This window comes from Kocuria sp. CPCC 205231 (assembly GCF_040980965.1).
Classification (GTDB): domain Bacteria; phylum Actinomycetota; class Actinomycetes; order Actinomycetales; family Micrococcaceae; genus Kocuria; species Kocuria rosea.
Genome location: NZ_JAVKPP010000004.1, coordinates 57,672 through 173,014, shown reverse-complemented (window position 1 = coordinate 173,014; position 115,343 = coordinate 57,672). Strand labels below are relative to the sequence as shown.

Below are 115,343 nucleotides of genomic sequence, written 5' to 3'. Positions count from 1 at the left end.
CAGGCCGGAGAGGACGAACGAGCGGCGCGAGAGAACCATGTTCTCAAAGGTAAACAGGCCTGGTGGGAGCGGTGCCGTTGTGACAGATCATGATGCCCCCCACTTCGGGGGACGCGGCGTGCGCGGCTCAGAAGCCGGGGGCGTACTCCCCCGGCCGCACGGCGTCGGCCACGATCACGGTGACGTTGTCCCGCCCCCCGGTGCGCAGCGCGGCCTGCAGCAGGACGTCGGCCGCCTCCTTCGGGTGGGGCACCGAGGCGAGCACCCGGGCCATGTGGGCGGGGCTCAGCTCGTTGGTCAGCCCGTCCGAGCACAGCATCAGCCGGTCCCCGTGCCGGGCCGGGAGCACCCACACGTCCGGCTCCCACACCTGGCCGGTGCCCAGGGCGCGGGTGATCACGTTGCGGCGCGGGTGCACGAGCGCCTGGGAGGCGGTGAGCTGCCCGATCGACACGAGGTACTGCACCTCGGAGTGGTCCACGGTCAGCTGCTCGATCCGCGGCCCACCCTCGCCCTCGCCGGCCCGCCCCCCGGGCTGGGGCGAGACCAGCCGGTAGGTCCGGGAGTCGCCGGTGTTGAACACGACCCACAGCATGCGCCCGTCGATGCGCAGCAGCCACACACCGGTGACGGTGGTGCCCGCCCGGCCCTCGACCGCGTGCTGGATGTGCTGGTCCGCCTGCCACAGCACGGAGCGGACCCGGCGGACGGCCTCGATCGCGTCCTCGGGGATCTCCGGGTCCAGCCGCAGCTCGCGCTCCACCACGGCGCGGAACCGGGCGATGTCCCGGGGCGGCTCCGGCTCGAGGACCTCGAAGGAGCGGAAGTCCTCCAGCTGGAACAGGGGGGACGCCCCGAGGGTGCGCACGCACAGGGCGCTGGCCACCTCACCGGCCTCGTGCCCGCCCATCCCGTCCGCCACGGCGCACATCGCGGCCGTGACCACCAGGGCGTCCTCGTTGGACTCCCGGCGCAGGCCCCGGTCCGTGGACGCGCCCGCGCGGATGACGAGAGGTGCGCTCATTCGAAGTCGACCTCCAGCCCGGCACCGGCGCCCTGGGAGAGCGCGACGGGCTGGACGTCGCCGAAGCCCCGCACGTTGCGGGTGGGCTGCGGCAGGAGGATGAAGCGGTCGTCGCCGGAGAGCACCGCGGCGGTCGAGGCGTCCACGAGCACGGAGCCCGGCTCGGTCAGCGACACGAGCCGGGAGGCGAGGTTCACCGTGGGCCCGTAGATGTCCCCGAGCCGCGGCAGCACCCGCCCCCAGACGAAGGCCACGCGCGCCTGCGGCAGCTCGGGGTCGTCGCGGATGGCGCGGGCCAGGGCCAGGGAGATCTGGGCCCCGCCCTCGGGGGTCTCGGCGAGGAACATGACCTCGTCCCCGATGGTCTTGATGAGCCGGCCGCCGCCCACGGCGATCACCTCCGCGCAGCGGTTCTCGAAGCGCTGCACGAGGTTCGCCAGGGTCCGTTCGTTCATCTGCCGGGACAGCGAGGTGTAGGAGACCAGGTCCGCGAAGCCCACCCCGCGCGCGAGCGGGAGGACGGCGGACGCCCCGTCGTCGGACGTGGGGCCGGTGGCGGTCGAGCCGTCCGGGCGCTCCACGCGCATCGCGAGCCGCTGCACGGCGGCGTTCATCTGCCGCCGCCACGAGTAGACGAGGAGGTTCTCGATCGCGTCGATGAGGTCGGGCAGCAGGTGCAGCAGCTGCCGCCGGGCGGCGGCGTCGGTCATGCCCCGGTGGACGACCATGTCCTCGACGAGCGCCTCGACCTGCCACACGACCATGCGGTCGGTCATCTGCCCGATCGAGCGCACCAGGGACAGCGCCGCCTCCTCGGTGACCTTCTCCTCGAGGACCATGGTGGACAGCACCCGGAGGGCCTCGGAGTCCTGCTCGGTGAACCAGAGGTCGTCGTCGGTGAGGTTCGGGAAGCCCAGGGCCCGCCACACCTTCCGCGCGGACAGCAGGGACAGCCCGCCCCGGCGCGCGGCCTCCCGGCGGCGCAGGTCGCGCTCGGAGCCCAGGAGGGTCTGCTCGAGGGCCTGCACGGCGGCCTTGGACTCGTCCGAGCGGTACAGGTTGGCCTGGACGGGGTTGTGCAGGTTCAGGTTCAGCTGTGCCGTCTGGGGGCCGAGCTCCGGCTCGCCCTGGTTCTCCGGGTCCTCACTCGCCACACGTCACTCCTGTTCCTGGTGGACGGCCCGCCGGCTCCACGGTCGGCGCGGGGCGCCGGACGGACCCGGGCGTGGTGCCACGACCGCGTCGCGGTCCACTCTAGTGGGACGGAGCCACGGCGCACCCCCACCGGGACCGGGATCCCCCGCCCGGCCGGCGCCGCCGCCCGCCGACCACTCGTCCTCGGCGGCCCGGCGGATCAGCCCGGCCAGGCGCTGTGCCTCCGGGGCGTACTCCAGGCGCAGGCCGCCGAAGGGCCCGAAGTCCGCCACGACGCGCCCGTCGTGCCGGCCCAGGGCCGGACCGCGCCGGCGCTCCACCGAGACCCGGCGCAGCTGCTGCAGGGGCAGCGACACGGTCCTGCGGGCCCCGCCGGGGCGCAGCAGCACGAGGTGGCGGGTGGTGAGCACGTAGCGGGTGCGCCACCACCGCACCAGCGGGCGCAGGCAGCTGCGGAGCACCACCCAGCCGGCCGCGACGAGCAGGGTGAGCTCCACCCCGGCGTGCACCGTGGTCCACGGCTCCGCCACGGGGCGCCAGCGCAGCTCGAGGGCCCGCTGGGCGAAGGAGAGCGTGAACACCGTGAGCAGCAGCACCAGGAAGGGCCGGGTCAGCCGGGCGCCGTGAGCCCGTGTGGACACGAGCACGCGCTCCCCGGGCTGCAGGGCGGGACGGGCGGGCACGCTCAGGCCGTCCCGGGGGCGTCCGGGGCCGGGCGCAGGTGCACCACGTCGCCCGCCGTCACCTCGCGCTCGGCGCCGCCGTCCTCGCGCACCAGGAGGCCCCCGTGCTCGCCGAGGCCCGTCGCGGTGCCCGTGACGGGGGCGGCCCCGCCGGGCAGCTCGGCGCGCACCGGGCGTCCGATGGTCTCCATCCGCTCGGTGATCCGGGCGCGCAGCGGCCCGTCCGGGCGCACGGCGGCCTCCGGGTCCGCGCAGAACTGCCGGTAGACGGGGACGAACGCGCCCAGCACGGCCTGCAGGACGGCGGCGCGCTCGATCTCGCGGCCGGTGGCGCGCCGGACGGACGTGGCCGTGTCCACGGGCAGCTCCTGCTGGGCGACGTTGATGCCCGTGCCCAGGACCACCGCCGGCGGGTGCTGCGCGTCCAGCACGAGGCCTGCGAGCAGCCCGGCCGCCTTGCGTCCGTCCACCAGGACGTCGTTGGGCCACTTGATCCGCGCGCCGGTCGCCGCGAGCCCGTCCAGGGCGTCGACGACGGCCGCGGCCATCAGCAGGGTCAGCCACGGGAAGTGCTGGGTGGGCAGCGGGCGGCCGCGCGCGTCGGCCGGGCGCAGCAGGAGGCTGAAGGTCAGCGCGGTGCCGGGCTCGGTGGTCCACACCCGGTCCAGCCGGCCGCGCCCGGCGCTCTGGTGGCCGGTGAGCACGAGGGACAGGTCGGTCCACGGCCGGTCCGGGCGGGGCCCGCGCGCCTGTCGGGTGACGGCGGCCGTCAGGTGCTCGTTCGTGGAGCCGACCTCGTCGAGGACGTCGATCCGCCCCAGGCCGAGGTCCGCCAGGGCCGCGAGCAGGGCGGGCTCGCGCAGGTCGGCGGCGCAGGGGTCGGGCACGGTGCTCCTCGGGTCGGTCGTCACGGGTCGGTCGTCACGGGCGGGTCCGCACGGGCCGGGGCGGTCGGTGCTGTCCGGCCGGGCGCCGTCCGCGTAGTGTTCGGACCACATCCACAGTAGTAGCCCCGTTCCCCGGGAACCGGCTGGACGGTCCCGTCCGGCCGGGCGGGGCCGCGGCACGACCCCCGGGAGAGCCACCGTGAGCGCAGCCGAGAACCGCACGACCTTCGCCGTCACCTACGTCTACGGCGGGCCCGCCGACGTCCTGGCCGCGCGCCGGCCGGAGCACCGCCAGTACCTCGGCGGGCTCGTGGAGCAGGGGCACCTGCTCGCGTCCGGTCCCTTCGACGACGACGGCGCGCCCGGCGCGCTGCTGGTCTTCGCCGCCGAGGACGCTGGGGCGGTCGAGCGGCTCACCGACGAGGACCCGCTGGTGCGCCACGGGGTGGTCACCGAGCGGACCGTCCGCCCCTGGAAGGTGGTCCTCGGCAGCGTCGGCTGAGCACCGTCCCGTGTCCCCCGGACCCGGGCACGGATTTTGTAGGAGTTCTACAACGGAGGCCCCCGCGGCCGCGGACTAGAGTGAGCAGGTCCCCTGACCACCCCGGACCGGACCGATCGGCGCGCCGGGCCGGCCGCGTACCAGACCACGAGGTGCCTGTGACCCACGACCTGACGACCACCGCCGGCAAGATCGCCGACTTCCACGACCGCAGGGCCCGCTCCGAGGTGCCCGCGGGGCAGGCGGCGGTCGAGAAGCAGCACGCCCGCGGGAAGAACACCGCCCGCGAGCGCGTGGAGATGCTCCTGGACGAGGACTCGTTCGTGGAGTTCGACGCCCTCGCGACCCACCGCTCGACCGCCTTCGGGATGGCGTCGAAGAAGCTGCCCGGCGACGGCGTGGTCAGCGGCTACGGCACGGTGGACGGGCGCCTGGTGGCGGTCTACTCCCAGGACTTCGCGGTCTTCGGCGGGTCGCTGTCCCAGGTCAACGGGGAGAAGATCGTCAAGGTCCAGAAGTTCGCCCTGCGCAACGGCTGCCCGGTCATCGGGATCAACGACGGCGGCGGGGCACGGATCCAGGAGGGCGTGGCCTCCCTGGCCATGTTCGCGGACATCTTCAACATGAACGTCCGCTCCTCCGGGGTGGTCCCGCAGATCTCGCTGATCATGGGCCCGTGCGCGGGCGGGGCGGCCTACTCCCCCGCCCTGACCGACTACATCGTGATGGTCGACAAGACCTCGCACATGTTCATCACCGGACCGGACGTCATCAAGACGGTCACGGGCGAGACGGTGGACATGGAGACGCTGGGCGGGGCGCGCCAGCACAACGCGACGACCGGCACGGCCACGTACCTCGCCGAGGACGAGCAGGACGCGCTGGACTTCGTGCACGAGCTGCTCGAGTTCCTGCCGGCGAACAACCTGCAGGAGGCGCCCCTGGTGGACCACGACCAGGAGGACGAGGTCACCGACCAGGACCTCGCCCTGGACGTGCTGGTCCCCGACTCCGCGAACCAGCCCTACGACATGCGCGCGGTGGTCGAGGCGATCGTCGACGACGGGCACTTCCTGGAGATGCAGGCCCTCTACGCCCCCAACGTGATGATCGGCTACGCCCGGGTCGAGGGGCACACCGTGGGCGTCGTGGCGAACCAGCCCATGCAGTTCGCCGGCACCCTGGACATCGCGGCCTCCGAGAAGGCGGCCCGGTTCGTGCGCCACTGCGACGCGTTCAACGTCCCGATCCTCACCCTCGTGGACGTGCCCGGGTTCCTGCCCGGCACCGATCAGGAGTTCAACGGCATCATCCGGCGCGGCGCCAAGCTGCTCTACGCCTACGCCGAGGCGACCGTCCCGCTGGTCACCCTGATCACCCGCAAGGCCTATGGCGGGGCCTACATCGTGATGGGCTCCAAGAAGCTCGGCGCGGACGTCAACCTGGCCTGGCCCACCGCGCAGATCGGTGTGATGGGCGCCCAGGGCGCCGTGGAGATCCTCTACCGCCGGGACCTCAAGGCCGCCGCGGACAACGACGAGGACGTCGAGGCGCTGCGCGCCGAGCTGGTGCGCAAGTACGAGGAGAGCCTGCTCAACCCCTACCAGGCCGCCGAGCTGGGCTACGTGGACGCGGTGATCTCCCCGTCCGAGACCCGGGTGCAGGTGCTCAAGGCCCTGCGGGCCCTGCGCGACAAGCGGGCGTCGATGCCCACCAAGAAGCACGGGAACATCCCGCTGTGACCCCCCGTGAGCCCGCCGAGGGCACCCCGTCCCTGCGCTTCACGGCCGGCAGCCCCACGCCGGAGGAGGTCGCCGCCGTCACGGCCGTCCTGCTCGCGCGCCGGCACGCGGGCGAGGAGGACGCGAAGGGCTCCCCGGGGCGCCGGGACCAGTTCCGCCGGATGCGGCTGGGCCTGAAGCTGCGCCCGGGCCGCGGCGCGTGGCGGCGGACCCGGCCGGAGGAGTGACCGGGCCGGAGGAGTGACCCGCACGCCGTGACCCGGGTGGCGCCCGGTCACGGCTCCCGGGGGATCCGCCGGGAGACGACGAGCGCCACCGCGATGCCCGCCAGGGCGAGCACCGCCGTCACCGCCCACGTCAGGTCCCAGGAGCCGGTCGCCTGCGCGACCGAGGCGACCGCGGGCGGGCCGGCGAACTGGCCCAGGGCGTTGAACTGCTGGCCCAGGCCCAGCGTGGTGGCCACCGTGGTGGGGGTGGGCGCGACGCGCATGAGGCTGGCGATCGCCGTGGTCGGCACCACTCCCCCCACCGCGGAGAACACCAGGACCGCGCCGTACCGGGCGCCGAAGCGCACGTCCTCGTCCAGCAGCGGGGCGATCCCGAACGCGACCACGGCGGCCAGGCCCAGCACGGCGAAGCCCGTGCGCCACAGCACCACGGGGCGCACCCCGCGCTGCAGGGCCCGACCCGCGCCCAGGTTGCCCACCACGTTGACCCCCGCGGCGAGCGCGCTGAGCCCCGCGGCGGCGCCCGCCGCGATCCCGGCCTCGGCGTACATGGAGGGCAGGAACTGCACCACCCCGTTCCACTGGGCGGTGTAGAGCCCAAAGACCGCGGCCACGAGCCACGGCCCCGGTGCGCGCAGGGTCAGCCAGAGGCGCTGCCGCACCCCGTGCACCACCGTGTGGGCCGGGTCCGGCGGGAGCACGGCGAGCACCAGCACGCCCAGGAGCGCGGAGCCGGCCGCGGCGGCCGCCCACCAGGTGCGCCAGCCGAGGGCCTCGCTGAGCAGCCCGCCGAGCAGCAGGGAGAGGGCCGCGGCGACCGGGATGTGGCAGCCCCACAGCCCCACCAGCAGGGACACCCGGGCCGGGGCCACGGTGCGCCGGATCAGTGCCGGGGCGCAGATCGACACGAGCATGAACCCCACGCCCTCCAGCACCCGGGAGCCCAGCAGCGGGCCGTACCCCGTGGAGAGCAGGCCCGTCACGGAGCCCGCGGTGAGCAGGCCCAGCCCGAGCACCAGGCCCCGGCGCAGGCCGATCCGGTCCCCGGACAGACCCACCACCACGCCCAGCAGCATGCCGGCCACCTGCACGGTGGAGAGCAGGAACCCGCCCTGCACCAGGCTCAGGCCGAGCTCGGCGGAGAGCACGGGCAGCGCCGGGGCCAGCTTCCACACGTGCAGGGCGCCCACCACCCCCGCGACCACCACGAGCAGGGCGGGTCCGGTCCCGGCGGTCCCCGAGGGCCCGGCCGGGACGGTCGCGGGGGGCGCGGAGTTCGCGCGCGGCGCAGGAGCGGACATGCTCCGCAGTCTAGGGAGCGCCCGGCGCTACTGTGACGTGCATGACCGATCAACGGCCCGACCCCCTGACCGGCGCCGGCCCCGCGCCCCTCGGCACGGGGCGGCGCGAGCCCACGGACGTGGACGCCGTGGCCGAGCGCTGGTTCGCGCGCACCATGGAGCTGGACCCGGCCCAGGCCACCGTGCACGGCTTCCCCGGGCACGAGACCGAGTACCGCGACTTCGGGCCCGAGGGCCAGGAGGCCCACGCCGACGCCGCCCGCCGGACGCTGGCGGAGCTCGAGCGCGCGGCCCCGGTCGACGACGTCGACCGGATCACCGGCCACGCCCTGCGCGAGCGCCTGGGCCTGGACCTGCTCCTGCACGAGGAGGGGCTGCGGGGCTGGGAGGTCAACAACATCTCCTCCCCGGTGCAGGAGATCCGGGAGGTCTTCGACGACCTGCCCCGGAGCACCGCCGAGGACTGGGCGCACCTCGCCGGCCGGCTGCGCGCCGTGCCCGCCGCCGTGGACACCTACGTCCTGGGCCTGCGGCACGCCCGCTCCCTCGGCCGCTCGGCCTCCGCGGCACAGCTGCGCAACGCGGCCCGGCAGTGCACCGGCTACGCGGCGCGCCACGGCTTCTTCGACCGGCTGGCGCGCAGCCCCCGCGTCCCCGAGGCGCTGCGGCAGCAGGTCGGGGAAGCGGCCGAGGCGGCGCGGCACGCCTACCGGGGCCTCGCCGCCGTGCTGGGCAAGGAGCTCGCCGCGGACGCGCCCCGCACGGACGCGGTGGGACCGGACGTGTACACGCTGCGCCTGCAGGAGTTCCTGGGCGCCGTCCTGGACCCGGCCACGGTCTACGCGTGGGGCGTGGAGCAGCTGCGCACGATCGTGGCGGAGCAGGAGCAGCTCGCCCGCCGGATCGCCCCCGGCGCCACGGTCGCCGAGGCCATGGCGGTCCTGGACGCGGACCCGGCGCGGCAGCTGCACGGCACCGACGCGCTGCAGGCGTGGATGCAGGACCTCTCCGACGCCGCCGTGGACGCCCTCGCGGACACGCACTTCGAGCTCACCGGTCCCATGCGCCGGCTCGAGTGCCGCATCGCCCCGACCCACGACGGCGGGATCTGGTACTCGATGCCCAGCGCCGACTTCTCCCGCCCCGGGCGCATGTGGTGGTCCGTGCCCGAGGGCACCCGGACCTTCACCACGTGGGAGGAGACCACGACCGTCTACCACGAGGGCGTTCCCGGCCACCACCTGCAGTTCGCCACCGCGCTCGCCAACTCGGGCGAGCTCAACCGGTGGCGGCGGATGGGCGTGTGGGTCTCGGGCCACGGGGAGGGCTGGGCGCTGTACGCCGAGCGGCTCATGGACGAGCTGGGCCACCTGCAGGACCCCGGGGACCGGATGGGGATGCTGGACGCCCAGCGGCTGCGGGCGGCGCGGGTGGTGTTCGACGTCGGCTTCCACTGCGGCTACCGGATCCCCGCGGAGCTCGGGGACGCCCTCGGCGGGGCCCGCCCCGGCGAGGTCTGGACGCCCGAGGACGGCTGGCAGTTCCTGCGCTCGAACATCGTGATGGCGGACCCGATGCTGCGCTTCGAGTGGATGCGCTACATGGGCTGGCCCGGGCAGGCGCCGTCCTACAAGGTGGGCCAGCAACTGTGGGAGCAGGCGCGGGAGGCGGCCCGCGCCGCGGCGGGCCCGGAGTTCCTGCTCAAGGACTTCCACACCCGCGCCCTGCGGGTCGGCTCGGTGGGCCTGGACACCCTGCGGTACGCGCTCGCCCTGTGACCTCCGTCATTCCCGCGTCACATTTCGTCACCGTCATTCGGTGTTGTATATTTCCGCGCCCTATCGTGGCCACATGATTTCCGCAGAAAGCACTCGACGGCTGCCCCGGTGGATGACCTCCTTCGGCCCGCAGATCGTGCTCGCCCTCCTCCTGGGCGTGGTCCTGGGCACCGTGGCCGACGCCCTCGGCGGCGACCCCGACACGGACCCCAACTGGCTGATGACCGCCCTGGACACCATCGGCACCAGCTACGTCAGCCTGCTCAAGGCCGCCGTGGTCCCGCTCATCGTGACCGCGGTGATCTCCTCCATCGCCAACCTGCGGGAGGTCTCCAACGCCGCCCGGCTCGCGTGGAAGACGCTGCTGTGGTTCGGGATCACCGCCCTGATCGCCGTGACGGTCGGCCTGGTGCTCGGCCTGGTCGTCCAGCCCGGCGCCGGCAGCGGCGCGGCCGCGCCCGCCGAGGCGTACACCGGGACGCAGGGCTCGTGGCTGGGCTTCCTCACCGGCCTGGTCCCCGCCAACTTCCTGGGCCTGCAGGTCTCCTCCTCCGTGGTGGACCCGGAGACCGTCCAGACCTCCCTCGGCTTCAACGTGCTGCAGGTGCTCGTGGTGTCGGCCGCCGTCGGCATCGCGGCGCTCAAGGTGGGCGCCCCCGCCGAGCCCTTCCTGGCCGTGGTCCGGGCCGCGCTCGCCGTGGTGCAGAAGGTGGTCTGGTGGATCATCCGCCTCGCCCCGCTGGGCACCCTCGGGCTCATCGGCCGGGCCGTGTTCGAGTACGGCTGGACCTCGATGGGCGGGCTCCTGGCGTTCGTCGCCACCGTCTACGCCGGCCTGCTGGTCGTGGCGTTCGTGGTCTACCCGGCCCTGGTCAAGGCGCACGGGCTCTCCGTCCGGCAGTACTTCTCCGGCGTGTGGCCGGCCGTGCAGCTGGGCTTCGTCTCCCGCTCCTCGGTCGGCACCATGCCCCTGACGCAGCGCGTCACCGAGCGCAGCCTCGGCGTGCCCCGCGCCTACGCGTCCTTCGCCGTGCCGCTCGGGGCCACCACCAAGATGGACGGCTGCGCCGCGGTCTACCCCGCGATCGCCGCCCTGTTCGTCGCGCAGTTCTACGGGATCGAGCTGGACGTCACGCACTACGTGCTCATCGCGCTCGTGTCCGTGCTGGGCTCCGCGGCGACCGCCGGCACCACGGGCGCCACCGTGATGCTCACCCTGACGCTGTCCACGCTGGGCCTGCCGCTCGACGGCGTGGGCCTCCTGCTGGCCGTGGACCCGATCATCGACATGGGCCGCACCGCGCTCAACGTGGCGGGCCAGGCCCTGGTGCCCACGATCGTCGCCCACCGCGAGGGGCTGCTGGACCGGGAGCTCTACGACGCCCCGCGCTCCGGCGACCCCTTCACACCCGAGGACGCCGCCCCCGAGGGCGCCACCCCCGAGGCCACCGCGGCGACCGGGGCCCGCTGAGCCCCGGCGCCGCCGTCCCCACCGCGAGGAGCGGGGAACTGCGAGAATGCTCGACGCATTCCGGCAGTTCCCCGCCCATCGCCGTTCCTGGACGCGTCACGGGCTACCCTGGGACGGGCATGAGAGCTGGATCACAGCACGGGACAGGAGGCGGCGCGTGGGCGCACCGGCGGACGGACCGACGACGACGGACCCGCTGCTGCGACTGTCCTGGGCCCGGTCGCTGGACCACCTCTCGGCGCCCGAGCGCTGCACCCCGCGGGTCGTGCTGGACGGCCCCGACGTCCGGGAGGCCCGCTCCCCGCTGCGGCTGCTGATGCCCGTGCTCGACGAGCTGCTCACCCCGCTGGCCGAGGACACCGGCCTGGTCGTGGCCGTCACGGACCCCGGCGGCGTGATCCTGCAGGTCCGGGGCAGCGCCGCGACCCGGCGGCGGGCCGAGTCCATGGGCTTCGTCGAGGGCGCCGACTGGTCCGAGCCGGCCGTGGGCACCAACGCCCCGGGCACCGCCCTGGTTCTGCGCCGGCCCGTGACCGTGCACCGCGAGCAGCACTTCTACCCCGAGGCCCGGCCCTGGACCTGCACGGCCGCCCCGCTGCTGCACCCCGTCACGGGGGCGCTGCTGGGGGCGGTGGACCTGACGGGCGGGGACGCCGCCGCGGCCCCCGCCACCCGGGCACTGGTCGGCGCGGCGGTGCGCGCCGCCCGGGCCGAGCTCGCCCTCGCCCTGCGCTCCGCCCGCCGCTCCGAGACCGCCGCGGCGCCGGCCGCCGCCCCCGCCCACGGCGCGTTCCTGCGCGTGCTCGGCGACGCCCCGCCGGCGCTGGTGCTGGACGGTCAGGCGCTGGAGCTCACCGAGCGCCACGCCGAGATCCTCCTGGCCCTGTCCCGCGCCGGCAACGGCCTGTGCACCGCGGAGCTGTCGGAGCAGCTGTGGGCCGGCCGGGCGCAGGAGACCACGGTGCGCGCCGAGGTCCTGCGGCTGCGCCGGCTGCTCGAGTCCCGGGGCGGGCCGGCGATCGCCTCCCGCCCCTACCGGCTCGAGACCCCGCTGCCCTCGGACGCGGGCCGGGTGCTCGAGCTGCTCGCCCGGGGCTCGCACCGGCGGGCGCTGCGCGAGTACACCGGGGCGCTGCTGCCCCACTCCGAGGCGCCGTCCCTCGTGGCCCTGCGCCACCGCCTCACCGGGCTCCTGCGCGAGGCCGTGCTCACCGACGGCTCGGCCGAGGCCGTGCGCGAGTACCTCACCCTGCCGGAGGCCGCCGACGACGCCGAGGCGTGGGCGCTGCTGCTGCGCCTCCTGCCGGCCCGCTCCCCCGCCCGCGCCGAGGCCGTGCTCGAGCTGGAGCGGCTGCGCATCTGACCGGCCCCGGCGCCCGCCGCACCGTGCGTGCAACGTGCGTGCAACGTGGCCCCCCGTAGCGTGATCCGCATCACACGATGGTGCGGACGAGGCGGTCCGCACCCGTGCCACACGCACCGTCACGCACCAGGAGCAGGTCACCATGAGCGTTGAAACCCAGTCCCTCACCACCGTCTACGCGCAGCCCGGCACCGAGGGCTCGAAGGTCACCTTCAAGCCCCGCTACGAGCACTGGATCGGCGGACAGTGGGTCCCGCCCGTGCAGGGCAGGTACTTCGAGAACATCTCCCCGGTCAACGGCAAGCCCTTCACGGAGGTGGCCCGCGGCACCGCCGAGGACATCGACGCCGCGCTCGACGCCGCGTGGGCCGCCGCCCCGGCCTGGGGCAAGACCCCGGTCGCGGAGCGGGCGCTGGTGCTGCACCGGGTCGCCGACCGGATGGAGCAGAACCTCGAGATGCTCGCCGTGGCCGAGACCTGGGACAACGGCAAGCCCGTGCGCGAGACCATCAACGCGGACATCGCCCTGGCCATCGACCACTTCCGCTACTTCGCCGGGGCGATCCGCGCCCAGGAGGGCACCCTCTCCCAGCTCGACGACAACACCACGTCCTACCACTTCCACGAGCCCCTCGGGGTGGTCGGGCAGATCATCCCCTGGAACTTCCCGATCCTCATGGGCGTGTGGAAGCTCGCCCCGGCCCTGGCCGCGGGCAACGCCGTGGTGCTCAAGCCGGCCGAGCAGACCCCGGCCTCGATCATGGTGCTCATGGAGCTGCTCGCGGACATCCTGCCCCCGGGCGTGGTCAACGTGGTCAACGGCTTCGGCGTGGAGGCCGGCAAGCCGCTGGCCTCGAGCCCGCGGATCCGCAAGATCGCCTTCACCGGGGAGACCACCACCGGCCGGCTCATCATGCAGTACGCGTCCCAGAACATCATCCCGGTGACCCTCGAGCTGGGCGGGAAGTCCCCGAACATCTTCTTCGAGGACGTCGCCGCGGCCCAGGACTCCTTCTACGACAAGGCGCTGGAGGGCTTCGCGTTCTTCGCCCTCAACCAGGGCGAGGTCTGCACCTGCCCCTCGCGGGCCCTGATCCAGGGCTCGATCTACGACCGGCTGCTGGCGGACGGCGTCGAGCGGGTCAAGGGAATGGTCCAGGGCAACCCGCTGGACCTCGACACCCAGGTCGGGGCGCAGGCCTCCAACGACCAGCTGCAGAAGATCCTCTCCTACATCGACATCGGCCGGCAGGAGGGCGCGAAGGTCCTCGTGGGCGGCGAGCGCAACGTCCTGGACGGGGACCTCGCCGAGGGCTTCTACGTCTCCCCCACGGTGTTCGAGGGCGAGAACTCGATGCGCATCTTCCAGGAGGAGATCTTCGGGCCCGTCCTGTCGGTCACCCGCTTCGCCGACTACGCCGACGCCATGGCCACCGCCAACGACACCCTCTACGGCCTCGGCGCCGGGGTCTGGGCCCGCAACGGAAACCTGGCCTACCGCGCCGGCCGCGACATCCAGGCCGGGCGCGTGTGGGTGAACCAGTACCACAACTACCCCGCCCACTCCGCGTTCGGCGGCTACAAGTCCTCGGGCATCGGCCGCGAGAACCACCTCATGATGCTGGACCACTACCAGCAGACCAAGAACCTGCTGGTCTCCTACTCCGAGGATGCCCAGGGCTTCTTCTAAACCACCCTCACCCGTCCCGACCGTCCGTCCCGTTCCAGGAGGAGCACCATGAACGCCCAGCAAGCCCCGACCGTCCAGGAGTCCGCGGCCACCGCGGTCCCCGGCACCATGACCGCCGCCGTCGTCACCGCCTTCGGGCAGCCCCTGGAGGTCAAGGACCTCCCGGTCCCCGAACCCGGCCCCGGCCAGGTCCTCGTCAAGCTGATCTCGACCGGTGTGTGCCACACCGACCTGCACGCCGCCCACGGCGACTGGCCGGTCCAGCCCACCCCGCCCTTCGTCCCGGGCCACGAGGGCGTGGGCACGGTCGTGGCCCTCGGCCCGGGCGTCACGGAGGTGCAGGAGGGCGACCTCGTGGGCAACGCCTGGCTGGCCTCGGCGTGCGGGCACTGCCGCAACTGCCGCACCGGCTGGGAGACGCTGTGCGAGGAGCAGGTCAACGGCGGCTACAGCATCGACGGGTCCTTCGGCCAGTACATGCTGGTCGACGCCCGCTTCGCCGCGCAGATCCCCGCGGGCGCCGACCCGTACGAGGTGGCGCCGGTGCTGTGCGCCGGGGTCACCGTCTACAAGGGCCTGAAGATGACCGAGGCGCGGCCTGGGGAGTGGGTGGTGATCTCCGGCATCGGCGGCCTGGGGCACCTGGCCGTGCAGTACGCGGTGGCCATGGGCCTGCGGGTCGCGGCGGTCGACGTCGCCGACGACAAGCTGGCCCTCGCACGCAAGCACGGCGCGGAGATCACCGTCAACGCGTTCGCGGAGGACCCGGCCGAGGCCGTGCTCGCGCAGATCCCGGGCGGTGCGGACGCCGTGCTGGTGACCGCCGTGCACCCGGCCGCGTTCGGCCAGGCGATCGGCATGGTCCGCCGCGGCGGGACGATCGTGTTCAACGGCCTGCCGCCCGGGGACTTCCCGGCGCCGATCTTCGACATCGTGCTCAAGGGCCTGACCATCCGCGGCTCCATCGTGGGCACGCGCCAGGACATGGTCGAGGCCCTCGACTTCTACGCTCGCGGTCTGATCCACCCGACCTACAGCACCCGTCCGCTCGAGGACGTCAACGCGATCCTCGACGAGATGGAGAAGGGCAAGATCGAGGGCCGCGTGGTCGTCGAGTACTGATCCGGGCGGACGCGAGGTGTCGCGTCCCGTCCCGGGCGATCGTGAGGGGTCGCGTCCTGTCGGTGGGAGAACGTCTCATCAGCAGGACGCGGCCCCTCGCGCGTGGGCGAGGGGCGCAGCGCGGCCCTCGCGCGCACGGCCTGCGTATCCTGGGACGGTGACTCCCCGCCTCGTCCTCGCCTCCCGCTCCCCCGCCCGCACCAAGCTGCTGGCCGACGCCGGGATCGGCCACGACCGGCTCGTCTCCGACGTGGACGAGGACGCCGTGGTCCGGGAGCGCGGGGTGACCGGCGCCGAGGAGACCGCGATGGTCCTGGCCCGGGCCAAGGCGGAGGCCGTGGCGGCGCTGCCCGAGGCCGCCGGCGCCCTCGTGGTGGGCTGCGACTCGGTCTTCGAGCTCGACGGCGAGGTGCACGGCAAGCCCTTGGACGCCGCGACGGCGACCGCCCGGATCCGGGCCATGCGCGGGCGCTCGGGGGTGCTCCACACGGGCCACTGGCTCGTGGACACGCGGAGCCCGGCGGACGGCGGGAGCGGCTGGAGCGGCGGCGCGCCCGCCAGCGCCGAGGTGTTCTTCGCGCAGATGTCCGACGACGAGGTCGCGGCCTACGTGGCCACCGGCGAGCCCCTGGAGGTGGCCGGGTCCTTCACCATCGACTCGCTCGGCGCGGCGTTCGTGGAGCGGGTGGAGGGCGACGTGCACGCCGTCGTCGGCCTGAGCCTCAGTACCCTGCGCACGCTGCTCGGCCGGGCGGGCGTCGGCGTGCCCGAGCTGTGGACCGCCGGCCGCTGAGAACCGCTCCCCGCCGGAACCGGTCTGCGCTTTGTAGGACTCCTACAGAAACGGCGTCGCATTTCCGGTCCGCCGCCGGGTGGTTGGGCGATTGCTCACGACGGGGAATACAGTGCATCGGAGGATTCGACAAGGAGTGAGACGTGACCGGTAAGAACCCCGCGGACGGCGCCATCCGCCCCATCACCAAGGTGCTCGTCGCCAACCGCGGCGAGATCGCGGTGCGCGTGATCCGCGCCGCCCGCGACGAGGGCATCGCCTCCGTGGCCGTGTACGCCGACCCGGACCGGGACGCCCTGCACGCCCGCACGGCGGACGAGGCGTACGGGCTCGGCGGGTCCACCGCCGCGGACTCGTACCTGGTGATCGACAAGATCCTCGACGTCGCCGCCCGCTCGGGAGCCGACGCCGTGCACCCCGGCTACGGCTTCCTGTCCGAGAACGCCGAGTTCGCCCTCGCCGTACTCGAGGCCGGACTGACCTGGATCGGGCCCCCGCCCGCGGCCATCGCCAAGCTCGGCGACAAGGTGGCCGCCCGCCACATCGCGGAGAAGGTCGGCGCCCCGCAGGTCCCCGGCACCACCGACCCGGTCGGCTCCGCCGAGGAGGTCCTCGCGTTCGCCGACGAGCACGGGCTGCCCCTGGCCATCAAGGCCGCCTTCGGCGGCGGCGGCCGCGGCATCAAGGTGGTCCGCAACCGCGACGACATCCCGGAGCTCTACGAGTCCGCCGTGCGCGAGGCCACCGCGGCGTTCGGCCGCGGCGACTGCTTCGTGGAGCGCTTCCTGGACGCCCCGCGGCACGTCGAGACCCAGTGCCTGGCCGACGCCCACGGCAACGTGGTGGTCGTCTCCACCCGCGACTGCTCCCTGCAGCGGCGCAACCAGAAGCTCGTGGAGGAGGCGCCGGCGCCGTTCCTGTCCGAGGAGCAGAACCGCCTGCTCTACGCCTCCTCGAAGGCGATCCTGCGCGAGGCCGGCTATCAGGGCGCGGGCACGTGCGAGTTCCTGGTGGGCCAGGACGGCACGATCACGTTCCTGGAGGTCAACACCCGCCTGCAGGTGGAGCACCCCGTGTCCGAGGAGGTCACGGGCATCGACCTGGTGCGGGAGCAGTTCCGGCTGGCCCGCGGCGAGGCCCTCGGCTACGACGACCCGGAGGTCCGCGGCCACTCGATCGAGTTCCGCATCAACGGCGAGGACCCGGGACGGCACTTCATGCCCTCCCCCGGCACCATCGCCGCCCTCGGCCTGCCCGGCGGTCCCGGCGTGCGCGTGGACTCCGGTGTGCAGGCCGGCGAGACCGTGGGCGGGAACTTCGACTCCATGCTCGCCAAGCTGATCGTCACCGGGGCCACCCGGCAGCAGGCGCTCGAGCGCTCCCGCCGGGCGCTGGCGGAGCTGCGCATCGAGGGCATGCCCACCGTGGTCCCCTTCCACCGCGCCGTCGTCGCCGATCCCGCGTTCGCCCCCGCGGACGGCGCCCCCTTCTCCGTGCACACGCGGTGGATCGAGACGGAGTTCGACAACACCATCCCGCCCTTCGAGGGCGTCCCGCAGGCCGGGCCCGAGGCCGAGGAGCGCCAGGCGATCGTCGTCGAGGTCTCCGGCAAGCGCCTCGAGGTGGTCCTGCCCGCCCTGCCCGGCACGGCCAAGCCCAACGGGGCCGCGGCCAAGCCCCGCAAGTCCCGCTCCGCCCGCGGCGGCGGCACCGCCGCGGCGAGCGGCGACAGCCTGAGCTCCCCGATGCAGGGGACCATCGTGAAGATCGCGGTGGACAACGGGGACGAGGTGGCCGAGGGCGATCTCGTGCTGGTGCTCGAGGCCATGAAGATGGAGCAGCCGCTGACCGCCCACAAGTCGGGCACGGTCTCGGGGCTGTCCGTCAGCCCCGGGGACACCGTCTCCGCCGGCGCCGTTCTGGCGACCATCTCCTGAGGCGGGCGGCCCGGCCCCGATGAGCACCCGACCGACCGGCGCCCCCGGGCGCTGCCTCGTGGACCTCTCCGCGCAGGACCGGCTGCGCAGCGGCGCCCCCGCCCGGACGCCGCGGCTGCGGGTGCTCTGCTGCCCGCCCTCGGGCGCGGCCGCCGGGTACTGGCGGTTCCTCGTCCGCGAGGACGTGCACGTCCTCGGCGTCCAGTACCCCGGCCGGGAGAGCCGCTTCCGGGAGCCGCCGGCGCCCTCGGTCGCCGCCCTCGCCGCGGAGGCGGCCGAGGCCGTCGCCGGCGCGCCGTGGGCGGCCTCGGACGTCCCGCTCGTGGTCCTGGGCCACAGCATGGGCGCCTCCGTCGCGGCCGAGCTCGCCTCGCTCCTCGAGCACCGGGAGGGGATCCGGGTGTCGCTGCTCGCGCTCTCCGCGAAGACCGCCCCGGGCGCCGTGGACGCGGCGGACGACGGGGACGAGGACCTGCGGGCCGGCCTCGACCCGCAGGACCCGGACGCGGACGAGGCGCTCGCCCGGTGGCTGCGGCGGCTCGGCGGCACCCCCGAGGCGGTGCTGGCGAACCCCGAGCTGCTGGCCCTGCAGCTGCCCGCCCTGCGCGCGGACCTGCTGGTCTCGATGGCCCACGACCGGCTCCCCGCCCCGGTCGAGGCGCCCCTGCTGCTGCTGCGCGGCAGCGAGGACCACACGGTGGACGCCGCCGGCATGGACGCCTGGCGTCCCGTCAGCACCGGGGCCGTGCAGCGGCGCGAGTACCCCGGCGGCCACCACCCGCTCGCCGAGAACCGGCACCGCCTGCTCGAGGACCTCGAGGCGTGCGCCGCGCCCGGCCGCTCCCGGTGAGCCCGTCGTCGTGACAACGCTCCCGCCGGGCGTGCCCGGCACGGTCGAGCTGCCGGTGCCGGGCGCCCCCGCGGACGTGCGGGTGGTGCTCGCCCGCGTGGCCCCGCTGGCCGGCTGGGCGGACTCGGTCCGGGACTGCCTGGACGAGGATGAGCGGGCCCGGGCCGCGGCGTTCCGCCACGAGAGCGACCGGCGGCGGTTCGTGGTCGCCCACTGCGTGCTGCGCCACGAGCTCGCCGCCCGCACCGGCGCGGACCCGGCCTCGCTGCGCCTGGGACCGCCCGTTCCCGCCGCGGGGCCCCGGCCCAAGCCGCGGCTCGAGGACCACGCCGTGTGCTTCTCCCTCTCGCACAGCGGCGACCAGGTGCTCGTGGCCACCGCCGAGCGCGAGGTGGGGGTGGACGTCGAGCGCCTCCAGGACCCGGTCGCCGCCGAGCAGGTGGTCCCCCTGCTCCACCCCGCCGAGATCATCGCACTGCGGGCCCTGCCCGCCGCGGACCGGCCGGCCGCCGTGACCACGGTGTGGGCGCGCAAGGAGTCCCTGCTCAAGGCCATGGGCTCCGGACTGTTCCGCGAGCCCTCCATCGACGAGGTCGGGGCGGGTCCCGTCCCGGGGCGGCCCGTGGCCGGGTGGCGGATCCTGGACCTGGCTCTTCCACCGGCCCCCGGTCCGGAGCGTGCGGAGTCGCGGGCGGCGCTGACCGTCCGCGTCCCGTGACCGTCACCGCGTACAACCACGGGTGGACAGGATTTCTCCACCCGGAGGCCGACTACAGCGTCCGACCCGTCGGCCATCCTTGAAGCATGTCGGGCCCCCTCCGGGAAACATGGTCCGGCAGGAGCGGCGAACAACTCACTCGCCCTGTGCCGTGCTTCCTCGAGATCCCGGAGCGGAGCACCTTCCGGACCCAGCACTCCATCACGTCAGGATCATCCGTCACGTGCCGTTGCCAGTACCCGGATTCCTGCGCTGACAAGGAGAGCCGGTTCCGCGATCGGCCGGGCCCCCGACGGGGCCGTGTCCGAATCGTGTCCGTCATCTTCGCAAATGTTGGTCGAGGCCCCCTGACCTGGGCCTACGTTGGTGACGTCGAACCATACACAGAGCTCAACGGGCGTTCGGGGGAACGCGCCAGGGGCCAGCACCAGTCGCGAAGCGGATCTCGCTTCTCCACCGGATGGGACAGACCCATGAGAAGAACCACCTGAGCAATCACGACCGCCGCCTTCGCGGCTGGCACCACTGTCCTGCGGCTCCTGCCGCGAGTGGGGGACTCACAGCCGTCGATCGCTCCGGGCCCGCAGCGCAGCGTTGCACCGATTCGTCGGGGCCGCGCCCCGCAGGACGGAGCCCTCGTCGACCGGCATGCCGAGAAGAGGGTCCTTGCGGTGCCCGTCAGCCGAGCTACGAGCCGACCCGAATGCAAAAAGCCGTCCCCGCGCCCTCCTCACGGATCGAGCGCACGGCGAGAGAACGAGGAACACTATGTCCATCATCAAGGCTCCGCACCTGTTCAACGAGGAGAGTCTGTTCATCGATCTGGAGGGCGTGCTGAGCCGCCACCTCTACCTGAAGATCGAGGGGTTCAACTTCGCCGGCTCGATCAAGCTCAAGCCCGCCAGGGAGATGGTCGAGCGGGCCGAGCGGGAAGGACGGGTCGGCCCCGGCTCCGTGCTCGTGGAGTCCTCCTCCGGGAACCTCGGCGTCGCGCTCAGCATGATCGCCGCCAGCAAGGGATACAGCTTCGTGTGCGTGATCGACCCGCGCTGCAACCCCGCGACCCGGCAGCTCATGGAGTCGCTCGGGGCGCACGTCGACCTGGTCACCGAGCCGGACCCCGTCGACGGCTTCCTCGGCGCCCGCCTCAACCACGTCCGGGAGCTGTGCAGGTCCGACGAGCGGTACGTCTGGCTCAACCAGTACACCAACCCTGGCAACTGGGGAGCGCACTACCGCTGGACCGCCCCCGAGATCGAGGCCCAGTTCCCCGAGCTCGAGGTGCTGTTCGTGGGGGCCGGAACCACGGGCACGCTGATGGGCTGCGCGCGGTACTTCAAGGAGCACCGGCCCGACGTCCGGATCGTCGCGGTGGACGCCGTCGGCTCGGTCTCGTTCGGTCGCCCGCCGGCCACCCGTCTGATCCCCGGGCTCGGCATGAGCGTGCGGCCGCCCCAGCTCGACGAGTCCCTGATCGACGACGTGGTGATGGTCGAGGAGCTGGACACGGTGCGCACCTGCCACCGCCTGGCCGGGCGAGGGTTCCTGCTCGGCGGCTCCACCGGGACCGTGGTCCACGGCGCCATGACGTGGCTCGCGGCCCACCACGCCGAGGACGTCACCGCGGTGGCCATCTCCCCGGACCTGGGCCGCCCGTACCTGGACACCATCTACCAGCCGGACTGGGTCCTCGACCACTTCGGGGCCGAGGCGCTCGCCGGCTCCGACTCGACAGCCGCTCTGAGCCGTCCGCACCACCAGGTGTCATGGCGTCGGCAGGCGGCAACCACACCGGTGACCGGTTCCGCGGCCACCTCCTCCCCGAGGAGTCTCTCGCAGTGAAGAAGCTCGCCGACGCCCTCCCGGCGTCTCCCCTCCCCCCGATCTCGGTCCCCACCAGGCGCGAGCCTCCGTCCGCACCGGCCCTCGAGAGGACCGGTGCGGGCCTGCCGCTCGAGCGCCGGCTGGCCGCTCTCCTCGCCTCGGTGGTGCAGCAGGACGACATCCCCGTGGACGCCGACTTCTTCGCCGACCTGGGCGCGGACTCCCTGGTGATGGCGCGCTTCTGCGCCCGGGTGCGCAAGCAGTCCGACCTGCCGGCGGTGTCCATGAAGGACATCTACCAGCATCCGACGATCACGGCGCTGGCCGGGGCCCTGGCTCCGCCGGAGCCGGTGCCGGCGGCCGTGCGAGACCGGCTGGTCGAGGTGCTGACCGGGGTGCTGGGCGTGGACCGGGTGCCGGTGGACGCCGACTTCTTCGCCGACCTGGGCGCGGACTCCCTGGTCATGGCGCGGTTCTGCGCCCGGGTGCGCAAGCAGCCGGACCTGCCGGCGGTGTCCATGAAGGACGTCTACAGCCATCCGAACATCGCCGCCCTCGCCGCGGTGCTGCAGGGCCCCGTGGAACAGGACCAGCCGCAGGAGCCTGATCCCGTCGTGGCCTCCGTGCAGACGACACCGCCGCCCATGGACGCGCGGACGTGGGAGTACCTCGCCTGTGGCACCCTGCAGGTGCTCGTCTATCTCGGCTACTGCCTGCTCGCCGGCGCGGTCGCGGTCTTGGGGTACCTGTGGGTGTTCCCGGCCGCAGGGCCGGGCAACCACCACTGGGTGGGCCATGGGATGGGCTTCGGGGAGCTCTACCTGCGGTCGGTCGCCCTCGGCGCGGCGACGTTCCTGCTGCTGTGCATCCTGCCGGTCGCGGCGAAGTGGATCCTTCTCGGGCGCTTCCGGTCCGGGGAGATCCGGATCTGGAGCCTGGCCTACTTCCGGTTCTGGACGGTCAAGACCGTCATGCGCACCTGCCCCCTCGCCCTGATGACCGGTTCCCCGCTGACCCCTCTCTATCTGCGGGCCATGGGCGCCAAGGTCGGGCGCAACGTGACGATCCTGACCACTCACCTGCCGGTGTGCACCGACTTGATCACGATCGGGGACGGGACCGTGATCCGCAAGGACGTGTACGCCAACGGCTACCGAGCCCACGGCGGAGTCATCCAGACCGGCGCCGTGACACTGGGCCGGGACGTGATCGTCGGCGAGGGCAGCGTCCTGGACATCGGCACGACGATGGGGGACGGTTCCCAGCTGGGCCACCGGTCCACGCTGTACACCGGCCAGGCCGTGCCCGAGGGCAAGCACTGGCACGGCTCGCCGGGCAGGCCCACCGAGACGGACTTCGCCACGGTGGCCCCGGCACCCTACCGCCCGGGACGGCGCGCCGTGTATGCCGCGGCACAGCTGGTGGCCACGCTCGCACTTGGCCGCGTCATGGTGGGGCTGACCCTGATCCTGGCTGTCCTGGCGTTCCCCCGCGTGGCCGCGCTCCTGGAATCGCATCCGCACGCGTTCACCAACTGGGTCTTCTACGCCGACGCCGTCGCCTTCGCCGGCGTGGGCGTCCTCGGCGGAACGATCGTGATGCTGGTCGTCACGACGACCGTTCCACGGGTGCTCCAGCTCTTGCTGAAGCCGGACACGGTGTACCCGCTGTTCGGACTGCAGCACGCGGCCGAGCGGGGCGTGGAGAGGCTGACCAACAGGCCCATGCTCGGGACCCTCTTCGGCGACAGCTCCTACGTCGTGAACTACGTCCGTGCCATCGGGTACCAGCAGCCTCAGCTGCAGCAGACGGGCTCGAACCTGGGCACGCTGTTCAAGCACGACAACCCGTACCTGTCGACGATCGGCACCGGCACGATGATCGCCGACGGGGTGTCGTTCATGAACACCGACTACTCGGCGACGTCCTTCAAGATCAGTCCGGTCGCGATCGGCGCGCACAACTTCCTCGGGAACTTCGTGCTCTACCCGGCCGGGGCCAGGACCGGGGAGAACTGTCTGCTCGCGACCAAGGTGATGGTCCCCGTCGACGGCCCGGTGCGCCACGACGTAGGGCTGCTCGGGTCGCCGGCGTTCGAGATCCCCCGTTCGGTCCTGCGGGACGCCCCGCTCGAGGAGCACGCCGACCCGGCCCGCTTCCAGCGGTCCCTCTCGGCCAAGAACAATCACAACCTGCGCACGATGGCTCTCTTCCTGATGGTGCGGTGGCTCAACGCGTCGCTGGCCATGCTGGCCGTGTTCGCCGCCCTCGAGCTGTCCGACCGGTTCGGTGTCCTGGCCCTCTCCGCGTCGTTCGTCGTGATGCTCGTGGTCGGGCTGTTGGTCCCCATCGTGATCGAGAACGTCATGACGCGGTTCCGGGGACTTCAACCCCAGCTCTGCTCCATCTACCACCCGTACTTCTGGTGGCACGAGCGGTACTGGAAGCTGCAGATCGTCAACCTCCGCATGAACATGCTCAACGGGACGGCCTTCAAGCCGTTCATCTGGCGACGGCTCGGAGTGCGGATGGGGAGCCGGGTCTTCGACGACGGCTGCTCGATCCCCGAGCGGAGCCTCGTGTCGATCGGCTCGCGCTGCACGCTGAACGCCGGCACCAACATCCAGTGCCACTCCCAGGAGGACGGCATGTTCAAGTCCGACCAGGACGTCATCGGCGACGACGTCACGATCGGCGTCGCCGCCCTCGTCCACTACGGCGTGACCGTCGAGGACGGCGTCGTCGTCGCCACCGACTCCTTCGTGATGAAGGGAACCACCCTCTCTCGGGGGTCCCTGTGGGCCGGCAACCCGGCCGAGGAAGCCCGTGCCGCCATCACGTCCCCCGTCGCTCCCGAAAGGCCCTTGTCATGACCACCACCCGTGCGCTCACCTGCCGGGCCGTCGCCGACCACCCGCCGGCCCCGGCCGACGACCGTCCCGCCGTCCCGGGGGCCGCCCCCACACGGATCCCCCGGTGGACGCACGACCGCCGGTCGTACCAGGCGCAGGTCGAGGCAACCGTGCCCGAGGACCTGAGCACCGCCGTGCGGTCCCTGGCCCGGGACTGGGAGGTGGCACCGGACACGATCTGGTTGGCCGCCCACGCAAGGGTGCTCCAGGCACTGTCCGGCGAGCAGGAGGTCACCACCGGCTGCAGGGACGCGGCGGGCACCCGGCCGTACACCCTCGACCTGGACCGGCCGTCCTGGCGGGTCCTGGTCCGCGAGGCGCACGACCGGCTGGTCCGGGCCCGCGCCGGGCAGACCGGGCACTCCGACCAGGGAGAAGCCCCGCGCCGAGCGGCCCCTGCGGGATACGAGGTGGTGTTCGACACCCGCCAGGACGCCGGTTCCGAACTGCCGGAGGGCGTCGTGCTCGGTGTCTCCCCCAGGCAGGCGGCCGGGGACGAGGTGCTCCACCTGCGGTACCGGCAGGACGTCCTCGACGCCGGTGCCGCCCTTCGGATCGCCGGCTACCACCTGACCGCGCTCCGCCACCTGGTCACCCGCCCCGAGACGGAGCCCGCGGACGCCGACCTGGTCGCTGCGGAGGAGCGGCGCCTCCAGCTCGAGCAGCTGGCCGGGCCCGTGCGGCCCCGGCCCCGGCTGCGCTTCCACGAGATCTTCGAGGAGCGGGTCCGGCTGCATCCTGAGCGCCTCGCCGCCGTCCAGGACGCTCGGCGGTGGACCTACACGGAGCTCAACGCGCGCGCCAACCGGATCGCCCGCGCCCTGCTCGCACGCGGACTCCGGGCGGAGGAGGTCGTGGCGGTCGTCGCCGAGCGGAACCTGGAGTGGATGGCCGCCGTCGTCGGCATCCTCAAGGCGGGAGGCGCCTATCTGCCGATCGAACCGCACTTCCCGCCCGACCGGATCGAGAAGACGCTCACCCGGGCCGGGTGCCGGACGGTGCTGACCGAGGACGACAGCACCGCCTCGCTGGACGGAGCGCTGGCCGGGATGCCGGCCGTGACGAAGCTCCACCTCGAGGTTGTCGAGGCCGAGGGACACGCCGACCACGACCTCGGCCTGGAGGTGCGCCCGGACCAGCTCGCCTACATCTACTTCACCTCGGGCTCCACGGGTGAGCCGAAGGGCGCGATGTGCGAGCACGACGGGATGCTGAACCACCTGTACGCCAAGATCGAGGACCTGGGGATCGGACCCGGCGACGTCGTGGCCCAGAGCGCCCCCCAGTGCTTCGACATCTCCCTGTGGCAGCTGATCTCGGCCCTGCTCGTCGGCGGCCGCACCCTCATCGTCGGGCAGGACCGGATCCTCGACGTCGAGCGGTTCGTGGACACGGTGGAACAGGGCGAGGTCGCGGTCTTCCAGGTCGTCCCCTCGTACCTGGACGCGGTGGTGGCCTACCTGGAGGGCAGACCCCGCGACCTGCCCTCCCTACGCAGCGTCTCGGCGACCGGGGAGGCCCTGAAGCAGGAACTGGTCCGCCGCTGGTTCGACGTGCTGCCCGACGTCAAGCTCGTCAACGCCTACGGGCTGACGGAGACCTCGGACGACACGAACCACGAGGTGATGAGCGCCGCGCCGGCGGGCGATCACGTGCCGCTGGGCCGGCCGGTCCCGAACGTGCGGATCCACCTCCTCGACGAGCGGCAGCGGCTCGTGCCGCTCGGAGCACCGGGCGAGATCGCCTTCTCCGGGGTGTGCGTGGGCCGCGGGTACGTCAACGACCCGGAGCGGACGGCACAGGCGTACTCCGCCGATCCCCATGTGGACGGCGCGCGGCTCTACCGGGCGGGTGACTTCGGTCGCTGGTCGCCGGACGGCAGGCTGGAGTACCTGGGCCGGCGGGACAACCAGGTCAAGATCTCCGGGTTCCGGATCGAGATCGGCGACATCGAGAACGCCCTCCTGCGGGTTCCCGGAGTCCGCGACGGGGCGGTCGTCGTGGCGGAGCGACCGGACCGGGGCAAGCACCTGGTCGCCTTTTACCATGCCCTCGAGCCACTGGACTCCGGCACGATGCGCGAGCAACTGGCGCAGTCGCTGCCCGGGTACATGGTCCCGCAGGTGTTCCAGTGGCAGCCGGCCCTCCCGCTGACGGCCAACGGCAAGATCGACCGCAAGCGCCTCACCGCGCTGGCGGCGGACGCCGAGCCCGAGGGCCGCTCGCTCGAGCTTCCGCGCACCCCCACCGAACAGTGGCTGGCGGCGGCGTGGTCGCGCGTGCTCGCCGTGCCGGAGGACGGGATCGACCGCCGTGACCACTTCTTCGAGCGCGGCGGCACGTCGCTCACCGCCGTCCGCCTCGCCATCGCCCTGGACCGGAAGGTCTCGCTCAAGGACCTCCTCAGCCACCCGGTCCTCACCGACCTCGCCACGGAGCTGGACTCCAGGTCCGCCGCGGCCGGCTCACCCGCCCAACCGTGATCCCACCGGAAGGAACCACCATGTCCGCCACCTCCGCACCTCCGGAGCTCGACGTCGACGCGCGCCCGGGTGCGCCGGCCACCGCCCTGGTCTCTCCCCCGGGCAACCCGGTGTCCTGGGCCCAGCAGCACCGTGACGCACTGCGGGCGACCGTCGTCCGGCACGGGGCCGTCCTCGTGCGCGGCCTCGGGCTGTCCCACCCCGACCAGGTCGCCGCCGTCTTCCGGGCCGTCAGCCCGGAGCTGATGACCGAGCGGGAGGCCTTCGCCGCCCGCAGTTCCTATGCGCCCGGCGTGTACTCCTCGGCCACCTGGCCGGCGAACCAGCCCATGTGCATGCACCACGAGCTGAGCTACACGCTCCACGCCCCCGGGCTGCTGCTCCTCGCCTGCCTCACCGCCCCGGCCGCCGGCGGCGTGACCGGTGTCGCGGACTCCCAGGCGGTGCTGCGCGCCCTTCCCGCGGACCTGGTCACGCGGTTCGAGCGCGACGGCTGGATGCTGATCCGCAACTACAACGACGAGATCGGCGCCTCCGTCGCGGACGCCTTCGGCACGGACGACCGCGCCGCGGTCGAACGCTACTGCGCGGAGAACCGGATCGAGCTCGAGTGGCAGCCCGACGGCGGCCTGCGCACGCGTCAGCGCCGCGCCGCGATCGTCCGTCACCCCGTCACCGGGGAGCGCTGCTGGTTCAACCAGGTCGCCTTCCTCAGCGAGTGGACGATCGACCCGGAGGTCCGCGAGTACCTCATGGACATGTACGAGGAGGACGGCCTCCCGTTCACGACGGCGTTCGGCAACGGCGACCCCATCGGCGAGGACGTCGTGGCCATGCTGAACGAGATCTACGAGTCGCACACGCTGCGCGAGCCGTGGCGCGCCGGCGACCTGATGCTCGTCGACAACGTCCGGACGGCGCACAGCCGCGAACCGTACGAGGGCGAGCGGGAGATCCTCGTCGCCATGAGCGACCCGGTGTCGCTCCAGGGCACGGCCTCGAAGGAGGAGGGACGATGACACTGACCAGCGGACCCGGCACGGACCACAGGCAGGACGCCCCCGGACGGCAGCCGACCATCCCGTCCTTCGCGGTCGTCTCCGGCGCGGAGGTCGACCAGGTGCTGCAGGGGCACCGGGCCGAGATCGTCGCGCTGGTGGAGGACACCTACCGGCTGCACGGCGCCGGACAGACGGTGAACCCGCCGTCGTACTTCCTGCGGTTCCCGGACCGCCCGACCGGACGGATCATCGCGCTGCCCGCCTCCCTGGGGGGACCCCGTGCCGTGGACGGCCTGAAGTGGATCTCCAGCTTCCCCACCAACGTGGAGTTCGGCATCCCGAGGGCCTCCGCCGTGCTGATCCTCAACGATCCGGACACCGGCTACCCTTTCGCCTGCCTGGAGAGCTCCATCATCAGCGCCTCCCGGACCGCCGCCTCCGCGGCCCTGGCCGCGGACTGGCTCAGCCGGGAGCGGGGGCGCCCCACGCGGGTGGGCTTCTTCGGCGTCGGGCTCATCGCCCGCTTCGTCCACGCGTTCCTGGCGGACACCGGGTGGGGCTTCGACGAGGTGGGGGTGTTCGACCTGCTGCCGGGCAGCTGCGAGGGCTTCCGCGGCTACCTCGAGCGCTCCGCGCCCGAGAGCACGGTCACCGTCCACGAGGACGCCGAGTCGTTGATCCGCTCGAGCGACCTGGTCGTGTTCGCGACCACGGCGGGAGAGCCGCACGTCACCGACCCGTCGTGGTTCGAGCACCACCCGCTCGTGCTCCACATCTCGCTGCGTGACCTCGGGCCCGAGGTCATCCTCGCCGCCACGAACATCGTCGACGACGTGGAGCACTGCCTCAAGGCCCAGACGTCCGTGCACCTGACCGAGCAGCTCACCGGCTCGCGGGACTTCCTCGCCGGCACGCTGTACGACGTCATGACCGGCACCGTGGAGGTGCCGGCGGACCGGACCGTGGTCTTCTCGCCGTTCGGCCTGGGCGTTCTCGACCTCGCGGTGGGCAAGCACGTCTACGACACGGTCGCCGGCACCGGCGGTCTGCACACCATCGACTCCTTCTTCCACGAGGTGCGTCGGTACGGGTGACGGCCGCCTCCCGGGTGTCGACCGGCCGGTCCGCCGGACCGGTCGACACCCGGGAGGGGCGTCGTCGTCGAGCGCGTCCCCGACCTCGTCGTCGTTCCAGGATGTGAGACGGGCCACCCGCTATACGGACAGCCGGGCGTACTATCGGGATCTTGTCCCCACCCACTGCTACGACCGAGGTTTCCCCATGTCCTCTCCGGTGACCGGGCAGGACGCCGCCGGCGCGTCCTCCCCCTCGCTCCCCCTGTCCGACCGCGTGCCCCGCAGCCGGGTGATCCTGGCCTCCCTCGTGGGCACCACGATCGAGTTCTACGACTTCTACGTCTACGCCACCGCGGCCGTGGCCGTGTTCCCCGCCCTGTTCTTCACGGGCGAGGACGAGACGGCCAAGCTGCTCGCCTCCATGGCGACCTTCGCCGCGGCCTTCGTGGCCCGCCCGATCGGCTCCGTGATCTTCGGGCACTTCGGCGACCGGATCGGCCGCAAGGCCACCCTGATCGGCGCCCTGCTGACCATGGGCGTCGCCACGTTCCTCATCGGCTTGCTGCCCACCTACTACTCGATCGGCATCTGGGCCCCGCTCATCCTGACGATCCTGCGCTTCTGCCAGGGCCTGGGCCTGGGCGGCGAGTGGTCCGGCGCGGCCCTGCTGGCCACCGAGTACGCCGAGGAGGGCAAGCGGGCGCGCGCCGCCATGTGGCCGCAGCTCGGCGCCCCGTTCGGCTTCATCCTGGCCAACGGCTTCTTCCTGGTGCTGACCATCGTGATGGGCTTCGTCTCGGTCGCCGAGCAGGGCACCGACCACCCGTTCCTCACGTGGGGCTGGCGCGTGCCGTTCCTGGCGTCCGTGGTGATGGTGGTCGTCGGCCTGTACGTGCGGTTCAAGCTCGAGGAGACCCCGGTCTTCCAGAAGGCCCTGGACCAGGGGCAGAAGGTCCAGACCCCGCTCGTCGAGGCGTTCCGGGGCTCGTGGCTGCAGATGATCCAGGGCACGTTCATCATGCTCGCCACCTACATGCTCTTCTACCTGATGACCGCGTGGATCCTCTCCTACGGCATCGGCAGCCCCGCCAACGGCGGCCTCGGCATCCCCTACCGGGACTTCCTGGTGCTGCAGCTGCTCGCCGTGCTGCTGTTCGCCGCCATGGTGCCCGTCTCCGGGTGGGTCGCGGACCGCTTCGGCCGGCGCAGCTCGCAGCTGGTCATCACCTCGGTGATCCTGCTCTTCGGGCTGAGCTTCGGCCTGCTCATGGACCCGGCCGCGGTCGGCACCGGTGCGGACGTCAGCACGGGCCGCGTGCTGTTCTTCCTCGTGGTCGGCATGACCCTGATGGGCCTGACCTTCGGCTCGATGTCCGCGATCCTGCCCGAGCTGTTCCCCACGAACGTGCGCTACACCGGCTCCGGCGTCGCGTACAACACGGCGTCGATCCTCGGTGCCGCCATCACCCCGTACGTCGCCGTCACCCTCAACGCGAGCTACGGCGTGGGCTCCGTCGGCCTCTACCTGGCGTTCGGCGCCGTGCTGACCCTCGTGGCCCTCTGGTTCTCCCCGGAGACCAAGGACGTCGACATGGAGAACGTCGTCACCCGCCGCTGACCCGCTCCCGTCGGCGCCGGCACGCGCAACGGCCGCATCCCCTGCAGCGGGGGATGCGGCCGTTGTGCGTGCCGGCGGGGATCAGACGTGCACGTGCAGGCGCCGGGCCGCCTCCGAGATCGACCCGGTGAGGGACGGGTAGATCGTGAAGGTGTCGGCGAGGTCGTCGACGTGCAGCTTGTGGGTGACGGCCAGGGAGATCGGGAAGATCAGCTCGGACGCGCGGGGACCCACCACCACTCCCCCGATCACCGTGCCGGAGCCCTTGCGGGAGAAGATCTTCACGAACCCGTCCTCGACCGCCATCATCTTGGCGCGCGGGTTGGTGGAGAGCTTCAGCATGATGGTGTCCGCCTGGTAGGTGCCGTCCTCGATGGACTTCTCGCTCACGCCCACGGACGCGATCTCGGGCGAGGTGAAGATGTTGGAGGCCACCAGGTGGGTGCGCAGCGGCTTGACGGCGTCGCCCATGAGGTGCGCCACGGCGATCCGGCCCTGCATTGCCGCCACCGAGGCGAGCGGGAGCACGCCCGTGCAGTCGCCCACGGCGTAGACGCCCGGCACGGTGGTGCGGGAGACGCCGTCCACCTTGATGTGCCCGGACTCGGCGCGGGCCACCCCGACCTCCTCGAGCCCGAGGTCGTCGGTGGCCGGGATCGCGCCGACCGCGACGAGGCAGTGCGAGCCGGCGATCTTGCGCCCGTCGGAGAGCGTGACGACCACCCCGTTCTCGCTGCGCTCCACGGAGTCGGCGCGGGAGCGGCTGAGCACGTTCATGCCGCGGCGCTCGAAGACGCTCTCGAGCACGGCCGCGGCATCCTCGTCCTCGCCGGGCAGCACCTGGTCCCGGGAGGAGACGAGCGTGACCTCGGCCCCGAGACCCCGGTAGGCCGAGGCGAACTCCGCGCCGGTCACGCCGGAGCCCACCACGATCATGTGCTCGGGGACCTCCGTGAGGTGGTAGACCTGCTTCCAGTTGAAGATCCGCTCCCCGTCCGGCTTCGCGGACGGCAGCTCCCGGGGATAGGCCCCGACGGCGAGCAGCACGGCCTGCGCGTCGAGGGTGTACTCCAGCCCGTCGTCGGTGGTGACCTGCACGCAGGTGGGGCTGAGCAGCCGGCCGGTGCCCGCGATCACGCGCACCCCCACCCGCTCGAGCCCGCGCTTGATGTCCCGGGACTGGGACGCCGCGAGGCGCAGGAGACGGGTGTTGACCTTCTCCAGGTCCACGGCGAGGTCGTTGATCTCGTCCCCGTCCTTGCTGCCCCCGCGCACGTGCACCCCCAGGTCCGCGGCCTCGGCGAAGCGGGTCATCGCGTCGGCGGAGGCGATGAGCGTCTTGGAGGGAACCACGTCCGTCAGCACCGCGGAGCCGCCCAGGCCCTGGCGCTCGACGACGGTCACGTCCGCCCCGAGGCTGGCGGCGACCAGGGCGGCCTCGTAGCCGCCCGGACCGCCCCCGATGATGACGAGCTTCTGGATGGAGAATTCGCTGTGTGCAGTCACCCGGCCATTCTTGCAGGTGCCGCTCCGGCGGCGGAACCGGCCCGGCCGCGCCGGGCGGCCCGGGACCATGCGGTAGCTTGGGGCGGGTGGACACAGAGCACAGCGCTGACCGGGCCGACCCCTTCGAACTCGCCCAGGAGGCCGCGGACGCCCTCCGCAGGGCCACCGGGGTCGACACGCACGAGATCGCCCTGACCCTCGGCTCCGGCTGGGGCCAGGCTGCCGATCTGATCGGCGAGACCGTCGCCGAGATCCCGGCCGCGGAGATCCCCGGCTTCACCCCGCCCGCCCTCGAGGGCCACGTGGGCACGCTGCGCTCGGTGCGCACCACCGCGGGCCGGCACGCGCTGGTGATCGGCGCCCGCACCCACTACTACGAGGGCCGGGGCGTGCGCCCCGTGGTGCACGGCGTGCGCACCGCGGCCGCCGCCGGGGCCCGCACCATGATCCTCACCAACGGCTGCGGCGGGCTGAACCCGTCCTGGGGCCCCGGCACCCCGGTGCTCATCAGCGACCACCTCAACCTCACGGGCCGGTCCCCGCTCGAGGGCGCCACGTTCGTGGATCTCACCGACCTGTACTCCCCGCGGCTGCGCGAGCTGGCCCGCGGGGTGGACCCCACCCTCGACGAGGGGGTCTACGCGCAGTTCCCCGGCCCGCACTACGAGACGCCGGCGGAGGTGCGGATGGCCGGGGTGCTCGGCGCCGACCTCGTCGGGATGTCCACCGCTCTGGAGGCCATCGCCGCCCGGCACGCCGGCATGGAGGTCTTCGGGATCTCCCTCGTGACCAACCAGGCCGCCGGGATCTCCGCGACCCCGCTCTCCCACGAGGAGGTCCTCGAGGCCGGCCGCGCCGCGGGCGCCCGGATCTCCGGACTGCTCGCCCGCATCGTCGCCCAGCTCTGACCGGCCCCGGGCCGGGACGGGTTCCCGGCCCGGCACCCCGACGCACCGGACGCCCCAGGAGGCCGCGCCATGACCACCGACCCCCGCACCGACCCGCAGCTCCTCGACGCCGCGCGCGCGTGGGGCGCCGCCGACCCGGACCCCGCCACCCGCGCCGAGCTCGAGGCCCTCGTCGAGGCGGCCGCCGCCGGTGACGCCGCCGCACGGGCGGAACTGGCCGACCGCTTCTCGGGCACCCTCCAGTTCGGCACCGCCGGGCTGCGGGCGGCCCTGGGCGCCGGGCCGATGCGGATGAACCGGGTGGTGGTGCTGCGCGCCGCGGCGGGGCTGGCCGCCCACGTCCTGGCCGTGCAGACCCCGGCGGACGGCGCGGCGGGCTCCGCCCGGCGCCCCCGTGCGGTGGTCGGCTACGACGCCCGGCACGGCTCCGAGGTCTTCGCCCGGGACACCGCCGCGGTGTTCACAGCCGCCGGCATCGAGACGCTGCTGCTGCCCGCGCCGCTGCCCACCCCCGTCCTGGCGTGGGCGGTGCGGGCCCTCGAGGCGGAGGTGGGCGTCATGGTCACCGCCAGCCACAACCCGCCGGCGGACAACGGCTACAAGGTCTACCTCGGCGGCCGGACCGTGGAGCCGGCGGCCCGCGGCTGCCAGATCGTGGCCCCGCACGACCGGATGATCGCCGAGCGGATCGCGGCCGTCGGCCCCGTCGAGGACATCCCCCGGGCGCAGGACGGGTGGACCGTCCTGCCCGCGAGCGTCGAGCAGGACTACCTCGACGCCGTGCTCCCCGCCGTGGTCCCCGCGTCCGCGGACGGGGAACGTCCCCTGCGGGTGGTCCTCACCCCGCTGCACGGGGTGGGCGGGCGCACGACGACGGAGGCCCTGCGGCGGGCCGGTCTCGCCGACGTGCACGTGGTCCCGGAGCAGGCGGAGCCGGACCCGGACTTCCCCACGGTCGCGTTCCCCAATCCCGAGGAGCCCGGCGCCCTGGACCTGGCCCTGGCCACCGCCCGCGCCGTGGGCGCGGACCTCGTCCTGGCCAACGACCCCGACGCGGACCGGGTGGCCGTGGCCGTCCCGGTGCCAGGGAACGGGACCCGCGCCGGGGGCACGGCGCAGGACTGGCGGATGCTGCGTGGCGACGAAGTGGGCGTGCTGCTCGGCCACGCCGCGGCGGCCCGGTGCGCGGGCCGCGAAGGCGCCGTGTTCGCGAACTCCATCGTCTCCTCCCGCCTGCTGGGGCGGATCGCCGCCGCGGCGGGGATCGCGCACCAGGAGACGCTGACCGGCTTCAAGTGGATCGCCCGCGTCCCGGGGCTCGCGTTCGGCTACGAGGAGGCGCTGGGCTACTGTGTGGCGCCGGAGGTGGTCCGGGACAAGGACGGGATCAGTGCGGCCGTGGCGGTGGCGGTGCTCGCCGACGAGCTGCGCGCGCAGGGCCGGACCCTGCTGGACGTGCTGGACGACCTCGCCCTGGCCCACGGGCTGTACGCGACCGACCAGCTGAGCATCCGGGTGGCGGACCTGAGCCGCATCCCGGTCATGGCGGCCGCCCTGCGGGACGCCCCGCCCGCGGCGCTGGGCGGCTCCGCGGTGGTCGAGGTCGCGGACCTCGCCGCCCCGGGGACAGGGCTGCCGCCCACCGAGGGCCTGCGCCTGCTCACCGCGGACGGCACCCGGGTGATCGTGCGCCCCTCCGGGACGGAGCCGAAGCTCAAGTGCTACCTCGAGGTGGTCGCCCCGGTGGCCGGCCGAGCCGCGCTGCCCGCCGCCCGGGCCGAGGCGCAGGAGCGGCTCGGGCGGATCCGCGCCGAGCTCGAGGCCGCGCTGGGTCTCTGACGGTGCACGGGCTCAGGCGGCCGGCGGCCGTGCCCCGTCCCCGTCCCGGGCGAGGACCCGGCGCGAGACGGCCTTGGTCGACCGGGTGACCACCTTCTCCAGCGGGCCCTGGCCCAGGTATCGCTGCCAGAGGACGGCCACGAGCGCGAAGGCGACGATCTGTCCCCAGAACCACAGGCTGGGGGCGTCCCAGAACAGCTCCAGCCACATGACCAGCAGGTGGGCTACGTAGAGGGTGAAGGTCATGGCTCCCATGGCCGTCAGGGGCATGAGCACTCTCCCCACCGCGCGCGGGAGCAGCAGGAAGACACCCAGCGTGAACACCGCGAGGCCCAGGCTCAGGAGCAGCGAGAACGGAGTGTTCGAGTGCGCGCCGGGCACGAGCAGCCACCACAGCGTGGTGGTCGGCAGCTCCGGGTCGGCCCCGAAGACCAGGATCTCATCGATCTCCTCTTCGCTCATCCACGGCGTGGCCCCGGCGATGGCGTCGTAGCCGCCCAGACGCAGCGCGAGGTCGGAGGCGGCCCAGGTGACGGCGGCGAGCGCCGCCCCCACCGCGGCGAGGCCGGCCTGCACGCGGCGGTGCGCCAGGTTCATCCGGCCCAGGGCGATGCCGGCGCACACGAACGTCATCCACGGCAGGGCCGGATAGGAGCCCGTGAGGAACAGGTGGGCGGCGACGCCCCCGGGGTCCTGCGCGAGGTCCAGCAGACTGGGGTTGTCGTAGACGTGGGCCGGGAGGAAGCCCAGGGACCACTGCATGACGAAGGGCGAGATCAGCGCGAACAGACCGGCGCTCAGGAGCAGGTACCGGATCCTCAGGCCGAGGAAGGGGATGGCCAGCAGGAAGAACACCCCGTAGTAGATGAGGATGTTGTCCCACGGCAGCACCAGGAACCCCAGCAGGAAGCCGACCAGGGCGATGATCGCGGCACGGCAGACCTGCGCCCACCGGGAGGCGGTCCGCCTGCGCCCGGTGTGCGGGGTGCGCCCGCCCGTGGTGAAGGCCAGGCTCACCCCGGCCAGGGTCGCGAACAGGGCGGACGAGTGACCCGCGAACAGGGTCCAGGTCAGGGTCGGGTCCCCGGTGTCCTCGTGGAAGAGGGGAAGCGTGTGCACGGCGACCATGCCGAAGAGGGCGAACCCGCGGGCGGCGTCGACGCCGGTGAGCCGGCGGGTCGTCCGGGGGGCCCCGGCGGCGTTGCGCCCGGGTCCTTCCGTCGGGACACCGTTGGCGGTGGCCGTCCCGGCCGGCGGCGTGCGTTCTGCGGACATGCGGTTCCCCCACGGATCGATCGGTTCGGGCACCCGTGCCGGTCCCGGCCCCGTCCGCGCCCCCCGGCACGGCGCCCGGCGCGCGCCCGTCTGTCGTGGACGACGGGCTCGCGGCGCACTGGTGCACGTCTGAGCTTACTAGAGCAAACGCGGAGCGGGTCCCCGGCCCGAGAAAAACCCAGGACCCAGGGCGACGGGGCACGTCAGGACTGCTCCTGGGAGTCCTCCTCGGCCGCGTTCAGCGCGCGCTGGAGGATGCGGGCGTACGGCAGCCCGAAGTGGTCCACGCCGTCCCGGTAACGGATGCGGGCGCGCTCGAAGCCCTGCTCCTCGTACCAGTGGTGCCCGTCCCACGCCGCGGACAGGGCGTCGAACTCTGCCTGCGGGTCGGTCCCGTCGTCCTCCGTGCCCACGTCCCAGCGCAGGCGCAGCTCCTGCAGCTGCTCGGAGGTGGGCTCCGCGGAGGGCCGGTCCGGGGCCTGTCCGCCGCCCATCATGATCGCGCCGCCGCCCGGGACGAGGTCCACGTGGTCCGCCAGCAGCTCCTGGCTGATGAACTGGGCCCCGCCGGAGTACCCGGTCAGCCAGGTGCGGGAGCGGTCGATGTCGTACTCGGGCTCGAGCCGCTCCTCGACGAGCGAGAGGAACCACTGCGCGTTGAGGTCCCGCTCCTCCCACCAGGTGATCTCCCCCGCACGATCGGGGGTCCGCGGGACCACCAGCAGCATGTTGTGCTCTCGTGCGACCTCCGCGAGGCAGGAGGCGGTGTACTGGGGGCTCTCGTACTCGAAGGCGCCGTCCCCGTGGAAGTGGTACACGACGCCCACCGGCCGGTCCCAGTCCAGGTCCTCGGCGAAGACGTGGTAGGAGCTGGTGATCCCGTCGTGCTCGTGCTCGAGCTGGAAGCGGTCCTCCCGCTCCTCCCCCGGGCCGAACACGCGCGCGTCCAGCACGGCCCCGTCCGTGGGCCCGCCGGGGCCGCGGGCCGTGACCCGGACGCCGTCGAGGCCGTAGCGGGCGCACGAGACCGTCTCGGGGGCCTCGGCCTCCGGGGTCTCCTCGTCCCGGCCGACCAGGAGGGCCACGGTCGTGACGAGCAGGAGCACCAGCGCCAGGGCGCCGGCCCCGAGCAGGCGCAGCCGCCGCCGGGCGCCCCGGGACGCCGCACCGCGGTGGCGGTGCCGGTGCGGCAGCCAGGACCAGGGCCACCGGGGACCGCTCCGAGGGTGTTGTCGTGTCACCCGGTCATCTTACGAAGGAGTACCTGGGAGAACCCCGACGACGTGCCGTCAGCGGGGCAGCCCGACGAGCACCCGCCCGTCGCGCACCTCGGCCGGGTGCACCGGCAGGGCGGGGCCGTCCCCGCTGAGGCACAGCCCGGTCGCGAGGTCGTAGACCTCCTTGTGCAGCGGCGAGGCGACCGTGACGGCCGGGCCGCGGGAGCCGAGGATGCCGCGGGCCATGACGCAGGCCCCGGTGCGGGGATCGCGGTGGTCGGCCGCGAGCACCGTGGTGGCGTCCACCCGGTACAGCGCCACCTGGCGGCCCGCCACCCGGGCGGCCTCGCCCCACAGGGGCTCGAGGTCCGTCAGGGCGCACACGTCGTGCCACTCGGTGCCGGCAGCACGGCTCGCCGCGTCCACCGCGGTCGCGGTCGTGATCGCTGTCGGGGTCGGGGTCGGGGTGAGGGTCGTCATGTGGGGCCTCCTGCGGCTCGGCGGAACGTCGTGCTCGACGTTAGGCGGGGCGGATGACGGGCGCGCTCCGGGGCCGTTTCGCCCCGGTCAAAGCCCGCTCACACGGAGCCGGGGCCCCGGTGAGGGAAGCGAAAAGCGACCGGAACGGCGGGGCAACGGAGGGGCAATCCCGTCTCCCTAGAGTCGGGGGCAACGCCCCAGCCGCCCGCCAGCTCCCGGAGGTCCCCGTGCCGCGCTCCCCCTTCTCCCCGCAGTCCCCCCAGCACGTCGTCGTGGTCGGCGGCGGCCCCGCCGCCCACCGCTTCGCGGAGGCGGTGCTGTCCGCGGAGGACCACCACGTGCGCCTCACCGTGTTCGCCGACGAGCCGTGGGTCCCCTACGACCGCGTCCAGCTGTCCAAGGCGCTGACGGGCCCCGCGGGCGCCGTCGACCTCACGCTGGGCGGGGGCACGGTGTGGCAGGACCCGCGGGTGGACCTGCGCCAGGGCGTGAAGGCCCGGGAGATCGACCCCGCGGCCCGCACGGTCGCCGCGGCGGACGGGACCGTGACCGGCTACGACGAGCTCGTCCTGGCCACCGGCTCCGACGCCGCGCGCCTGGACGTCCCCGGCGCCCACCACGCCTTCGTCTACCGCACCCTCGACGACGTCGCGGCCATCCGCGCCGAGGTCGAGCGGCTGCGCGCCCGCTACGGGCGCACCCCGCGCGGCGTGGTCATCGGCGGCGGTCTGCTGGGCCTCGAGGCCGCGGGCGGGCTCCAGGAGCTCGGCGCGGAGGCCACGGTGGTGCACTCCCGCAAGTGGCTGATGAACGCGCAGCTCGACGAGGGTGCCGGCCGCTCCCTCAACGCCCTCATCACCGCGCGCGGCGTGCGCCTGCACCTGGGCGAGCGCCCCTCCGGCGTGGGGCTGCGCAAGTCCGACGGCGAGGTGTGCGCCGTCGAGTTCCGGGACTCCGCCGACCTCGAGGCGGACCTGGTCATCGTGGCCACCGGCATCCGGGCCCGGGACCGGCTGGCCTTCAACGCGGGCGTCGCGACGGCTCCGCGCGGCGGCGTGGTCATCGACGAGGCCTGCCGCACCTCCGCGGAGCACGTGTGGGCGATCGGCGAGGTCGCCTCCTGGAACGGGGAGTGCCTGGGGCTCGTGGCCCCCGCGAACACCATGGCGGAGATCGTCGCCGACCGGATGGCCGGCGGGCGCTCCACGTTCGACGGCTTCGACACCGCGACCAAGCTCAAGCTCTCCGGCGTGGACGTGGCGTCCTTCGGCGACGCCTACGGCGAGACCGAGGACTGCCTCGAGGTCGTCTACGCGGACCCCGCCCGCGGGATGTACCAGAAGGTCGTGGTCACCCAGGACGCGCGGACCCTGCTGGGCGGGGTGTTCGTGGGGGACGCCGAGCCGTACAACGCCCTGCGCCCGCTGCTGGGCCGGGAGCTGCCCGGCGAGCCCGGCGCCTACCTCTCCGCCTCCGGCGTGGACGCCCCCGCCGGGGACCTGCCCGACGACGCCGTCATCTGCTCCTGCAACAACGTCACCACCGGGGCCGTGCGGAAGCAGATCTCCTGCGGCGTGCACGAGATCGGCGAGCTCAAGAAGTGCTCCCGGGCCGGCACGCAGTGCGGGTCCTGCGTCCCGATGCTCAAGAAGACCCTGGACCTGGAACTGGCGAAGGCCGGCGTGGAGGTCTCCAGGGCGCTGTGCGAGCACTTCGAGCTCTCCCGCGCCGAGCTCTTCGAGGCCGTGCGCGCCCTGGACCTGTCCTCCTGGGACGAGGTCGTGGCCCGCTTCGGCACCGGACTGGGCTGCGACATCTGCAAGCCCGTGGTCGCCTCCGTGCTCGCCTCCCAGCGGGACGAGTACGTGCTCGACTCCGGCCGGGGCGCCCTCCAGGACACCAACGACCGTGCCCTGGCCAACATGCAGAAGGACGGCACGTACTCCGTGGTCCCGCGCGTGCCGGCCGGGGAGATCACCCCGGAGAAGCTCATCGTGCTCGGCGAGGTGGCCCGCCGGTACGGGCTCTACACCAAGATCACCGGGGCCCTGCGCGTGGACATGTTCGGGGCCCGGCTCGAGCAGCTGCCGGAGATCTGGCGGGAGCTCGTGGACGCCGGCTTCGAGTCCGGGCAGGCCTACGGCAAGGCGCTGCGCAACGTGAAGTCCTGCGTGGGCTCCACGTGGTGCCGCTACGGGGTGCAGGACTCCGTGGGCATGGCCGTGCGGCTGGAGCTGCGCTACCGGGGGCTGCGCTCGCCCCACAAGTTCAAGATGGGCGTCTCGGGCTGCGCCCGCGAGTGCGCCGAGGCCCGCGGCAAGGACGTGGGCATCATCTCCACGACCGACGGCTGGAACCTCTACACCGGCGGCAACGGCGGCGCGAACCCCGCCCACGCCCAGCTGCTGGCCCAGGGCCTGGACGACGAGACCCTGGTCCGGTACATCGACCGGTACCTCATGTACTACATCCGCACCGCGGACCGGATGCAGCGCACGGCCCGGTGGCAGGAGGAGCTCGACGGCGGGATCGACCACGCGCGCGCCGTCGTCGTCGAGGACTCCCTGGGCATCGGCGAGGAGCTCGAGGCCGCGATGGCCCGGCACGTGGACCGCTACGAGGACGAGTGGGCCGCCACGCTGAAGGACCCCGAGCGGCTGCGCCGCTTCCGCTCCTTCGTCAACGACGCCGCCCCGGACGACTCCCAGGACTACGTGCTCGAGCGCGGTCAGCGCCGCCCCGCGACCGACGCCGAGCGCGCCGCCGCCGAGGCCGGCGACGGCCCCGTGCTGCTGACCGGTCCGCGGATCCCGGTGCGCGAGGGCGCTGCGATCCCCGGAATCTGACGCGGCCCGGGGCCGCCGGTGGGGTGCGTCCTGGTCCGGATCGGGCTCCCGGCGGAACCGGGCCGGAGGGGCCCGCGTCGCCGGGGGTCACGTCCGGTGGAGCCGGCCCTGCCGGTGGAGCACGGTGCGGCGGCCGGCGTCCCCGACGGCGTCGAGGACCCGCTCCAACGGCCCCCGGCCCAGCGCCCGGCGCCAGCCGACGGCCAGCAGGACCGCCGCCCCCAGGTGGGCGACGGACCAGATGACGGGGAGGTCGTACCGGATCTCCACGGACAGCGCCACCAGGTGGGCGGTGTGCACGCTCAGGCCCATCGCCCCCACGGCCGACAGCCGCAGCGACCATGCCCCGGCCCTGCGGGAGATCAGCAGGCAGCCCCCCAGCACCAGCAGTGCCACGCCCAGGCCGGCGGCGATCGCCCACACGCCGTCGACGGGCCACGGGTCCGGGCCCCGCACCAGCACCTCCGCCAGCTCGTCCGTGCCCGTCCCGCCGGTCGCCGGCACCCGGCCGTGGCCGCCGACGACGTACGGTCCGAAGGGGTCGGCGGTCCGGGCGAGGACGACCAGACTCGCCCCCGCCGCCAGCAGCCGGACCTGGATCCCCGTGTCGCGCAGGTTCATCCGCCCCACCCCCAGCCCGACCAGCAGACAGCTCAGGTACGGCAGGGCCGGGTAGGTGCCGGTCACCAGCAGCCGGGAGACCGTCCCGCCCGGCTCCGCCGGCACGTCGGCGAACGCGGGGTGGGCGGAGGCGGGTGCCGGCAGGACGTCCGTCACGCCCTGCACCAGCAGCGGGCCCACCATCCAGAGCACCGCCGCGCAGACGAACAACGCCGTCGCGGACAGGCGCAGGAACGGGATGGCCAGCACGAAGAGCACCCCGCAGCAGATCAGGAGGTTGTCGGCCGAGACGTCCCCGGGCATCAGCGCCCCGATTCCCAGGCCCACCACGGCGATCAGCACCGCCCGCACGGCCAGCCCCACCCGATCGGCGACCAGCCATCTGCCCCGGTGCGGGAACCGTCCCCCGGACCCGAGCGCCAGTCCCACCCCGGCCAGCAGGATGAACAGTGCCGCCGAGGTCTGCGAGAGGAAGAGGTGCGGCCAGGCCGGTGCCGGGGTCACGGCGTGGTGGCCGGGCAGGACCTGCACCGCCATCAGCCCGATCAGCGCCAGCCCGCGGGCCGCGTCGAGGCCCGCCCACCACGCCGGGGACCTGCGGGCCCCGCCCGTGGCCGCGGCCGGGGCGAAACGCTCCGTTCCGGACGTCCACCTCATGACTCCCCCGTCCTCCCGCACCCGCCCCGGCACTCCCAGGGTCCGGACCCGAGCCGCATCCGAGGTCCCAGTGCTCCGGGACCCTTCCGGAACCAGGATCTCTGCCGCACGTGGCGCTCCCGTTGCGCACACCTCACGATTCCGTGAAGTCCGCGGGCCCCACCGTGCACGCCAGCGGGACCTCCGGCACTCCGCGGTTCCCCGCACCGCGTCCGCGGGGCAGGTGGTGCGGAATCGGAAACCTGGGGTAACACCGTGGTCACAGGACCGACCTACGCTCGGAGCATGACCGCCGCACCCACCGCCCCAGCACCCGGTGACCACGGCGCGCCCGGCGCGCTCGGGGAACTCACCGGGTTCCGCGTCGGCGTGACGGCCCACCGCCGCGCCACGGACTTCATCGCCGCCCTGGAGCGCCGCGGCGCGCAGGTGGTGCACGCGCCCGCCCTGATGATCTCCCCCGTGGCCGAGGACACCCGGGTGGTCGAGGACACGCGCACGCTGCTCGCCCACCGGCCCGCGATCATCGTGGTGACCACCGCCTACGGGCTGCGCCGGTGGTTCGAGGCCGCCGACGCCGCGGGCCTCGGGGAGGACCTGCGGGACGCCTTCCGGGCCGCCCGGGTGCTCACCCGCGGGGCGAAAGCCCGGGGCCAGGTGCTCTCCCTGGAGCTCGAGGACGCGGAGGTCTCCGAGGACGAGCGGACCTCGTCGGTGGTCGACCGGCTCCTGGCCGACGGTGTGGCCGGCGCCCGCGTGGCCGTCCAGCTGCACGGGCTGACGGACCAGATCCAGCTGGAGCGGCTCGTGGCCGCCGGGGCGCAGGTGGACACGGTCTCCCCCTACCGGTGGCTCTCCGCCGACGACGGCGAGCGCCTGCCCGGCCTGATCCGCGAGGTGTGCGAACGCCGCCTGGACGTGCTGACCTTCACCGCCGCTCCGGCCGTGGACTCCCTGTTCAGCACCGCCCAGGAGATGGGCCGCTACGAGGACCTCGTGGACGCCCTGCGCACGGACGTCACGGCCGCCGCGGTGGGGCCGGTGTGCGCCGGGCCCCTGCTGGAGGTCGGGGTGGAGCCGCTCGTGCCGGAGCGCTACCGGCTGGGGGCCCTGGTCCGGGCGGTGTGCACCCACGCGGTCGAGGAGCGCACCCTGGTGGTGCCCACCCGGCACGGGACGCTGCGGCTGATGAGCACCGGCGCCGCCCTGGAGAGCGTGTTCGTCCCGCTCTCCGACGCCCAGGTCGCGGTGCTGCGGGCGCTCGCGGCGCACCCCGGGGCGGTGGTCTCCCGGGGGCTGCTGCTGTCCGCGGTGCCGGGCCTGGAGACCGAGCACGCCCTGGAGATGGTGATCTCCCGGCTGCGCCGGATCCTGCCCGCCCCCCTGGTCGCCACGGTGATCAAGCGCGGCTACCGGCTGGACCCCTGAGCCACGGCCCGGCGGACCGGCCGGACCACCGCGTTCATCGCCCGTTCCAGTGGGCCCCGCCCGAAGGCTCGCTGCCAGGCGAGGGCGAACAGCACGGAGAGCACCAGGCTCGCGACCAGCCAGAGCAGGGGCGCGGTGTGGAAGAGCTCGAAGGACAGGAACACGAGGTGCGCCGTGTACAGGGTGAGGCTCATCGCGCCCACGGCCGTCACGGGCAGCAGCCAGGCGCTGTGCCGGCGGGCCAGGAGCAGGCAGGTCCCGACGACGGCCAGGCTCACCCCGAGGCTCCACGCCACGGAGAACGGGGTGTTGACGTCCGGGGTGGTGAGCACGAGCCACCACGGCGAGGTCGTCGGCAGCGTGTCCTCGGGGCCGTAGGTCAGCAGGCTCTCGAGCTGCGCCACGGTGAGGTCCGGGTCGCTGAACAGCAGCCTGGTGTAGACGTCCCCGGCGTAGAGCAGCTGCCGGGAGACCAGCTTCGCGGTCACCGCGAGGACCGTGCCCACCACGACCAGCCGGACCTGGACGTCGCGGCGGCGGAGGTTGAGCCGGCCGATGGCCAGGCCCGCCAGCAGGTAGGCCAGGTACGGCAGGGCGGGGTAGGTGCCCGTCAGGAGCAGCTGGCCGAGCACCGCGAGCGGTTCGGTGACCAGGGTGACGAAGGTCGGGTTGTAGGAGGAGAAGCCCGGCAGCGACTCCCCGGCGAAGTGGAGCAGCAGCGGGCCGGCCACCAGGGCGGCGCCCGCGCCGAGGAACAGGGCCCGCGGCCCGAGCCCCAGGAAGGGCAGGGCGAGCAGGAAGTACGCGGCGAAGTAGATCAGGATGTTGTAGGCCGGGGGCTCCGGCGGCATGAGGTGGCCGATGACCAGTCCCAGGATCAGCAGCAGCAGCGCGCGCACCGCGATGCCGGCCCGGGCGGCCGTCATCTCGCGGCCGCGGAGCGGGCGGCGCCCGCCGGAGGTGAGCGCCAGCCCCGTGCCGGCCAGCAGGGCGAACAGGGCCGGGGAGTCGCCGGGGAACAGGATCCACGTCACCGTGGGCCGGCCCGTGGCGGCGTAGGACACGGGCAGGATGTGCACGCACATGATGGCCACGAGCGCCAGCCCGCGGGCGGCGTCGAGGCCCACCAGGCGCCTCGAGGACCGCAGCGCGGCACCGCGGGACGCAGCCGCCGCGGGCCGGTGCTCGGTGGGGCGCTCCCTCATGGATGGTCGTCCTGTTCGTCGGTGCAGGCCCGCGCGGGCGGGCGGCGGGCGCGACCATCTTCGCACCCCGGGGCACCCCGGCCAATCGTGACGGGCCGGTGACGCTGTCCACCCTTGTGCGAGAGCACACGCCGGTGCGTGGCCCTCCGGCGGCACGGGACCCCTCACGCCGCGGCGGCGTGCTCCTCGACGAGCCGGCGCACCGTGTCCGTGCAGCCCCCGCAGCCTGTCGAGGCGCGGGTGGCGCAGCTGACCTCCTCGAGGGTGGCGGCGCCCTGCCCCACTGCGTCGGTGATCCGGCCCATCGTGACGCCGGCGCAGTGGCAGACCGTGGACTCGGGCGTCAGCCGGGTCTCCTCCTGCGTCCCGGCGTCCGGGCCGTCGAGGCGCAGCAGGACGCCGGGGTCCTCGGGCACGGGCTCGCCGCGGTCGTGGAGGAGCCCGATCTCGGCGGCGGCGCGGGGCAGGCCGAGCACGATGTATCCCTCGAGCGTGCGGTCGGGGCGCAGCACGAGCTGGGCGTAGCTGCCGGCCGAGCCGTCCGCCCACTGCACCACGGTCCCGCCGTCCGGGCGGGGCTCCCAGGGCAGGCCCCCGACCGTCCCGGCGCAGGCGAGCTCCACCTGGTGGGCCTTGAGCCGCACCGCGCCGGCGGGACCGGTGGTGAGGGGGGCGAGCACGGCCGTCCCGCCCTCGGCCACGGCGTCCAGCTCGGCGCGGATCCGGGCGGCCAGCCACTCGGCCTGCCGCCAGCCGGGACCGATCAGACCGGACGGGCCCATGCCGTCCCGGCCGGGGCAGACCCGGCAGGACGGGTCCTTGCACAGCACCTCGGCGCAGTCCCCCACCGCGAAGACCCGCTGCTCCACGTCGGCCTCGAGCTCGTGGTTGACCACGATCCCGCGGGCAGTGCGCAGCCCGGCGCCCTCGGCGAGCTCCGTGCGCGCCGTGACGCCGATCGACAGCAGCAGCAGGTCGCCCGGCAGGGTCCGGCCGTCCTCGAGCACGAGCCCCCGGAAGGACCGGTCCTCGTCGAGGGAGGCCTCGCGCGCCTGGGCGCCGGAGACCACCTCCACGCCGGCGTCGGCGAGCGCGCGGCCCAGCAGCGCGCCGCCGGGGGCGTCGAGGGAGCGGGTCAGCACCCACGCCGCGTGGTGGACCACGGTGACCGGGCAGCCGGCCTCGCTCGCCGCGAGCGCGGCCTCGAGCCCGAGCACGCCGCCGCCCAGGACCACCACGCGGCCGCGCCGTTCGACGACGGCGCGCACGGCCCGGGCGTCGCGCAGGTCGCGCAGCGCCGTGACCCCGGCGGGCAGGTGCTCGTAGGCGCCGGGGTCCGGGTTGATCCCGCGCAGCACGGGCAGGTTCGGGCGGGCCCCGGTGGCCAGGACCAGGCGGTCGTAGCCGAGCTCCCGGGTCTCCCCCGTCGGCCCGTCGGTGAGCCGCAGGACCCGGCGGGAGCGGTCGATCCGGGTGACCTGCGTGCCGAGCAGCACGTCGATGCCGGAGCGGGCCAGAACCTCGGGGTCGGCCAGGGCCATCGTGGCACGCTCGGCGCGGCCCACGGCGTGCTCGCCCACGAGCACCCGGTTGTAGGCCGGGTCGGTCTCCCCGCCGATCACGGTGAGGCGGATCGTGCCCGCGGCGGCGAGGTCGGCGACGTCGTCGACGAAGCGGGCGGCCACGGGGCCGAAGCCGATGACGACGACGTGCTCGCCGGGCCGCATCGGGGTGCCGGAGGCACGGGTGGGACGGTGCGCGGTCATCGGATCGTCTCCTCGGCGTCGATCGCCCGGACGGTGACGGAGCCGGCCTTGAACTCGGGCATGGCCGAGACCGGGTCCACGGCCGTCGAGGACACGAGCCGGTTGGCGGTCTGGGTCCCGGCGTAGTGGAAGGGCAGGAACACCGTGTCCGGGCGGATGTCGGTGCTCAGCTCGGCGCGGGCCACGGCCCGGCCGCGGGCGCTGGTCAGCTCCACCGCGGCGCCCTCGCGGATCCCGAGGGCGGCGGCGGTCGCGGGGTGGATCTGCAGCCGCGCCCCGGGGCGGGCCGCGTGCAGCGAGGGCACGCGGCGGGTCTGGTTGCCGGACTGGTAGTGCTCCAGCCAGCGGCCGGTGGTCAGGGTGAGGGTCCCCGCGGTGTGCAGGGGCTCCCGCCGGTGCCCGCGCGGGCTCGGGTCCACGGCCCGGCCGGCGGCGCGCGGGCGGACCGGGACGAGCACGGCCCGTCCGTCCGGGTGGCCGAAGCGGTCGAGGAAGACCCGCGGCGTGCCCGCGGACGCCCCGGCGGGGTGCGGCCACCAGCAGGCCTCGCCGGCGTCCAGGGCGGCCCAGCCGATCCCCGAGTAGTCGGCCTTCCCGCCGGCCGAGGCCCGGCGCAGCTCCTCGAAGACCTCCTCCGGGTCGGGGCTGAACGTGCCCGGGGCCTCGAGCCGGCGGGCGAGCTCGGCCATGATCCACAGCTCGTCCCTCGCCCCCGGCGGCGGGTCGAGCGCGCGGCGGCGGCGCAGCACCCTGCCCTCGAGGTTCGTCATGGTGCCCTCCTCCTCGGCCCACTGCAGCACCGGCAGGACGAGGTCGGCGAACTCGGCGGTCTCGGAGAAGAAGAAGTCGCAGACCACCAGGAAGTCCAGGGCCTGCAGCCCGCGGACCACGGCGTCGGTGTCCGGGGCGCCGATCACCACGTTGGAGCCGTTGACCCACAGGCAGCGGACGCCGCCGGTGGTGCCGAGGGTGGTCAGCATCTCCGCGGCCGGGATCCCGGGGCCGGGCAGCCCGGCGGGGTCCACGCCCCACACCCCCGCCACGTGCGCGCGGTCGGCGGGGTCCGAGATGCTGCGGTAGCCGGGCAGCTGGTCGGCCTTCTGGCCGTGCTCCCGCCCGCCCTGCCCGTTGCCCTGCCCGGTCAGGGTGCCCCAGCCGGAGCCCTCGCGCCCGGGCAGCCCGAGGAGCAGGGCCAGGTTGATCGCGGCGGTCGCGGTGTCGGTGCCGTCGACGTGCTGCTCCACCCCGCGCCCGGTCAGGACGTAGGTCCCCTTCCGCGCCCGGGCCAGCAGGCGGGCGGCCCGGCGGATCCGCTCCGCCGGGACGCCGGTGACCTGCTCGACCCGCTCGGGCCACCACGCGCTGACGCTCGTCGTGAAGGCCTCCGAGCCGGTGGTGCGCCGCTCGAGGTACTCCCGGTCCGCGAGGCCCTCGTGCAGGACCACGTGGGCCAGCCCCAGCAGCAGCACGAGGTCGGAGCCGGGGGTGGGCTGCAGGTGCAGTCCGCCGTCGTCGTCGGTCATCCGGGCCGTGGCGGAACGGCGGGGGTCGACGACGACGAGGCCCCCGTGCTGGCGGGCGTGCTGCAGGTGCTGGACGAACGGGGGCATGGTCTCGGCGGGGTTCGTGCCCAGCAGCAGGACGGTGTGGGCGTCGTCGAGGTCCGTCACGGGGAACGGCAGGCCCCGGTCCAGGCCGAGGGACCGGTTGGCGGCAGCCGCGGCGGAGGACATGCAGAACCGGCCGTTGTAGTCGATCCGCGAGGTCCGCAGGGCCACCCGCGCGAACTTCCCCAGCTGGTAGGCCTTCTCGTTGGTCAGCGACCCGCCGCCGAAGATCCCCACCCCGTCCCGGCCGTGCCGCTCCTGGGCGGCCCGGAACTCCGCGGCCATCCGGTCCAGGGCCGCGGCCCAGGACACCTCCTGGAAGACGCCGTCCGCCCCGCGCAGCAGCGGCGCCGTGAGCCGCGCGGGGTCGGCGAGCAGCTCCGCCGACGTCCAGCCCTTCCGGCACATCCCGCCCCGGTTGGTGGGGAACTGCCGGGCGGCGACCTCCGGGTAGCCCTGCGCCGCGGCGGCCGCCGAACCGGTGTCCAGAGTCATGGCGCACTGGAGGGCGCAGTACGGGCAGTGGGTGGCCGTGGTGCTCATGCGGGCGGTTCCTCCTGGGGTCGGCGGGACGGGCGGGGCCGCGGGCTCAGATGTGGCTGTCGCCCATCTCGGTGCCTTTGCGGAGATAGCAGCACCAGGTGACCGCGAGCGCCACCACGTAGAAGGCCACGAAGCCGTAGAACGCCGCGCTGTAGGCCCCGGTGGTGCTGTTCGAGAGGTTGAGCGCCTGCGGGATCAGGAAGCCGCCGTACGCGCCGACCGCGCCGATCAGCCCGAGGGCGGCCGAGGCCTTGCGCTCGGTGGAGACCGCCGCGTCCTGCTGCTGCCGCAGTCCCAGCACCCGGTAGATCGAGGGGATCATCCGGTAGGTGGAGCCGTTGCCCATGCCCGCCGCGGTGAACAGCAGCAGGAACAGGCCGAGGAACAGCCAGAAGTTGGCCAGCGGCAGGGTGAGCACCACGGCGAGCGCGAGCAGCGCCATCACCGCGAACACCGCGACCGTCATCGGGGCGCCGCCGAAGCGGTCCGCGAGCCGGCCGCCGTAGGGGCGGGAGACCGAGCCGACCAGGGGGCCGAGGAACGCCAGGGACAGCGCCGCGGCGCCCACGCTGAAGGACGAGAACTCCGGGAAGGTGTCGGCGATCAGCTTGGGGAACACGCTGGAGAAGCCGATGAAGGAGCCGAAGGTGCCCACGTAGAGGAAGGACATGATCCAGAAGTGCGGCTCCCGGACCGTGGCCAGGGACCCCGCGACGTCCCCCTTGGCGTGGGAGAGGTTGTGCATGTGCTTCCGGGCGCCCCACGCCGCGAGCAGGATGAACGGCACCCAGATCCACCCGGCGAGCGGGAGGTCCAGGGCCCCGGCCGCGAGGACGGTGACCGCGATCGGGACGAGCAGCTGGGCCACGGCCGTGCCGAGGTTGCCGCCGGCGGCGTTGAGCCCCAGCGCCCACCCCTTCTCCCGCACGGGGTAGAAGTAGGTGATGTTGGCCATCGAGGACGCGAAGTTGCCGCCGCCGAAGCCGGCCGTGGCCGCCAGGAGCAGCATGACCGCGAACGGCGTCTCCGGGTTGCCGACCGCCAGGGCCAGGCCCACCGTGGGGACCAGCAGCAGCAGGGCCGAGACGATGGTCCAGTTCCGGCCGCCGAACCGGCCCACCATGAAGGTGTAGGGGATGCGCAGCGTGGCGCCCACCAGGGACGGGATGGAGATCAGCCAGAAGATCTGGGAGTCGCTGAAGGCGAAGCCCGCCGCCGGCAGGTAGATCACCGTGATGGCCCACAGCTGCCAGACGGCGAAGCCGAGGAACTCCGCGAAGATGGACCATTTGAGGTTGGTGCGCGCGATCGGGCGGCCGGTGGACTCCCAGAAGTCGGGGTCCTCGGGCCGGTAGCCGTCCAGCCAGCGGCCGGGGCGCTCGCGCAGGGCGAGCGGCGGGGGCGCCGGGGTGCCGGTTGCCGTGGTGGCCGGGTCGGGATGCAGTTCTGAGCTCACGGGTGACCTCCTGGGCGAGCGGGGCGGAGCACGGCGACGGCGGCGTGCGGTGCTCCCACGCTACGAACCCCGTGTTTCGGTCCCCGACGGCGGGAGTAACACCTCGATGCACTTCCACTCACAGCACCGGGACGCCCGTGTGAGGTCCCCGGGCGCCCTCATGCGCCCCGTGCCACGCCGAGTCCCCAGCCCCCGGCCCTCTCACGCACCGAGTCCCCCATGTGTGCGCGTTTCCCCAGGATCGAACTGGGGATCTGCGCACGCATGGGGGACTCGACGGTCACGGCTGGGCCGCGGGGCCGGCGCCGCGAGGGGGCCGGGGTCACAGGTCAGCGGGCGGCGACGCTCCCGGCGATGCGCTTCGAGGTGCGGGCCACCAGCTTCTCGAGCGGGCCCTGGCCCACGGCGCGCTGCCACGCGACGGCCAGGAGGCCGAACACGGCCACCTGCATCCAGAACCAGAACCCGGGGTGCAGGTCGTAGACCCCGGTGCCGAGGAACAGCAGGTGCAGGGTGTAGAGCGTGAACGTCATGGATCCGGCGGCCGCCAGCGGCGTGAGCGCCTTGCCGATCAGCCGGGCCAGGAGCAGGAACGCCCCGAGCGCGAATGCGGCCATGCCGAGGCTCAGGAGCAGCGCCACGGGCGTGTTGCTGTGCGGGGCGGGCACCATGAGCCACCACAGGGTGGTGGTCGGCAGGGACGGGTCCGGGCCGAAGACGAGGATCTCGTCGATCTGCTCCTCGGTCAGCCACGGGGTGGCCTCCCAGATCCGGTCGTAGACGCCGAGGGCCAGCAGCGCCCCCATGGACACCGTCCAGGAGAGCAGGGCCAGTGCCGCGCCGGCGCCCACGAGCCAAAGCTGCACCCGCCGGCTGGTGAGGTTCATCCGGCCCAGGGCGATCCCCGCGCACAGGTAGGCCATGTACGGCAGCGCCGGGTAGGTGCCGGTCAGCAGCAGCTGGGAGAGCACGGTGACCGGGTCGGTGACCAGGTTCCACAGGGTGGGGTTGCCGTACACGTGGGCGGGCAGGACGTCCACGGCCCACTGCATGAGGAACGGGGCCAGCACGGTGAAGGCCGCCGCGCTGATCAGCAGGTGCCGGATGCGCAGGCCCAGGAACGGGATGGCGAGCAGGAAGAACATCCCGTAGTAGATGAGGATGTTGTCCACGGGCAGGGCCACGAAGCCCACGAGGAACCCGACGAGGGCGATCACCGCGGCGCGGCCCACCAGTCCCGCCCGGTCCCCAGCAAGGCGCCGGCCCGTGTGCGGGGTGCGCCCGCCGGAGAGGAACGCGAGGCTCACCCCGGCGAGGGTCGCGAAGAGGGCGGCCGAGTGCCCGGCGAACAGGGACCAGGCAAGGGAGGCGCGTTCGTTCTCCGCGTCCCAGACGGGCAGGGTGTGCACGGCGACCATCCCGAGCAGGGCGAAGCCCCGGGCGGCGTCCACGCCGACCAGCCGCCGCCGGGTGCGCCGCCCGGAGGCGCCGGGGACGTTGAGCACCGCGGTGCCCCCGCCGCGCGTGGCGGCCGCGTGCTCAGCGCTCACGGGTGGCACCTCCGGCGGGAAGGGCCTCGGCGTGCAGCGGGCGGATCGGGTTGCCGCCCCAGGTGCTGCCGGCGGGGACGGTCTCCTGGGCCATGACCAGGGAGCCGGGGCCCACCGTGGCGCCCGCCTCCACGGTGCTGCCGGGCAGGACGAAGCTGTTGGGCCCCAGGGTGGAGCCCGCCTCCATCGACACCGGCTGCAGCCGCATGATGCGGTCGTGGAACAGGTGGGTCTGGAGCACGGTCCCGCGGTTGACGGACGCGCCGCGGCCCAGGTGGACGAGGTCGAACTCGGGCAGCCACCAGGTCTCGCACCACACGCCGCGCTCGATCTTCGCGCCCATCAGCCGGGCCCAGGCGTTGAACACCGGGGAGCCGACGGCCAGCCGGATCAGGCCGGGCACGGCCAGGGACTCCGCGAAGGTGTCGGCGAGCTCGTTGCGCCACACGAAGGAGCTGAACAGCGGGCGCTCGCCCTCGCGGAAGCGGCCCATGAGGGCCCACTTGACCAGCACGGGGATGAGGGCGGCCAGCACGCCGGCGGCGAGCACCACGGGCGTGGCCCACAGCAGCGCGGAGACGATGCCGTCGAGGCCTCCCCCGGCCCGCATGTACACGGTGGTGAGCACGAAGACGATCGCGAGGTCGATCCACGCGGTGACCATGAAGGGCACGGCGCGCAGGGACTCGACGAGCGTGCGGGCCACGACCAGGCGCCGGCGTGGCCGGTAGGTGACGGCCTCGTCCGCGGTGTCGGTGACGCGGCTGATCGGCTCGGGCAGCCGGCCCAGCCAGGAGGTGCCGCGCTCGGCGTCGGCCGGGGCGGAGGAGAGCACGGCGACCAGGGAGTCCTTAGGCACGTCCCGGTCCGGGCCCACGATCGCGGAGTTGCCCACGAAGGAGCGCTCACCCACGGTCGAGGGGCCCACGTGGATCCAGCCGAAGCCGGTCCGGGCAGAGCTGACCATCGAGTGGTCGGCCATGAAGGAGCCGGACTCGAAGGTGGTGAGGTGCGGCAGGGTCTCCACGGTGGAGATCTCCACCTGGCTGCCCACCCGGGCGCCCAGCAGCCGCAGGAAGAACGGCGTGGCGATCGAGGCGTAGACCGGGTAGGTGGAGACCAGGCTCTTCTGCAGCAGCACGCCCGTGAGCCACACGGCCCAGCCCACGGTGCCGTCGGCGGGGTGGTGGCCGGGACGGATCAGCAGGGCGAGCGCGCGCACGACCAGCACGAGCAGGGCGAGGTAGACGAGGACCGTGAGCACGGCGAAGACGGGCACCCACAGGGCCATGACGGGGAAGACGAGCTCGTAGAGCTCGAGCCCGCGCACCTGGGTGAAGACGATCAGCGCGCCCGGGACCACGGCCAGCACGGGCAGGATGCCGACCGTGCCGAGGCCCAGGGCGTACAGCAGCCCGGTGAGGAACCGGTTGCTGCGGCCGGGGGCCCACTCGAGCCAGGACTCCCCGGCGGGGCCGAGGTCCACGAGCGGGGAGCCGCCCTGCAGGCGGCCGGCGGGGACGGTGCCGGTGACGTGGGAGCCGGGGTCGACCTCCGCGCCGGCCTCGACCACCGCGCCCGGGCTCAGGAGCGTGCGGGTGCCGACCCGGGCGTTCTCGCCCACGGTCACGCCGCCGAGGTGGAAGACGTCGCCCTCGAGCCAGTAGCCGGAGAGGTCCACCTCGTGCTCGATCGCGGCGCCGTCGCCGATCCGGGCCATGCCGCTGACGGGGGGCATCGTGTCGAGGTGGGCGTGGCGGCCCACCCGGTTGCCGAGCAGCCGGAAGAACAGCACCATCACGGGGGCGCCCATGAGGGGCTCGAACTTGTTGAAGATCAGCACCCGCTCGGCCATCCAGACCCGCAGGTGGGTCCAGGAGCCGCGGGCGTGGGCGCCGGGGCGCAGCCGGAAGGTCAGCAGCCGGATGAACAGCGCGGTGAGCACCAGCCGGCCGGGCAGGGCGAAGAGCACGAGCCAGCCGAGAACCAGGGGCAGCAGCGGCGGGTTCGGGACCCAGCCCGCACCGAGCACGTTGAAGAGCAGCCACACGACGATCGAGGCGCCGAGGACGTAGCGCAGCCCCGAGACGGCGTAGAGGGCCGTGAGGAAGGGGATCTGCACGAGGCCGTTCCAGCGGGGGACGTCCGCCACCCGGCGCTCGCGCGCGGCGTCCTGGGCGACGACGTCGACGGGCGCCAGCGTGGTCAGGTACTCGTGCATCCCGGCGAGCGTGGGGTGCCGGTAGATCTCGGCGATCGCGGCGTCCGGGTAGGTGCGGCGGATCTCGGAGACAAGCTTGGCCACCGCCACGGACGTGCCGCCGAGGACGAAGAAGTCGCTGTCCTCGTCGATGGGCAGGGGGCCGAGCTGGTCCGCCCACAGGGCGGCGAGCCACTCGAGCTCGGCGTCGATCTGCGAGGCCTCCGCGGCGGCGCCGGCGGAGGGCAGCGGCCAGGGCAGGGCCTTGCGGTCCACCTTGCCGGAGGTCTTCAGGGGCAGCTCGTCCATCAGGGTCAGCGCGGGCACCATCTGGCCCGGCAGCCGGTCGGCGAGCAGACGGCGGGCGTCGGCGAGGTCCACCGAGCCGGGGGCCTCGGCCACGAGGTAGCCCACGAGGACCTGGTTGCCGGCCGGGGTGGTGTGCACGGCGGCGGCGCCGGCCTGCACGCCGGGCAGCCGCGACATCTGCTCGTCGATCTCGCCCATCTCCACGCGCCGGCCGGAGATCTTGACCTGGTCGTCGGCGCGGCCCACGAAGACGATGCCCTCGGGGTCGGCGCGCACGAGGTCCCCGGAGCGGTAGGCCCGCTCCCAGCCCAGGGTGTCCATGGGCGCGAACTTCTCGGCGTCCTTGGCGGGGTCCAGGTAGCGGCCCAGCCCCACGCCGCCGATGATCAGCTCGCCCTCCTCGCCCCACCGGACGGGGTTGCCGGAGGTGTCGACGATCGCCAGCTCCCACCCGGGCAGCGGCAGGCCGATGCGCACCGGCGGCTCGCCGGTGAGCACGGCGCCGGTCGCGATGACCGTGGCCTCGGTGGGCCCGTAGGTGTTCCAGACCTCGCGGCCGGGGTGCACCAGGCGGGCGGCGAGCTCGTTGGGGCACGCCTCCCCGCCGAAGATGAGCAGGCGGATGCGGCTCAGCGCCTCGGCCGGCCACATCGACGCGAGCGTCGGCACCGTGGAGACGGCGGTGATGTCCCGCTCGACCAGCCACGGGCCGAGGTCGGTGCCCGAGCGCACCACGGCGCGGGGGGCGGGGACCAGGGCGGCGCCGGAGCGCCAGGCCAGCCACATCTCCTCGCACGAGGCGTCGAAGGCCACGGAGAGCCCCGCCATCACGCGGTCGCCCGGGCCCAGGGGGCGCCGGGGCAGGTAGAGCTCGGCCTCGGCGTCCACGAGGGCGGCGGCCGAGAGGTGGCTGATCGCCACGCCCTTGGGCTTGCCGGTGGAGCCGGAGGTGAAGATGATCCAGGCGTCGTCGCCCGTGCCGGGCTGCTGGCAGTCCGCGCCCGCGCGGACGCCGGTGCGGGGCCGGAGGGACAGGTCCGCGCCGTAGACGGCGCACACCGAGGCCTCCTCCCAGACCGTGTTCGCCCGCTCGTCCGGGTCGTCGAAGTCGACCGGGACGTAGGCGGCGCCGGCGAAGATCGTGCCGAGGACGGCCACGTAGAGGTCCACGGTCCCGGAGGGGACGCGGATGCCCACGCGGTCCCCGCGGCCGATGTCGAGGTCCCACAGGCGCTGGGCCTGGGCCTCGACGCGCTCGAGGAACTCGGCGTAGCTGAGCACGGTGGTCCCGTCGTCGAGGGCCACCGCGTCCGGGTGGCGCGAGACGGTGTCCATGACGATGTCCACGAGCGTGCGCGGGGCCGGCGCGGGCGAGACGGGGAAGACGGCGCGGCCCGGGACCTGCGGCATGGGCTGCGTGTGCAGGGCGCGGTCGAGGACCTCGCCGTCCTCCATCGGGTCCTGCTCCGGGTAGCGGTCCTCGAGCAGGTGCCGACCGCCTCCTTGGCGGGTCGAGCCGCTGCGCGTGGTTGGGCGCACTGTCATTGAATCCCCCATCGACTTCACTGCCGCTGCGGATCTGCACAGCGGCCGGTGCCGACAGGAAGGACGGGCCCAGGGACCGGACGGACCGGACGGAAGGCACCCGGGAGCACGCGCGCCGGATCAGCGCGGTGCCGAGAGTGTGTGTTCGGCCGTGATGCCCCCGCATCGGCCTTCCCCCTGAGCCGGCTCCCCTGCCAGCTTTGCTTACTGCACCGTACGGTCGGTGCCATTGCATATGCAAGCCGAACGGGGTGTCGCGGCGCCGCCCCGGGTCCCCGCCCCGCCCACTGCGCCGCGCCATTCCGCCGATCTCGCACTGACCTGGGACGACGACGAGAGATCAGTCACGTCCGCCGGTCGGGGCCCCTCCCGACGGCTCTGCCGAGGGGGCGGGCGAGAGCTCCGCCGAGCGCTCTGCCGGGGACTCCCCGGCGGTCATCGCGGCGTCGAGCACCCGGGCCTCGGGCAGCTCGAAGTGGTCCACGCCCTCGCGGTAGCGCACGCTGGTCCGCGCCCAGCCGGCGTCCTCGTACCAGGCGTGCCCGGCGGCCGCCGCGGAGAGCGCGTCGAACGGGGCGTAGGGGTCGGTGCCGTCGTCCTCGAGGCCCACGTCCCAGTGCAGGACGAGCTGCTCGAGCTGCTCCTCCGTCGGCTCCGAGGTCCCGGTGGACGGCGCCCCGCCGCCGCCGGAGAGCACCGCGCCGCCGCCCTGCAGGAAGTCCGCGCGGTCGGCCAGCAGCTCGTAGCTGATGAACTCGGCGCCGCCGGAGTAGCCGTGCAGCCACGTGCGGGAGCGGTCGAGGTCGTACTCGGCGAAGATCTCCTGCTCGGCGAGGGCCTCGAACCAGTCGGCGTTGCCGTCGAGGTCCTCCCACCAGGTGGGCTCGCCCTGCCGGTCCGGGGTGCGGGGGGCCACGAGCACCGCGTTGTGCGAGCGCGCGACCTCCGCGAGGCAGGACACCTTGTGCTCCGGGTGCTCGTACTCGTAGGCCCCGTCCCCGTGCAGGCGGAAGACCACGCCGACCGGCTCGCTCCAGTCGATGCCGTCGGCGAAGACGTGGTAGCTGCTGGTCGTGCCCTCGTGCTCGAAGGTCACGTCGAGCCGGTCCGAGGTCCCCTCCGCCCAGCGCAGTCCGCCGGAGAGCACCGGGCCGGTGCTGAGCGGGCGGGCTCCGCCGCGCGGGGCGGTGCTCACGTCCTCGAGGCCGTAGGGGGCGCAGGAGACCTGCTCCTGTGGCCCCGGGGCCGGCGTCCACGCCCACCGGGCGGCGAGCGTCGCGGCGACCAGGGCCAGGAGGGCGCCGGTGAGAATGGCCACATCCACGATCGGGCGGGATCCGCGGCGCGGCGCGGCCTGGCCCGGATCCGGATGCGTTTTCACCCGTCCATCCTAGGCGGAAGCACGACCGGCGGCTTCCCGCCGAATTTCGGTTTTGCAATCGTTCCCCCATAATCGGCCAGGACCGTTCGGGGGGACGGCGCCCCCCACTTCCTCCTTCCGGGTCCGTCCACCGCAGCAGAGGAGAAGATTCCGCGTGACCACCACCGCACGCCCTCGGGCCGAGCAGAGCGCTCCTGAGATCCAGGAGCAGCCGCCGGCCCAGGACAGGCTGCGCCGCAGTCTCAAGCCCCGTCACCTGACCATGATCGCGATGGGCGGCGCCATCGGCACCGGCCTGTTCGTGGCCTCGGGCAACACCATCGCCACCGCCGGTCCCGGTGGGGCCCTGCTGGCCTATGTGGCCATCGGGTTCATGGTCTTCCTGCTGATGCAGAGCCTCGGCGAGATGGCCACCTACCTGCCGGTCTCGGGCGCGTTCGAGGAGTACTCGACCCGCTTCGTGAGCCCGTCCTTCGGCTTCGCCATCGGCTGGAACTACTGGTACAACTGGGCGATCACCGTGGCCGCCGAGCTCGTGGCCGCCGCGCTGATCATGCGCTACTGGTTCCCCGACTCGCCCTCCTGGATCTGGTCCGGGGCCTTCCTGGCCATCCTGTTCGCCCTCAATGCCCTGAGCGCCCGGGCCTACGGCGAGAGCGAGTTCTGGTTCTCCCTCGTCAAGGTCGTCACGATCGTGCTCTTCCTGGGGCTCGGCATCCTCATGATCGTCGGCATCCTGGGCGGGGAGTCGCCCGGCTTCGAGAACTGGACCACCGGGGAGGCGCCCTTCGTGGGCGGCGGCCTCGGCATCCTGGCGATCTTCATGGTGGCCGGCTTCTCCTTCCAGGGCACCGAGCTCGTCGGCGTCGCCGCCGGCGAGGCGGAGAACCCCGAGAAGAACGTCCCGCGCGCCATCCGCACCGTGTTCGTGCGCATCCTGCTCTTCTACGTGGGCGCGATCACCGTGATCGGCTTCCTCATCCCCTACACCAGCCCCAACCTGCTCACGAACGGCGTCGAGGACATCTCGATCTCCCCGTTCACCCTGGTCTTCCAGAACGCGGGCGTGCTGGCGGCGGCCTCGGTGATGAACGCGGTGATCCTCACTGCCATCCTCTCGGCCGGCAACTCCGGGCTCTACGCCTCCACCCGCATGCTCTGGGCCCTGGCCGACAGCGGCAAGGCCCCGCGCTTCCTGGCCAAGGTGAACCGCCGCGGCGTGCCCATGAACGCGCTGATCGCCACCACCCTGGTGGGCGGGGCGTCCTTCCTCACCACCTTCATCGGGGACGGTGACGCCTACGTGTGGCTGGTCAGCGCCTCGGGGCTGGCCGGGTTCATCGTGTGGATGGGCATCGCCTGGAGCCACTACCGCTTCCGGAAGGCCTACACCGCCCAGGGCAAGGACCTCGCGGACCTGCCCTACCGGGCACGGTTCTTCCCGCTCGGGCCCCTGGTGGCGCTCGTGCTGTGCGCCGTGGTGATCCTCGGGCAGAACTACCAGGCCTTCATCGGCGACATGGACCTCATGGCCGCCCTGACCGCCTACATCGGCCTGCCGCTGTTCCTGGCCCTGTGGTTCGGGCACAAGCTGGTCACCGGCTCCAAGATGGTCCGCTACGAGGACGCCGACCTCACCCGCCCCCGCGACTGACCCTCGCCCTGCCCCACTCGCCCCGCCGAGCCCCCACACTCCGGGCACCATTTCCGCCGAGTCCCCAGTGCTGTGGCAGTTCCCCAAACTCAATCTGGGGATCTGCGACGGGACTGGGGACTCGGCGCATTCGGGAGGGCGAGCCAAGGGCTCAGGGCACTGAGCGGTAGCGAGCAACGACCACGTCCACCAGTTCGGCGGGGACCTCTCCCTCCGGCACGGCCAGGGGGTCGGTGTCCACGTCCGCGCCGGCCCTCCGGGAGAGGTCCAAGAAGTAGCCGGGCGCCAGCAGGTAGTTGGCGACGACGACGCGCCCCCCGTCCGCCAGGCCGGCCCGGGCGGAGGACACCGCCTCGGCCACGCGCGGACGGGCGGCGGCCAAGTAGGACACGGTCACGGGCCGGCCCAGCTCCTCGGCCAGCAGGTCCGCCACCGCGGCGCAGTCCACCACCGCGCGACGGTCCGAGGACCCGGCGGTGGCCAGCACCACGGCGTCGTGCTCCGCCAGCGGGGCCCCGGCGGCCGTGCACGCCTCGTGCACTCGCCGGGCGAGCAGCCGGGCCAGCGCCCGGTCCGGGCCCAGGGCGGCCGATACCCGGTGGAGGTCGTCGGCGGCGACCGCCTCGGCCACGTCCACGTAGACGTGGTAGCCGGCGGAGAGCAGCAGCGGGACCACCACCGCGGGGCGCCCGGCGTACTGCTCGGTGCGCTCGGCCAGGTCGGGGGTCTGCACGTCCACCCACGTGGGCACCACCTCGACGTCCGGCAGCGCGGCGGCGACGGCGTCCACGAGGCGCTGCACGGCGGTGCGCCCGGACGGAGAGCTGGTGCCGTGGGCGCAGGCGAGCAGGACGGGGGCGTCGGAGGTCGTCATGGATCCCAGCCTACGAAACACGGCCCGCAGCGGTCGCCGGCGTCACGCGGCGTCACGGGGGCAACCGTGCTGTAACACGCGTGCCGCATCCTGGTAGTGGCGGCCGGCCCGCCACGACCCCCGCTCTCCCCCTGGAGGACCGCATGCTGTTGACCGCCGACCTCACCGGAGTCCCGGTGCTCGTCCTCGGCGCCCCGGACGACGCCCGCCGCGCCCGGCGCCGCTACGAGGCGGCCGGCGCCGCCGTCCGTGCCGTGGCCGAGCCCGCACTGCTCGGCCCGGCGGACCTCGCGGGCGTCGCGCTCGCCGTGGTCGTGGGCCCGGCGGCGCAGCGCTGGCGCGAGGCCCTGGACGCGGCCGGCGCCCGCGTGCCCGTGGTGCAGGAGCCCGCGGCCCGCACCGGCGGCCGGGTGACCCTGGTCGGCGGCGGCCCCGGCGCGGACGACCTGCTCACCGTGCGCGCCGTGGCGGCCCTGCAGGACGCCGACGTGGTGTTCGTCGACCGCCTCGCCCCCGCGGGCGCGGTGGCCGCCGCGGCCCCCGGCGCCGAGATCGTCCCGGTCGGCAAGACCCCCGGCCACCACCCGGTCCCGCAGTCGCAGATCCAGGACCTCATGGTGGAGCACGCCCTGGCCGGCCGCTCGGTGGTGCGACTCAAGGGCGGGGACCCCTACGTCTTCGGCCGCGGCGCCGAGGAGCTCGCCGCGTGCGCCGCCCACGGCATCCCCGTGGACGTGGTCCCGGGGATCACCAGCGCGGTCTCGGTGCCGGGCGCGGCCGGGATCCCCGTGACCTTCCGCGAGGTCTCCCGGATGTTCACGGTCGCCTCCGGGCACGTGCCGTTCTCCGAGGCGGAGCTCGCCCACTTCGCCGGCCTCGGCACAGGCGGGGGCACCCTCGTGGTGCTCATGGGCGTGGCCACCCTCCCCCACCTCGTGGCCGGCCTGGTCCGCAACGGCGCCGATCCGAAGACCCCGCTGGCGGTGGTGGAGCGTGGCTTCACCGACCGGCAGCGCTCCACGATCAGCACGCTCGCCACCGCGGTCACGGACACCGCGGCGGCGGGCTGCGGCTCGCCCGCCGTCGTCGTCGTCGGACCCGTGGTCCGCCTGGCGACCGCCGAGCGGGACGCGTTCCTCGCGGAGGTCACCGCCCATGGCTGCTGAGGACCTGCCGCTGGCCGGCCGGGTGGTGGGCGTGACCGCGCACCGCCGCTCCGAGGACCAGATCGCCGCACTCGAGCGCCGCGGCGCCCGCGTGCTGCACGCCCCCGCCCTGCGCGTGGAGCCGGTCGGCGAGGACGCCGGGCTCGCGGCCGCCTCCCGGGAGATGTTCGAGAACCGCCCGGACCTCGTGCTGCTGACCACCGGCTACGGTCTGCGCCGCTGGCACGACGCCGCGGTGGCCCAGGGCTTCGACGCGGACCTGCTGCTGTGCCTGCGAGAGGCCGCCGTCTACGTGCGCGGGCCCAAGGGCCGGGGCGCGGTGCGCGGCCTGGGCCTGGAGGACGCCGGGATGTCCGCGGACGAGACCACCGCCGGGCTCGTGGACCTCGTCCTGGCCGAGCACGGCGGGGACCTCACCGGGCGCACCATCGGTCTGCAGCTGCACGGGATCGCCGACGTGGTCCAGCGCCGCCGGCTCACCGACGCCGGGGCCCGCGTGCTCACCGTGACGCCCTACCGGTGGGCCTCCGCCGACGACGCCGGGCAGGTGCCCGTGCTCGTGCGCGAGGCCGCGGCCGGGCGGGTGGACGCCGTGACGTTCACCGCCGCCCCGGCCGTGGACGCGCTGTTCAGCACGGCCGAGGAGCTGGGGCTGCACGAGGAGCTGCTGGCGGCGTTCCGCGGCGGAATGCTCGCCGCGACCGTGGGGCCCGTGACGGCCGCGCCGCTGCTGGAGCTCGGGATCGAGCCGCTCGTGCCGGAGCGCTTCCGGATGGGCGCGATGCTCAAGCAGCTCACGGAGGCCCTCTCCGGGTCGGGCACCGACGACGCACGGTAGGCGTCCCGACCGCGGCCGCACCCTGGGACCGCTCTGCGGTGGTGGCGCGCCCGGTGGCCGACCGGACACCGCACGGCAACGGCCCGGTGACGGATCCCCGGCGCCGCCGCGGGCGCGGGACGATTGCGGGGGCGCGCCGGAGCGGGGGTCAGGGGAACCGGGGGTACCCCGACGCACCCCTGCGACCGCTCAGCAACCGCCGACGTCGCAGGTCAGGCGGACCTTCGGTCCGCGTGCACTGAATGTAGCAGAATGTTCCGGATTAGCGAACACTTTCCTGATGTAATGGTGACGGAATGGTCACGGCCGCCGAGCTGCCGTCCCGCGCTCCTCGGCTGAGCCCGCCCCGCCCCCCGCGGGCCACTCCTGCCCAGCCATGGCTCTCCGTGGCAGCCACAGACATGCACACCGTCGTCCGGCTCATGACATGCACCCAGAGCCCCGTGGTCCGGCACGTGGGAGGCGTGCGTGGCACCACTTGTCGTCCCATAGAATTGCATCCATTCCCAGAGTGCAGCGGATCCGGGCAGATGCGCCCGTGGGGACTGCTTTGCCTAGTCAGCGCGACAGCCACTCGGTTGTGTCTGCAACACACCGTCACGAATGTGACCACACTTCACAGTCGCGCATAGCCAATTGGGGGACACCGGGAGATCGTCCCGACCACAGTTCGGCCCACATTTTTGGAGCGTATCGACGCCCCTGCCGTCCCGATCTCCCCCCAATCCAGTCATTGACGATCCCAAATACATACTTCTGAATTGGCTGCCCTCTATGTGTCACGTGGCTCCGCCTATGACTGCAAGCGCAAATACTGCATGCTCTCTGGAGGTTGGTTCTTCCGGGGGGACGGGCCAACTGACTCGCGAACGAGAGTCGGTAATGCTTCAGGGGGGCTAGCAATGTGTTCGTCAGACAGATCCGTCATGCCTACAGGCAAATTCATCGATACGCATGCACTCGGGTTCACTGGCTTTTCCGACATTGACGAAAAGAATTTCGGACGCGATGCGCAACGTGAGCGTGGAGCACGCCGGCTCCTCCGAGAGAGGTGCCGCGGAGTTCCCCGGTGCCGGTTTCGACTCGGACCGGCAAGAGTTCCAGTCGCCGGCCAAGGGGCCGGACATCGGTTCATCGATGACCCCGCTCGGGGGATCAGATTTCTGAAACCGCTCAACGGTATCGAATCCTCGAAGACACATCTGGGAAGTATCGACACCATGGTCCGCGCTACATGCTTTCCGCTCCCTGAACCTGAAGTTCCTTGCGCGCTCCTCGGAGCACAGGGGTCGGCGGAACAGTGCCGCCAGCTCCAGGGCCGCGCCGCAACAAATGACACGCACGTATTAGGGGAGGTTTTTTCATGATGCAGGTTGGGAACGTGGTCACTGTGACCGGGCAGGTGACCTTCGGCCGGGACGCAGCGATGTTCGAGAGCCTGCTCGGTTTCGTGGCTCAGCTGAGTGTGGTGCTCTGGTCCTTGGTGATCCTCACTTTGGTCATCCGCTTCATCGGCGTCACCATGTATCGGCGTGGTGCCGTTCGCACAGGCCGCGCCGGCGCCGTGGCGCCGAGCGAGACCGTTCCGGCCGCCGCCACGAGCACCACGTTCGACGGGATCCGGCAGCCGGCCGGGGTGTCGGCTGCCGCGTCCGCAAAGACCCCGCGCCGCGTCCCCGCGTTGGCCGGCAGTTCCACGGGGTGGTGAGCATGGACATCGCACTGGTGATCTTCTGGCTGTTCGCGGGCGTCAGCATCCTCTACGTCGTGCACTTCGGTCTGTACCTGGTGGGCGCCAACTTCTACGACGTCTGGCAACAGCGGCGGAAGAGCATGTGGGGTGGGGTCCGGCTCCCGAACGCGAGCGAGCCGGAGTGCGCGGCGACGGCCATCTGGAGCCGCTCTGGCCCTCCAGAGGTGCCCGGGCTCATCTCCGTCGTCATCGCCGCTCACAACGAGGAGGCCGTGATCGTCCGGACGCTCGACTCCCTGCGGCGCAGCACCTATCCCTTCTACGAGGTCCTCGTCGCCGACGACGCCTCCACAGACCGCACCGGTCAGCTGGTCCTCGACTACCAGATGCAGCACCCCGACCTGGACCTGCGCATCGTGGAGATGCCCGAGAACGTCGGCAAGGGCGGAGCCCTCAACGCTGCGCTTCGCCAGTACGCTCGCGGCCAGTTCGTCATGACATTCGACGCCGACTCGATCATCGAACCGGACGCCATGATGAATGCCCTGTCCTACTTCGATGACCCGTATGTGGCCGGTGTTGCCGCCAACGTGCAGATCCTGGAAGAGCCGACAGCGCTGGGCATCCTGCAGCGCTTCGAGCACATGATCGGATACCGCTCCAAAAAGCTCTACTCGATGCTCAATTGCGAATTCGTGGTCGGTGGAGTGGCCTCCACCTACCGGATGAGCGTGCTGCGCAAGGTCGACTTCTACGACACGGACACCCTCACCGAGGACATCGGGCTGAGCGCGAAGATCACCAACCTGGGCAACCGACGCTTCCGCATGATCTACGGCGCGGACGTGGTCGCCAAGACCGAGGGGGTCCTCACCTTCCGGGCGCTGGCCAAGCAGCGCTACCGCTGGAAGTACGGAAGCCTCCAGAACCTCATCAAATACCGCGGCCTGGTGCTCAACCCGAGCCGCCGGTACACCCGCACGCTGACCTACTACCGCATGCCGATGGCGCTGCTCAGCGAGTTCACGCTGCTCGTCTCACCCCTCGCCCTGTCGTATGCGGTCTACTGGTCGCTGGCCACGCAGACGGCGGGCCTGGTGATCGGCGCATACGCAACCATCACCGCATACACCCTGCTGACGGTCTGGATGGACGAGAACCTGTCGAGGCGCGAACGCGCCCGGTTGTCGATCTATGCACCGACGGCGTACTTCTTGTTCTACATCATGGACCTGATCCAGCTGACGGCGGCGATCCGCTGCATCGCGAACGCGCAGGGCCTGTTCAAGCGCCCTGAGATCAACACGTGGAAGTCCCCGGAACGGGCCGGCAGTGTGGAGGTGGCCAGTGGTGCGTGAGCGTGGATGGTTCCGCAGGGTGATGTTCAATCCGCTCGTCGTCGTCTCCCTGGTGGCAGCCCTCATCACCAGCGGATGGATGCTGTACACCGCGGGGACGGACGGCATCGCTCAGGCGCGGCCCGGCTCGAACCTGCTCCCCCCGCTCCAACCGACTGCGGAGGGCGCCCCGGCTTCGGGAGTGTCGGCGGCCGCTGAGTCCGCGGTCGACTGGAACATCAGCCGCAGCGGTGACGCCCAGGCTTCGCTGGAGCTGGTCGACGGGCAGGTGCGCGACCAGGCCCAGGCCTTGCAGCTGGACGTCGCCCGGTACGGCTCGGGCGATGTGACGCTGACGAGCCCACGGGTGGAGGTCGAGCCCAACGAGACCTATCTGTTCAAGGCCTTCACCACCAGCAGCACGGACTTCACGCTGCTGGTCCGCCGGCACCACGCCGACGGCAGTGTGACTCTGGAGCAGCTGCCGAACCAGCTCGAGCGGCCGAGCGAGCTCCCGTTCACGGTGAGCGACGCGTTCGACAGCGCGGACACGGTGACCGCGGTGGAGTACGTCTTCCGGGTCGCCTCGAAGGGCACCCTCACGGTCGAGGGCGCGTACCTCGAGGCGGCGGACGACGTCCGGTTGCCGCCCGCCGCGGCGACGGGCCCCAACCTCGTTCCCAACCCCGAGTTCACCGGCCCCCAGCCGGGCGCACCCGACTCATGGTCTCCGTACACCTCCGGAGCGTCGACGGTCGAGTCCGGCCGCGGCCAGGACGAGGACGGCAGCTTCCTCTGGACCCGCATCGCGAACTACCAGGACGGCGAGGCGAAGTGGGAGTACCAGCCGGTCCCGGTGACTCCTGACCAGTACTTCGAGTTCGGGGCGACCTACCGGTCCGAGCGCAAGGCGGACGTCGTGGCGGAGTTCGTGCGCGCCGACGGTGAGCGCGAGTTCCACCACCTGGCGACGGTGCCGCCGGCAGGTGAGTGGACGAGGATCAAGAAGTCCTTCCAGGTTCCCAAGGGTGCGACGACGGCCGTGGTCACCCTGGTCTCGCACGGCAACGGCACCACCGGAGTGCGCGACCACTCGCTGGTCGATGTCACGAAGGAGGGCCCCCTCCGCTGGGACCAGCCCATGGTGTCGATCTCGTTCGACGACGGCTGGCAGTCGATCTACGACCACGCCTTGCCCCTGATGGACGAGCACGGGTTCCGGTCCACCCAGTACGTCAACCCCAGCTCCCTCGAGACCCCGGACTTCATGACGGCCGCCGAGGTGCGGCAGATGCACGAGGCCGGGCACGAGATCGCCGCGCACAGCTACGAGCACGTCGATCTCACCTCGATCGGCGCCGACCGGCTGGAGGAGCAGATGCGGCAGGGTGACGAGATGCTGGAGGAGGCCGGTCTCGGCACCGACAACCTGGCACCCCCGTACGGACGGTCGGACCCCCAGGTCGACTGGCATGCGAGCAAGTACTTCGACATCGTGCGCAGCACGAAGCACGGCATCAACACCCGGCAGAATCTCGACACGCACGATCTCAAGGTCTACTACGTGACCAACGAGACCACGCAGGACGAGCTGGCCGCAGCGCTCGCCGAGACGTCTCGGGCGAACGGCTGGCTGATCCTCGTCTACCACCAGGTCGCGGATCCCGACTCGTCCTGGACTGAGCAGGAGGCGATCCTCGCGGACCGGAACAACATCAGCACCGACGTCTTCGCCGATCAGCTGCGGCTCATCGACGAGAGCGGCATCGAGGTCCAGCCGGTCGCACCAGCGTTCGAGCAGCTCCAGGGCTCGTGATGGCCCCCAACAGTGTGATCCGGCTCTGCCGGCCACCCGGAAGAAACCGGAGAATGCCATGAGCAGAAGCAGGTTCCGCTTCCCACGGTCGGGCGCCAGGCTCGCCGCAGCGGCAGGGGCGGTGCTGGCACTGACCGCGGGGCTGCTGACACCGACGACGGCGCACGCCGCCGTGGCGAACCCGGAGCCTTCGCCGCTGGTGTCCTTCACCTTCGACGACGGCTTCCTCAGCTCCCTCACCGAGGCCGCACCCACGCTGCAGAAGCACGGGCTCACCGGCACGAACTACGTCCCCACGGACTGCGTCGGCATCACCACCGTGCCGAACTCGTGCCGGGCGAATCCCAGCGTCCCGTACATGACCTGGGACCAGATCCAGGAGCTGCAGAACACCTACGGCTGGGAGATCGGCTCGCACACCGCCTCCCACCGGTGCCTGGCGAGCGCCGGCAACGGCTGCCAGGACAACAGGCTGACGCCCGCCGAGATCGATGCGGAACTGGCCGGCAGCAAGTCCGCCCTCGCTGCGCGCGGCATCAACGCGACCGCGTTCGCCCCGCCGTACGGCGACTACGACCAGACGGTCATGGCCACAGCGGCCAAGTACTACAGCTCGATGCGGGGCTTCGCCGACACGGGCAGCAACTACTGGCCGTACAGCGACTACCTGCTGCAGAACGTCCCGGTCCAGGAGGGGGTCACCCCCGTCGAGACCCTGAAGGCGAAGGTCGACGAGGCGATCGCCAACGACACCTGGGTCGTGTTCACCTTCCACGAGATCGCCGCGGATCCGAGCCAGGACCCCGATGCCTTCGAGTACGGGACGGCGGAGCTGGACGAGCTCGCCGCCTACGTGCAGACCAAGGTGGCGGCCGGGGAGATCGAGAACGTCAACGTCTCCGAAGGCCTCGTGTCCGGCACCCCCAACAAGATGCCCAACGCCAGCTTCAACGCGGGCGTCGGCGAGGGGTGGCGGACCGATGCTCCCGCGACCATCACGGCGGATGCCGGCGGCAGCGGCAGCTACCCCGATCCCACGAGGTCGGTGAAGCTCGTGTCAGGTGCGACCCCGTCGCACCTGTTCTCACCCCAGGTCGCCGTCACCCCGGGGACGAACTATCTGTACAAGACCTTCCTCGACGTCTCCTCGCTGACCTCGGGCGAGGTGGCGTTCTACATCGACGAGTACGACGCGGCCGGGAACTGGGTCTCCGGGCAGTACAAGACGCAGGAGAACTCCCGGTGGGTGCAGGAGCTCAACTTCGCCTATACGCCGAGTTCGACGGACGTCGCCGAGGCCAGTCTTCAGGTGATCGTCGAGGGGACCGGGATCACGGCCCATCTGGACAACGTCGAGCTGCTGGCCCTCGGCGCCGAGACCCCGCCACCGCCCGCCGCCAACCTGGTGGCCAACGGCACCTTCGACGCCGGCATCGCCGATGGCTGGAGGACCGACGCCGCGACGGCCGTCGTGGCCGACGACGCCGGCAACGGCTCCCCGGCCAACCCGGTGAACTCGGTGAAGGTGCAGGGGACGGCGGCCAACGTCCACCTGTTCTCGCCGCTGGTCGACGTGACGCCGGGCGACTACCGCATCTCGGCGCACCTCGACATCAGGGATCGCACCACCGGTGACGTCGGCTGGTACATCGACGAGTACGACGCCGACGGCAACTGGATCTCCGGGCAGTGGAAGCTGGCCAGCTCCGACGCGGGCGTCACCGACGTCGACCTGACGTACTCGCCGAGCTCGGCCGACGTCGCGACGGCGAGCCTGCAGGTCTACGTGACCGGGGACACCGAGCTGCTGGCCTACCTCGACGACGTCCGCTGGTGGCGGCCCTGAGGGCCGGGCACACACGGGTCCTGGCCGTGATGGCGTCCGGTCTGCTGCTCGCCGTCGTGGGGTGCTCCCCCAACGATCCGGCGCCCGGGCCCGACGTTGCCGTCGACCTGCTCCAGCAGGACTGGCAGCACGTGCCGGGGGTGACGAACGGCGGCGACGTCCTGGAGGTCTCGTCCACCGCGCGGCGCATCGTCGAGCAGGACGGCGGGGGCGGCCAGCCGAACCCGGCGCTCAACCTGGCCGGAACGCACCTGGTGGCCGAGGGGGACTTCACTCTCAGCGCCTCCTTCTCCGACGTGACCGGCGATGCCTCCTGGGCCATCTACGACAGCCCTCCGGTGATCGCCGACGAGTTCCGGATCCAGCCGGCGGGCCTGCGGCTCACCCTGCGCGGCGACGACCTCGAGATCGAGGTCTTCGACGGTTCGCCGCAGGAGGATGTTAATGAACCCTGGCCGGTGTACGAGGAGCACGTCACGGTCTCGGACCCGGAGGCCACGCTCACGGTGCGCCGGTCCGGGGACACGCTCGAGATCGCGGACGACGGGGACACCGTGTCCTCGCTGCCCTACGGCGGGGTGTTCGAGTCGGGAGAGCTCTGGCTGGGGCTGTCGAGCGAGGACGGCTCCTTCCAGGTCGACTCCCTCACCGCCACCGCGCCGGAAGGGGCACCGCTGGCCGCCGCAGGCCCGGCGGTGGCGCGGGCCGAGCGGTCGGAGGACGGGCTGCAGGCCCTCGCCGACCGGGAACGGCCGGGCTTCAGGATCGGCGCCGCGGTGGCACTGGGGCCGCTGGTCTCGGACTCCGACTACGCGCAGGAGCTCATCGGCAACTTCGGCGCCGTCACGCCGGAGAACGCGATGAAACCCCAGTACCTCTCCCCGCAGCAGGGCGTGTACACCTTCGAGGAGGCCGACGCGATCCTCGCGATCGCCGAGAGCAAGGGCATGGCGGTGCACGGGCACACCATCGCGTTCGGCGAGGCCCTGCCCCGCTGGATGCAGGAGCTCCCGGCCGGCACCGAGGAGGAGCGCCGCGCGAGCGGCGAGGTGCTCCTGGACTACGTCACCACCGTGGTGACGCACTTCAAGGGGCGACTGGACTCGCTCGACGTCGTCAACGAGCCGTTCGACGTCGATCAGGGGACCAGGCTTCAGGAGCACGTCTGGTACCGGGTCTTCGGACCCGACTATCCGGCGGTCGTCTCCAAGGCCGTCCACGCCGCCGATCCCGACGTCAAGCAGTTCATCAACGAGAACGGGGCGGACGTGCCGGGTGACCGCCAGGACGCTCTGCTCGAGCTCGCCCTCGAGACCAACGCTCAGGGCGGTCACATCTACGGCGTCGGCCTCCAGGCCCATGTCTACGATCTCGACACCGACGCCATTCCCGCCGACGACCTCAGCGATACGCTCGATCTCTTCGAGGACGCCGGGTTCCGCGTCCGCATCTCGGAGAACGACGTCACGGACGACCGAGGAACGGAGGCCCAGGCCGAGCAGTACGCCGCAGTGCTGGCCACCTGCCTGCGTTCACGTACCTGCGTCTCGTACACCACCTGGGGCGTGGACGACCGCTACAACTGGTGGATCGACGGCCACGGCAAACTGCGCCAGGGCAACGACTTCCTGTTCGACGACGGGCGCCCGACCCCGGCATACGAGGCCATGAGGCAAGCGCTGGGCGGCTGAGCGCAGGGCTCCAGGCGCACAAGCCGTGCGATCACTGCTGCCGGGGAAGAGAATGCCTCAGCCAGCGAGCAGAATCAGTGCTGCCCTTGGCCTGAGCACAATACAAGCGGGTGTTGGGCCCCTTGTCCAAAAATTCCACCCAGTAATGCCTTCAGTTTTCAGTCCGAGCGAAGGCACTATTCAGTGATGCTTTCCGATCAACAATTCCTGATCCCCCGCGGAGTCGTGCACCTGCACTCGACAACCAAGTTTTTTCCGATACAGATCAACCGGCCCTCCTAATGACGCAGCATTACCAGCAGTGGCGTACTACTTTTCCGTACCGCTGGAGCAACAACATGTATTCGCTCAAGGCACGTCACACTATTTCACAAATACCGGCACCAGTAAGCTCGAGGTCATGTGTGGAATTGTGGGATATGCAGGCCGGAATAACGGCCAGTCATCGTCGGCGCTGAATTCAGCCGCTCCGGCATTCGAGAACGAGCCGTCCGGAGCGCAGCACCGAGCGCTCGACGTCGTCATGGAGGGCCTCCGGCGCCTCGAGTACCGCGGGTACGACTCCGCAGGCGTGGCGGTGATCACCGCCGACGGCATCGAGTCGCGCAAGAAGGCGGGCAAGCTGAGCAACCTCGTGGACGAGCTGACCGCCGACCCGCTGCCGCCCTCACTGACCGGTATCGGCCACACCCGCTGGGCGACCCATGGCGGACCCACCGACCAGAACGCGCACCCCCACCTCGCCGACGACGGGAAGCTCGCACTGATCCACAACGGGATCATCGAGAACTTCGCCGAGCTCAAGGCCGAACTCGCCGGTGAGGGCCTGATCTTTCTCTCGGACACCGACACCGAGGTCGCCGCCGGGCTCGTTGGCCGCCTCTACCGTGCACTCGTCGAGAGCGGCGCCGAGGGCGACCTCCTGACCCTGGCCCTGCAGCAGGCCTGCCAGCGCCTCGAGGGTGCCTTCACCCTGCTCGCCATCCACCGGGACCAGCCCGGCACCGTCGTCGCCGGACGCCGCAACTCCCCGCTCGTGGTCGGACTCGGCGACGGCGAGAACTTCCTCGGCTCGGACGTCTCGGGCTTCATCGACTTCACGCGCCGCGCCGTCGAACTCGGCCAGGACCAGATCGTCACCATCACGCCCGACGACGTCACCATCACCGACTTCTTCGGCGCCCCCGCCGAGGGCACAGAGTTCCACGTCAGCTGGGACGCCGCCGCGGCCGAGAAGGGCGGCTTCGACTCCTTCATGGAGAAGGAGATCCACGATCAGCCGGATGCCGTCGCCCAGACACTTCTCGGGCGGTCCGACGTCTCGGGCGACCTCGTCCTCGACGAGCTCCGCATCGACGAGTCGATCCTGCGCTCCGTCGACAAGATCGTGGTGCTCGCCTGCGGAACCTCTGCGTACGCCGGACAGGTCGCCAAGTACGCCATTGAGCACTGGTGCCGGATCCCCACCGAGGTGGAGCTCTCCCACGAGTTCCGCTACCGGGATCCGATCGTAAACGAGAAGACCCTCGTGGTCGCCGTCTCGCAGTCCGGCGAGACCATGGACACGCTCATGGCCGTCCGGTACGCCCGAGAGCAGGGGGCCAAGGTCGTGGCGATCTGCAACACCAACGGCTCCACGATCCCCCGCGAATCGGACGCCGTGCTCTACACGCACGCCGGCCCCGAGATCGCCGTCGCCTCGACCAAGGCGTTCCTAGCCCAGATCACCGCGGCCTACCTCCTGGGCCTCTACCTCGCCCAGCTGCGCGGCAACAAGTGCCGAGACGAGATCTCCGGCGTGCTCGCGGACCTCTCGGAGATCCCCGCCACCATCCAGGTCATCCTCGACGACGCCGAGAAGATCAAGCAGCTCGGTGCGGACATGTCGGACGCGAAGTCCGTACTCTTTCTCGGACGCCATGTGGGCTTCCCGGTGGCCATGGAGGGAGCGCTCAAGCTCAAGGAGCTCGCCTACATTCACGCCGAGGGCTTCGCCGCAGGTGAACTCAAGCACGGCCCGATCGCGCTCATCGAGGCGGGACAGCCCGTCGTGGTGGTCATGCCGTCACCGAATGCACGGGATTCCCTGCACGCCAAGGTGCTCTCCAACATCCAGGAGATCCGCGCGCGCGGTGCCGTGACGATCGTCATCGCAGAGGAGGGCGACACCTCGATCGACACCTGCTCGGAGCATGTCTTCTACGTTCCAGCGTCCCCGGCGCTCCTCGCACCGCTGCTCACCACGGTCCCACTGCAGATCTTCGCCCTCGCCCTCGCCAGCGCCAAGGGCTACGACGTGGACCAGCCGCGCAACCTGGCGAAGTCGGTCACGGTCGAGTAGTCCCGTCCCGGTGCCTTCGCCATGGGCTCGGAGGCCCTGGACATGTCCTGGCGTCGCACGTGTGCGCAACCGGTGTACCGGCAGCGGCGGAGCATGATCGGCGGTGTCCTGGGACGCCATGCCAGTGGCTCGTGCGTCAGTTGCCGCACCACCCTGTCTCTCGGCGCGTCTGGGCACCCGCAGCGTGGCACCGCTGGCCCGCCTCGACGCCTTCCGCGCGGGCATTGCCCGCGGGGTCAGAGCCACAACTTCAAGGACTCCGTGGGTAGGCTGGGCGCGACCCGCCCGCTCTGTCGAAAGGCCTCCCGTGACCACCCCCCAGCTCGCCTCCTACGTCGACCACACCCTGCTCAAGCCGGAGGCGTCCCGTGAGCAGATCGCCACCCTGTGCGCTGAGGCCAGGCAGTACGGGTTCGCCTCGGTGTGCACCAACCCGCTGTGGACGCCGTTCGTGCGGGAGCAGCTCGCGGGCAGCGACGTGCTGACCTGCGCCGTGGTCGGCTTCCCGCTGGGCGCGTCCGCCACGGAGGTCAAGGCGTTCGAGACCGCCACGGCCGTGTTCGCCGGGGCCGACGAGATCGACATGGTCATCGACATCGCCGCCGCCCGCGCCGGCGAGCGCGAGCGGGTCGAGACGGACGTGCGCGCCGTCGCCGAGGCCGCCCACCAGGGCGGGGCCCGGCTCAAGGTGATCATCGAGACGTGCCTGCTGACCGACGAGCAGAAGGTCCTGGCCTGCGAGGCCGCCGTGGCCGCCGGCACAGACTATGTGAAGACCTCCACGGGCTTCTCGACCGCCGGGGCCACCGTGGCGGACGTGCGGCTGATGCGCGCAACGGTGGGTCCGGACATCGGCGTCAAGGCCTCCGGCGGGATCCGCACCCGCGAGGACGCCCTTGCGATGATCGAGGCCGGCGCCTCCCGGATCGGCGCCAGCAGCGGTCCCGCCCTCCTCGGCTGAGCCCGCCGCGCCCTCCACCGGGCACCGCCGCGGGCCGCGCCCGAACGACTAGACTGGCCCCGAACGCCCTGCGGCCGCCGTGGCCGGCCGCTCCCACCGTCAGAAGGATTGGATCCATGGCCAACCGAGCCCAGTCGTCCACCAGCACCGCTGCGGACGCGACGCCCAGCGGCCGCAGCGGCGGCGCCACCGTCCGCTCCCACTCGGGCCAGGGACGCACGGTCAACAACCTGGTCTTCCTCGTCCTGTGCATGGCGATCATGATCGGCAGCTTCATCGCCTTCGCCAGCTACCCGAACAGCCCGCTGATCTGGATCGTCGGCCTGGGCCTCTACGCCCTGGCACTGCTGATCCCCGTGGGCATCCTGCAGAACAGCACCGCGAAGAAGGCCGAGGGCGGGCGCACCATCCTCATGCACGTCCCGCCGAGCACGGAGGTCGCCGGCGAGCCGACCACCGCGGCGGCCTTCCCGGACCCACCCCGCAACATCGGCACCCGGGACGCCGAGGTCCGTGCCGAGCACAAGAACGACACCCTGGGCAAGGCGACCCAGTAGACCGTCCCGCACGACGACGCACGGCCCCCTCCCGCACCCGCGGCAGGGGGCCGTCGGCGTTGCGGACGAGGCGGTCGCGCGGAGCATCCGGGCGTCGGTCGGTGCGACTAGACTGGCCGGGAATGCTTCGCGGCCGCCCGTGACCGGCCGCCTCCCACCGCCAGAAGGGTTAGATCCATGGCCAACAGAGCCCAGTCCTCCACCAGCGCCTCGGCGGACGCGTCGACCGGCCGCAGCGGCGGCGCCACCGTGCGCTCGCACTCCGGCCAGGGACGCACGGTCAACAACTTCGTGTTCCTCGTCCTGTGCATGGCCATCATGATCGGCAGCTTCATCGCCTTCGCCAGCTACCCCAACAGCCCGCTGATCTGGATCCTCGGCCTGGGCCTCTACGCCCTGGCGCTGCTCATCCCGGTGGGCATCCTGCAGAACAGCACCGCCAAGAAGGCCTTCGGCGGCCGCACGGTCCTCATGGACGTCCCCTCGACCACCGAGGTCCCCGAGATGGGGCGGGGCCGCACCGCCGCCGCGTTCGACGACGGCCCCCGCGACGCCCGCGAGCGCGACGCCAAGACCGCGGCCGTCCACCACGGCGACAAGTACGGCAAGAACGTCGAGTAGGGCCGCGCCGGGTCCGACGACGACGGGCCCGACCACGGATCGCACGGAAAAGGTCCCCTCCCACCGCGGGAGGGGACCTTTTCCGTGCCCGGTGGCCCGGACGGCGGCCGCCGCACCGACGGATCAGGCCGTGGCCGGCTCCTTCGCGAAGACCGCCTCGACCACACCGCGGGCCCAGGCGAGCACCGCGCCGTCCACGAGGTCCTTGCCGCCGATCCGCTCGGTCTTGGGCTTGGGGATGAGCACCTGGAAGGTGTCGGTGCCGGGCACCGCTTTGACCTGCGCGCCCGGGTAGAGGCGGGTGAGCCGCATCTGCCGGGACTCGGGGAGGTCCGCCGGGGCGAAGCGGACCACGTTGCCCTGGGCCGCGACGTCGGTGAGGCCGGCGGCGCGGGCGGTCACCCGGAAGCGGGCGACCTCGAGCAGGTTCTGCACGGGCTCGGGCACGTCGCCGTAGCGGTCCACCAGCTCGTCGGCGACCTCCTGGATCGCCTCCGCCGTGGCGGCGTTGGCGAGGTTGCGGTAGGCCTCCAGGCGCAGCCGCTCCCCCGGGACGTAGTCGTGCGGCAGGTAGGCGTTGACCGGCAGCTCGATCTTCATCTCGGTGGGCCGCTCGTCCTCCTCGCCGCGGTACTCGGCGACGGCCTCGCCGACCAGGCGCAGGTACATGTCGAAGCCCACCCCGGCGATGTGCCCGGACTGCTCCCCGCCCAGCAGATTGCCGGCGCCGCGGATCTCGAGGTCCTTGACGGCCAGCTGCATGCCGGCGCCGAGCTCGTTGTGGGCGGCGACGGCCTTGAGCCGCTCCAGAGCCGTCTCGGAGAGCGGCTTCTCCGCCTGGTACAGGAAGTAGGCGTAGGCCCGTTCCCGGCCGCGGCCCACGCGCCCGCGCAGCTGGTGGAGCTGCGAGAGCCCGTAGCGGTCCGCGCCGTCGACGATCAGGGTGTTGGCGTTGGCGATGTCCAGGCCGGTCTCCACGATGGTGGTGCACACCAGGACGTCGAACTTCTTCTCCCAGAAGTCCACGATGATCTGCTCGAGCCGGGACTCGGACATCTGGCCGTGCGCCACGGCGATCCGCGCCTCGGGCACGAGCTCGGCGATCTCCTTGGCCTTGCGCTCGATCGAGGACACCCGGTTGTGGATGTAGAACACCTGGCCCTCGCGCATGAGCTCGCGCCGCACGGCCGCGGAGACCTGCTTGTCGGTGTAGGCGCCCACGTAGGTGAGCACGGGGTGGCGCTCCTCCGGCGGGGTGGCGAGGGTGGAGGTCTCGCGGATGCCGGTCAGCGACATCTCGAGGGTGCGCGGGATCGGGGTCGCGGACATCGCCAGGACGTCCACGTTGGTGCGCATCGCCTTGAGCTTCTCCTTGTGCTCCACGCCGAAGCGCTGCTCCTCGTCGATCACCACCAGTCCCAGGTCCTTGAACTGGACCTCCTTGGACAGCAGCCGGTGCGTGCCGATCACCACGTCGATCGTCCCGTCCTTGAGCCCGGCGAGCGTCTCCTTGGTCTCCTTGGCGGTCTGGAACCGGGAGAGGGCGGCCAGGCGCACCGGGAAGCCGGAGAAGCGCTCGGTGAACGTCTCGGCGTGCTGCTGGGCCAGCAGCGTGGTGGGCACGAGCACGGCGACCTGCTTGCCGTCCTGCACGGCCTTGAACGCCGCGCGCACCGCCACCTCGGTCTTGCCGTAGCCCACGTCCCCGGAGATCAGCCGGTCCATGGGGACCTCCCGCTCCATGTCCGCCTTGACCTCGTCGATGGTGGTCAGCTGGTCCGGCGTCTCGATGTAGGGGAACGCCTCCTCGAGCTCGCGCTGCCACGGAGTGTCCTCCGCGAAGGCGTGCCCGCGGGAGGCCATCCGCGCCGAGTACAGGCGGATCAGCTCGTTGGCGATGTCCCGGACGGCCTTCTTGGCGGCGCGCTTGGTCTTGTTCCAGTCCGTCCCGCCCATCTTGGACAGGGTGGGGGTCTCGCCGCCCACGTAGTTGGTGACCTGGTCCAGCTGGTCGGTGGGCACGAACAGGCGGTCCCGCGGGCCGTTGCGCTTGGAGGGGGCGTACTCGAGGACCAGGTACTCGCGCACGGGCTTGGGCTGGCCGGGCTTGATCATCGCCCCGGCGATGGGCCGCTGGATGAGCTCCACGAACTGGCCGATGCCGTGCTGCTCGTGCACCACGAAGTCGCCCTGGCTCAGCGCCAGGGGGTCCACGGCGTTGCGCTTGCGCCGCACCGGCAGCTTGCGCATGTCCTTGGTGGTGTAGGGGCTGGCCTTGCCCAGCAGGTCCGCCTCGGTGAGCAGCACGATCCGCGGCCCGTCCAGGGCGAAGCCCTTGCCCGCCACGGCGGTGGTGAGCTCCACGATCCCGGGCTGCGGCTGCTCGGCGAGGGTCTCGCGGCGGGCGGCGGGGATCCCGGCCTCGTGCAGCAGCTCCGCGATCCGGGCCAGCGGACCGGGCCCCTCCGTGACGGCGACGACGCGCCAGCCGTCCGACACCCGCCCCTGCAGGAACTCGAGCATCGCCTCGACGTCCCCGTGGAAGCCCAGCGGGTCCCGGGCGGCCACGGTGAGGGTGTCGGCGTCCGAGTCGATGAGGGCGATGTCCTCCGCGGCGGTGTCCGCGACCACGTCCTGACCGGCCACCGCGTTGACGTTGAGCGCGGTGACGGCCCACCAGCCGAGACCGGTGTCCAGCGCGGTGGCCCGGGCCTCGGCGAGGGTCTGGAAGGACCCGGAGGCCAGGGTGCGGCCCTCGCCGTCGTCGTTCCGGACGACGTGCTCGGCAGAGGTGATGTCGATGGGCGCGGACTGCCCGTCCGAGGCGGAGTCCCACGCGGCGAGGAGGAACTCCTCGTTGGTGGCCACGAGGTCGTGGGCGCGGGTGCGGACCTTCTCCGGCTCCATGACCGCCACGAGGGAGCCGGGCGGGAGCAGGGACAGCATGGGCACCAGGCCGTCCACCAGCAGCGGTGCGAGGGACTCCATGCCCTCCACGTAGATGCCGCCGGCGATCCGCTCGAGCATGGACTCCGCGCCGGGCAGGGAGTTCCTGAGCTTCGCGGCCCGGGACATCACGGACGGGGTGATGAGCACCTCGCGGCACGGCGGGGCCACGAGCCGCTCCGGGTGGTCCCCGGTGGTCAGGGTGCGCTGGTCGGCCACAGCGAACCAGCGCAGCTCGTCCACCTCGTCCCCGAAGAACTCGATCCGCACCGGGTGGTCCTCGACCGGCGAGAACACGTCGATGATCCCGCCGCGCACGGCAAACTCCCCCCGCCGGGTGACCATGTCCACCCGGGCGTACGCGGCCTCGGCGAGGGAGGTCACGGCGGCGTCGAAGTCGAGCTCCTCACCCCGGGCGAAGCGCACCGGGGCCATGTCCCCCAGGCCTTCGACGACGGGCTGCAGCACGGAGCGGACCGGGGCCGTGACCACCCGCAGCGGGCGCTCGGCGTCCTTGCCGGCCAGCCGGCGCAGCACGTCCAGTCGGCGGCCCACCGTGTCCGAGCGGGGCGAGAGCCGCTCGTGCGGCAGGGTCTCCCACGCCGGGAACTCCGCGACCTCCTCGGCCGGCAGGTACGCGCCCAGGGCGGCGGCGAGGTCCTCGGACTCGCGGCCGGTCGCGGTGACGGCCAGCAGCACCGGGGCGCGGGAGCCGGCCGGGGCGGGTGCGTCGTCGAGGGCGCCGCGCAGCTGGGCCGTGAGCACCGCGCGCATCCCGTCCGGGGCGCTGATCACGGTCTCGGCGCTGCGCTCCCCCGGCGGCAGGCCGGCCTGGGTGCGGAGATTGGCGAAGGAACGCTCCGCCCCGAGGGCGGCGAGCAGTCCGGACAAATTCATCTGATAGCTAGGCGCAACTACTCCACCATCCACAGTGGAGGGTGTGCACCTTCTCCCTTCGCATAGGTGGATTTGGCAATATAGTGCGGAAGAATATGAGCATGGTCGGGTCGATGACGAAGCGGACGTACAAGTATCGCTTCTATCCCACCGCTGAGCAGGCGAGCTTTCTGATGAGAACGTTTGGGTGCGTGCGCGTGGTCTACAACAAGGCACTGGAGGAACGCACTCGCGCTTGGGCAACTGAGCGCAAGACCCTTGACTACGCAGACACCTCCGCGCTGCTCACGCAGTGGAAGAGGACCGAAGAGTACAAGTGGCTTAGTGAAGTGTCCAGCGTGCCGCTCCAGCAGACGCTTCGACATCTTCAGAAAGCATTCATGGGATTCTGGGCCAAGCGCACCGGATACCCGAAGTACAAATCCCGCCGAGCATCTCGGCATTCGGCGGAGTACACAGCGAGCGCTTTTCGGTGGTGCAACGGGGAACTGACGTTGGCAAAGATGTCCGACCCTCTTAACATCGTATGGTCTCGGCCCTTGCCCGAGCATGCAGTCCCGTCCACCGTAACGGTGTCCCGCGATCGAGCTGGGAGGTGGCACGTCTGTCTTCTCACTGCGACTACAGTTGCACCTTTTCCTGAGGCCCGGTCCGCTGTCGGGGTGGACATGGGCCTCAGATCTTTCGCGGTCCTGTCTACTGGGGAAAAAATCGCCAATCCTCGCCATACTTGCAAGGAATCCGCCCGTCTCGCCCGCGTCCGACGCGACATGGCTCGACGACAGAAGGGCTCGGCAAACCACGAAAAAACCCGCCTCAAGGTTGCCCGCATCGAAGCGCGCATCGCGGACCGGCGGCGTGATTTTCTTCATAACGTGTCCACGAGATTGATCCGTGAGAACCAAACGGTCGTTATCGAGGACTTGCCCACCGCCGCGATGTCCGCAGCAGGTGGGCGACGCAAAGCCGGGCTCAATCGAGGAATCCGCGACGCCTCGTGGACCGAGTTCCGGTCGATGTTGGAGTACAAGGCACGCTGGTACGGACGGAATGTGGTCGTCATCGATCGGTGGTTTCCGTCCACGCAACTGTGTTCGGCATGCGGCACGGCAGCAGGCCGCATGCCTTTGAACGTCCGCTTCTGGACATGTAAGTGCGGTGCTACTCACGACAGAGACATCAACGCTGCACGCAATATTCTGGCCGCCGGGCTGGCGGTTGCAGTCTGTGGAGACGGGAGAAGTCTCGCCCACGCTTAGCGTGAACGAGCGCCTGTCCGTGAAGCAGAAACCCTCGGGGAGTGATCCTCGGGAGTCCCCACCTTCAATGGTGGTGACCGATGTCAAGGGTGAGCAGTCTCCTGGGACGCTGAGTGGGGTGCTGGTGGAGCACAGAGGCTGTCGGAGCCAACGTTCGCGGGTCCCAGCTTACTCCCGGGCCCCGACAGGGACCCGTGCGGAGCCCACAGCGCAGGCCACAGCTCGGGCTGCGGGCGCCCGCCTACCATGGGAGCACGCAACCGCCCCTGCCGATCAGCCGCTACCGAGGAGTCCTCCATGGCCGTCACCGCCTCCACCACCGTCCCCGCTCCCCTCGACCAGGTCGTGGTGACCTTCACCGACGAGGAGTTCATCCGGCACGTGACCCACCGCGCCGGGGCCACCCTGGACTCGGTGGAGGTCGCCGGGGACGTGGAGGCGCAGTTCGCCGTGACCACGGTGCGGACCATGGCCGCGGACCGGCTGCCGGAGATGGCCCGGAAGTTCGTGGGCTCATCGGTGCAGCTCACCCAGGTGGACACCTACCACACCCCGGACGTGGACGGGATCCGGATCGTGCGCACCGAGATCTCCGTGGGCGCGCTGCCGGTCTCGGGCTCCGCCACCCAGACCCTCACCCCGCAGGGCGGGTCCACCGATGTGCACGTGCACTGTGTGGTCAAGGCCAACATCCCGTTCGTGGGCAAGATGGTCGCCGAAGCCGCCGAGCCGTTCATCGGCAAGGCCCTGTCCCTGCAGTCGCAGGAGGCCGAGGCCTGGCTCGCGAAACGCTGAGGCGCGCTGTCGTTTCTGCATTCGACCGTTCTCCCTCGGAAAGGGGTGCGCTCGTGCGCATCCATCACCAACCGAGACTGCACAGTCCATCGGACGCGCAACAACAACTCGGGTACGACCTCGGACCACTACCAGAGTAGGTGCCCTGCATGCCCAAGCGGCGACGACGTAGTCTGATCGGGGCCGGCGGACGGGCCGCCCTCTGGCTCGTCGTAGCGACGGGGCTGGCTATGGCCTTCGTTCTTGTGGCGCCGCATAATCTGGGCCTGTGGGACAAATACCCCATCGTTCAGTTGGAAGCACTGCAACTCGGCTGGATCATCGCACTGTTTCTGCTCATCTGCATGGTTGCCGTTGCACTATGGCACAGCCGCCATCAGAAAGATGCCCTGAGACGGACGCTGCAAGTCGTGGCGTTCTTGATGATCGCCGTAGCGCTGACAGAGTTCGTGCTGTTCACCCGAGCCGGTGGCGCTATGCCGGCGCACCTGGCGACGGTGCCTGCCGAGGAGAAGGACATCACTGTGCTGTCCTTCAATGCTTTCAATTCGGATGCCGACGAAATCGTCGAGGCTGCCGAGGCAACAGAGGCAAACGTCCTCTTGCTGGTCGAGGTGGAACCCAAGGTGGCCGCTCAGGTCGCTGAGTTGTGGCGTATGCAAGGCACGTCGAATCAACTGTTCTCAGGCAGCGATACCCATGACGTCGACACGGATGGAACCGCAATCATTACCTCTGATCAGTTGGGGCGCTACCGTCAAGTTCCCGGCCCCGCATTGACGTTGGGTTCTGTTTCTGTCGCCCCTGTGGGTGAATCCGCAATCCGGAGTGGCGACTCATCGTTCACTCCACCGAGACTGAGCGTGGTGCACCCGCCGCCACCCGTACCGGATAAGTACTCTTCCACCACCTGGAGGCGGCAGCTGGACCTTGCGGTTCAAACTTGCCGTCCAGGAGAAGGAACGATCGTCGGCGGGGACTTCAATGCTTCCACGGCTCACGTTTCTCTGCTGGCCGACCAGAGTTGCCACGACGCCGGCAAATACCTCGGACGCGGCGCCGTCGGCACATGGCCCACATCGGTTCCCGCGCCTCTGGGAGCCAGCATCGATCACCAGATTATCGATACACGGCACTGGGAACCGGTCGGCATTCGATTCGTGGACATCGGCGAATCCGATCACCGGGCCCTGGCGGTCTCATACCGGAATGTCGATACGTGATACGAGGAGCGCTCTGCCAGGTGCACACCGATCTCGGCGCAGACGGAGCGATGGCAGAGTGGCCCGTCGCGAGCCGATGTTCACCATCACCTCAACACAGGTGTCCGCAGGGCGCTGCTCAGAAGGCGTGCTGGCCATGCTGCTGCGCGGGCGGCGCGAGGCCGGACCTCGTTCTGCACCCTCGTCGAGAATCACCTCGGCTCTCTGCCGCTGCACTCGCCACGCCTGAGGCATCGGCGCATCCTGGGTGCGGTCGCGCTCTACAGAGGCGTCCCGCGCAACCGCATCGCACGGACCAGGAGCAGTGTCATGGTCAGCAGCTTCACCGTGATCCGCACCATTGCAGCCACCTCGCCCCAGGGACCGCCGAACAGACCGGGACGGACGGCGCCCACCAGGACGTAGCCCACGGCGACGAGTACAAAGGGCACCACGGTGGCCAGCAGCGCCCAGGACTCGGTGCGCGCGCGAGCTCCGCTCCGGCGGTGCAGGTGGATCAGCCCACCCAACAGCACGAGTCCGGACACCGCCCAGAACAGCAGTCCGCCGAGCTCCTGGGCAGTGGTCGCGCGCAGCCAGGGCAGCAGCCGGTCCAGGGCCAGGCGGGAGCCCACCCGCTCGTGGATCCGGAGGAGGTCGTCGGCGATCAGCAGCAGGAAGACGCCGCCCCACGCGGCGAGCACCCGGTGCGCCGAGTCCCACAGGCCTCGGCGAAGAAGAAGGACCGCGGCGGCGCCGAGCTGGAGCAGCCCGAAGAACTCCATCAAAGAGCCGTCGATCCCGCCGTTCCACAGGGCGCCCGTGCGGAAGAGTCGGAACCAGCTGCCGTCCGGGTCCAGGACGAAGCCGCTGCGGTGGAGGACGTGCGCGGTCAGCAGCAGGGCGTTGACCACCATGACCCCACCGGCGATGCGCACGGGCCGGGACGCTGCGGTCTCACGCTTCCACAGCACCCGGGCGGGAATCACCGCGCGTGGAACTTCTGCTGCGCCTCGAGCAGGCCGTTCTCCACGAGGTGCTCCACCGCGTCGGCGGCGTCGTCGAGCAGGAAAGGCAGCTCCTTCCCTTCCGTGGATGAGAAGGGCTTGAGCACGTAGGAGGCGGCGTCCATCCGGCCCGGCGGACGGCCCACACCCACGCGCACCCGGTAGTAGTCCTTGGTGGAGAGAGCCTTGGACATGTCCCGCAGGCCGTTGTGCCCACCCTCTCCCCCGCCGATCTTCAGCTTGAGCGCGGCGAAGGGGATGTCGATCTCGTCGTGCACGGCGATCACCCGATCCGCGGGGATGCCGTAGAACTTGGCGAGGCCGGCCACGGGCCCGCCGGAGGTGTTCATGTAGGTCATGGGCTTGGCCAGCACCACCCGCGGCCCGCCCGGGCGCAGCCGGGACTCCAGGACCTGGGCCCGGGTCTTGTTCACCTTGAACGTCCCGCCGAGCCGGGAGGCGAGTTCGTCGAGGACCATCTGCCCCACGTTGTGCCGGGTCCGGGCGTACTCGGGCCCGGGGTTGCCCAGTCCCACGACCAGCCATGCGTCGGACATCGGTGCCTCCATCGAAGTGGTGAAGAGTGCGGTCATGCGAAGTGCGGGGCGGCTCGCAAGCCGCCCCGCACTTCGAGGATCACGTGGATCGGGTGAGCGGTGAGGCTCAGGCCTCGTTCTCGGGAACGACGTCGCCCTCGGGGGCCTCGGTCTCGCCCTCGGTGTCGCCGAGGTCCTGGGCCTGGGGCTCGGAGACGTTGATGACCAGCAGCTCCGGGTCGGAGACCATGGCCACGCCCTCGGGCAGCCGCACGTCGGCGGCGTAGACGTGGTCGCCCACGCCGTGGCCGTCGAGGTTGATGGTGACGGAGTCGGGCACGTTCAGGGCGTCGGCCTCGACGGTGAGGGTGTTCTCCTCGACGTTGTGCACGGCGGTCGGGTCGACCTCGCCGATGACGTGGACGGGGATCTCGACCTCGACCTTCTCGCCGCGGCGCACGGCAAGGAGGTCGATGTGCAGGATCTCCGGGCGCGTGGCGTGGCGCTGGATGTCCTTGACCATGACCAGCTGGGTGCTGCCCTCGACGTCGAGCTCGAGCACGGCGTTGGAGTGGCGCACGGCGAGCATGGTCTCGTGGCCGGGGATGATCACGTGCTGCGGCTCGGCGCCGTGGCCGTAGACGACCGCGGGGATCTGGTCGTTGTTGCGGATGCGGCGGGCGTAGCCCTTGCCGAAGTCGCTGCGCGTGGTGGCCGGGATGCGGATGGTGTCAGCCATGGGAACTCCTCGAAGTCGGGTCTGTCGTCTGAATGGCCAGGCGATACCGGCCGCAGACCCTCCCCCGTCTTCTGGACTCCGGGCGACGCGCCTCGCGGGACGCCGCGCCGGTGGGGGCGGGAACGTTCAACCAGCCGTCGTCGATCACGGGACCCGCAGGGGTCCCCTCGCCTTGGCAACCGCACAAGGCTAGCACGGCCCACGGAACCCGACGGGCCCGGACGGATGGAAGGGGCCCTCGCGGCGGGTCGGCTCAGGCGACGGCACTCCGTCGAACAGCCTTGGCCGCCAGGAGGTAGGCGAGGATCCACGGCTCGACGACGTACCGGTGGCCCAGCCGCTTCGGCTGCGTCACCAGCCGGTACGCCCACTCGAGCCCGATGGGCCCGAGCCAGCGCGGCGGCGGCTTCTGGATGCCGGCGTACTCGTCGATCCCGCCGCCGACGGCCGCGTAGATCGCTGTGGGCAGCTCTTCCCAGCGCCGGCTCAGGAACTCCTCCTGCAGCGGCATGCCCAGGCCCACGATGACGAAGTCCGGCCGGAACTCCTGGAGGGACCGCACGATGTGGTCCTCGAGCACGGGGTTCCAGCCCTCCCCCGGCCAGCCCTCGATCCGCCCGGCTGACGCGTCCCGCCGGAGCAGGTCCACCGTGCGGGCATTGCCGGCGGATGTCGCGCCGACGACGGCGACGCGCCGCACCGGGGTGCGACCCATCAGGCCGGGCAGCCAGTCCAGGGTGCCGAGACGGTGCCGCTTGGCGCTGAGGTCGCGCCCGGACCGCCACTTGGCCAGCTTCAGGACGGGGAAGCCGTCCGTCAGCACCACGTCGGCCTTCTCGTAGAAGGCGCGGAACGTCGGATTGACCTCCCACGTGTAGAGGCTGTGCAGGTTGTGGGCCAGGACGGCGGCCTTGCGCCGCTCCTGCCACGTGCCCGAGATCCACCGGTGCAGCTCCTCGGCGTCCATCGGCGTCACCCGGACACCGCTGACCGGGATCTCGATCGGGTCCGTGCTGCGGTCACGGGACTGGTGCTTCAACATGCGAACTCCCCCTGTGCTGCGCCTCTGCGGCGCCTCGCTCCCCCGCCGGGACCCGGGAACCGGGCCGGCCTCTCGAACAGGGAGCGCCGTCCGTGGTGCGGCGGGATCCCCCCGGATCCCGCCGGCGGACCGGCACCCCTGCAGCGCACGTCTCGCGACCACCAGCCCTGGGGACCGGCGAACATGCGCTTGCATTTACGCTAGCAAAGAGAGTGGAGCATCCACCCCTCGGGACTGTCCCCTGTTAAGCACCTGTTTGCATCGATGTGCACTTGTAAAGTCATCGATGGGGGCCGGAACCACGCCGGGGGGCGTAGGAGGAGTGTTCCGGCCCCCGCACACTCGGGGGGAGTGAACAACGTGCTGAAGAAGAACATGTCCGTGCGCCCTGCCGCCTGGCGGGAGACCCACATCGGCAGCCTGCGCCGCGTCGACGCGATGGCACTGGCCGTGACGCTCGTGCTGACGCAGCTCGTGCGCTTCGGTTTCGAGCAGGAGACGCTGGTGACCGACCGGATCACCGTGCCGTACTGGCTCGTGGGCACCCTGCTCGGCGGGGCCTGGTGGGGCTGGCTGGAGCTGCGGGGAGCCCGCGACGTGCGCCTGATCGGCTACGCCGTGGAGGAGAACCGGCAGGTGGTGTCCGCCACGCTGGTGCTCTTCGGCGCCCTGGCGATCCTCTCCTACGTGCTCAACGTGCCGATGGCCCGCAGCTACGTGGTGATCGCCCTGCCGCTGGGCACGGTCCTGCTGCTCGCGGGGCGCGGCCTGGTGCGGCGGGGGCTGACCCGCCGCCGGCTGGCCGGCGAGGCGATGTCCCGAACCCTGGTGGTCGGGCGCGTGCCGGGGGTCGTGGAGATGCTCAAGTCCCTGCAGCAGAACCCCGCCGCGGGCTTTGACCCGGTGGCCGTCTACGCGCCGTCGTCGTCGCGGGTCCTGCCGCACCACCTGGCCCGGGTGGCAGTGCCCCAGAACACGCTGCCGGCCGGAGAGAAGCCGAGCGTGGAGGGGATCGTGGCCGCGTGCCGCGCCCACCGGATCGAGACCCTGGTGATGGCCGCGTCCGCGCCGCTGAGCTCGGAGGAGGTCCGGCACCTGTCCTGGTACTTGGCCGACGAGCGCATTCGCCTGGTCCTCGACACCGGGCTCACCGATATCGCCGGCCCGCGCATCCACACCCAGCAGATGGCCGGACTGCCCCTGATCCACGTCTCCACCCCGCGGCTGAGCCGCTCCCGGCGGATGCTCAAGCGGCTGGTCGACATCGTCGGCGCGCTCACCGCGCTGGTGGCCCTGTCCCCCGTGATGCTCGTGCTCGCCGCGATCGTCAAGGCGCACGACGGCGGGCCCGCGCTCTTCGCCCAGGAGCGCACCGGCCTCGACGGGACGACCTTCAGGATGCTGAAGTTCCGCTCCATGTACACCGACGCCGAGGAGCGCAAGGCCGAACTCATGGCCGCCAACGACGCCAAGGGCGGGGTCCTGTTCTTCATGGCCAACGACCCCCGGGTCACCACCCCGGGGAGGTGGATGCGCAAGTACAGCCTCGACGAGCTCCCGCAGTTCCTCAACGTCCTCAAGGGCGAGATGTCCCTGGTGGGCCCGCGCCCACCGCTGCCCTCGGAGGTCGCCCAGTACGAGGAGCACGTCCACCGCCGGCTGCGGGTCAAGCCCGGCATCACCGGCCTGTGGCAGGTCTCCGGACGGGACGACCTGGACTGGGAGCAGGCCGTGCGCCTGGACCTCTACTACGTGGAGAACTGGTCCCCGGTCCAGGACTTCGTGATCCTGCTGCGCACGGTCAAAGCCGTGGTCGCCAAGGAAGGCGCGCACTAGTCAGGAGTGGGTCCTGCCGGGAGACCGGGCACCTCGAGGAGTCGCCTCATCCTGTGCGAGCAGGCCCGGGTCCGGAACTCATGCTCCGGCGGCGGCGCTGCGGTCGGCGCCGCGTCGTCCGATCTCGGCGTCCGGGGCCACGTCCTGGGGTGAGGTCATCGGCAGCGTCAGAATGAACACGGTGCCCTCTTCCAGGGTGCTGTGGCAGGTCAGGCTTCCGCGGTGCTGCTCGATGATGGCCTTGCTCAGGGCGAGCCCGATGCCCAGGCCCGGGGTGGTGCTCATCCGGGCGGTGGCGCCGCGGTAGAACTTCTCGAACACCCGGCGGACGTCCTCCGGGGACATGCCGTGGCCGTGGTCGATCACCTGCACCTGCGCGGTGTCGCTCAAGTGGGTCCCGAGCACGAACACCGTGCTGTTGGCGGGCGAGTACTTGATGGCGTTGGAGATGAGGTTGTCCAGCACCTGGCGCATGCGCACTGGGTCGCAGTCGACCACCAGGGTGTCCGGCGCCCAGGCCTTCACGGCGATCCCGGACCGATCGGCGTGGGGCTGGGCTGCCTCGGCGGACTGCTCGAGCAGCGCCACGAGATCCGCGGGGACGATGTGCAGATCGGCGGCGTCCCGGTGGGAGTTCAGGAGGTCGTCGACCAGGCTCAGCAGCTGGTCGGCGTTGCGCTCGATCACCTCCAGGCCGGCCAGCGCGGAGGCGGGCAGCCGGTCGTCCATGGCCAGCAGCTCGGTGTAGCCGCGGATGGACGTCAGCGGGGTGCGCAGCTCGTGGGAGATCCCGGCCACGAACTCGTCCTTGGCCTGCAGGGCATCCACGAGCTCGGTGACGTCGCTGAAGGACAGCACGGATCCCTCCGCCCGCCCGCGCTCGTCGCGCATGACGCGGGCAGTCACGGACAGCACCTGCTGAGCGGGGGCCTCCCCCACCCGCACCAGGTCCGAGGAGAAGGACTCCCCCGCCACCGCGCGGGCGATCGGCCGGGCTGTGGAGGGCAAGGGGGCGCCTGCCCCGTCGTACAGGATCGGGAGCGCCGAGGACGACGACGTGCGCGCCAGGCGCTGCTGGGCGTGGGCGTGCAGGTGCCCGTTGTTGGTGAGCAGAGGACGGCCGGTTTCGTCCAGGGCCAGCACTCCGACGTCCACCGAGTCCAGCACGGTGCTGAGCAGGCGCTCCCGGCGGGCGCCGGCGGCCAGCAGGTGGCGCAGCTGCGCGTCCTTGGCCTCGGTGCTGTTGGTCAGGATCTGGGCCATGGTGCCGATGGCCAGCATCATCAAGGGGATCAACAAAGGGCTGCCCAGGGCGGTGAGGGTGACCGGCCCGGGGCGCAGCAGCGGCGGCACCCACAGCATCGCCACGGTCAGCAGCGCCCCCAGCGGGGCGGCCGCCCGGGGCAGCTGGGCCGAGGCGACCAGCCAGAGCACGGGCAGGGCCGCCAGGAAGGGCACGCCGAGGACCTGCGGGAACAGGCCCTCGAACAGGAGTCCGATCGGCACGAAGTCCAGCACCGGGATCACCAGGTAGGAGCGGTAGGGCAGCCGGTCCCAGGGGACCAGGGCGCACGCCAGCGTCAGGGCGAGGGTCAGTCCGCCGGCCCACCGCACCAGGGGGTCGGCCAGCAGAGGTGCCTGGACGACCGCGAGGACCAGGAAGAGCAGGAACGTGGTGACGGCCTGGGGCAGCTGGCTCACCACCACCCGCCCGCGCAGGGACAGCTCGTGGAACTGCCACGGGACCGGTGAGGGGTGGGCTGCGAGGGGGTCCACGACAGGGCTCTTCCGACGGCGAGGGGCGCCACCCCGGGGGTAGGTGACCATCGCAAATGCTAGCGCGTCGGACCTGCCATGGGACCGCTCAGGCGGCCGGGATCAGCGCGCCGTCGGCCGCACCAGGGCTCTCGGGTTCGAGGAGCACCGCTCGGCCCACCTCGTGATCGGCCACCACGGACAGGAGATCCACGCCGTGGAATCCGGTGATCCGTCCGTGGCTGATCTCCGCCTCGTGCTCGGTGTCCAGCAGGCAGGAGGGGACCAGCTCGACCGGCACCCGGTAGTCCGCCCACACGTAGGTGTGCCCGGGGAGGCGCCGGCCCTCGGTCATGGACTCGAGCGCGGCCTCGAGACCCGGGTCGTGGCCGGAGGGCAGCTCATAGGAGAACAGGCGGGCCCACTCCACCGCCCCGGTGGGAGCGGAGGCGGTGAGGATGCTGAGGGTCACGGTCATGGTGGGGTTCCTTCCGGGACGCTGCGCGGACCGGCGGAGGCACCTGTCCTCCCCCAGCCTCCGTGAGCTGGGTAACAGGGGGATGTCCCGCACCTGCCAGCTTCCCGTGCCTTCGCCGCCCTGCGCGGGCGTGCGGGCTGGAGACCCATGGATCAGTACTGGTGGGAAGGCAGATGATCCCAGCGGCGCCGTCACAAAGAGCGCCGAACCGTCATAGTACTGATGGTCGCCTGGGTCCTCAGTGGGGCGCGAGGAGTCCACCTGTCACACCATCGGGGAAAGTCGGCTGCACTGGTCAGCGGATGTTCGGGTATCCCACAAAGCATCGATGACGTGCAGGAATACAGGTGACTTACCGGTCACTAACCAGCGAGTGCCCCGAGGTGCAGACCATCCTGTGGCCCCACCCAGGCCACCCCGCTGAAGGAGAAAGAGGGCCCGGCGGAACAATGCCCTGTTGCCGTTTGTCCTAGTCGGACTCTTGAACCCCGCGCAAATCGCCTTCTACCGTGGTGTCACCCGGTTCTCAGGGAAGGCCTGTCTCACAGGCCTGGACACATTCTCTTTCGCGCGCATGGCAACTTCTTCGTCATGCCCTTTTGAGGGGACATCATGAACGATCTGCAGAAGACTCTCGCCGGTGCGGCCATCGCGGCCGCCCTCCTCGGAGGCTCACTCGGTACGCCCGCGTTCGCGGGCGGGGACTATGACCACGAGTCTAAAGGTGATTACGAAGACAAATCCAGTGATGACTACGAGAAGGACGAAAAGGACGACGAGAAGGACGACGACGAGTACGACGTCAAGAACTGGTACCACGACGAGAACGAGAACGGCGAGAGGGACGACGAGGAGAAGTACCACCACGAGCACGTCTGGCAGTACGACGGCAAGCACTGGTTCCACGACGAGAACGAGAACGGCGACAAGGACGAGGACGAGCAGCACCACCACGAGTACACCTGGGAGTACGACGACAAGGCCGACGACGAGGATGAGGAGGAAGACGAGAAGAAGGACGACAAGGCTGACGAGGACGAGGACGAGAAGGATTACCACCACGCTCACGACCGGAAGCACTGAGACCCGGACGACAGGGGCAGCCAGGGCGCTCCCCTCATGAGACGCAGGAGCGCCCCACCCGTTGCGCGGGTGGGGCGCTCCTCCGTCACAGGTCTGGCGGATGCGATCCAGGAGCAGGGGCCGGATACTGGTCGGGCGGAGCCTCCTGCTCCACCCTGGGCACGGCCTCATCACGGTCGGACGCTGCCTACCGTGGGAGGTGGAACCGCGCGAAAGGGATGACGGATGAGCGACTACCCGCACTTGCAGACCACCGTGCTGGACGCGACGGACGTCCGGGGGCTGGCGGAGTTCTATCGGAAATTGCTGGGCTTGCAGTACCGGCCCGGGGACGAGCCGCAGGCGGACGGTTCCGCGGACGACCACGACTGGCTGGTCCTCACGAACGCGGACGGTGCACGGCAGCTGGCGTTCCAGGCCGTCCCCGCCCTGCCCCGGGTGACGTGGCCCGACGCCTCGGGCGTCGCGCAGCAGCTGCACCTGGACCTGACCGTCCAGGACTCGGAAGCGCTCGAGCTCCAGCGGAAACGGGCCCTCGAGCTGGGCGCCGAGCAGCTGCTCGACCGCGCCGACGACCCGGACGAACCGCTGTACGTGTTCGCCGATCCCGCCGGGCACCCGTTCTGCATCTTCGTCGCGTAGGCGCGGACAGAACTCCACTGCAGAGCCGGGCCGCGCCGCTGCCGCTCTGAGCGGCAGGCTGTGCCGTCAGAGGCCGGGACGAGGAGCGTTCCTGGCGAGAGTGATCGCGGCCGCTGCCGCGAGGACCTCGTCGCGGTCCACGAACGGCACCCGGCTCCCTCGCGGGCCGATCTCCATCCACTGCTCGTGCCCCCTGCCGTTGAGCACCACCGTGCCGTCCGGTCCGGCCGTCTCGAGGGCGAAGCGGATGGCCTCCCGCCGGGTCGGCAGCTCGACGACCTCGGGCACGGGCAGACCGGCGGCCCGCCGGGCCGCTGCACCGGAAAGGACGCCCCGCATCACCGCGGCGCGGATGGCGGCCGGGTCCTCCGTGCGGGGGTTGTCGTCCGTCACCAGGACCACGTCGGCGCCGGACCCCACGGCCGCGACTCCCGCGGGCTCCCGTTTCGTGGGGTCGCGGTCCCCGCCGGAGCTCGCGGTGACCACGAGCCGCCCGCGCGTGCGCGCCCGCAGTGCGGCCGCGGAGGACGCGAGCGCGTCCGGGGTGTGGGCGAAGTCGACGACGACGGTCGGCCACCCCGGCCCGAGGTCCACGTGCTCCATCCGGCCGGGAACACTCACCGGCCCGTCGAGAGCAGCAGTCACCTCGGAGGGCGACAGCCCGAGCTCGAGCAGCATCAGTGCGGCCACCGCGGTGTCGGTCCGGTTGTGCTCACCGGGCAGCGGCGTCCGCAGCGCGAGACTGCCGGCCGGGCCCTGAAGGAGGAACGCGTCCTCGACCCGCTCCCCCGCGATGTGCCACTGCGCGTCCACCCCGGGATCATTGGCCAGGCTCACCACGGGCACCCTGCGGCGGCCGGCCAGGTCGCGGAGACGGCGGCCGGCGTCGTCGTCGACCACCACCACCGCCCGGGACGTGAACTCGGGGCTGAAGAGACGTGCCTTGGCGGCGAAGTAGGACGCCATGTCCCCGTGGTAGTCGAGGTGTTCGTGGGTGAGGTTGGTGAAGGCGACCACGCTGTAGTGGATGCCGTCCACCCGGTGCTGGTGCAGGGCGTGGCTGCTGACCTCCATGACGCAGGCGTCGTTGCCCGCGTCCCGCATCTGCGCCAGCAGCTCCTGCAGCAGCGGGGCGGCGGGGGTGGTGACCGTGCTGGGCCGGCGCCGGTCGCCCACCACGGTCTCCGGGGAGCTCAGCAGCCCGGGACGGCGGCCCAGGCGGGCCAGGGCCGCCTCGACGAGATAGGCGGTGGTGGTCTTCCCGTTGGTGCCGGTGATCCCCAGCATCGTCAGGTCCGCGGCCGGGTGGCCCTGCAACCGGGCCGCCACCGGGCCCAGCGCGGCGCGCGGATCGTCGACGACGACCACCAACTCCTCCGGCGACCGACCCAGGAGCTGCACCCCACGGCGGTCGGTGAGCACCGCGACCGCACCGGCTTCGAACGCCGCCGCGGCGTGCCGGCCGCCGTGCCCGCGGCCGCCCTGCCGCGCCACGAAGAGGTCGCCCGGGCCTGCCTCGCGGTGGTCCTCCACCACCCGGCACACCACCGGGTCGTCGAGCACGTCGCCCGTGGCGATCGTTCCCCCGATGTCCTGCACCAGATCGGCGAGGAGCACTGCTCCGGACGACGACGGCCCGCCCCGCGCCCGCTCAGGAGGATTCACCGTTCCAGCGTATCCGCGCCCGGGAAGTCATCAGTACACGTATGAATTCACGCAGTCCTACTCCGGCCGGCAGAGCGGCGCGTGTGGCCCCCGACACACTCCGGAAACACCGCCTGGACAATGGTCTATCCCGAACCACTCTCCGCATAGGAACAAGGGGCTGACAATAGACTTTTGTCCGGTCCGATGGGGACCATGTGGGGACAAGAAACGGCCCTCACTAGGGCCGTTGCCCCGATACGCTCGGAGGACCCGAAGATCCGTACCCCTCGACGGACAAGAGAGAATCCGATGCGCACCTCCCCCCTTGCCACTGACGTCCAGCACTACCTCGAGTCCTGCTCCCCCGCGGGTCTCACCCTTCTGGAGCTCGACATCGTCGAGGACGTCGCCGAGCTCACCCTGGCCTTCACCCCCGAGGCCCTCGACCGCGTGCTGCGCACCCAGCTGCGCACCGCCGGCACCCCGAGCGACTGGGACTGCCCGAAGGCGTCCATGGAGGTCGGCACCCCCACCTGGGCCTACGCCCTGGAACTGGCCGACCTCTTCAACGACCACTACTTCGCCCACGTGGTCCTCGAGCGCCACGAGGCCGCCCTGGGCGAGATCCTCGCCACCCACGGCCACGAGGGCACCCCCGTGGTGATCCGCCCGGCCTACGCCCCCAGCTGCCTGGCCCTGAACCTCCGCCGCCTCAAGGCCGAGTACCTCCGCAACGCCGGCCACGCCGCACCGGAGGCCCGCGCCGCCTGAGCGGCTGGCACCACAATGCCGCCGTCCCCCGAGTGGGGGACAGAGAATGGCACCGTCACCGTCGGGTCGACTTCCCCGCCCGACGACGTGATCCCCGTCACCACTAGGCACGACGCCGTCCCGCGAATTCTCGGCACAGGCAAGTGCAGACGCAAACATCCTTCGTCATAGAGCCGGTTTCATCGATTTGCGCCACTAAACTGGCGACAAGTGCAACGCAGCGCGCGGTCCACCGTCTCCCCCACGGGCTGGGAGGAGATGCCCCAGGTGGCCGCGTGCTTTTTCGGGGAGGGAGCACCACCATGCTCAAGGTCAACGAGATCAGCCGAGCGGACGACCACCGGCGTCCGCAGCTCAACAGCACACGAACCACCGCTCGCGACGCCGCGTCCCGCTCCGGCTGGCGCTCCGCCTACCTCACCCGCATGCGCTGGGCCGACGGCCTGGCCCTGCTCGTCACCCTCATCGGCGCCCATCTGCTCCGCTTCCAGCTGGAGAACGCCGGTCTGCACCTCGGCGGAGACATCTCTGTCCCCTACTGGATCGTGGGCGCTGCTCTCGCTGTGTTCTGGTGGATGCACCTGGGCGCCCGCGGCGCCCGGGACGTCCGCCTCATCGGACACGGCCTCGAGGAGACCCGGCAGGTGGTGCACTCGAGCCTCATCCTCTTCGGCGCTATCGCGATCATCTCCTTCGGCTTCGACCTCCCCACGGCCCGCAGCTACGTCCTGCTAGCACTCCCCCTCGGCCTGGGGTTCCTGATCCTCGGCCGCTTCATCGTGCGGGACCGGCTGGTCAAGGCCCGCTACAAGGGCGAGGCACTGTCCAAGACCATGGTGGTGGGCCGGCTGGCCGGCACGTGCGACCTCATCAAGTCCCTGCGCCAGCACCCGACCTCCGGGCTCGACGCGGCTGCCATCTACGTCCCCGAGACCCGCAAGCCGATCCCCGCGGAGCTGCAGCGCATGAGCCTCCCGCCCAATGCGCTGGCCCCGGGGGCGCGCCCGACCGTGGAGGGCATCGTCGATGCCTGCCACGAGCGCGACATCGAGACCGTCGTCCTGTCCTCCAACGTCCCCCTGGGCACCACGGAGATCCGCCACCTCAGCTGGCAGCTCGCCGACGCCCACATCCGCCTGGTCATGGACACCGGGCTCACCGACATCGCCGGCCCCCGCATCCACATGCAACAGGTGGCAGGCCTCCCCCTCATCCACGTGGCCACCCCCAAGCTGAGCCGCAGCCGCGCCATGACGAAGCGCCTCATGGACATCCTCGGCTCCGGAGCCGCCCTGCTCGTCCTCTCCCCCGTCCTGCTCGCCCTGACGCTGATCGTGAAGACGCACGACAAGGGCCCCGCCTTCTTCGCGCAGGATCGCATCGGCCAGGACGGCAGCCGCTTCAAGATGCTGAAGTTCCGCAGCATGCGCACCGACGCCGAGCAGGTGCTGCAGCGCCTCAAGGAGCAGAACGAGGGCGCCGGCCTGCTGTTCAAGATGAAGGACGACCCCCGCGTCACCGCCCCCGGCAAGTGGATGCGCCGTTACAGCCTGGACGAGCTCCCCCAGTTCCTCAACGTCCTCAAGGGCGAGATGTCCCTGGTCGGCCCCCGCCCCCCGTTGCCAGCGGAGGTGGAGCAGTACGAGGACTACGTCCACCGCCGGCTGCGCGTGAAGCCGGGCATCACCGGCCTCTGGCAGGTATCAGGACGGTCAAACCTGGACTGGGAGCAGTCCGTTCGCCTGGACCTCTACTACGTGGAGAACTGGTCACCGGTGCAGGACATGCTGATTCTGGGCCGCACGCTCAAGGCTGTAGTTGCCAAAGAAGGCGCGTATTAATGGCGTATAAGTAAAGTCCGGCACAGCGTCAACGAGAAATTAACGTCATTTAAGCTCAGTTGAACCAACTTACGGCAAATCCCATAAATTTAACATTGGTGAAGTGCTTGGGAAAAGCAAACGTCAGGCATCTCAGTCAAAAATACTCGATAACGTCCAGGAGATCATCCGTGAAGCAAACACTTATATACGATGCCGACTGCGGTTTCTGCACTCGGTCCGCCGAATGGCTGGCCAAAACGAAGAGAGTGCAAATAATGCCGTGGCAACAGCTTAATGATTTAAGCACACTGGGGCTTTCTGAAGAAAAGGTGAGTAGCGCCGCCTACTGGATCGACGAAAACGCCAAACTCCATGCAGGGGCCTCAGCCATAGCTCAGGCACTACTCGTTAGAGGCGGGGTTTGGGCTGGAGTGGGACAGGCCATTTTGGTATCACCGGTCCTTGTTCTCGCTAATGTCGCCTACAAATTCATTGCAAAAAACCGGCACGCCATGCCAGGAGGCGGTGCCTCATGTCGAATTCCAAAATAAGCCGGAATCTTATAGTAGTTGCGCTTTTTGGTTTGTTTCTCGTCACCCAACTAGCAATGTCGTCGATTGTTGATCCTGAACCATACCCGACTATTCGCATGCCGGGGTTTGGGGCTGCACCTGACTCCAACGGCATGTTCGACACGAAAGCAGTCGACATATCTATCCACTATGAAGATGGCGTAACTATAAACCCTCACGTAGCCGATGTTATGAGGGGATTCAGATACTCCTCTGCCACACACTCATTCAATTATGTCTTTAGTGAGTCGGAGATAAGCAGGGTGGACAAGGAAGTGGCTGAGTGGTTAGCCGCCAGGGCAACGGACTTAAGACCGCACTCCTCACCTTCGTATGTGGAGATATGCTGGTACAGTTTTCAGTTGGACATTAGTACCGTGGAAGAAGTAGATGCGACGCCGTGTGAGCTAAGAAGGGTCAACCTGTGATCAGCGCAGCGCAATGGATATCAATCCAATTGGACTCTCTCGTCGGCAAGTACGCCCCTAATGCGGTTTATCTTGGCGTCCTACGAATAATTTACGCTTTACATATACTACTATTTCCCGTTGATTATCAATGGGTTGGCTCCGTACCTGCGGCGTTTTTCAACACCCCGCCCGGTCTGTTAGCCCACATAAGCGAGCAACCTTCAGCGGTAACTTTGACTGCTCTAGAAATTGGACGGGGACTTCTAGCGGTGCTTGTCCTCGTCGGTTACCGGACAAAATTGGCTTCCGTCCTCCTGGGCTTGTTTCTAATATACGGGGCTGGCTTTACACATTCTTTCTCTAAAATTGATCACTTTATTTTGTATGACCTTTTTCCAATTTTCATGGGGCTTGCTGGGTGGGGGTGCAGGATATCGCTAGATTCAAGGCGTAACTCCAAAGAAAGTACCCGCGGTCTACCCATGTTTTTGTGGGCACTGACAGTTGGTTTTGCCTTGTTAACTGCTGCCATTCCGAAGGCACTAAAGGGTTGGCTAGATCCTTCCAGGGAAGCGAGTCGCGGATACATAGCCCGTGACGTAATTGATGGTTATGACCCTGGACTCCTGTCTAATTTTTTGCTAGAAATTGACTCGTCACTCTTCTGGAAGTTTTTGGATTACGCTACTCTTGTAGCCGAGGCTGGGGTTATTTTTGCCATTTTTTCCCCCGCCTTTTTTCGTGTTGCCGTCATAGTCATGCTCGGATTTCATATCGGGGTTTATCTTTCATTGGGTATAAATTTCTCGCATTATTTCCTAATTTATGCCGCATTCTTTGCGTTTCCCGTTCGCTTTTGGTTTCGCGCTCAAACCAATTGTTCAAATGTCCGCCCTCATTCCTCGCGAATGTCAAAATTAAATCTCTGACTGAATTGAAGCTGACAAAATAATGGACGGCATTAATTAATGCATGCTTTTCGTCGCAGTCCCGGCCAACCTCGTCAGCGCGGCTCCGGAGTGATGCGCTCAAGATAGTCGCTGGCCATGTTGAGGATCTACATGGCGGGGTCGATCACGATGGCAAGGGGCTCTACGAGTTGCGGCATCTTTGTAAGCACATGTTCCTTGAGCACTTCGGCACGCTTACGATCACCCTTTGCAGGTACTGCCATCGGCCGGCGGGACCGTAGCGTGTTATGGCAGGCGTCCTCCGGTGTGGCGAAATTTAGCGGGCGCAGGACGGTCATGTTTCAGGCAAGCAGCCGCGGGGTCTTGCGTGCCGCGGCGTACCCAGCTCATCAGGGGCTTGCACGAGCACGGCTTTTAGAAGTGGTTTCAATAGTCTTTCCGGGGCAGTCGCCGGGCGCAGATGACGGTGACCGCCAGGGTGGCCACAGCGGTGATAGTGACCGCGCTGCGGTCGTAACGGATGGCCAGGCGGCGGAAGGCCAACAACCAGGAGATGGTGCGTTCCACCACCCAACGGTGGCGGCCCAGCCGTTCGCTGGAGTCCACCCCGATCCGGGCGATCCGCGCGGTGATGCCACGCCGGCGCAGATAGCGCCGCACCCGCTTGTTGTCGTAGGCCTTGTCCGCATGCAGCTTGACCGGCCGGCGCCGAGGCCGACCGCGGCCTGGTCCCTTGACCGGTGACAGCCCGTCCAGGATCGGCTCCACGAGCATGGAGTCATGGCGGTTGGCCCCGGTCATCGCCACCGCCAAGGGCAACCCGTCGGCGGTGACCAGTAGGTGGTACTTGGTGCCGGCCTTGCCGCGGTCGGTGGGATTGGGCCCTGTCAGCTCACCCCCCTTTTCGCCCGGACGCTGACCGAGTCCAGAGACGCTCTCGACCAGTCGAGCATCCCGTCCTGCCCGAGCTTCTCAAGGACGGCGTGGTGGAGCTTCCCCCACACTCCGGCTTCCTGCCAGGCCCGTAGCCGGCGCCAGCAGGTGACCCCCGAGCCGTAGCCCAGCTCGGTGGACAGTTTCTTCCACGCGATGCCGTGCTCGGCCACGAACAGGATCCCCTCCAGGGCTGCCCGGTCATCGACCCGAGGTCTGCCGGTGCGCCCGTTCTTCGCCGGTGGAGACGGCGGGATCAAGGGTTCCAGCAGCTCCCACAGCTGGTCGCTGAGCAGTCGCCCGGACGCTCTTTGGCTCGCCATGGCAGTCATGATCACCAACCGGGCAGGCAGCGCTCAATGCCTCAGCCATAACTATTGAAACCACTTCTTAGACCTGGTCTCATAACTCGGTCGACTGCGACAGTCGGCGGAGGTTGATGAGCGTGACGGCGAGCAGGAGCATCGGCAGGAGCATGGCCTCGGTGCGGTCGTAGCGCAGCCCGAGGCGCTTGAAACACAGAACCCAGGAGATGGTGCGCTCCACGACCCACCGGTGCCGACCCAGGTGGGTCTTGGCCTCGATTCCACGGCGGGCAATGCGGACCTTGATGCCCCGCCGGTGCAAGTAGCGCCGGCACCTCGGGTAGTCGTAGCCCTTGTCCGCCTGCAGATTCGCGGGCCTGCGGCGGGGTCGTCCTGGGCTCCCTCGCCGGCCACGGACTGCCGGGTTGTTCTCCAGGATCGGCTCGAAGAGTCTGCTGTCGTGGACGTTGGCTGCTGAGGCCAGGACGTGCAGTGGCAGGCCGTTCCGGTCAGTGAGCAGGTGGTACTTCGTGCCCGGTTTCCCGCGGTCGGTGGGGTTGGGCCCGGTCAGCTCGCCCCCCTTTTGGCCCGGACCGAGACCGCGTCGATACTGGCCCGGGACCAGTCGAGGATCTCCTCCTCGGAGAGCTCCTCGAGCACGGCCCGGTGGAGCTTCTCCCAGACTCCAGCCTCCTGCCATGCGCGCAATCGACGCCAGGCGGTGTGCCCAGATCCGCAGCCCAGGGCCAAGGGAAGGTCTCGCCACCGGCATCCGGTGTGGAGCACGAACAGGATCCCCTCCAGGGCGGCCCGGTCCTCGATCCGGGGCCGGCCACCCGGGCCTCGGGCCGGTGGCTGGGGCGGGATCAGCGGGACGATCAGTTCCCACAGACGGTCATCGACCATCCACGACTGCGTCCTCGTCGTCATGCAGGCACTGTGAACTACTGAGAAGCGAGTGGGCAACGACAGACCGGGTTTTGAGACCAGGTCTAAGCTAACGAGCCAACTCAGGCCCTACAATCCCCTGCTACTACCAGGGGAGAGTCCGTGCAAATGGTCCATGGCGCTCCTCGCAACGGGCGCCACGGCGAAAGCGGACGGAGACGTACTCGAAGTCACCCTCGACGGGCCTTCGATCACGGTCAAAATCAACGGCGTCACGGAGACCACCGCGACCGACACGTTCAATCAATACGCCACCAGGTTCGGCTGGGCCGGGTACAACACCTCACCGCTTGCGCGATGGGACGACTTCGACCTGTCGAGCCTGCCGGCCTAGCACCATTTGACCGGCCTTGCGGCGATGCTCAACACGGGGGCGCCCCCCATGCCGCAGCTGGGAACGGCGTTCCTTGACGAACCAGGCAGCCAGCAGGATCAGCAATAGCAGTGACGACACTGCCAGCAGTGATCCTCGTAGGAAGATCACCATATAGAAAGCAGTGGCGGAGACCGCGATGGTGGGCATGCGAGAGGTCCGCAGGTACACGTCGGTGCGGACATCCCAAATGCGGAACCAGTACCCCACCAGCCCCATGCCAAGAACGGCGCCGATCCAACCAAAGTTGATGAACAGTTCAGCCCAAATGGGCGCGGAAAGGTTCGTGAAGCTGTATCCCATGTGCTCGGCCAGCAGCGCGCCGGTAGCCGTCGGCTTGTCGGGCCACACGCTTCGGGGCACCCACAGGAACAACACGCCGAGGAACTGGCGCCCAAACGTGACCCCGTTCGTAGAGACATAATCGAGGGAGTTGGTGAGCTGCACGAAAGCGTCGAAATCTCCCGAAGTCAGGGCCGTGACCGGCCCCTCAACCGTGAGCGTGGCCTCCGTGGTGCGGCGGAAAAGGTCCGCCAGGGGGAAGATCAGCAACATCCCAGCCATTGCGGCGACAGCCATAACGCGGAACCTATTGAGAGTGGCGTAGGCGCCCAGGGTGGCGAGAACGGCGAGAATGACTGTGCCAAACACGTACCGGGGGCTGCTGATCGGGTTGACCACGTAGAGCAGCAGCGCGCCGTTGAGCACCGCAGGCAACAGACTCGCCTTAACCCCGGACGCTTGCCGTTGTTGGCGTACCGCCATCTGCGCGAGGAAACCCACTAGCAGACACATTTGTAGCGAACCGATGACAAGGGTGGCCTGGGTGGAGTCGGGCCACACCGACGTCCGGAGCTGGCCCAACTCTCCGCGGCTCATGAAAAACGCCCCGAGTCCGATCTGCGAAACATGATATATGAACAAGAGGACTGCCACCGTAGTCAAAAGGTTCGCACGCCGCGGGGAAACCACGGAGGCGCGCATGACCTTCACCCCTCGTCGCCGCTGCCCAGCCAACAAGGCGCCGATGACCGCCGCACCCGAGCAGACAAGCACAACCCCAGCGGCTGCCGGGTACAGCGACTCGTCGACGTACGGCGTCGTCCCCGGAACGACGTCCAACCGGTACTGCACGTACGGGGCCATTCCCATGAAAATGTACGTGAACATCCACAGGACCATCCCGAATAGTTGCCGCCGGGGTGATGCAATGACAGCTGCGTAACACGCACCGGCGACCACCATGACTGCCAACGCCCACCATGGGTTCCGATCGTTTACGCGCCCGCCTGTCGCCTCGTTCAGTAGAAGGGGCACCACAATGCACAACGCCATCGCGGAGATGATCCATAGGGTTTGACGGCCGATGGGGGATTTTGCCTGGTGTGTGGGGGTCACCCTCAAACGCTACCGTCGATCGTCCCCGAAACTGCCCACATGACACGGTCCCGAGCCGCCCTGCGGGGTGAGTCGGCGAGGTGCGCTCGGTCTAGCTGTCCCGGATCGATTTCAGTATGTGGTTCGCGATGCCTGTGTGGCCCTCGTTGTTCACGTGTGCATTGTCCTCCAATAACCACTCGTCCTTGATGACGGGAGGGTCGATGATCGAAACGAATGTCCCCCCGTTGCTTTCGACCGCTTCTTGGACGACGGCGTTCATCGCCTTTGCGTTTGCGTCATTCTTCGACCACCCATTCGGACCAATTGCAATGATCTCCGCATCAGGGTAGATCTTGGCGATGTTTGAGTAGAGATCACGCATCGCCTTACTGATCTTCTCGGGACTCTGCTTGAAGTAGTTGTAGTCCCCTCGCCCCCCACCCACAACGACGATGTCGGCGTTGATGTCGTCCGACACGTTTTCGAAGTGCTGCCCAAAGTTGGGGCAGAACTCCCAACCGCAACCCTTCTCATCACTGGTCTTTACGTACCCCGTCCCGCCAAGACCTTCGTTAAACTCCCGCCAACCCATCTGCCACGAGACCTGAGAACTCCACCTCATGGTCTTCCTCGATGAGCCGAACCCGGCAACCTGGGAATCGCCAATAAACAGCGCAATAGGTTGAGGGTCTGTGGGCTCGAGAACCACAGGCGACGCGTAACTGGTGGCTTGAGCCGCGATTCGACCCTGTTCCCGGGCATCGACCATGAGGCTGGCTACGACAGCGACGACCGCGAAGATCGCCACGGCGACAACGGTGATGGCTGACCAACGTTGACTAGCAGTGCGGGGGGTGCTTTGCATGCGTTTGATGATATCTGCCCCCGTTCCCATACCAGCCCACATGACACGAGCACGAGCCACCCGCGGGGTGGCTCTTCACATTGGAGGCCTTGATGCCCCACCGGAAACTTGACCGTCACCTCGGCACCAGGGGGTGGATCCTGCTGCTGTGCGCCTCCGTGTGAGGGCTCGTGGACCTCGGGGCGCTACTCCGGCCAGCCACCGAGGGGGACCCGGCACTGTTGCACCTCTACGTCCCTGCCGGCGCCCGTGTCGTCGAGTGGTGGGTTGGGGCGGCCCTGGCCGTCTACGGGGCGTTTCGGCAGAAGAATCTCCCGGTCGTCACCTCGGTGCTGATTTTCATGCCGTTCGTGCGGATCGGCTCTTACATGTGGGGGTGGATCATCTACCTTGTGCCCGGACCCCCGGCTGGGGCTCAGGACGGCTGGTACTCCGCCGCCTACCACGTCGTGCTCATCGGGCTCGTGCTCGAGGCCGCGCACACGAAGGAACCAACCCGGGACGAGGTGAAGTGATTTGCGGACGATGTCCCCCCACCGTCACCCGCCGCACCGGCCGGGAGGCCAACGCCATCACTGTGGCCAAGGCCGCATGGGAACGACTCGACGAGCTCGAGAAAGACATCAAGGCGCTCCGGAACGCGCGGAAGGAAACGGCCTCGATTCTCTCCGCGTGGACGGTTTTCACCGAGCATCTGTTCCGGTGGGGCCGCGGCGGCGGCGAGCCCGAGCCCACGATCCCGGACAAGTTGCGTGACCAGCTCTCCCACCTGATCCACGACCACCAGGAGGGCTGATCCATGGGTATTCGCCCTGTCCCCGAGCAATTCCCGATCTAGCAGACGTACTACGCGAACCTCACCCAGTACAACCTGAGGAATAGCCACGGCGCCGTGGATTTCGGCGTGCCCCTGGGCACCGAGGTCGTGTCCATCGCGGACGGCATAGTATGGCTCGCCGACTGGGCCTGGAACCTGTCCGGCGGAGCAAACGACTGACCCGCCCGGCTCTACCAGATCAAGCCCGCCCCCGGCGACACGAAGACCGGCGCCGGCATCCCGGTGAGCCTCGAGTACGACGACGTCCTCACCGTGAACGCGCACCTGCAGAAGACGCACCTGAACAAGGGCCAGCGTGTGCGCCAGAGCGAGGTCATCGGAGAATCCGGCTCCACCGTGTCGAGCACGGGCCCGCACCTGCACTTCGCGGTCATCCCCAAGCCGGCGAACTGGGGCAATGGATACTTCGGGCACATCGACCTGATGCCCCACATCGCTCAGCAGTACCGGAAGCTCGTGGCCGGCGCACCGGCAGACACCTCCGGTGCGTCGATGAACGGCATCGACGTTAGCAACTGGCAGGGCGGGATCAACCTCTCTGCCGTGCCCGCTGACTTCGTCGGGGTGCTCGCAACGGACGGCAAGGGCTTCAAGTCCCCGACCTTGGACGCCTAAATCACGGCGGCGCAGCGCAAGACGAAGCGCACGATGGTCTATCACTTCACCCGGTCCGGGCAGTCCGACTCCGACATGCAGGCCAAGCACTTCCTGGCCGCGACGAAAAGGTACATCAACGCCGGTGCCGTACCGGTCCTGGACTGGGAAGAGGACGCCTGCAACGGGTACGCTCAGTGGGCGATCGACTGGATCTAGTCACACGACTGGGGAACGGGCCGCTCCGGGTATGGTGGTACATGATTTGCGATCGGCACCCCCCCACCCGAGGACATCCATGGTCACTCTCACGCCAATGGCGCCTGCCTCGGCAGGACCCCGTAAAAGCGGCTTCCGTTCTGACATTCAGGGTCTTCGCGCAATAGCCGTCCTTCTCGTCGTCTTCTACCACGCGGGCATCACAACATTGTCGGGTGGATACGTTGGAGTGGACGTATTCTTTGTGATCTCCGGATTTCTGATTACCACTCACCTGCTGGAATCGTTGCAAAAAGACGGCCACATCCGGCTGGGCGCATTTTATGCGAAACGTGCTCGACGTATTTTGCCCGCCGCTTTCACCGTGCTCCTCCTGACCGTCGCCGCGGCAGTCATGTGGATGCCTCCGTTGCAACTTGAGGCAGTTTACAAGGGAGCAGCAGCCACAGCACTATATGTGCCGAATATGCTGTTCGCACGGGAGGGGACCAACTACCTCGCCGAAACTGCCCCCTCGGTATTCCAGCACTATTGGTCGCTCGGTATCGAAGAACAGTTCTACCTGGTTTGGCCGTTACTCCTCATGCTGATCTTCCGGGCACTTAAATCTGAGAAGCGCATGCTTTGGGCAGTCGGCGTGTTGGTTGTAACGTCGTTCGTTCTGTGTGTAGCCACCATGTCGGTCTCTCAGCCGTGGGCCTTCTTTTCCCTCCCAACTCGGGCATGGGAACTGGGCGTAGGGGCGCTCATAGCGTTCGTGATGCGCGCCCACACGGACCGGTTGGCCGCATTGCGATCGGGTATTCTCGCTTGGCTCGGACTCGCCGGCCTGCTGGTCGTGGCGTTCGCTTACGACTCGAGCACTCCGTTCCCCAGCTACTTCGCTGCGGCGCCCGTACTGGCAACAGCGCTCGTCATCATCGGAGGTGTGGGGCGCGCCGGCCCTGCGCGCCTTCTCAGTACACGGCCCATGCAGTTCATCGGATTGATCTCCTATTCGCTCTATCTGGTGCACTGGCCGCTTCTCGTCATTCCCCAATCAGTGGCGGGGTTGAACGACCCTCTGCCGCTTTGGGCCACGCTTGGTCTGGGCGCAGCCAGCTTCCCATTGGCATACCTTCTTTACCGGTTTGTGGAGGACCCAGCGCGGAAGGCGAAGTTGTTGTTCGGAGCTAGTCCGCGCCGGTCCCTTTTGGCAGTCGCAGGGAGTAGCGGATTGATCGTCGTGCTTGTCGGCGTTTCGATGATCTTCACACAACGTGTGCCGCTCCACATGGATCGGGTGGCGGCTGTCGCGCCATTGGTCCAAGGACCTGTGGGAACGAAATTCGTGCCGGCTAACCTGGCACCTGGGTTACGAGCCGCGTCGGAGGACATCCCGGCAATCTACGGCGATGGTTGTCATCGGAGCTACGAATCTGCCGATGCGGCACCCTGCCGATTTGGGACCGAATCTGATGCGCCAGTCGTCGCTCTTTTTGGCGACTCGCACGCGGCATCATGGTTTCCGAGCCTCAACGCAATGGCGGAAAAGGGACGCATCCGGCTCGATGTCTACACGAAGACCGGCTGCCATTCAGCCAGACTTCCCACACACCTTGACGGAGCTTTATACGAGTCTTGCATGAAATGGCGAAGTGGTGTAATCGATTTGATCCGCAGCGCGAAGCCGGACGTAATTGTGCTCGCGAATTACAGCGACCGATATCAGCAGACCGGAATGGTGGACCCCGAGAACGCTTGGTCCAACGGTTTGGCTGACACGATCCAGTCCCTGCCGGAGGAGTCGCAAGTTTCCGTCCTCGCTGACGTCCCGGACATGGGGCACAGCCCCTCCATCTGCCTCTCCGCCCACCTACAGGACACCCAGGACTGCTCGCGACCTCGGGAGAACGCCTTTAACACGAAGCTACTGCAAGCCGAAAAGGCGACCGTCGAGACTGTCGGAGCCCAGTATCGGGACCTAACTCCTTACCTGTGCAACCATGAAGTATGCCCACCTGTCATCGGCAACCAATTGGTCTATAGGGACGCACATCACCTCACAGCCACGTTTGGTGAGTCCCTGGAGGAACCCCTAGGCCAAGAGTTGGGTCTTCCACTGCGCTGATCAACACAGCGAGTCACAGCATCGTCATTTGAGGTCCGTGACGGACTCGTTCCGCCTTTTCCACTCCTCAATCGCGGAGGCCGGGATCTTGAAGTGGCCTCGGGCGCCAAAGCGAACGCTACGGAGCCCGCCGTGTCGGGGCCCGATTCGGCAGAAGTATCGGATAGTGGCGACGTCGTACGGCATAAGGCCGAGCTGGGCGACCTGCTTCGGGTGTCGACGACGCCTGAATATTGACCCCGTGGCGTTGGGCGGATTCAACGGTGGGTTCTAGGGGTCGTCGCAACATCCCTGTAGATGAAGGGGATGGAGATAGGCATCAGAGGACGCAAGCGGCGGCTGGTCCTGGAGGACGAGTACTGGGCGCTGATCCTGTCCGGGGTGGGCACGGTCGAGACGTGCCGGATGGTCAGGATCCGGCGCAAGACCGGGTACCGGTGACGAGTCAAGCTGGGCGGGCTGGCTCCCGCCCGGAGAGCCGAGGCGCAGCAGTCGGAACGCTATCTGTCGTTGCTGGAATTAGAACGGATCGCGATGTTGCGCCGGCAGGGTCTGTCCATGAGGGCCTTCGCTACCCGGACGGGCCGGACGCCCTCGACGATCTCTCGGGAGCTACGGCGCAACACCGCCGCACACGACCGCGGGGGCTAAGATCCGGTGCTGGCGCATGCCCGGGCCCGGACTGCCGCCCGACGGCACCGGCCCGGGGGCTGGCCCGCGACGCGCAGTTGCGCCAGGTGGTGCAGTCCAAGCTCGAGTTGGACTGGTCCTCGCAGCAGATCTCCGTGTGGCAGCGGTCGGCATACCCGCAGCAACCTCAGTGGCACGTGTGCCACGAGGCGCTCTACCAGGCACTCGTCGCGGATTGCACCGGCGGCTGACCACCAGGTTGCGCACCGGCCGGTCGATGCGCCGGCGCCGCCGGCGACCGGACCAACGGACCCCGCGGTTCATCACCCCAGGGTTGCTGATCGACCAGCGTCCGGCCGTGGTCGAAGAACGCGTGCGGATCGGCGATTGGGAGGGCGATCTCATTGTCGGGGCGAAGGGACGCTCGGCGATCGGGACACTGGTGGACCGCACCAGCCGCTACGTCCGCCTGGTGCACTTGCCGAACGGCCACGCCGTACAGGCGCTGACCGAGACGCTGGAGGCACTGGTGGGGCACCCGCCGTAGCCGGCGCGGCGGACGTTGACCTGGGATCAAGGCTCCGAGATGGCCCGCCACGATCTGGTGGCCGCCTCGTTCAGCGAGGGCGTGTACTTAGAAGTGGTTTCAATAGTCTTTCCGGGGCAGTCGCCGGGCGCAGATGACGGTGACCGCCAGGGTGGCCACAGCGGTGATAGTGACCGCGCTGCGGTCGTAACGGATGGCCAGGCGGCGGAAGGCCAACAACCAGGAGATGGTGCGTTCCACCACCCAACGGTGGCGGCCCAGCCGTTCGCTGGAGTCCACCCCGATCCGGGCGATCCGCGCGGTGATGCCACGCCGGCGCAGATAGCGCCGCACCCGCTTGTTGTCGTAGGCCTTGTCCGCATGCAGCTTGACCGGCCGGCGCCGAGGCCGACCGCGGCCTGGTCCCTTGACCGGTGACAGCCCGTCCAGGATCGGCTCCACGAGCATGGAGTCATGGCGGTTGGCCCCGGTCATCGCCACCGCCAAGGGCAACCCGTCGGCGGTGACCAGTAGGTGGTACTTGGTGCCGGCCTTGCCGCGGTCGGTGGGATTGGGCCCTGTCAGCTCACCCCCCTTTTCGCCCGGACGCTGACCGAGTCCAGAGACGCTCTCGACCAGTCGAGCATCCCGTCCTGCCCGAGCTTCTCAAGGACGGCGTGGTGGAGCTTCCCCCACACTCCGGCTTCCTGCCAGGCCCGTAGCCGGCGCCAGCAGGTGACCCCCGAGCCGTAGCCCAGCTCGGTGGACAGTTTCTTCCACGCGATGCCGTGCTCGGCCACGAACAGGATCCCCTCCAGGGCTGCCCGGTCATCGACCCGAGGTCTGCCGGTGCGCCCGTTCTTCGCCGGTGGAGACGGCGGGATCAAGGGTTCCAGCAGCTCCCACAGCTGGTCGCTGAGCAGTCGCCCGGACGCTCTTTGGCTCGCCATGGCAGTCATGATCACCAACCGGGCAGGCAGCGCTCAATGCCTCAGCCATAACTATTGAAACCACTTCTTAGTACGTGAAAAAGCACCAGCGAACAGCTATCACTACAGGTCAAACGCGGGTGGAATCCCGAAGCGCCACTACGTGAGCCAAGTCAGGTGCGGAGATCTCGCCTGCACAAGGAAAGGTCCGACCTTATTTACTTGTTACGCATGGATGATCTTAAAGTCCAGAACGTTCTTCTGGCTTTGCCAACGGCACGTTTGGCGTAGGAGGGCTTGCTCCAACGATCATAGGCTCTGATCAATGGAAGAATTCCACTAAGATAGATATCGAGATCACCACGAGACTTTGCGTCTCGAAAGAAGCCGAAGCTCTCTGCCGACAAAGCTCTGCGCTGCCTAATAACTCCAAGTCGTTCACGGCTTATACCATCGTAACCCGGCTTCACTCTCTTGCGCGGAACCCACTTGCCCGACTTTATGTCGTCCATCAGGCGAACTCGCAAGCCAAGCCGCCGGTGGCGGTAATTACCCGATTGAGCTTTGGCCACCGCATCGATCTCGAGGTCCTCGGCCTCCAAGTGACCCGAAGCAACTCCGTCCGAAATAAGCTTGTCAATAACTTCGTTGCGTGTCACCACGATGTTGTGACCGCGCCAGTCGGCTTCGTATTTGGGCAACCAAGCATCAGCGAAAACCACATCCGCAGTCTCCGCATAGATGTCGTCACAAAAATTGCACGCATTGGGCTGGAACACCGAGTGACCCCAACTACCACCAACAAGATCCATGGGAGACGATGTGGCGTAGTTGTCCTCCCCAATGGCTTTAACACCAAACTGGTAACCCCTGGAACCAGCCGCGGGGTTCTTAATCCGGAAGTCGACCCGATCGATCTCGCCTGGTTCAACACCAAGTTGCCACGCCATGGACTCCGCGTAAGCCGAAGACTTTAGATGCCCGCAAACCAAGCCCAGATAGTAGATAATTTGCTCGTGCAGTATGACATCAATTTCCGCGAGCGAACGAACAGCTTTGACGAAACACGGAATCCCAATGAAAGCGTAGCGACGCCCATCCCCGCGCACACTTTCCAGGACGTCCGCAAAGGAGACAGAGTAGTACATAGACTTACGATGGGCGATGATCTCGTCGACCGTCGTCGAAACACGGTACTCAAAAAGTTTGTCCTCCGAGGCGCTACCCACATGAATGACACCGTCCACAAGATCTTCCTCAAGGAGCCGTTGCGCCACCCAACTAGTCATACCACCAGAGCTACTTCCTTCTACCCTGCCCTGTTCAACAACTCGTGCCGCCAGGGTGCTTAGGTACATACCAATCCGCTCGTCCGTGGCTAGCGCGGGATCGAATAGGCGTGATGCCATGACCGTTTCGTCGTCCGACTCATCGGACCATGGGCAGACCTTACTGGCTACCTCCAAGGATTTTGAATCCATCCCATGCACGTCCGCCTGGAACAAACCTATCTCGCTAAAATAAACCTTCGCACCTCCCCCTGTGGATACGCCACAACCGCCGCACCCTATGCAGCAGTCATTTGCAATAACCTTAGATATTGACTCAGTCAATGTCAGATCCCTTCTGTTCCTATTCCCGTAACGATGACGGCTTGCGCATCCAAAAGACAAGCAACAATATCAATTGGACCACAATTCCGCCGACGTACCCTGTGGCGCCCATTTCGAGGCCCCCGTACGCGCTACCACCGGCAAGACCCGCCAACGAAAGCAAGGAGCCGGCCATTGAGATGCGCGAAACGAGGGCATGAAGTCGCAATCCTTGCAATGCAGCATTCATCATATAAATCATCGACAACCCTAAGAATCCGCCAAAATATATGAGGGTCACCGGAACTGCGGATAAGAAGTCTTCGCCAAGCACTAGAATAATGACTGGCTCGACAAAAAACGAAATGGACGCCAAAATAGCGGCAATGAAAGATACAACTAAGCCAGCGGCGATCATGAATTTGCCTTTAGCAAGAGTCCCAGCCGCCGATGTCTTCGGCAGGATCAACGTTGCCAGCGATGTAGGGAGCAACATGATCGGTGAGCCGATTTTTGAAGGCACAGCAAGAAGGCCGGAGGCTGTCGGCCCTAGCAAGATGCCCACAACCGGAACGTCCAGCAACCGTACTTGGCCGCTGACAGTGTCCCACCAGTAGTGTTTCGATTGTTGAACAATTTTCCGCACGTCTGCTGGCCAACCTTTTGACGGTAAAAAATCAAGCTTGCACCGAAGCCGCCAATTGCATATCCCTTCGGATGCTGCGATGGACATCGTAAAAGCCAACGCGACCGGTATAGACAGAATCACGCCGGCGACGAAACATGCCAAAGCCAGAATCCGCCGAAGCGCCAAATTACTTGAGAATAAGCTCGTTTGCCCATCCGCCACAGCGATACTGTTGAGGACTGCTGCATCACGTTGGAATCCTGTGGCGACAATGAGAGGCAGGAACCACCAGGCGCGGCTGTCCCAGAACATCATTGCGAGGACGACCACAAACAGCAGAGCAACCAGCACCCCGCTGATGACCTTGTTGAGTCGATAAATCCCTTGGACGTCCTCATCATCCTTGTCCTTGGCGCGGACGACACTCATGTACGGACCGAGTCCGAGACCTAGAACCCAAGTCAGAGCGGTCACGATTGACTGGACCGCAATGATGAGACCGAAATCGCCAGTGCTGGACCATCGGGCCAACAACACCAAGGAACAGGTTTGGGCGACCGCGGCCACAATGCGCCCTGAGAGAAGACCCGCAACTTGCCTGCCGAGGTTCCTACCTTTGTACAAGGTCTGGATCTTCCTGGGCTTTAAGGAAAGGCCCGGCTATGACCTGGGCTTCAATGTACTTGAGTTGCCTGTGGGCGGCCATGATCCCGTCAACGATTTCATCCCGGCGCGCGTGCACGGTGTCGAGAAAACCCAGCATTTCGGCGACGGGCGCATCTTCCGCATCGCAAGTGAGGCCCGTAATGCCTGCAGCTTGGAAGTGCGTTGATACCTTGCTGCTCGGTTTCGGCACCAGCTCACAGGGAAGGCAGCCGCCCAGTGCCGCCAGGATGAGGACATGTAGACGATCACTGATAACTAGAGCCCCTCGGGAGTAGGCGCGGCGCAGAAGTTCCTCTTGCTCCAAGTCATTCCTGTTTCCAAAGTCAATGCACTCACCACCTAGGGCCGTGGCAAGCTCCCTGGCGCGGACTTCATCCTGACGGACCTGGGCGATACAGGTTATGAACAAGCCCCGCTCATGTGCGAACTTGCGCACAGCCTCTTCCCAAGCGGCGGATGGTCGGGGACGCAGCCCCCGAAGGCTGACGAGCAATTGAGTGCGGGGATGGGACTCACTACCGTAGGGCACTTCGCTGAACGCGATGTCAGGAACCACTTCGCCCCTGCCAACCAAAACTCGACTTTCAGACTCCCGCCATAGGACTACGTCCGAAAAACGTAGCCCTAGCTTGTGCCAGAAGGTAAGTAGGCGGGATGCATGGCTAAGAGCTCGCGGCGGTCGGATTACACGGCCACCTTTGACGCGGGTTAATAGGGTAAACAAGAGCACCATGGTTTCCCACTTGTACTGGTTTAGCCGCAGATCTACCTCGCCCGGTTCTAGGACGAGAATAAAACCACGTTGTGCCTTAAGCATCGCGAGAATCCAGGACTTGATGTTCGCCTGTCGATAAATGTCATCCTCGGCCGTTAGACCTATTTGCTGGCACCACATATCCGGAGCTCTGCCGACGAAGGCAGACACCGACTCGCCACAGAGGCGCGCCCAAGCCAGTGAACGCCGGCGAATCAAGGCGTCGCCGATGTTCGGGTAGTCCCCCGTTAGGGTTACGAACACCCGCGTTCCGGACGATTTGCAGCTTGAGGAATTGGTCATGTCAGCTCATTTCTCCTAATGGCGCCAAACCCCATTTTTTGGCGTGATAACGCCGGTAAATTAGACCGTAGAGTCGAGGCGACCAACGGAGTGCCGCCGCCTTCAACGTCATGGTGCGTCTATTTTGGCGCCATGACGCGATGAGCATCGACGTCGTGATGCTGTCGCGGTATGGGATTATGGATATATCGGGCGTGGCACTGGTCAGTACATTGTTGGCGGCGGGAATCATGACATGGGACCAGGTAAAAAAACGAAACTCGTCGGCAACCTGCGATTCAAGGCCTTTTTCCATAAGTGCCTCTCCAGCGACCTCCGCACACCGGACCAAGTTGCTCCACTTATACTCGGCCGACTGGATTATGGACCCGTCGCGCACATCGTAGGAGTATTTTGCACCCGGCACGAATACGACCCTCGAAGTACTCAAAAGAAGACGTACGACACCGGCTAAATCTGAGTGTGCCGTCAAGTCGGGAAATGGGCATTCTTGAAGCCGTGCTCGTCTAATTATTTTATTCCACAGATGACCCTGTAATTCTCCTCGGAGGACACGCCGCAACGCCTCCTGACCTGTTATGGTCTCGTTTCTTGGGGCATCACAAATAGAAGACGAGTGACCGGTCTTGGACACCACTCTTCGGGCGTCACAGACCACCATATCGACTTCGGGGGTCGAAACTCCGCCCCAAAGGTGCGCGAGAATATCCGGCGACCAAGAATCATCACCATCGACAAACCAAATAAACTCGCCCGATGCCTCAGCGACCGCTGCGTTCCTGGCTAATGCAACACCATGAGATGTGGTGTTGGTAAGCACAGTGCATGCCACGGACGTTGTTGCACTCCAATTAAGTAATAATTCGCGAGTGTTGTCGACAGATCCGTCATCGATAACCACTATCTCCCACGAGTCAAAATTCAGGTTTTCGATTCCGTTTAAAGCGCTGGAAAGGTATTCGGCGCCGTTTTTAACGGGCAGAACGACCGAAATTTTGGGATGGTTCATTTCGACACCTTTAGACCGAGATTTTCATCCCTTTTACCCGGAAAGGCGCCATTATATACGGCGTCCAACTTCCGGCCGACTTGGTAAATGTCAAATTCTTGTTCCACGAGGCGTCGAGCTGCGCATCCTTTCTCTTCTCTCGACTTCACGTTCGTGATGAGTTCAGAAATGGCATCGACGAGACTCGAGTGGCTGTCATTAACGACAAGGCCGGCATTTGCAGCCGCGACTTGGCGGCTGAGTCCACATGTATCTGTGACAATAACGGGCTTCCCCACTGCCATTGCTTCGATGACAGACATAGGGAATGGCTCGCTGATGGATGGCAGTACGTATATGTCACATTTTTCCAGCCTAGCCAGTGTATCCTGTGGATTCAAAGGCCCTTCATAGCTAATGTGGTCGCTGAACCCAGACAATGCGATGGCGCGCTGGACTTCGTCCACCTCACCTTCATCGGGACCGACAAGTTTGAATGTTGCCGACGCCCCTTTTCTCAGCAATTCCGCGGCCGCCTCAACAAAGTGTTTTGGACGCTTACGACGGTGAAGTCGTGCGAGGTAGAGAACTTCTGGCGCGTCTTTGGAGCCACCCAAAGCTTTTCCAGTTTCTCGCGGCGACACAAACACCCCATTCGGCAAGTGCCGTAGGCGCAATTTATTGCCCGCAACACTTCTAAGATCAGAATGTTCTTTTTGAGTCAGATACAGCACACGCTGTGCGGACTGAAGGATGGGTCGCGTTAAAACATAATCCAAGGGCTTCGCCAGGCTTTTGTCCGTATCATCGATCATTCCGTGGGTCTGTACAATAAGTGGTTTCCCTGCTAGTAGTACTAGGGTAGCCACAGGAAGGGTGACAAGGTCTCTTGCTAAATGCACATGGACTACGTCGGCAGTGCGTACAGCGTCTACGGCCCAGTTCAACAGCCCTGGCGATGTAAGACCGGCGAAACCTGTCTTGGGTACTACCCGGAGGGCAGGGAATAGATGCACGGGGAAATCGTCATACCGTCCCGGCAACGGGCCCTCAAAGCCTCCTGCAGCGGCTGCAACAACCACTTCGTGCCCCAACGCAGTCAATGCTTTGGCCTGGTTGAGGGCCACACGGACAGGACCACCGTAGGCGCCGTCCGGGCTGATGTAGGTGACTATTTGGAGAATCCTCATCGCCGGTTCCCGCCTTTGTCCTGCGGGAACCGCTCGCCCTGGACCTGTGGGGCGGCATGCCCATAGATGGCATTCGCTGGAACGTTTTCGGCAACTCGTGTCAACGGCTGTACCAGTGCGGATCTGCCGATCGTCACTCCTCCGGTGATTACACATCGGGAAGTCACCCAAGCGCCATCGTCGATGGTTACCGGCTGAGTGATGAGACCCATGTCCTTCCGGTGGGCATGGCTCCCCGTGGTGATGAACGTTTCCTGTGACACGACCGCGTCGTGTCCAATGATGACGGTGTCGCGATTATGGATCCACACGCCATCGCCGATCCACGAACGGTCGCCAATCTTCAGATTCCAGGGGAACCTGACGCGCGTGCGAGGTCTAATGATCACCCCCTGGCCTATTTTCGCCCCGAAGGCTCGCAGGGCTTTGGCGCGGAGCCCGGAGCTGATCTGCCAGGGGTTGGTGACAACAAGCAGCTCTGTGGCCGACCACAAGTAGACGACCCACTTGGGTTTGCCCCAGGCTTCGCCCTCGCCGGGCGCCTGAGAGAGGTCGATGACGGGAACTTCGGAATCGGCAGGGCTGCGCTCAGCGGCGGTGGCCATGAATACCTCTGCTTGTGGGGGGCGGGGAGGTCATGTGAGCTGAACCACGGGCCGACGTGGGGCGTCGTCCCAAAGCTGAATGCGCTCACATGTATCGTCTGATTTATACCCCATACCCTCCGGTGGGCCGCTGATCCCCGTCGGCGTTGCTCCCAGTGTGACGAAAGCATCTCCATGCCCCCTCGTTTGACGATCATCGGCATCAACTACGCTCCCGAGTCGAGCGGCAACGCCCCCTACACCACGGCCCTGGCCGAAGGAATGGCTGAGCTCGGGTGGGACGTCCGGGTCATCACCGGGTTCCCGCACTACCCGCAGTGGCAGGTTTATGACGGCTACGACGGCCGGACGCTGGAAGAGGATCACGGCGGGGTCCACATCCTGCGCCTGCGTCACTACGTACCCGCGGAACCGAAGCTGCTTAATCGGCTCCTGATGGAGGTCCACTTCGGACTCCGCGCCGCGGTGGCGGACTGGGGCCGTCCGGATGTTGTGCTGTTCGTGAATCCGGGGCTGTTTTCATCGGGAGTGGCGGCTCTCCGTGCCAAGCTCGGCCGGCGCCGTCCGGGAACAGCGATCTGGATCCAGGACCTGTACTCCCGTGGGCTCGAGGAGGTGCACACGTCGGCCGCCGCATTGGCTCCCGTCATGCGTAGGGTCGAGGGATTCGTCCTCCGTGCCATGGACCGCGTCATCGTGATCCACGACCGGTTCCGCCGCCACGCGGTCAACGAACTGGGTGTCGCCCCCGAGCGGGCGATCATCCACCGGAACTGGTCCCACATCACCCCGCAGCACGCGATCGACACGGCGTCGGTGCGTGCCCGTCGAGGCTGGTCAGAGGACGAGGTGGTCGTCCTCCACGCCGGCAACATGGGCGTGAAGCAGTACCTCGAGAACGTGGTGGACGCCGCCCGGCTCGCCGATGAGCGGAACTCCCCTGTCCGGTTCGTCCTGCTCGGTGCGGGCAGCCAGTTGCAGCGGCTCAAGGAGATTGCCGCCGGCGTGGAGAGCCTGGAGTTCATCGACCCCTTGCCCGACCAGGAGTACACCGCGGCTCTTGCGGCCGCAGACGTCCTGCTCGTCAACGAGAAGCCCGAGCTCCGGGAGATGTGCGTGCCGAGCAAGCTCACGTCCTACTTCGCCACCGGGCGCCCTGTCCTGGCTGCGGTGGACGACGAGAGCTCGTCCGCCGGCGAGATCGAGTCCTCCGGGGCTGGGCGCGTTGTCCCGTCCGGCGATCCCGCAGGCCTGCTGCAGGCCGCTGAGGAGCTCGGCGGCGACCGGGCTCTGGCCTCGGAGATCGGCGGGCGCGGTCCCGGATACGTCGCCGAGCACCTCGCCGCGGACGCCGCGATGCGCCGGTGGGACGAGGTGCTCCGATCTTTGACGCAACATGTCCGGCTCTGATCACCGGCTTTGCCCATTCATTCACTAGCATAAAGCTGTCCCCTCAACGGCCCACGCCCTCTCCCCCCGAAGGACGATCATGCACGCCACCCCCAAGAAGGCTTTCATCACCGGGATCACCGGTCAGGACGGCTCCTACCTGGCGGAGCTGCTGCTCGCCAAGGGCTACGAGGTCCACGGGCTGATCCGCCGCGCCTCGACCTTCAACACCCACCGGATCGACCACCTCTACACGGACCCGCACGAAGCTGACGCCAAGCTGTTCCTGCACTACGGCGACCTCTCCGACGGCTCCCGGCTGGTGACGCTGATGGC

At 69.7% G+C, this 115,343-nt stretch carries 94 protein-coding genes and 1 pseudogene (2 of these 95 cut by a window edge); 56 read left to right on the top strand and 39 right to left on the bottom strand.

From position 1 onward, the window contains the following. The 5 genes from RF640_RS05425 to RF640_RS05405 form a co-directional block, all read right to left on the bottom strand. Window positions 1-39, bottom strand: the beginning of a protein-coding gene (locus RF640_RS05425; protein ID WP_035926434.1) for a hypothetical protein. Its footprint begins 936 nt before the window's first position; only the first 39 of its 975 coding nucleotides appear in the window; it begins with the start codon at window positions 37-39; its stop codon lies off the left edge, out of view. A gap of 88 nt (window positions 40-127) precedes the next feature. Continuing rightward, window positions 128-1,024, bottom strand: a complete 897-nt coding sequence (locus tag RF640_RS05420; protein ID WP_017833844.1) for a PP2C family serine/threonine-protein phosphatase — start codon at window positions 1,022-1,024, stop codon at window positions 128-130. Continuing rightward, window positions 1,021-2,178, bottom strand: coding sequence for an adenylate/guanylate cyclase domain-containing protein (locus RF640_RS05415; protein WP_035926440.1), 1,158 nt, complete (start codon window positions 2,176-2,178; stop codon window positions 1,021-1,023). Before RF640_RS05415 ends, RF640_RS05420 begins: the two co-directional genes overlap by 4 nt. 3 nt (window positions 2,179-2,181) lie before the next feature. Next, the gene (locus tag RF640_RS05410; protein WP_109222362.1) at window positions 2,182-2,862 is read right to left on the bottom strand and encodes a hypothetical protein; all 681 of its coding nucleotides are present in this window, start codon (window positions 2,860-2,862) and stop codon (window positions 2,182-2,184) included. 2 nt (window positions 2,863-2,864) lie between these two features. Further along, entirely contained in the window at window positions 2,865-3,749 is an 885-nt protein-coding gene (locus RF640_RS05405) for a biotin--[acetyl-CoA-carboxylase] ligase (RefSeq protein WP_035926721.1), read from the bottom strand. A 199-nt stretch (window positions 3,750-3,948) separates the two neighbouring features. Between RF640_RS05405 and RF640_RS05400 the strand changes: the two genes are divergently transcribed. From RF640_RS05400 to RF640_RS05390, 3 genes are all read left to right on the top strand, one after another. Then, entirely contained in the window at window positions 3,949-4,251 is a 303-nt protein-coding gene (locus RF640_RS05400; protein WP_035926444.1) for a YciI family protein, read from the top strand. Between the two features lie 158 nt (window positions 4,252-4,409). Next, entirely contained in the window at window positions 4,410-5,993 is a 1,584-nt protein-coding gene (locus RF640_RS05395; RefSeq protein WP_017833849.1) for an acyl-CoA carboxylase subunit beta, read from the top strand. After that, entirely contained in the window at window positions 5,990-6,220 is a 231-nt protein-coding gene (locus RF640_RS05390; RefSeq protein ID WP_035926447.1) for an acyl-CoA carboxylase subunit epsilon, read from the top strand. Before RF640_RS05395 ends, RF640_RS05390 begins: the two co-directional genes overlap by 4 nt. Window positions 6,221-6,267: 47 nt before the next feature. On the opposite strand, the gene RF640_RS05385 is transcribed toward RF640_RS05390, so the two are convergent. Further along, window positions 6,268-7,521 carry a CynX/NimT family MFS transporter gene (locus RF640_RS05385; protein ID WP_368827010.1) on the bottom strand — a complete coding sequence of 418 codons (1,254 nt, stop codon included), beginning with the start codon at window positions 7,519-7,521 and terminating at the stop codon, window positions 6,268-6,270. 41 nt (window positions 7,522-7,562) lie between these two features. Here RF640_RS05385 and RF640_RS05380 point away from each other — a divergent pair, with 41 nt between their 5' ends. The 15 genes from RF640_RS05380 (at window position 7,563) to RF640_RS05310 (ending at window position 30,157) form a co-directional block, all read left to right on the top strand. Beyond that, the gene (locus RF640_RS05380) at window positions 7,563-9,299 is read left to right on the top strand and encodes a DUF885 domain-containing protein (protein ID WP_368827008.1); all 1,737 of its coding nucleotides are present in this window, start codon (window positions 7,563-7,565) and stop codon (window positions 9,297-9,299) included. Between the two features lie 73 nt (window positions 9,300-9,372). Then, window positions 9,373-10,770: a dicarboxylate/amino acid:cation symporter gene (locus RF640_RS05375; RefSeq protein ID WP_035926453.1), complete on the top strand. Its 1,398-nt coding sequence runs from the start codon at window positions 9,373-9,375 to the stop codon at window positions 10,768-10,770. Between the two features lie 157 nt (window positions 10,771-10,927). Beyond that, complete coding sequence (locus tag RF640_RS05370; RefSeq protein ID WP_052132895.1) at window positions 10,928-12,133, top strand: GAF domain-containing protein; 1,206 nt, start codon at window positions 10,928-10,930, stop codon at window positions 12,131-12,133. Window positions 12,134-12,275: 142 nt separating this feature from the next. After that, window positions 12,276-13,823: an aldehyde dehydrogenase family protein gene (locus RF640_RS05365; protein ID WP_035926457.1), complete on the top strand. Its 1,548-nt coding sequence runs from the start codon at window positions 12,276-12,278 to the stop codon at window positions 13,821-13,823. 48 nt (window positions 13,824-13,871) lie between these two features. Beyond that, window positions 13,872-14,945, top strand: coding sequence for an alcohol dehydrogenase AdhP (gene adhP, locus RF640_RS05360; protein ID WP_017834229.1), 1,074 nt, complete (start codon window positions 13,872-13,874; stop codon window positions 14,943-14,945). A 157-nt stretch (window positions 14,946-15,102) separates the two neighbouring features. Then, entirely contained in the window at window positions 15,103-15,738 is a 636-nt protein-coding gene (locus RF640_RS05355) for a nucleoside triphosphate pyrophosphatase (protein WP_035926461.1), read from the top strand. A gap of 143 nt (window positions 15,739-15,881) precedes the next feature. Continuing rightward, entirely contained in the window at window positions 15,882-17,675 is a 1,794-nt protein-coding gene (locus tag RF640_RS05350; protein ID WP_368827004.1) for a biotin carboxylase N-terminal domain-containing protein, read from the top strand. 19 nt (window positions 17,676-17,694) lie between these two features. Next, on the top strand, window positions 17,695-18,525 hold the full coding sequence (locus RF640_RS05345; RefSeq protein ID WP_368827002.1) for a thioesterase II family protein: 831 nt from the start codon (window positions 17,695-17,697) through the stop codon (window positions 18,523-18,525). Window positions 18,526-18,535: 10 nt separating this feature from the next. After that, entirely contained in the window at window positions 18,536-19,243 is a 708-nt protein-coding gene (locus RF640_RS05340) for a 4'-phosphopantetheinyl transferase superfamily protein (protein WP_136341504.1), read from the top strand. Window positions 19,244-20,011: 768 nt separating this feature from the next. Further along, window positions 20,012-21,085, top strand: coding sequence for a 2,3-diaminopropionate biosynthesis protein SbnA (gene sbnA, locus RF640_RS05335; RefSeq protein WP_336650029.1), 1,074 nt, complete (start codon window positions 20,012-20,014; stop codon window positions 21,083-21,085). Next, window positions 21,082-23,940 carry a Pls/PosA family non-ribosomal peptide synthetase gene (locus RF640_RS05330; RefSeq protein ID WP_368827000.1) on the top strand — a complete coding sequence of 953 codons (2,859 nt, stop codon included), beginning with the start codon at window positions 21,082-21,084 and terminating at the stop codon, window positions 23,938-23,940. The genes sbnA and RF640_RS05330 overlap by 4 nt, the downstream gene beginning before the upstream one ends. Then, entirely contained in the window at window positions 23,937-26,462 is a 2,526-nt protein-coding gene (locus RF640_RS05325; protein ID WP_368826998.1) for an amino acid adenylation domain-containing protein, read from the top strand. Before RF640_RS05330 ends, RF640_RS05325 begins: the two co-directional genes overlap by 4 nt. A gap of 20 nt (window positions 26,463-26,482) precedes the next feature. Next, complete coding sequence (locus tag RF640_RS05320) at window positions 26,483-27,481, top strand: TauD/TfdA family dioxygenase (protein ID WP_368826996.1); 999 nt, start codon at window positions 26,483-26,485, stop codon at window positions 27,479-27,481. Then, window positions 27,478-28,557, top strand: a complete 1,080-nt coding sequence (sbnB, locus tag RF640_RS05315) for a 2,3-diaminopropionate biosynthesis protein SbnB (RefSeq protein WP_052132900.1) — start codon at window positions 27,478-27,480, stop codon at window positions 28,555-28,557. Before RF640_RS05320 ends, sbnB begins: the two co-directional genes overlap by 4 nt. A gap of 187 nt (window positions 28,558-28,744) precedes the next feature. Continuing rightward, window positions 28,745-30,157, top strand: coding sequence for an MFS transporter (locus RF640_RS05310; protein WP_336650033.1), 1,413 nt, complete (start codon window positions 28,745-28,747; stop codon window positions 30,155-30,157). A gap of 81 nt (window positions 30,158-30,238) precedes the next feature. On the opposite strand, the gene RF640_RS05305 is transcribed toward RF640_RS05310, so the two are convergent. Beyond that, entirely contained in the window at window positions 30,239-31,663 is a 1,425-nt protein-coding gene (locus tag RF640_RS05305) for an NAD(P)H-quinone dehydrogenase (protein ID WP_017834223.1), read from the bottom strand. Between the two features lie 86 nt (window positions 31,664-31,749). Here RF640_RS05305 and RF640_RS05300 point away from each other — a divergent pair, with 86 nt between their 5' ends. Further along, window positions 31,750-32,571, top strand: coding sequence for a purine-nucleoside phosphorylase (locus tag RF640_RS05300; protein WP_368826992.1), 822 nt, complete (start codon window positions 31,750-31,752; stop codon window positions 32,569-32,571). Window positions 32,572-32,640: 69 nt separating this feature from the next. Then, window positions 32,641-34,410: a phospho-sugar mutase gene (locus RF640_RS05295; protein WP_272026977.1), complete on the top strand. Its 1,770-nt coding sequence runs from the start codon at window positions 32,641-32,643 to the stop codon at window positions 34,408-34,410. Window positions 34,411-34,422: 12 nt separating this feature from the next. Here the strand turns inward: RF640_RS05295 and RF640_RS05290 are convergent, their stop codons facing one another. From RF640_RS05290 to nirD, 3 genes are all read right to left on the bottom strand, one after another. Beyond that, complete coding sequence (locus RF640_RS05290; RefSeq protein WP_368826989.1) at window positions 34,423-35,685, bottom strand: heparan-alpha-glucosaminide N-acetyltransferase domain-containing protein; 1,263 nt, start codon at window positions 35,683-35,685, stop codon at window positions 34,423-34,425. Between the two features lie 203 nt (window positions 35,686-35,888). Beyond that, entirely contained in the window at window positions 35,889-36,926 is a 1,038-nt protein-coding gene (locus tag RF640_RS05285) for a hypothetical protein (RefSeq protein WP_052132901.1), read from the bottom strand. A gap of 48 nt (window positions 36,927-36,974) precedes the next feature. Beyond that, the gene (gene nirD / locus RF640_RS05280) at window positions 36,975-37,382 is read right to left on the bottom strand and encodes a nitrite reductase small subunit NirD (protein ID WP_115162499.1); all 408 of its coding nucleotides are present in this window, start codon (window positions 37,380-37,382) and stop codon (window positions 36,975-36,977) included. Window positions 37,383-37,609: 227 nt separating this feature from the next. Here nirD and nirB point away from each other — a divergent pair, with 227 nt between their 5' ends. Continuing rightward, the gene (gene nirB / locus RF640_RS05275; protein WP_368826986.1) at window positions 37,610-40,228 is read left to right on the top strand and encodes a nitrite reductase large subunit NirB; all 2,619 of its coding nucleotides are present in this window, start codon (window positions 37,610-37,612) and stop codon (window positions 40,226-40,228) included. A gap of 87 nt (window positions 40,229-40,315) precedes the next feature. On the opposite strand, the gene RF640_RS05270 is transcribed toward nirB, so the two are convergent. After that, a complete protein-coding gene (locus RF640_RS05270; RefSeq protein ID WP_368826984.1) occupies window positions 40,316-41,506 on the bottom strand; it encodes a heparan-alpha-glucosaminide N-acetyltransferase domain-containing protein in 1,191 nt (396 codons plus the stop codon). A 285-nt stretch (window positions 41,507-41,791) separates the two neighbouring features. Between RF640_RS05270 and RF640_RS05265 the strand changes: the two genes are divergently transcribed. After that, window positions 41,792-42,934, top strand: a complete 1,143-nt coding sequence (locus tag RF640_RS05265) for a uroporphyrinogen-III synthase (RefSeq protein WP_368826981.1) — start codon at window positions 41,792-41,794, stop codon at window positions 42,932-42,934. Here the strand turns inward: RF640_RS05265 and RF640_RS05260 are convergent. The 7 genes from RF640_RS05260 to RF640_RS05230 all read right to left on the bottom strand — a co-directional run bounded on the left by RF640_RS05260 (window position 42,916) and on the right by RF640_RS05230 (window position 56,496). Further along, on the bottom strand, window positions 42,916-44,139 hold the full coding sequence (locus RF640_RS05260) for a heparan-alpha-glucosaminide N-acetyltransferase domain-containing protein (protein ID WP_368826978.1): 1,224 nt from the start codon (window positions 44,137-44,139) through the stop codon (window positions 42,916-42,918). The genes RF640_RS05265 and RF640_RS05260 overlap by 19 nt on opposite strands. Before the next feature lie 164 nt (window positions 44,140-44,303). After that, on the bottom strand, window positions 44,304-45,905 hold the full coding sequence (locus RF640_RS05255; protein ID WP_368826976.1) for an FAD-dependent oxidoreductase: 1,602 nt from the start codon (window positions 45,903-45,905) through the stop codon (window positions 44,304-44,306). Continuing rightward, window positions 45,902-48,055, bottom strand: a complete 2,154-nt coding sequence (locus RF640_RS05250; RefSeq protein WP_368826974.1) for a molybdopterin oxidoreductase family protein — start codon at window positions 48,053-48,055, stop codon at window positions 45,902-45,904. The genes RF640_RS05255 and RF640_RS05250 overlap by 4 nt, the downstream gene beginning before the upstream one ends. A 46-nt stretch (window positions 48,056-48,101) precedes the next feature. Next, a complete protein-coding gene (locus RF640_RS05245; protein ID WP_241975710.1) occupies window positions 48,102-49,499 on the bottom strand; it encodes an MFS transporter in 1,398 nt (465 codons plus the stop codon). A gap of 341 nt (window positions 49,500-49,840) precedes the next feature. Continuing rightward, window positions 49,841-51,061 (bottom strand): heparan-alpha-glucosaminide N-acetyltransferase domain-containing protein, encoded by a 1,221-nt coding sequence (locus RF640_RS05240; RefSeq protein WP_368826971.1) that lies wholly within the window; start codon window positions 51,059-51,061, stop codon window positions 49,841-49,843. Beyond that, entirely contained in the window at window positions 51,051-55,115 is a 4,065-nt protein-coding gene (locus RF640_RS05235) for a Pls/PosA family non-ribosomal peptide synthetase (RefSeq protein ID WP_368826969.1), read from the bottom strand. The genes RF640_RS05240 and RF640_RS05235 overlap by 11 nt, the downstream gene beginning before the upstream one ends. Before the next feature lie 340 nt (window positions 55,116-55,455). Further along, on the bottom strand, window positions 55,456-56,496 hold the full coding sequence (locus tag RF640_RS05230; RefSeq protein WP_368826966.1) for a hypothetical protein: 1,041 nt from the start codon (window positions 56,494-56,496) through the stop codon (window positions 55,456-55,458). 199 nt (window positions 56,497-56,695) lie between these two features. Between RF640_RS05230 and RF640_RS05225 the strand changes: the two genes are divergently transcribed. Next, window positions 56,696-58,150: an amino acid permease gene (locus RF640_RS05225; protein WP_368827103.1), complete on the top strand. Its 1,455-nt coding sequence runs from the start codon at window positions 56,696-56,698 to the stop codon at window positions 58,148-58,150. A gap of 151 nt (window positions 58,151-58,301) precedes the next feature. Here RF640_RS05225 and RF640_RS05220 read toward each other — a convergent pair whose 3' ends face one another. After that, complete coding sequence (locus RF640_RS05220) at window positions 58,302-59,024, bottom strand: sirohydrochlorin chelatase (RefSeq protein WP_368826964.1); 723 nt, start codon at window positions 59,022-59,024, stop codon at window positions 58,302-58,304. A 143-nt stretch (window positions 59,025-59,167) separates the two neighbouring features. Here RF640_RS05220 and cobA point away from each other — a divergent pair, with 143 nt between their 5' ends. From cobA to glmS, 8 genes are all read left to right on the top strand, one after another. After that, window positions 59,168-60,190, top strand: a complete 1,023-nt coding sequence (gene cobA, locus RF640_RS05215) for a uroporphyrinogen-III C-methyltransferase (protein WP_368826962.1) — start codon at window positions 59,168-59,170, stop codon at window positions 60,188-60,190. Then, window positions 60,180-61,028 (top strand): uroporphyrinogen-III synthase, encoded by an 849-nt coding sequence (locus RF640_RS05210; RefSeq protein WP_368826960.1) that lies wholly within the window; start codon window positions 60,180-60,182, stop codon window positions 61,026-61,028. The genes cobA and RF640_RS05210 overlap by 11 nt, the downstream gene beginning before the upstream one ends. A gap of 1,381 nt (window positions 61,029-62,409) precedes the next feature. Then, window positions 62,410-62,736 carry a hypothetical protein gene (locus RF640_RS05205; RefSeq protein WP_368826958.1) on the top strand — a complete coding sequence of 109 codons (327 nt, stop codon included), beginning with the start codon at window positions 62,410-62,412 and terminating at the stop codon, window positions 62,734-62,736. Window positions 62,737-62,738: 2 nt separating this feature from the next. Beyond that, a complete protein-coding gene (locus RF640_RS05200) occupies window positions 62,739-64,079 on the top strand; it encodes a glycosyltransferase (RefSeq protein ID WP_368826956.1) in 1,341 nt (446 codons plus the stop codon). Then, the gene (locus RF640_RS05195; RefSeq protein WP_368826954.1) at window positions 64,072-65,874 is read left to right on the top strand and encodes a polysaccharide deacetylase family protein; all 1,803 of its coding nucleotides are present in this window, start codon (window positions 64,072-64,074) and stop codon (window positions 65,872-65,874) included. Before RF640_RS05200 ends, RF640_RS05195 begins: the two co-directional genes overlap by 8 nt. Before the next feature lie 121 nt (window positions 65,875-65,995). Beyond that, window positions 65,996-67,720 carry a polysaccharide deacetylase family protein gene (locus tag RF640_RS05190; RefSeq protein ID WP_368826952.1) on the top strand — a complete coding sequence of 575 codons (1,725 nt, stop codon included), beginning with the start codon at window positions 65,996-65,998 and terminating at the stop codon, window positions 67,718-67,720. Further along, the gene (locus RF640_RS05185; protein ID WP_368826950.1) at window positions 67,708-69,411 is read left to right on the top strand and encodes an endo-1,4-beta-xylanase; all 1,704 of its coding nucleotides are present in this window, start codon (window positions 67,708-67,710) and stop codon (window positions 69,409-69,411) included. The genes RF640_RS05190 and RF640_RS05185 overlap by 13 nt, the downstream gene beginning before the upstream one ends. Before the next feature lie 400 nt (window positions 69,412-69,811). Then, the gene (glmS, locus tag RF640_RS05180; RefSeq protein ID WP_368826948.1) at window positions 69,812-71,752 is read left to right on the top strand and encodes a glutamine--fructose-6-phosphate transaminase (isomerizing); all 1,941 of its coding nucleotides are present in this window, start codon (window positions 69,812-69,814) and stop codon (window positions 71,750-71,752) included. Window positions 71,753-71,778: 26 nt separating this feature from the next. Here glmS and RF640_RS05175 read toward each other — a convergent pair. Then, window positions 71,779-71,913: pseudogene (locus RF640_RS05175) on the bottom strand (ISL3 family transposase); the annotation flags it as partial. Between the two features lie 146 nt (window positions 71,914-72,059). Here RF640_RS05175 and deoC point away from each other — a divergent pair. The 3 genes from deoC to RF640_RS05160 all read left to right on the top strand — a co-directional run bounded on the left by deoC (window position 72,060) and on the right by RF640_RS05160 (window position 73,891). Beyond that, window positions 72,060-72,713 (top strand): deoxyribose-phosphate aldolase, encoded by a 654-nt coding sequence (gene deoC, locus RF640_RS05170; protein ID WP_368826946.1) that lies wholly within the window; start codon window positions 72,060-72,062, stop codon window positions 72,711-72,713. Window positions 72,714-72,829: 116 nt separating this feature from the next. Then, window positions 72,830-73,270 (top strand): hypothetical protein, encoded by a 441-nt coding sequence (locus RF640_RS05165; RefSeq protein ID WP_368826944.1) that lies wholly within the window; start codon window positions 72,830-72,832, stop codon window positions 73,268-73,270. A 177-nt stretch (window positions 73,271-73,447) separates the two neighbouring features. Beyond that, window positions 73,448-73,891 (top strand): hypothetical protein, encoded by a 444-nt coding sequence (locus RF640_RS05160; RefSeq protein ID WP_368826942.1) that lies wholly within the window; start codon window positions 73,448-73,450, stop codon window positions 73,889-73,891. 123 nt (window positions 73,892-74,014) lie between these two features. On the opposite strand, the gene mfd is transcribed toward RF640_RS05160, so the two are convergent. Then, a complete protein-coding gene (mfd, locus tag RF640_RS05155) occupies window positions 74,015-77,734 on the bottom strand; it encodes a transcription-repair coupling factor (protein ID WP_368826940.1) in 3,720 nt (1,239 codons plus the stop codon). A 101-nt stretch (window positions 77,735-77,835) separates the two neighbouring features. Between mfd and RF640_RS05150 the strand changes: the two genes are divergently transcribed. The 3 genes from RF640_RS05150 (at window position 77,836) to RF640_RS05140 (ending at window position 81,011) form a co-directional block, all read left to right on the top strand. Then, the gene (locus RF640_RS05150) at window positions 77,836-78,993 is read left to right on the top strand and encodes an RNA-guided endonuclease InsQ/TnpB family protein (protein WP_368826938.1); all 1,158 of its coding nucleotides are present in this window, start codon (window positions 77,836-77,838) and stop codon (window positions 78,991-78,993) included. Window positions 78,994-79,290: 297 nt separating this feature from the next. Next, entirely contained in the window at window positions 79,291-79,788 is a 498-nt protein-coding gene (locus RF640_RS05145) for a DUF2505 domain-containing protein (RefSeq protein ID WP_368826936.1), read from the top strand. A gap of 149 nt (window positions 79,789-79,937) precedes the next feature. Then, the gene (locus tag RF640_RS05140) at window positions 79,938-81,011 is read left to right on the top strand and encodes an endonuclease/exonuclease/phosphatase family protein (protein ID WP_368826934.1); all 1,074 of its coding nucleotides are present in this window, start codon (window positions 79,938-79,940) and stop codon (window positions 81,009-81,011) included. Between the two features lie 260 nt (window positions 81,012-81,271). On the opposite strand, the gene RF640_RS05135 is transcribed toward RF640_RS05140, so the two are convergent. From RF640_RS05135 to RF640_RS05120, 4 genes are all read right to left on the bottom strand, one after another. Next, window positions 81,272-81,979 (bottom strand): hypothetical protein, encoded by a 708-nt coding sequence (locus tag RF640_RS05135; RefSeq protein WP_368826932.1) that lies wholly within the window; start codon window positions 81,977-81,979, stop codon window positions 81,272-81,274. Beyond that, window positions 81,976-82,554, bottom strand: a complete 579-nt coding sequence (pth, locus tag RF640_RS05130; RefSeq protein ID WP_368826930.1) for an aminoacyl-tRNA hydrolase — start codon at window positions 82,552-82,554, stop codon at window positions 81,976-81,978. Before pth ends, RF640_RS05135 begins: the two co-directional genes overlap by 4 nt. Window positions 82,555-82,660: 106 nt before the next feature. After that, on the bottom strand, window positions 82,661-83,272 hold the full coding sequence (locus RF640_RS05125; protein ID WP_368826928.1) for a 50S ribosomal protein L25/general stress protein Ctc: 612 nt from the start codon (window positions 83,270-83,272) through the stop codon (window positions 82,661-82,663). A gap of 253 nt (window positions 83,273-83,525) precedes the next feature. Continuing rightward, window positions 83,526-84,314 carry a WecB/TagA/CpsF family glycosyltransferase gene (locus RF640_RS05120; RefSeq protein WP_368826926.1) on the bottom strand — a complete coding sequence of 263 codons (789 nt, stop codon included), beginning with the start codon at window positions 84,312-84,314 and terminating at the stop codon, window positions 83,526-83,528. Window positions 84,315-84,665: 351 nt separating this feature from the next. Between RF640_RS05120 and RF640_RS05115 the strand changes: the two genes are divergently transcribed. Then, window positions 84,666-86,150, top strand: coding sequence for a sugar transferase (locus RF640_RS05115; RefSeq protein ID WP_368826924.1), 1,485 nt, complete (start codon window positions 84,666-84,668; stop codon window positions 86,148-86,150). Window positions 86,151-86,228: 78 nt separating this feature from the next. Here the strand turns inward: RF640_RS05115 and RF640_RS05110 are convergent, their stop codons facing one another. Both RF640_RS05110 and RF640_RS05105 read right to left on the bottom strand, forming a co-directional pair. Then, a complete protein-coding gene (locus RF640_RS05110; RefSeq protein WP_368826922.1) occupies window positions 86,229-87,926 on the bottom strand; it encodes a sensor histidine kinase in 1,698 nt (565 codons plus the stop codon). 88 nt (window positions 87,927-88,014) lie between these two features. Next, window positions 88,015-88,383: a hypothetical protein gene (locus RF640_RS05105; RefSeq protein ID WP_368826920.1), complete on the bottom strand. Its 369-nt coding sequence runs from the start codon at window positions 88,381-88,383 to the stop codon at window positions 88,015-88,017. A 612-nt stretch (window positions 88,384-88,995) separates the two neighbouring features. Here RF640_RS05105 and RF640_RS05100 point away from each other — a divergent pair. Both RF640_RS05100 and RF640_RS05095 read left to right on the top strand, forming a co-directional pair. Continuing rightward, window positions 88,996-89,466: a hypothetical protein gene (locus RF640_RS05100; RefSeq protein ID WP_368826918.1), complete on the top strand. Its 471-nt coding sequence runs from the start codon at window positions 88,996-88,998 to the stop codon at window positions 89,464-89,466. 225 nt (window positions 89,467-89,691) lie between these two features. Beyond that, window positions 89,692-90,108: a VOC family protein gene (locus RF640_RS05095; protein ID WP_368826916.1), complete on the top strand. Its 417-nt coding sequence runs from the start codon at window positions 89,692-89,694 to the stop codon at window positions 90,106-90,108. Window positions 90,109-90,174: 66 nt separating this feature from the next. On the opposite strand, the gene RF640_RS05090 is transcribed toward RF640_RS05095, so the two are convergent. After that, window positions 90,175-91,773, bottom strand: coding sequence for a Mur ligase family protein (locus RF640_RS05090; protein ID WP_368826914.1), 1,599 nt, complete (start codon window positions 91,771-91,773; stop codon window positions 90,175-90,177). Between the two features lie 291 nt (window positions 91,774-92,064). Between RF640_RS05090 and RF640_RS05085 the strand changes: the two genes are divergently transcribed. The 5 genes from RF640_RS05085 (at window position 92,065) to RF640_RS05065 (ending at window position 96,260) form a co-directional block, all read left to right on the top strand. Further along, window positions 92,065-92,526 carry a hypothetical protein gene (locus RF640_RS05085; protein ID WP_368826912.1) on the top strand — a complete coding sequence of 154 codons (462 nt, stop codon included), beginning with the start codon at window positions 92,065-92,067 and terminating at the stop codon, window positions 92,524-92,526. Between the two features lie 302 nt (window positions 92,527-92,828). Beyond that, window positions 92,829-94,367 (top strand): sugar transferase, encoded by a 1,539-nt coding sequence (locus RF640_RS05080; protein ID WP_368826909.1) that lies wholly within the window; start codon window positions 92,829-92,831, stop codon window positions 94,365-94,367. A 98-nt stretch (window positions 94,368-94,465) separates the two neighbouring features. Then, on the top strand, window positions 94,466-94,900 hold the full coding sequence (locus tag RF640_RS05075; protein WP_368826907.1) for a thiol-disulfide oxidoreductase DCC family protein: 435 nt from the start codon (window positions 94,466-94,468) through the stop codon (window positions 94,898-94,900). Further along, window positions 94,882-95,349, top strand: a complete 468-nt coding sequence (locus RF640_RS05070) for a hypothetical protein (protein WP_368826905.1) — start codon at window positions 94,882-94,884, stop codon at window positions 95,347-95,349. Before RF640_RS05075 ends, RF640_RS05070 begins: the two co-directional genes overlap by 19 nt. After that, window positions 95,346-96,260: a hypothetical protein gene (locus tag RF640_RS05065; RefSeq protein WP_368826903.1), complete on the top strand. Its 915-nt coding sequence runs from the start codon at window positions 95,346-95,348 to the stop codon at window positions 96,258-96,260. Before RF640_RS05070 ends, RF640_RS05065 begins: the two co-directional genes overlap by 4 nt. A 408-nt stretch (window positions 96,261-96,668) precedes the next feature. Here RF640_RS05065 and RF640_RS05060 read toward each other — a convergent pair. Both RF640_RS05060 and RF640_RS05055 read right to left on the bottom strand, forming a co-directional pair. Beyond that, window positions 96,669-97,498, bottom strand: a protein-coding gene (locus tag RF640_RS05060) for an IS5 family transposase (RefSeq protein WP_368826878.1) whose coding sequence is annotated in 2 segments (ribosomal slippage) — window positions 96,669-97,147 and window positions 97,147-97,498 — 831 coding nt in all. Because the reading frame shifts where the segments join, the coding sequence is not laid out codon by codon here. A gap of 79 nt (window positions 97,499-97,577) precedes the next feature. Next, window positions 97,578-98,410 (bottom strand): IS5 family transposase gene (locus RF640_RS05055; protein ID WP_368826901.1). Its coding sequence is split into 2 segments (ribosomal slippage): window positions 97,578-98,065 and window positions 98,065-98,410, totalling 834 coding nucleotides; the frame shifts between segments, so codons are not numbered across the junction. Window positions 98,411-98,543: 133 nt separating this feature from the next. On the opposite strand from RF640_RS05055, the gene RF640_RS05050 reads away from it, so the two are divergent. Further along, window positions 98,544-98,762, top strand: a complete 219-nt coding sequence (locus tag RF640_RS05050) for a hypothetical protein (protein ID WP_368826899.1) — start codon at window positions 98,544-98,546, stop codon at window positions 98,760-98,762. On the opposite strand, the gene RF640_RS05045 is transcribed toward RF640_RS05050, so the two are convergent. Both RF640_RS05045 and RF640_RS05040 read right to left on the bottom strand, forming a co-directional pair. Further along, window positions 98,712-99,971, bottom strand: coding sequence for a hypothetical protein (locus RF640_RS05045; protein ID WP_368826897.1), 1,260 nt, complete (start codon window positions 99,969-99,971; stop codon window positions 98,712-98,714). The two genes, RF640_RS05050 and RF640_RS05045, sit on opposite strands and share 51 nt — an antisense overlap. Before the next feature lie 319 nt (window positions 99,972-100,290). Continuing rightward, window positions 100,291-100,989 carry an SGNH/GDSL hydrolase family protein gene (locus RF640_RS05040; protein ID WP_368826895.1) on the bottom strand — a complete coding sequence of 233 codons (699 nt, stop codon included), beginning with the start codon at window positions 100,987-100,989 and terminating at the stop codon, window positions 100,291-100,293. A 278-nt stretch (window positions 100,990-101,267) separates the two neighbouring features. On the opposite strand from RF640_RS05040, the gene RF640_RS05035 reads away from it, so the two are divergent. From RF640_RS05035 to RF640_RS05000, 8 genes are all read left to right on the top strand, one after another. Then, on the top strand, window positions 101,268-101,561 hold the full coding sequence (locus RF640_RS05035; protein ID WP_368826893.1) for a hypothetical protein: 294 nt from the start codon (window positions 101,268-101,270) through the stop codon (window positions 101,559-101,561). 62 nt (window positions 101,562-101,623) lie between these two features. Further along, window positions 101,624-101,842, top strand: a complete 219-nt coding sequence (locus RF640_RS05030; protein WP_368826892.1) for a hypothetical protein — start codon at window positions 101,624-101,626, stop codon at window positions 101,840-101,842. Between the two features lie 264 nt (window positions 101,843-102,106). Then, on the top strand, window positions 102,107-102,499 hold the full coding sequence (locus RF640_RS05025) for a peptidoglycan DD-metalloendopeptidase family protein (RefSeq protein ID WP_368826890.1): 393 nt from the start codon (window positions 102,107-102,109) through the stop codon (window positions 102,497-102,499). Between the two features lie 33 nt (window positions 102,500-102,532). Beyond that, a complete protein-coding gene (locus RF640_RS05020; RefSeq protein ID WP_368826888.1) occupies window positions 102,533-102,697 on the top strand; it encodes a hypothetical protein in 165 nt (54 codons plus the stop codon). 79 nt (window positions 102,698-102,776) lie between these two features. Next, on the top strand, window positions 102,777-104,807 hold the full coding sequence (locus RF640_RS05015; RefSeq protein ID WP_368826886.1) for an acyltransferase family protein: 2,031 nt from the start codon (window positions 102,777-102,779) through the stop codon (window positions 104,805-104,807). 306 nt (window positions 104,808-105,113) lie between these two features. Continuing rightward, window positions 105,114-105,248, top strand: coding sequence for a hypothetical protein (locus RF640_RS05010; RefSeq protein WP_368826884.1), 135 nt, complete (start codon window positions 105,114-105,116; stop codon window positions 105,246-105,248). A gap of 93 nt (window positions 105,249-105,341) precedes the next feature. Further along, window positions 105,342-105,458 carry a helix-turn-helix domain-containing protein gene (locus RF640_RS05005; protein ID WP_368826882.1) on the top strand — a complete coding sequence of 39 codons (117 nt, stop codon included), beginning with the start codon at window positions 105,342-105,344 and terminating at the stop codon, window positions 105,456-105,458. A gap of 313 nt (window positions 105,459-105,771) precedes the next feature. Next, complete coding sequence (locus tag RF640_RS05000; RefSeq protein WP_368826880.1) at window positions 105,772-105,984, top strand: hypothetical protein; 213 nt, start codon at window positions 105,772-105,774, stop codon at window positions 105,982-105,984. Between the two features lie 99 nt (window positions 105,985-106,083). Here the strand turns inward: RF640_RS05000 and RF640_RS04995 are convergent. The 7 genes from RF640_RS04995 to RF640_RS04965 form a co-directional block, all read right to left on the bottom strand. Next, window positions 106,084-106,913, bottom strand: a protein-coding gene (locus RF640_RS04995; RefSeq protein ID WP_368826878.1) for an IS5 family transposase whose coding sequence is annotated in 2 segments (ribosomal slippage) — window positions 106,084-106,562 and window positions 106,562-106,913 — 831 coding nt in all. Because the reading frame shifts where the segments join, the coding sequence is not laid out codon by codon here. 197 nt (window positions 106,914-107,110) lie between these two features. Further along, on the bottom strand, window positions 107,111-108,373 hold the full coding sequence (locus tag RF640_RS04990; protein WP_368826876.1) for a Coenzyme F420 hydrogenase/dehydrogenase, beta subunit C-terminal domain: 1,263 nt from the start codon (window positions 108,371-108,373) through the stop codon (window positions 107,111-107,113). A gap of 151 nt (window positions 108,374-108,524) precedes the next feature. Then, on the bottom strand, window positions 108,525-109,586 hold the full coding sequence (locus RF640_RS04985; protein ID WP_368826874.1) for a lipopolysaccharide biosynthesis protein: 1,062 nt from the start codon (window positions 109,584-109,586) through the stop codon (window positions 108,525-108,527). 136 nt (window positions 109,587-109,722) lie between these two features. After that, a complete protein-coding gene (locus RF640_RS04980; RefSeq protein WP_368826872.1) occupies window positions 109,723-110,835 on the bottom strand; it encodes a hypothetical protein in 1,113 nt (370 codons plus the stop codon). Window position 110,836: 1 nt separating this feature from the next. After that, window positions 110,837-111,844: a glycosyltransferase family 2 protein gene (locus RF640_RS04975; RefSeq protein WP_368826870.1), complete on the bottom strand. Its 1,008-nt coding sequence runs from the start codon at window positions 111,842-111,844 to the stop codon at window positions 110,837-110,839. Beyond that, window positions 111,841-113,013 carry a glycosyltransferase gene (locus RF640_RS04970; protein WP_368826868.1) on the bottom strand — a complete coding sequence of 391 codons (1,173 nt, stop codon included), beginning with the start codon at window positions 113,011-113,013 and terminating at the stop codon, window positions 111,841-111,843. Before RF640_RS04970 ends, RF640_RS04975 begins: the two co-directional genes overlap by 4 nt. Continuing rightward, the gene (locus RF640_RS04965; RefSeq protein WP_368826866.1) at window positions 113,010-113,618 is read right to left on the bottom strand and encodes an acetyltransferase; all 609 of its coding nucleotides are present in this window, start codon (window positions 113,616-113,618) and stop codon (window positions 113,010-113,012) included. Before RF640_RS04965 ends, RF640_RS04970 begins: the two co-directional genes overlap by 4 nt. A 174-nt stretch (window positions 113,619-113,792) precedes the next feature. On the opposite strand from RF640_RS04965, the gene RF640_RS04960 reads away from it, so the two are divergent. Next, window positions 113,793-115,028 (top strand): glycosyltransferase, encoded by a 1,236-nt coding sequence (locus tag RF640_RS04960; protein ID WP_368826864.1) that lies wholly within the window; start codon window positions 113,793-113,795, stop codon window positions 115,026-115,028. Between the two features lie 79 nt (window positions 115,029-115,107). Beyond that, a protein-coding gene (gene gmd / locus RF640_RS04955) for a GDP-mannose 4,6-dehydratase (RefSeq protein ID WP_368826862.1) crosses the window boundary here: on the top strand, window positions 115,108-115,343 show its start. The gene runs 796 nt beyond the window's last position; only the first 236 of its 1,032 coding nucleotides appear in the window; it begins with the start codon at window positions 115,108-115,110; its stop codon lies off the right edge, out of view.

What these genes read in the sequence shown, in the direction of transcription:
- RF640_RS05420 (WP_017833844.1), bottom strand. Translation starts at nt 1,024, where the DNA reads ATGAGCGCACCTCTCGTCATCCGCGCGGGCGCGTCCACGGACCGGGGC.
- RF640_RS05385 (WP_368827010.1), bottom strand. Translation starts at nt 7,521, where the DNA reads ATGTCCGCTCCTGCGCCGCGCGCGAACTCCGCGCCCCCCGCGACCGTC.
- RF640_RS05380 (WP_368827008.1), top strand. Translation starts at nt 7,563, where the DNA reads ATGACCGATCAACGGCCCGACCCCCTGACCGGCGCCGGCCCCGCGCCC.
- RF640_RS05375 (WP_035926453.1), top strand. Translation starts at nt 9,373, where the DNA reads ATGATTTCCGCAGAAAGCACTCGACGGCTGCCCCGGTGGATGACCTCC.
- RF640_RS05365 (WP_035926457.1), top strand. Translation starts at nt 12,276, where the DNA reads ATGAGCGTTGAAACCCAGTCCCTCACCACCGTCTACGCGCAGCCCGGC.
- adhP (WP_017834229.1), top strand. Translation starts at nt 13,872, where the DNA reads ATGAACGCCCAGCAAGCCCCGACCGTCCAGGAGTCCGCGGCCACCGCG.
- RF640_RS05345 (WP_368827002.1), top strand. Translation starts at nt 17,695, where the DNA reads ATGAGCACCCGACCGACCGGCGCCCCCGGGCGCTGCCTCGTGGACCTC.
- sbnA (WP_336650029.1), top strand. Translation starts at nt 20,012, where the DNA reads ATGTCCATCATCAAGGCTCCGCACCTGTTCAACGAGGAGAGTCTGTTC.
- RF640_RS05325 (WP_368826998.1), top strand. Translation starts at nt 23,937, where the DNA reads ATGACCACCACCCGTGCGCTCACCTGCCGGGCCGTCGCCGACCACCCG.
- RF640_RS05320 (WP_368826996.1), top strand. Translation starts at nt 26,483, where the DNA reads ATGTCCGCCACCTCCGCACCTCCGGAGCTCGACGTCGACGCGCGCCCG.
- sbnB (WP_052132900.1), top strand. Translation starts at nt 27,478, where the DNA reads ATGACACTGACCAGCGGACCCGGCACGGACCACAGGCAGGACGCCCCC.
- RF640_RS05310 (WP_336650033.1), top strand. Translation starts at nt 28,745, where the DNA reads ATGTCCTCTCCGGTGACCGGGCAGGACGCCGCCGGCGCGTCCTCCCCC.
- RF640_RS05295 (WP_272026977.1), top strand. Translation starts at nt 32,641, where the DNA reads ATGACCACCGACCCCCGCACCGACCCGCAGCTCCTCGACGCCGCGCGC.
- RF640_RS05290 (WP_368826989.1), bottom strand. Translation starts at nt 35,685, where the DNA reads ATGTCCGCAGAACGCACGCCGCCGGCCGGGACGGCCACCGCCAACGGT.
- nirD (WP_115162499.1), bottom strand. Translation starts at nt 37,382, where the DNA reads ATGACGACCCTCACCCCGACCCCGACCCCGACAGCGATCACGACCGCG.
- RF640_RS05270 (WP_368826984.1), bottom strand. Translation starts at nt 41,506, where the DNA reads ATGAGGTGGACGTCCGGAACGGAGCGTTTCGCCCCGGCCGCGGCCACG.
- RF640_RS05265 (WP_368826981.1), top strand. Translation starts at nt 41,792, where the DNA reads ATGACCGCCGCACCCACCGCCCCAGCACCCGGTGACCACGGCGCGCCC.
- RF640_RS05260 (WP_368826978.1), bottom strand. Translation starts at nt 44,139, where the DNA reads ATGAGGGAGCGCCCCACCGAGCACCGGCCCGCGGCGGCTGCGTCCCGC.
- RF640_RS05255 (WP_368826976.1), bottom strand. Translation starts at nt 45,905, where the DNA reads ATGACCGCGCACCGTCCCACCCGTGCCTCCGGCACCCCGATGCGGCCC.
- RF640_RS05250 (WP_368826974.1), bottom strand. Translation starts at nt 48,055, where the DNA reads ATGAGCACCACGGCCACCCACTGCCCGTACTGCGCCCTCCAGTGCGCC.
- RF640_RS05235 (WP_368826969.1), bottom strand. Translation starts at nt 55,115, where the DNA reads ATGACAGTGCGCCCAACCACGCGCAGCGGCTCGACCCGCCAAGGAGGC.
- RF640_RS05220 (WP_368826964.1), bottom strand. Translation starts at nt 59,024, where the DNA reads ATGACGACCTCCGACGCCCCCGTCCTGCTCGCCTGCGCCCACGGCACC.
- cobA (WP_368826962.1), top strand. Translation starts at nt 59,168, where the DNA reads ATGCTGTTGACCGCCGACCTCACCGGAGTCCCGGTGCTCGTCCTCGGC.
- RF640_RS05210 (WP_368826960.1), top strand. Translation starts at nt 60,180, where the DNA reads ATGGCTGCTGAGGACCTGCCGCTGGCCGGCCGGGTGGTGGGCGTGACC.
- RF640_RS05200 (WP_368826956.1), top strand. Translation starts at nt 62,739, where the DNA reads ATGGACATCGCACTGGTGATCTTCTGGCTGTTCGCGGGCGTCAGCATC.
- glmS (WP_368826948.1), top strand. Translation starts at nt 69,812, where the DNA reads ATGTGTGGAATTGTGGGATATGCAGGCCGGAATAACGGCCAGTCATCG.
- RF640_RS05165 (WP_368826944.1), top strand. Translation starts at nt 72,830, where the DNA reads ATGGCCAACCGAGCCCAGTCGTCCACCAGCACCGCTGCGGACGCGACG.
- RF640_RS05160 (WP_368826942.1), top strand. Translation starts at nt 73,448, where the DNA reads ATGGCCAACAGAGCCCAGTCCTCCACCAGCGCCTCGGCGGACGCGTCG.
- mfd (WP_368826940.1), bottom strand. Translation starts at nt 77,734, where the DNA reads ATGAATTTGTCCGGACTGCTCGCCGCCCTCGGGGCGGAGCGTTCCTTC.
- RF640_RS05150 (WP_368826938.1), top strand. Translation starts at nt 77,836, where the DNA reads ATGGTCGGGTCGATGACGAAGCGGACGTACAAGTATCGCTTCTATCCC.
- RF640_RS05145 (WP_368826936.1), top strand. Translation starts at nt 79,291, where the DNA reads ATGGCCGTCACCGCCTCCACCACCGTCCCCGCTCCCCTCGACCAGGTC.
- RF640_RS05140 (WP_368826934.1), top strand. Translation starts at nt 79,938, where the DNA reads ATGCCCAAGCGGCGACGACGTAGTCTGATCGGGGCCGGCGGACGGGCC.
- pth (WP_368826930.1), bottom strand. Translation starts at nt 82,554, where the DNA reads ATGTCCGACGCATGGCTGGTCGTGGGACTGGGCAACCCCGGGCCCGAG.
- RF640_RS05125 (WP_368826928.1), bottom strand. Translation starts at nt 83,272, where the DNA reads ATGGCTGACACCATCCGCATCCCGGCCACCACGCGCAGCGACTTCGGC.
- RF640_RS05120 (WP_368826926.1), bottom strand. Translation starts at nt 84,314, where the DNA reads ATGTTGAAGCACCAGTCCCGTGACCGCAGCACGGACCCGATCGAGATC.
- RF640_RS05105 (WP_368826920.1), bottom strand. Translation starts at nt 88,383, where the DNA reads ATGACCGTGACCCTCAGCATCCTCACCGCCTCCGCTCCCACCGGGGCG.
- RF640_RS05100 (WP_368826918.1), top strand. Translation starts at nt 88,996, where the DNA reads ATGAACGATCTGCAGAAGACTCTCGCCGGTGCGGCCATCGCGGCCGCC.
- RF640_RS05095 (WP_368826916.1), top strand. Translation starts at nt 89,692, where the DNA reads ATGAGCGACTACCCGCACTTGCAGACCACCGTGCTGGACGCGACGGAC.
- RF640_RS05085 (WP_368826912.1), top strand. Translation starts at nt 92,065, where the DNA reads ATGCGCACCTCCCCCCTTGCCACTGACGTCCAGCACTACCTCGAGTCC.
- RF640_RS05080 (WP_368826909.1), top strand. Translation starts at nt 92,829, where the DNA reads ATGCTCAAGGTCAACGAGATCAGCCGAGCGGACGACCACCGGCGTCCG.
- RF640_RS05070 (WP_368826905.1), top strand. Translation starts at nt 94,882, where the DNA reads ATGTCGAATTCCAAAATAAGCCGGAATCTTATAGTAGTTGCGCTTTTT.
- RF640_RS05050 (WP_368826899.1), top strand. Translation starts at nt 98,544, where the DNA reads ATGGCGCTCCTCGCAACGGGCGCCACGGCGAAAGCGGACGGAGACGTA.
- RF640_RS05045 (WP_368826897.1), bottom strand. Translation starts at nt 99,971, where the DNA reads ATGTTCACGTACATTTTCATGGGAATGGCCCCGTACGTGCAGTACCGG.
- RF640_RS05020 (WP_368826888.1), top strand. Translation starts at nt 102,533, where the DNA reads ATGGTCTATCACTTCACCCGGTCCGGGCAGTCCGACTCCGACATGCAG.
- RF640_RS05015 (WP_368826886.1), top strand. Translation starts at nt 102,777, where the DNA reads ATGGTCACTCTCACGCCAATGGCGCCTGCCTCGGCAGGACCCCGTAAA.
- RF640_RS05010 (WP_368826884.1), top strand. Translation starts at nt 105,114, where the DNA reads ATGGAGATAGGCATCAGAGGACGCAAGCGGCGGCTGGTCCTGGAGGAC.
- RF640_RS05005 (WP_368826882.1), top strand. Translation starts at nt 105,342, where the DNA reads ATGTTGCGCCGGCAGGGTCTGTCCATGAGGGCCTTCGCTACCCGGACG.
- RF640_RS04990 (WP_368826876.1), bottom strand. Translation starts at nt 108,373, where the DNA reads ATGGATTCAAAATCCTTGGAGGTAGCCAGTAAGGTCTGCCCATGGTCC.
- RF640_RS04980 (WP_368826872.1), bottom strand. Translation starts at nt 110,835, where the DNA reads ATGACCAATTCCTCAAGCTGCAAATCGTCCGGAACGCGGGTGTTCGTA.
- RF640_RS04975 (WP_368826870.1), bottom strand. Translation starts at nt 111,844, where the DNA reads ATGAACCATCCCAAAATTTCGGTCGTTCTGCCCGTTAAAAACGGCGCC.
- RF640_RS04970 (WP_368826868.1), bottom strand. Translation starts at nt 113,013, where the DNA reads ATGAGGATTCTCCAAATAGTCACCTACATCAGCCCGGACGGCGCCTAC.
- RF640_RS04965 (WP_368826866.1), bottom strand. Translation starts at nt 113,618, where the DNA reads ATGGCCACCGCCGCTGAGCGCAGCCCTGCCGATTCCGAAGTTCCCGTC.
- RF640_RS04960 (WP_368826864.1), top strand. Translation starts at nt 113,793, where the DNA reads ATGCCCCCTCGTTTGACGATCATCGGCATCAACTACGCTCCCGAGTCG.